This is a genomic window from Salinibacter sp. 10B (assembly GCF_002954405.1).
In the GTDB taxonomy this organism is placed as follows: Bacteria; Bacteroidota; Rhodothermia; order Rhodothermales; family Salinibacteraceae; genus Salinibacter.
In genome coordinates, this window is the sequence record NZ_MQWC01000004.1 from 1,836,923 (window position 1) to 1,952,265 (window position 115,343).

Consider the following 115,343-nt stretch of genomic DNA (forward strand, 5'->3'; position numbering starts at 1 on the left):
GATGCTGTCGATCCCATCCGGCGGGGGAGTGCCGGCAAGAGCCGCGAAGGTGCGCATGTAATCGCCGAAGTAGCTGGGAAGGGCGGTGGTCCGTCCCGCGGGCACGCGTCCCGGCCACCAGGCAATTTGGGGAACCCGAATGCCCCCCTCGTACAGATCGCGTTTGCTGCCGCGCAGCGGTCCATTGGAGTTGAAATACGCTGGTTGGTATCCGCCTTCCTCGTGCGGCCCGTTGTCGGACGTAAAGAGAACCAGTGTATTCTCCGCCACTCCGTTCGACTCGACCCGGTCCAGAAGCCGTCCTACCCCCTGATCCAGACGCGAAATCATTGCGGCGTAGGCTGCCTTCGGGGTCGGCTGGGCGGTGTAGTGATTTCCCGAAAACGGCGTTTCGTCGAAGACGCTGTTCCCGTCAGCATTCAGGTACGGCGCGAGTGCATCGTCGGGCACCGATAAGGACGCATGCGGAATCGTTACCGGCAAATATGCAAAGAATGGGCTGTCGCTCTGGCTATGCGTATCGATAAACGAAAGCGCCTGCTCTATGATGGCATCATGACTGTAGGTTGCCCGACGAAGAGGAGGCCCCGATCCGGGATGCTGAAAATTTGGGGGTGCGGAATCGTCGACCTCGTTCCCCTGCAGCGGAACGCGCCGGAGCGAGTCTCGGCTGCTCTCGAACAGAAATTCCGGCCAATAAAAGTGCGCCCGGCGCTGTCCAATATATCCGTAGAAGCGGTCGAACCCCTGCCGATGGGGAACGCCAACACTTCCAGGCGCCCCGAGTCCCCACTTGCCGAACGCCCCGGTCGTGTACCCCGCCTCCTGAAGCACCTCGGCCACCGTGATCGTCGAGTCGGGAAGCGGCTGCTGACCGATCGGCATTACCTCTTCGTTTCCCCGAATGGGCGTGCGGCCTGTGTGCTGCCCCGTCATGAGCACGCTGCGGGACGGGGCACAGACCGTCGACCCGGAATAGAACTGGGTAAACCGGAGCCCCTCTTCTGCCATCTGATCGAGGTGGGGCGTTTGAATGTGGTCCTGCCCATAGCTGCCAAGATCTCCGTACCCGAGGTCGTCGGCTACAATGAGTATAATGTTAGGCCGAGGGGGGGCATTGCTTGCTTCCTCCTGTCCTGAACACCCACTCAAAATTAAGGCCGTGAGGAGAAATACGGGGACGGTTCGGCAAAGGTGTGACATGGAAATCAACAGTTCCGAAAGAAATTGGCTGTTAGTGATCGATGCGGGTGACGGTCACCGCAGGTGGATAGGCGTAATCGGTCCAGAGGCGGTCGAGTGCTTTCGGGTTCGGCGGGCCGTCGAAGACCACGAACCGATACCGGGCCTCGTAGGGCTCCCCGGGCCGAATGGACCAGCGACCGAGTTGGGAGGGCGCGTAACAAAAGTACGGCATCTCGGGATGAATGCGCACGGGCTGGGGAGAACGCACGTTGGTAGGATGGCTCAGCATGGCGAGCCCCGCACGCCGGCCGTCCACCTCGCCCCCGATGTACGTCCAACGCGCCCGCGTCTCATTGCCGTTCGACCGGTCTTTTCCCGCCGACGTTTGGAAGTGGGCCCCATCGGGCCCATACCAGGCATCCCGCCCGCGCACGGCCACGCCACCGTAGTGATAAGGCGGAAGCACAAGCGGACTTTCCGATGCGGTTGCCTGTACGACGGTGAGGTCAAAGAGACGGTAGGAAAACTCTTCTGCTTCCGATTCCACGTCGTACACCCGAAGGGTCCACTGTTCATACAGAGCCGTCACCGGCTCGGCGGCTGCGTAGTCGACGTAGCGGTGCCGTGCCCGGAGCCCCGCCTGTACGGGCCCACTCCAGGTCGAATCGAGGGCCATAGGCACCACCGCCCCGGTGCCCTTCTGCATATTCCAAAAGTCGGGTGTGCGCCCCCGGAATTCAGTATTCGTCCAGGCCGACCAGAGCCCGTGATGGTGCGGATGTCCCTCCGCATAGTCGCCCGTCACGACGCGCCCCGATGGGGTGCGAACGGGATGTACGTATCCTCCTCGTAGGTAAACGGAATCCAATTCCGGACGTGGAAGCGGCCGCTCTTCGGTCCAGTACCGAAGTACTGGCTGGCCGTCCACTGACACAGCAAGCGAACGGGGGTGGGAGCGAAGGGAAACGCTGTCCGCCGCCATACGGCCCCGCTCCAGCCGGTAGGTCCGCCGTGTACCGGCCGCCAGCCGATCGAGCACGAACCAGGCCCGATTGTCCCCAACCTGAAGAGGAACAGCCTCTCCGCCGCGCGTCTCCAGATGATAGGAGGAAGCCGGTAGATTCGGGGGCAGAGAAAAGGACACGAGCGTCTGACGCCGCTCCACGTCGCCCGCAGCAACCGTCACCTCGTACGACACGTCTGCGTCCTGCGCAAAAGCGGAACCAGGGCCCAAGAAAAGAAGGAGCGGAAGGAGCGCCCACGTGGGTACGTATTGCATGCCTCACCAAGCCGACGAGTACGGAGGAATTACTGATGGGTGGAGCCGTCAGGGATTTTCCGTTCGTCCTGCTGCCCCCCACGCGGACGCTTGAGAGGAATGCTCATGCCCCCCGTCGCCTCCAGCCGATCAAAGAGCCGATTGCGCAGGCTGTCGGCCAGTTCCGAGCGTACATTGATGAGGTTGTGCATCTCTTCCGGATCACGCTGGACATTGTAGAGCTCGTTTTTATCCCAAAGGCCGTAGTAGAAGACGTACTTCCACCGATCAGTCCGAAGACCAAACATGGTGGGGGTGTGCGGGAAATTCCACTCCCAGTAATACTCGTACAGAATCGACTCGCGCCAGTCCACGTCCGGCTGCCCCTGTAGAAGCGGCAGCGCAGACCGTCCGTCGATCTTGTTGACTGGCTCGGCGTCGGCTACGTCCAGGATCGTCGGCGCGACATCGATATTCTGCACCATCTCCTCAATCGTGCGTCCCTCCTCGATGAAGCCCGGCGCCCAGGCCAGCATCGGTACGCGCACGGACGGTGCGTACATCTGGCGCTTGTCGATGAGGCCGTGCTCTCCCCACATAAAGCCGTTGTCGCCCATGTAGATGACGAGTGTATTGTCCGCCTGCCCACTCTCCTCCAAATAATCGAGCACCCGTCCAATCTGCCGGTCCATCGAATAGAGCGACTCGCAGTAGTTGCGCAGCCGCCGGTCAAAGGAGTCCATTCCGAGGTGATACATGTGCTCCACCCCGTGCCAGCCGTAGCGCTGTTCCTGCACCCAGTCCGGCTTCATCAGATAGTTCTCCCGGATGTTTTTCATGGACTGCGGATGCGGCATTGTCTCGTCCGCATAGCGCTCCTCGTCCTTCGGGTGCGGCGTGAAGGGGCTGTGGACGTTCTTGTGCGAGAGGTACATAAAGAAGGGCTCTTCGCCCTCCCGCTCCGTCAGCCACTGCAGGGCCTGGTCGGTAATTACGTTGGCCGTGTAGCCCTCGAAGTCCCGCTCAGTGCCGTTGATATTGAGGGTGGGATCAAAGTACGGCCCCTGCCCCCGAAAGCTGGCCCACTGATCAAAGCCGCGGCGCGGCTCGGCACTGGCGCGGCCCATGTGCCATTTGCCAAAGAAAGCCGTCTGGTAGCCTCTCTCTTGTAGAGTCTCCGGAAAAAAGTGGGTCGTGTCTGGCACCATGCGCTGGTTGTCAACCACACCGTGACGGTGGGCGTGCTGCCCCGTGAGGATCGAGGCGCGGCTCGGGGAGCACAGGCTGGTTCCCACGAAGGCATTGGCCAGGTGGACGCCCTCTCGGCGCATTCGGTCCAGGTTGGGAGTCTCAAGAAAGTCGGGGGCGCGATCGTGAAAGCCCATGAAATCGTACCGGTGATCGTCGCTGAAGATAAACACGACGTTTTCTGGCACATCGCTCGACTGGGCCGGGGCGAGCCGCGGCCCGACGAAGAGCAGAAGACAAAAGATGAGGAGACGCACCTGGAAACGAGATTTGGAAACAGGCACGAGAACGGTGGGGATTGTCCAAAGACGATCGCGCAGGGTTGTGGCCCGAAACCACTGCTATGGTAAGAATCGATGCCCTGAAATGCGAACGCTGCATGAAGGAGACATCGATCGACGATGGTTGAAAGACAGGTCCTTGCAGAAAAGATGCATGGGTCGTACTCGCCTTCGTATCTGGAAAAGGTGGATATACGGAAATGCTGACGTCTACCAACGCAGCCAGAATGCTCAGAAAAGGGGGCCGTGCTCCCGGCTTGCCAGCAGAACCGAGGTTCTCTGACAAGAGCCTGTCCCCCGAAACACACATTCTGCACATATATCTTAAATTCCAGAATTTTTACGACTTTTCCGTTACTCAGAAGTTTGACCTAGCATCAAGCGAACGGTTTTGCCGTTGGTATTGGGGAGACCACTCAGGTCTCGACGTGTCGCAGCACTCCTTGTCTCACCCAGACTACTCTATGTCACAAGACCCCCCAACGGAAGCGAGCGAAACGAATGGTTGCCCGGTGATGCACAACGGTTCGAGGGAGCAGCGGAAGACCCCTGCAACGAACCGTCAGTGGTGGCCCAGCAGCCTAGACATCGAGATTCTCGATCAAAATGCGCAGGATGTCGGCCCTTGGAATGGAGACTTCGACTATCCTGACGCTTTTCAGAGCCTCGATTTCGAGGCTCTCAAGGAAGACATTGAAGAGGTGATGACCACCTCGAAGGACTGGTGGCCGGCCGACTACGGGCACTACGGGCCGCTCTTCATTCGGATGGCGTGGCACAGTGCCGGCACCTACCGCACCACCGACGGCCGGGGTGGGGGATCCGGCGGCCGACAGCGGCTGGCGCCCCTCAACAGCTGGCCCGACAACGCGAACCTCGACAAGGCCCGCCGCCTGCTGTGGCCGGTCAAACAGAAGTACGGTCGCAAGATTTCCTGGGCGGACCTGATGCTCCTGGCCGGCAACGTGGCCATGGAGTCGATGGGCTTCAAGACGTTTGGGTTCGGCGGCGGCCGAGAGGACGACTTCAAGCCCGACGGTTCCATCGACTGGGGCCCGGAAAACGAAATGGAAACCTGGGATCGATTTGACGAGGACGACGAGCTGGAAGGCCCGCTTGGAGCGACGGTGATGGGCCTCATCTACGTGAATCCTGAAGGTCCGGAGGGCAACCCAGATCCCGAATGGTCGGCCCGGCGCATCCGTCAATCCTTCGGCCGGATGGCGATGAACGACCGCGAGACGGCCGCGCTCATCGCCGGTGGCCACACGTTCGGAAAGGTCCACGGGGCCGCCGACAGTGACGAGTACGTCGGAGCGGAGCCCGAAGCAGCCCCGATTGAGCAGCAGGGCCTCGGCTGGAAAAGTGACTACGGCTCCGGCAAGGGCGCCGACACCATCACCAGTGGCATCGAAGGCCCCTGGACCGATGAGCCGACCCAGTGGGACCTCGGCTATCTTGATCTCCTGCTCGACAACGAATGGGAGGTGCACGAGGGCCCCGGCGGCGCCTGGCAGTGGCGTCCGAAGAGTGACGAACTGAAGGGGATTGCGCCGGACGCACACGATGCGTCGGCCACGGTGGATCCGATGATGCTCACGACGGACATCGCCCTGAAACGGGACCCGGACTACCGTGAGATCATCGAGGACTTTCAGGAGAACCCCGATGAATTCCAGGACGCATTCGCGCGGGCCTGGTTCAAGCTGCTTCACCGGGACATGGGACCGAAGGAACGCTACCTCGGTCCGGAGGTGCCCGACGAGGACCTGATCTGGCAGGACCCCGTGCCCGATGTCGATCACGACCTGATCGGGGACGCGGAGATCGCTGAGCTTAAAGACGCGATTCTCGATACCGACCTGTCCGTCTCCCGGCTGGTCAAGACCGCCTGGGCATCGGCGTCGACGTACCGCGACAGCGACAAGCGGGGCGGGGCCAACGGGGCGCGCATTCGCCTCAAGCCGCACCGCAGCTGGGAAGCCAACGAGCCGTACGAACTGTCCCGCACGCTGAACGTCCTGGAGAGCCTCCAGCAGGACTTCAACGAGGGGCGAGACGACGACGTGCGGGTGTCGATGGCCGACCTGATCGTGCTGGGCGGGGCTGCCGCCATCGAAAAGGCCGCGGCCGACGCCGGATACGACGTGGAGGTGCCGTTCACGCCCGGTCGTACCGACGCCACCCAGGAGCAGACCGACGTGGAGGCGTTCGAGTGGCTGGAGCCGAAAGCAGACGGCTTCCGCAACTACATCGCAGACGATCCGGGACAGGACTGGACGCCGGAGGAGTTTCTGATCGACAAGGCGGACCTGCTGGATCTGACGCCTGCTGAGATGACGGTGCTCGTCGGTGGAATGCGTGCGCTCGACGCCACCCACGAACAGGCCGACGGGCACGGGGTCTTCACCGATCGGCCGGAGACGCTGACCAACGACTACTTCCAGAACCTGCTCTCCATGGACTACGAGTGGGAGCCGGTGTCGGAGGCGAAGCAGATCTTTGAGGTTCAGGACCGCGACACCGGCGAGGTCGAGTGGACGGCCACCCGCGTGGACCTGATCTTCGGATCCAACTCCCGCCTTCGCACCCTGGCGGAGGTCTACGGCGCCGACGACGGCGAGGAGAAGCTCGTCCACGACTTTGTGGACGCCTGGACGAAGGTGATGACCCTGGATCGCTTCGACCTGGACGAGTAACTCTGTCCCTCCACGGCACATGGGGCCTCGGCCCCTCCGCCGAGGAGCGAAGAAACCCATACGTCGACGACGAAAGGCAGTCCGGAAACGGGCTGCCTTTCTTATTTTCGATTGGGACTTCCCGAGCCACAGAGAGTTGGGAAATGGGCCGTCCCGTCGAAACCGGGGTCCCAAAGAAATCAACGACAAGACCCAGCAAGGCTTAACGATCCGCGCACTGGTATGTCCTCATTCAAACGTGCCGGACACGTGTACGTGACAGCTCCCGCCCCCCTACTTGCACTCGGTACTCACCACGTTCCCGTCATCAATGACGGTGCACACATGCGTCGTGTACTCGAAGGGGTCGCCGTCGAAGAGGACAAGATCGGCGGCCTGGCCGGACGCGATTGTGCCGATCCTGTCCAACCCAAGGATCTCGGCGGGGGCGCTCGTTATGCTCTCCAGCGCCGCCCGACGGGGCAGCCCGTTGGCCATTGCAATCGCGGCTTCGTAGAGCACAATGCGCGTCTTCGGAACGTACGGTTCCCATCCGCTCTGGATGGCCACCGGGATGCCGGCCTCGTGTAGCCGTCCAGCAGTCGTAAAGGCCGCGTTCTGCGTCGTGCCGCTCGGCCGCGTCATGGTGGGATGTAGAATCACCGGCACGTCGGCCTCCTCGATCTCATCAGCAACGAGGTACGCCTCCGACGCCCCGTCCAGAATCATGTCGAACCCAAACTCCTCCTGTAGCCGCAGAGCCGCCTGAATGTCATGCGCGCGGTGGGCCGTCACGAGAGCCGGGACCTCTCCGCGAAGCACCTTTTGCAACACCCTCGTACCAAGATCCGTCGTCGGCTCCTCCGTATCCATTGCGGCCCGGGCGTCGAGCAACTGTTGTCGGAGCATGGCCACCCCTTTGCCCCGAGTATCGGGCGACTCGAAGCGGGCCTGTGCGTCCGGCCCCAGCGTCATGGCGACGGTCGTGAGCGAGTCCATGACGGATGACGCCACAGTCTCCCCTGCAGTCGAAAACGTGGCCGTCTGGCCACTGATGAGAGCACCGGGGGCATGTCCTGTGTGGACGGTGGTGATGCCCAGCTGACGAACGAACGACACCAATTGCTCGCGCGGATTGTAGGCGTCAATCGCCCGCAGGGCGGGCTGCATGGGCTCGGAAGTGTCGAGCTGATCCTGATCGGCGGGCACGTTGTGAATGCCGGAGAGTCCCACGGTGCCCCGGGGATCAATGAGGCCCGGGGTGGCAACCGTCGCTTCGTGCACCGTGGCATCTGACGGCACAGACACCTCCGTTGCCGGCCCCACTTCGGCAATCGTGCCCTCCTCAATAAGAACGACGCCGTTCACAATCGGGCCCTGGTCGGTCATGGTGTAGAGCGTATCGGCCTGTACCGCGTGCTGGGCATACCCCGCCTGTGAAACGAGACCGATACAAAGAAGAGCGACGAGCGCCAGATTGTAGCGGCGGATAGAGCGAAAAGTCAGCATGTTGGAATCGGATCGGGCGTGAAACAAGGCAACGGGAGGGCCAAAACTCAGTTGTGGACGTGCTGGACAGCATCATCATAGACCCGATAGCCTCCAGTGGCGAAGTCGCGGTCCTCCGGATTCGACCGATCAAACACAACCGTTCCCTCCACCCAGGTCTGCTGAATATTGGTGTAGACACTCAAAGGATCGCCGGAAAGAACGACGAAGTCGGCGTCTTTTCCTTCGTCGAGCGAGCCGATTTCGTCTTCCATCCCCAGCATGCGCGCTCCCGCCAAGGTGACCGATTCGAGGGCCGCCTCGCGCGACATTCCCGCCCGCACCCCGATGGCCGGCTGGCGTAGGAGCAGCCGTGAATCGGTGATCGGGTCGTCCGTGTGGTAGGCCACGTCGACCCCGGCTTCGTTGAGCACCCGACCCGTACGGTAGACGAGTTCATCCGCCTCTTTCTTGCCACCGGGCGAATCGAGCACAATGATGGAGGCCGGCACGTTCGCCTCGGCAATCTCCTCGGCCACCTTCCAGCCTTCGCTCACGTGATGGAGGACTAAATCAAAGTCAAATTCGTCACTGAGCCGGATGGCCGTGAGAATGTCGTCGTGGCGGTGCGTGTGGAAGTGAACGGCGCGCTCCCCCTCCAGAACATCCACGAGCCCCTCCATCCGCAAATCGCGGTCCGGCATGTCGGCCTCCGTCTCGGCCTGCTGCTTCTTGCGCCGGTACGCCTGCGCTTCTACGAAGGCCTCGCGCGCCATTGCAGCGGCGCGGGCCCGTGTGCCCGGAAACGATCCGCTCTCGCGCTGCGGATTGGTGCCGTTGGCCATCTTCATGCCCCCGCACTCTTCAACGGGACGATCGTCGCACGCATTGAGCTCGCCGACGGTCCCTCCATCGCGCAGTTTGAGAAAGGTCGTCTGCCCACTCATCAGGTGACCGGAGCCCGACAGTACTTGCACAGTGGTGATGCCCCCGGCACGGGCGCGGTCCATTGAGGGATGCCGGACATTAATCGCATCGATGGTGCGAACGTCCGGATGGAGAGCCGCCGACCCGTCCCCGCCACTCACCTGCCCGATGTGGGAGTGCGTGTCCACGAGGCCCGGCATAATGACCTTCCCTGCCACGTCGTGCGTCACAGCCCCGTCCGGCACGTCGACCGCTCCCGCTTCCCCGACAGCCTGGATGGTGCCCCCTTGCACGACCATCGTTCCATTTTCAATGGGGTCGGACGAGATGGGATACAAAGTAGCATTGCGGAAGACGTGGGGCTGCTCCTGTGCCTGCACCGGCAGCGTGAGGCACAGGCACAGAACAGCGAACAAGAGAATCCGAGGACGCATGAGCGAGGGGCGAACGGTCCAAAAAAAACGGCGCACCAAGAAGAGTAGGAGCTGGAACCGAAAGGCGCAAGCAACCCCTCGTACGTCAATAATCGAATCCTCCCAACTGAAGGCGTGGCTGCTCTCTCCGCACAATTTGTGCTGTCGCGCACGGCAGAGCGAGCAAGAGGACGCGTGCGCGCCCCCCGTGTACCCAACGTCCGAAAAATGCTCCCCCTCATCTGCGGCATTCCACGATTCGAGACCCGCTACTCCCGGGGCCCGTACCGCGCCGAGGTGCCCGCCTCCGGTATCGACTCCTCAATAAATGAGCGGATGTGCTCGTTGGCCGTCTCCAGGTCCTCTTCGCGCAAGTACATCATGTGCCCACTCCGGTACCCCTCGAAGCGCAGGCGGTCGCGCATCGTCTCGCGCGTGCCGAGATTCCACATCACGTACTTGGCCGAAAAGTAGTCGGTCGCTCCGTCGAAGTAACCGGACTGGACCATGACGTGCAGGTAGGGATTCTGCGCCATGGCGTCCCGCAGCTGCTCGCCGGTGTCGTTGTTCTCTTCATTCCACGGATGAACCGGACCAAAGACGTTGTACTTGAGGTCAGTCTCGAAGCCCAACTCATCGCGGAGGTAGTGGTTGGCAGCCGGCGTAAAGGCGTGGTTCCAGGCAGCGAGTTCAGGGGGATAGTCGTACTCACTGCCCGCATTCTTCCGATCGACGCCCCGATAGCGGGAGTCAAGCCGGCCCACGGTGCGCCCCTCCTCTTGTAGAAGCTGCTTCCAGAAAGCATCGGACGGGACGGCGAGGTTGTGGTTGAGCACGAACTGCTCGGAAAGACCGGAGTAGCGCGCCACCTCCTGTGCCACCGTCTGCCGCCGCGTGCTGTCGATGAAGCCGCCGCGCGTAAGCGCAGGGACGTACTCCTCAACCGTGTAGTCTTCCACCTCCGAGAGAAGGGCCTGCAGATCGCGGCTCTGCAAGTCGCTCGGCAACTGGTCGTGATACCATGCCGTAGCGGCGTAGTAGGGCAGCTTCAGCGCCTCGGAGCGGGGCGACGGCCCGGCCGGCTCCATCCCGAGCCCGGTGGGCGACACGAGGATGACCCCATTCAGGTACATCCAGTGGCTGTTTTGAAGCTCACCCGCGAGCCCCGACACACGCGTCGTGCCGTAACTCTCCCCGATCAGATACTTCGGCGAACGCCAGCGATCATGACGGGAGACAAACGTATCGATCCAGCTCGCCAGATAGTCGACGTCGGCATTGACCCCGAAGAATTCCTCGCGGTCTACGCTGTCATCGAGGATGCGGGAGAAGCCCGTATTGACGGGATTCACGTACACGATGTCCGCCACGTCCAGAATCGAATGCTCGTTGTCCTCCACGCCGTACGGCTGCACGGGATAGCCCTCATCGCTGATTTTGAGGTGCTTCGGGCTCGTGTAGCCCAAATGCATCCAGAGAGAGCCCGAGCCCGGACCGCCGTTGAACGACACGACGAGGGGCCGCCGGGTGCGATCGTCCACGTCGGAGCGGCGGTAGTAGGTGTAGTGGAGCGACGCAATGGCCGTATCGTCGTCGCCGTACACCGGCTGCGTGCCCGTCGTCACCTCGTAGGGCACCGATTCGCCCTGGATGGTCACCTGATCGGTCGCTGTTATGGTCGTGTCGGGCGGCAGGCTGCGCTCTAGCTGCGAATCACTTTTCTCCTGGGCGAGGACCACCCCGCTCCCAAACAGCAGTACGAAGACACTGAGAACGAGCGTTCGGAATCGGGTCGTCGAAAGAATGTGCATGTGGTACGGGGAATCGGACAACAACGTGCAGGCGAAAGAGGAAGGGAAGCCAGTGAAAAACCTATGCTCCACCATCCCAAGCTTCAACCTTCCAAGGATCGATCGAATTACTCAATGACGTCATGCTCACGCGCCACCTCGGCAAACGCGTCGATGGCACGGTCGAGCTGCTCCTTCGAGTGCGCCGCCGACATCTGTACGCGGATGCGGGCCTCCCCCTTCGGCACCACGGGGTAGCTGAAGCTGATGACGTAGATGCCGCGGTCGAGCAGCTCCTCGGCGATGGCCCCGCTCGTCTTCGCGTCGTACAGCATGATCGGCACGATGGGGTGGTCGCCCGGCTTGATGTCGAAGCCCCGCTCCTGCATCTCACTCCGGAAGTAGCGTGCATTCTCCCAAATTGTCTCCCGCCGGTCATCATTCTCCTGCAGCATCTCCAACACCTTAAGCCCGGCGTTCGCGATGGAGGGCGCAATCGCGTTGGAAAAGAGGTATGGGCGCGACTCTTGCCGGAGGAGATCAATGATTTCTTGTCGTCCCGTCGTGAAGCCGCCCGTCGCTCCCCCCAGCGCCTTCCCGAGCGTCGAGGTGATGATGTCAACCTGATCAAGAACGCCCTTGGCCTCGCTCGCGCCGCGACCGCCTTCCCCCATGAATCCGGTGGCGTGGCACTCGTCCACCATCACGAGCGCACCATACTCCTCGGCCAGACGGCAGATCTCATCGAGCTTCGCCACATCCCCGTCCATCGAAAATACGCCGTCGGTGCAAATCATCCGCGTCTCGGCGTCCTGAGCATCCTGTAGCTTCGCCTCCAGGTCGGCCATGTCGCTGTGCTCAAAGACGTGCAGGTCGGCCTTACAAAGCCGGATGCCGTCGATGATGGAAGCGTGGTTCAACTCATCGCTGATGATGGCATCGTCCGGGCCCAACAGGGTTTCGAAGAGGCCCGTATTGGCATCGAAGCACGAATTGTAGAGGATCGTGTCGTCCGTCTCGTGAAAGTCGGAGAGGGCGTGCTCCAAGTCTTTGTGGACGCTCTGCGTACCGCAGATGAAACGGACGCTGGCGACTCCGAAGCCGTAGCGATCCACGCCGTTCTTGGCGGCGTCCATGATCTCCGGGTGGTTGGCGAGGCCCAGATAGTTGTTCGCACAGAAGTTGATGACGTGATCGCCGGACTCGACTTCAATGTCGGCATCCTGCTGGGAGGTAATAACCCGCTCCTCTTTGTAGGTGCCGGCGTCCTTGATGTCTTGCAGTTTCTGCTGAAATGCCTCAGCAGTTTCCTCGGTCATGGACATAGTGGCGTTTGAGGGTTGATTCTTCTTCTATGTGAGAGATCAGATTAGAGCGACGTGCGCCAAAAAGGCAAGCGGTGGACGAGGGCGAAAGAGCGAAAAGAACACAGGGAGGGGCACCCGTCCCAACCGGCAGACGCCCTCCCTCTTCGGAATTATCTCAAAGGGCGGGGACGTATGAATTCAAACGGGCGCTGAGAACATTCCCGTGCGGTAATCGCTGTTTCTGAGCAGGCCCAGACCGGCGTTTTGAGATAACCCTCATGCCCCCACGCTTCCGCTCTCCCATTCCTCTTCGCGCAGGTGCTCGAGCATGTCCTCCGTCATCGCCGCCAGGTCGTACGCCGGCGCCCAGCCCCAGTCCCGACGAGCCGCCCCATCGTCGACCGACGACGGCCACGCCTCGGCAATCTGCTGACGCTCGTCCGGCGCGTAGCTGCAACGGAATCCCGGCACGTGCCCACGGATCGACTCCGCCAACTCCTCCGGCGTAAAACTGAACGCCCCCACGTTGTACCCCTCCCGCACCGTGAGCCCCTCCCCCTCCGCCCCCATCAGGTCCAGGGTCGCCCCAATCGCATCCGGCATGTACATCATCGGCAGCCGCGCCCCCCGATCCAGAAAACACGTGTAGTCCTCCCCCTCCGCCGCTCGCCTCAGCATCTCGACCGCGTAGTCGGTCGTCCCGCCCCCCGGCGCCGTCTTGTAGCTGATTAACCCCGGATACCGCAGGCTCCGCACGTCTACCCCGAACCGGCGGTGATAGTACCGGCACAACAGCTCCCCGCTGCGCTTGGTCACCCCGTAGATCGTCGTCGGGTCCAACACCGTCTGCTGCGGGGTGTTCTCCTTCGGCGTCGACGGCCCGAACACCGCAATCGAAGAGGGCCAAAACACCCGCAGCCCCTCCCCCCGAGCCAGATCAAGCACATTTTTGAGCCCGCCCATGTTGACCTCCCACGTCCGGTCGGGCTGCTGCTCTCCGGTCGCCGACAGCAGGCTCGCCAGGTGGTAGACCGTCCCGACGTCGTAGGCAGAGATTACCTCCGCAAGGGCCGCCCGGTCCCGCACGTCCGCCTCCTCAAAGGGCCCCTCCCGCGGCTGCCCATTCGACGCCGGCGGCGGCTTCAGGTCCAGGCCCACCACCTGCCGCGCCCCGTGGCGCTCGCGCAGCGCCGCAACCAGCTCGCTGCCAATCTGACCGTTGGCGCCGGTGACCAGAAAGCGGGACATACAGTCGAGGAAGATCCATTTGGAAAAACGATTCTCGGATACTCCCTCTACGTGTTCTTCCCCCCCTCGTTCGGAACCGCTTCCACCCCGAGGCGGCATTAATTCCGATTTCGGAAAGCGCTTCCATCCAGATCTTTACGCGTTCTCCAAAAATATTTTCAGTTTTCGCTTGACAAACCAAAGAAAGTAGAGTAGGATAGGGTCGAGTCAAAAAGAAATAGCAATCGGAGGACAGTGGCACACAGCATTGACGAAATTGACACCAAAATCCTCGAGCTTCTTCAGCAGGACGGTCGCATGAAGCGCAGCGACGTCGCCGACGAAGTCGACCTATCGATCTCCGCCGTGAGTGAGCGGATGCGAAAGTTGGAGGAGCGCGGTGTCATTCAGGGATACAAAGCCATCGTCGATGCCAAGCGCCTGCGTCTCGACATCACGGCGTTCATCCGCGTCTCGGTTGATGGATCGGAGCACTACTCCACCTTCATCGACCGCGTGACCAGCATGGAACAGGTCCTGGAGGTGCATTCCATCACGGGCGCCGGTTCGCATGTGTTGAAAGTGCGGACCAAGAATACGACCACGCTGGAGCATTTCCTGTCGGAGATTCAGGCGATTCCGGGAATTACGCAGACCACCACCAGCATTGTGCTGAGCACCTTTAAGGAGTCGCGCGCAGTTCCCGCCGAACCGATGGAGCTCTACGACTACGAAGAGGTCACGTCGGAGTCGTAGTCATAAGCTCGACGAGATCAGCCGCCTACCAAGCGAGGGCATCCCGTTCGAGCGTATCCACTCACTTAGACCCAACACTCAACACATGGCCACAAAAGACGACGTCCTGAACCAGATCGAGTCGGAGGATGTAGATTTTCTGCGTCTGCAGTTCACCGACATCCTCGGAACGGTTAAGAACGTTTCGATCCCGGCGAGCCAAGCCAAAAAAGCCTTCCACGAAGGAATATACTTCGACGGGTCCTCAATCGAGGGCTTTGTGCGAATCCAAGAATCGGATATGCGGTTGGAGCCGGACCCGGACACCTTCGCCGTTTTGCCATGGCGAAGCCGACGCGAAGATGATACCGTCACCGCTCGCCTCATTTGCGACGTCATTAATACCTCGACGGGCGAGCCGTTTGAGGGAGACCCTCGATTCGTGCTGAAGCGCGCGCTCGCTCGGGCCAATGAGATGGGCTTCGAGATGAACGCGGGTCCGGAGCCGGAATTCTTCGTCTTCGAGAACGACGAGGACGGCCGGGCCACGACGCAGACCCACGACGCCGGCGGCTACTTCGACCTGGCCCCGAAGGACTCCGCACAGGAGATTCGGGCCGACATTATTTACACCCTCCAGGCGATGGGCTTCGAGGTTGAAGCCAGTCACCACGAGGTGGCCCGCGGCCAGCACGAAATCGACTTCAAGTACGCCGACGGGCTGACGACGGCGGACAACATTGCGACCTTCCGGTCGGTGGTGCGCGCGGTAGCGGAGCTACACGGCGTCCACGCCACCTTCATGCCCAAACCCATTTCCGGCATCAACGGCTCGGGCATGCATACGCACATCTCGCTCTTCGAAGGCGGCGAGAATGCGTTCCACGACGATGACGACGAGTTCAACCTGAGCGATACGGCGTACCAGTTCCTGGGCGGCATCCTGGAGCACGCCCCGGCCCTTACGGCCATCTGCAACCCGACGGTCAACTCGTACAAGCGGCTCGTGCCCGGATATGAGGCGCCGATCTACGTGGCTTGGAGTGACGTGAACCGTTCGGCCCTCGTGCGCAAGCCCGCCGCGCGCATTCCGGCGGCCTCCCGCATCGAGCTCCGCTCTCCGGACCCGTCATGCAATCCGTACCTGGCCCTTGCGGTCATGCTGCATGCCGGCCTCGATGGAATTGAAAACGACCTCCAGGCCCCCAATCCGGTCCGCGAAAACATCTACGAGTTCACCGAGGCGGACCGCGAGGAACGCGGCATCAATACGCTCCCGAGCACGCTCGGTCAGGCCGTAACGGCCCTAAAGGAGGACGACGTCATCCTCAATGCCCTCGGGCCGCACGTGAGCGAGAAGTTCCTCCAGGCGAAGACGCAGGAATACACGGAATTCCTCGCGTCGGTCTCACAGTGGGAGCTCGATCGCTACCTGGAAACATTCTAGCGTAGCCCCCGGCGGACGACCTTCGATTTCTTCGGTCGTCGTCTACCGTACAGGCCACATTCTCACGACGGCTGACCTCTTTCTTCGAGAGGTCAGCCGTTTTTTCTTGTTGGGACCCCATCATGGGATTAGCAAAGGGAAAGCGCCCGGACATTCCGCTCTCCGAGTCAGGGCGCACTCTGAAAGCACTTCCTCCCTTTGGTCAGGGCGCACTCTGAAAGCACTTCCTCCCTTTGGTCAGTGCGCACTCTGAAAGCACTTCCTCCCTTTGGTCAGGGCGCACTCTGAAAGCACTTCCTCCCTTTGGTCAGGGCGCACTCTGAAAGCACTTCCTCCCTTTGGTCAGGGCGCCGTTGAGCGCGAACGGCGCTACGGAGGCCGCTTCATGCAGCGCCGGACCGGACGTTTCCCACTCCTACCCCGGCAGGGCCTCTTCGTACCTGAGGCCTGCAACTGGACTTCGTATTAGACCGGCTATCAATCAAACCCAGTCCCTCAAGCTCCCTCTCGATCTCTGTCTCGAAACCCACAATAACAAAGGCCCCTTGCCTTTCATCAGGCAAAGGGGCCTCTTTTTGTCTGCGTGACTGGCGCGTCAATCGTTCAAATCCGCACGGCGCGAGGGCGTTATTCTACAGCGAGGCCACGACCTTCAACATGTCCATCGCCGTGATGATACCCCGGATCTGGTCGTTCTCGGTGACAAACACGCGGTGGATCCCCCCTCGGTGCATTACCTGCGCCACCTGCTGAATAGGAGTACGCTCGTTCACGTCGTATACCTGCGGCGTCATCACGTGCTCGGCCGTCGTCTCGTCCCCCTCCGTCACGCGCAGGTCCTCCAGATCCTCCTCCGAGTACTGTGCTTCCAGCTCGTGCCGGTAGTACGCGGACGGCCGCTCAGTGGCCGGCTCCCCGGCCGAACTGCTGTGTCGAGCGAGATCCGTGAGCGATATGACCCCCACTAGCGTGCCCCCGTCCACGACCGGGGCGCCCGAGATGCTGTGGTCGACCAAAAATTGGGCCACCCGATCGAGCGGCCAGTCGGCCTCGACGGTTTTGACATCCGTCGTCATCAAGTCTTTGGCACTATTCCACTTCATAGGAAAGAGGGTATACGTCAGCAGAGAGCAAAAAGGAACCAACAATTCGACTCTGGCACCCCCTATCGATCTTCCGGATCGGTGTTGCGGCGGTTCTGTGGAGCACTCGCGAATTTCGTGCGCACCCACGCGATGGCGTAGACCCACGAAGGGGGATGGAGTCTTGGACGGCGGAGTTCTGGCGTGCATCGGTTGCGCCGGAACGGCTTGTGAACGGAAGAGCGCAAATCGTTCTTAGAGGAGGCCGGAGGTTTTTTCACTCTTTTTCGACCACGCTCGATGTCTCCCTCAATCCTCATCACCGGTGCCACCGGCACCATCGGCGCGCTGCTCGTACGCACGCTCGCCGCCCGTTCCATTCCGGCCCGGGCCCTCGTCCGGTCTCATGAGGGAGCGCGTTCGCTCCGTTCCCTCTCCTCTATCGAGGTCGTACAAGGAACCCTCGAAGAACCGGATTCCATCGAGGCTGCCCTCACAGGAATCACGCGCGTGTTCGTATGCACCTCCCCGGCCCCCGAGCAGGTCGTCCTTCAGGGCAATGTCGTAGAGGGTGCCGAGCGCACTCGTCGCCCGATCCATCTCGTCGCGGTGTCGGCCATTGGGGCCGTGCCCCCAGACGTCCCGCTCCAGTTGGCCCAATGGCATCGGGTCACCGAGGCCCAAATCCGAAGCACCGCTCTTCCGGCCACCATCCTTCGCCCGCAGTTTCTCATGCAAACCCTGCTGCGTGCCGCCCCTTCGATCCAATCCGAAAATATGCTCTGCGGCTCCTTCAGTCATGCCCGCCTGCCGATCGTAGACGCGCGCGACGTGGCAGACGCGGCCGCTGCAATCCTTACGACGCCTGACGCCGGGCCGCCCACCGGCAACGGCGAACAAACGAACGAACACGCGGGACAGTCCTATTCTCTCACGGGACCGCAGGCCCTTTCCTACAACGAAATTGCGGCGCTCTTTTCAAAAGAGCTCGGCCGCCCGATCCGCTATATCGACATGCCCGCCGACGCTTATCAGGAGTACCTCATGAGTCGGCGCCTGCCGCAATGGAAAGTGGATGACCTGACCCTGCTGGCCCGTTCGTTTCGGAACGGACACGTATGGCCGGTCTCCTCCGATGTCGCCAGCCTCACGGGCCGTCCTGCCCGCACACTGCGTCAATTCATTCACGACTATTCGTCTGAGTTCCAGCCCCACGAGTCCGCACTCCCTGCCCAGGACCTGTGCCTGCAGTGTGCTACGCCCTTCTGGTCTCTGACTCCTACTGCTTCTTCCTCACATCGATCGCAGGTGTCGTCCTGATCCTGCATTCATGAGCGCGGTTGGAACCCCCGCTCTTCGGGTTCGTGCCGAAGTACGACGACAGACCGTCGCCGTCTCTTTTTGGGCCCGTAGCTCAGTTGGTTAGAGCAGTCGACTCATAATCGATCGGTCGTGGGTTCGAGTCCCGCCGGGCCCACTCTTTTCCCCTTTCCTCGCACTGGCGCTACACGAGACGCTTCTGAACGCGCATCTCGTCGGCCGGCGAGTCGATGACAGGCGCGAGCATGCGTTCGACGATTCGCCGCAACGGCAGTCGGGGGCGCCCCCCCACTCCCAGATCGGATAGGCATGGCTCCCCAAATCCGTTAAAGTGCAAGGGTGGTTCGCCTCTTTCTCTCGGTTTGAAGGCAAACAGGCTACGGAACCTGCACGACAGTTCCACTCCCCGGAATCAGCACGTCCTGGGTGGCCCAAAGCGTCCCGTCCGTGCCAAACGTTTTGGCCGTGAGCATCGGAATGGTCGTGTTGTAGTAGGCGTCCCCCTACCACCTTCCCATCATCAAATTTGCCGTCGAGGACGAGAAAGTACGCCCGAAGGGTGTCACTTTCCGCTCTCGTGTAGTGATCGCGGCGCTCTGCCTCTAAGAGACTGTTTTGATTTTTGAGCGGGTTTGAGAATCGACGAGATATTTCGCAGGAATTGGAGGGCCGTCCGTTGCTCAGAAGGAGCCCCTGTTGGATCCCGACGATCTGCAGTCGTCGCGCTCTTCCTGAACTGTCATCGTGGGAAACCAAAACAGTCTCTAAGTCCCGAACCGCATGGGCGGTGTAGCTGTCTCGTCCCGCTGCGAGAATGTGAGTCGGCGCCCCGATGGTGATCTGGATCTGCTCAGATGGGCCTTCAGCGCGGTCTTGAGACTGTCGAGTCCGGCCACGGTCGGCTCGTATCCCTCCTGTAGTTGACCTCGATCTGGAGCCGCGAAACGGATTCATCGTCCAGAAAGGTCTCGGCCAACGCTGCGGGCGCCGCCTCGCTATCGAACAAGTTCGCCTCCTCCCCGTCGTCGGCCCCGAACCCGTTGGATTCGTGGCCGCGGAGCAGCCGTGCGACGCCGAGAAGCGTGACGGTGCACAGTAGCCGCCCCCCATTCCTACACCGCTTTGATCCTAATACCTAGGCCGGTTCGGATCGGAATTTTATTTTTGTTTTTCCCACAGAGTCAGTTCCCAAAACCCAACACGAGGTGTTATTCATGCAAGCCCTGAATGCTCAACAATCTCTCGTTCGCCTCCTCCTGTCCTATGTCGTCCTGGGCATTGCCGTCGTGCTTCTTCAGGGGTGTACCGACCCCGTAAGTGTTCCCGCCGAAGAAGAGACCTCTCTTGCTGCCACTTCCAGCGCCACTGCCGACGCGAAGATGGGTCCAGGCCAAGCGGCCGGAACGCAGGACGAGACAATCGCTGGTATCGCTGCGAATACCCCAAACTTCTCGATTCTCGTCCAGGCGCTCACGGAGGCAGGTCTGGTCGAGACGCTTAACGGCGACGGTCAGTATACCGTATTTGCTCCCTCAAACGCCGCCTTTGCCGCCCTTATCGACGAGTTGGATGGGGTTGACAGCGCAGAAGAGCTCCTCGCCCTGCCGGCGCTCAAATCGATCCTCCTCTACCACGTCGCACCGGGCCGGCGGTTTGCACGAACGGTCACCCGACAGAAGCGCATCAACACGCTCAACGGTGCATTTCTGTTCGTCGACGAGACCATTCTCACCGACGCCAATAACCGAACCTCCGAAATCGTTGGGGTCGACATTGCAGCACGCAATGGCGTGATCCACGAAATCGATACTGTTGTGCTGCCCCCGCTGAATTAGTTGGTCTTGCGGAGTGCTCCATTTCTAAGAGAAGAGTGCACCAGTGACGGCATCTTCGGCCCGGTGTTCAACACGGCTCTTGGCACATCCTTGGGGCACGTGTTCTCAATCCGGGCGATGATGCCCACCTCTGGTCGATGCTCTGATCGATCTCTCCGAGTCTGGCGTACCCAGGGTTCAGAAGCCATCCTGGGACGGCTCTTCCCTTCGACCTACGACGGCCAGACCGACACTCCCCCCAGGCTCCCACAAATTCAGATTGTGGCGGGTTCGGGTATTGGTATGTCCACATACTGAGATGCCCCAACCAAAACGGAAGAGGCTGCGTCCCTATTCCGCCTCTACGAACGTTACGATGGCCCGCGCCGGGACCAACAGCGAGTCGCTCTGTGTCTCCCCGGCGCTCGGTCGTGCGAAGACGAGATGACGTAGGGCGTCCATTCCGATTCTGTATCGTGGTCGTCCATTTGTACGCGGAACGTTCGCCTCTCCCGCTCCTGGTTGACCGCGACAAGAACCGCCGTCTCCACTCGGCCGCCCGGCAGACCGATACCATCCGGCCCTGAGCCGCCTGCTCGGGCGTGGCCTCATCGGAGCGCTGAACGGCGAGGCACATGACCCGCGGTTGCAGGAAGTGACTGGAATTGTCCAGCCCTCACAGCAGCCTGGAATCGTAGATGATGCTGGTGCTCTGGTTTTTGTCGATGTAGACCAGCCCATCTTTGTAGTCGTCCGGGCTCACGCCCAGCCCCCACGGCCACGACGACGCATTTGCCACCGTCACGTCTATGTGGAGCACGGGGGCCCGTAGAGCGCCGGGGCCCTGCTCAGATCCCGTCCGCAAATCAGGGACTGGTTTGTCAGCACGTGAGAGATCGAACTAGACATACATGACCGAGAACATGTACCTTGGCCTCCCCCCAAAACGGGGACGTGCACGCCGGGAATGCTCTCGTCCCCCTCCGGTGCTGGTCTCGTTCCCAGTGACCCAACGGCTTCTTCCCTTTCGCACTGCCTTGCTCTCCTTCTATGTCCGACTCAATCTCCGACGCACAGGGGCACGCCATGGGCGCGTCCGACTTTGATCCGCGGGACATCGTAACGCCTCACGCCTTCGAGGTCGACGAGGAGCTCCTCAACACCCCACTGGCCGAACCGTGGCAGCGACTGGGGGCCCTGCTGGCCGACCTCGCAATTGCGGGGTTCATCGGCAATGTAGCTGGTGGACTGGTCGGCATAGTCGTGGCCTATGTCTTTTACCGGGTGGCCACGCGTCGTGGGATTGCGTCTCGGTGGAAGCGATGGACACGGGGGTGTCTCGTCCTCATCGGAGCCACCGTGCTCTTCGTCCTCTCGATTGCGCTCGTCCAGGATGCTCACCAATGGGGACCGACGGGCCCCAGCCTCACGGCCTTGATTCCGGGCATCCAGTCCGAGACGTCCGAGCAAACTGAGTTGGATGTACCGAGCGCCGATTCGATGGCCCCTGCTCCCCCGGACTCCGCCCCGCTCCACGTTCTTCAACAGACCGAAGACCTCGACTCCCCTCATCCGCCCCAGGAGTCGTCCCTGCCGCCCGACACGGAGCGTCCCAACCGGGCCGCCAACCTCCTTCAGCACTACGCCCAAGCCATCGCGGAACGCGACTCGGCTGCCCTCGACACGCTGACGGCCCCCGTTCAGTCGCTCGTGGCGGGGCATCGTCTTGCCGCTCTCAAAGAAAACGTCCACACCCTACAGACGCGAAATGGGGAGCTGGTGGACGAGATGGAGGAACTTCAGGAGCAGATCAACGAGCCAAGCCTTTGGCGCATGACCCGGGCCACGGCCAACGACCTTGGGCTCACCATTGGGTGGATCGGGCTCTACTTCACACTCTTTCTTGCCTGGTGGGACGGACGTACGCCCGGCAAGTACCTCTTCGGCATCCGCGTGGTACGGTTGGGTGGGGAGCCTCTCACGCTATGGCAGGCCTTCGAGCGATTTGGAGGGTACGCGGCCGGCATTGCCACCGGCCTGCTCGGATTCATCCAGCTCTACTGGGACCCAAACCGCCAGGGCATCCACGACCGCGTGGCCCGAACGGTCGTCATTCGCACCCGGTCCACCTCTTCTTCCGAACGCGGATCTCAGTGACAGTGCCTCACACCGGCCACTCCTGCTGCGTCCACGCCTGCTCCCAGAACATCCACTCGTAACGAGCACTCGTCGCGAAGGTGGTGAGGGCACGCTCGCGCGCCGCCGGGCCCACGCCCTGCGCCCACTGGTCGAGCCGGCCGGTCAGTTCGTCAATGTCCATCGACTCGTCCGGAGCGGGGTCAGCGTATCGGCGAATCCAGTCGGCGTACGGGTGATCGTCGTCGACCGCGCCGCCCAGCTCGTTCCAGATCCGGGCCCCGAGGTCGCGGTAAAGCCAGGGACAGGGCGCCACGGCTGCAAGGGCCGCCAGACGCGTCCCTCGCTGCGTCCGCTCCAGCATGTGATTCTGATACGCCCGATTGGTCGGGGTCAATGTCAACGTCCGAAGGTCCTCCGGGCCGTAGCCGAGCCGATCGCCGTAGTGCAGGTGAAGCGAGCGCTCGGTTTGCAATGCCCGCTCGGCCGCCTCGACAAACCAAAGCTTGTCCTCGGGATTCGGGCAGCGAGTGCCAATCTGCACGAATGCATCGGCGATGGCCTCCAGGTAGCGCGCATCTTGCATCTGGTAGCACTTGAATCGCTCCGGATCGAGCGAACCGTTCACCAGAGCACGGACAAACGGGTGATCGTGTGAGGCGTCCCAAACGTCGGCGGCGCGGTCTCGGCAGCGCTGGGAAAAGGGACGGTCGTTGGACATGGAAGAAGTCGTCGTTTACAAAACAACATTGATGGAATCGAGCGCGCGGATTGCAGATTTCGACTCCCCGCGCGCAATACGACACCCACAATACGCAATCACTCCTCAATCGCCGTCACCTCGCGCCGCAGAGATGCAAAATCGAACGGAGACTTGTTGGAAACGGCAGACATCGGCACAGCAACCACGGCGGGCACGAGTAACGCTGCGACAAACGCAGGCAGAAGAGCGGGCTGTGTGGCCCCGGGCGCCGGAAACAGCGCTCCTCCCCCCACAAGGCCGGCGGCGGTTCCAACGAGCGCCCCCCGGTTCGTGAGACGGGCACTAACGAGACCGCCGAATACCGGCACGAGTGCAGCCGCACACACGAGGTCGGCCACCAGAAAAAGGTAAAGCACGCTGTAGCCCTGCGACGCGATGACAAAGACGGGCACTGCAAGTCCGACCGTCGTCCAGCGGGCGACTCGCAAGAGTATATTGGCAGAAAGGCTCGGCAGCGCCTGTCGCAGATCGACGACCACGAGGCTTGCGAGGGCGTTCAGAACCGTATCGGCGCTACTCATGACGAGCGTGAGGCCAAGGAGGACGAGGCCGAGACCGACGCCGGGCGGCGCGGCGTCGAGTAGCAGCCCGAAGAGGGCAGTCGACGGGGGATCGGCGGCATCCGCCCCTACCGCCGCGAGCCCGAGCAGACCCGTCCCCACCACAGTGAGCCCCATCGCTCCGGCGACCGTGGCAAAGCTTGTGCGCAACGCCTTCTCACTCTCCGCCGCGTAGACGCGCTGCCACGTCCCCTGATTGAACAGACTGGCCGCCCCAATGCCGATGACGAGCGCCAGCCCGCCCTGCACGCCCGGCCCGTGCGTCCAGTGAAGCAGGTCCGGCGCCCGCGCGGCCACCCTCTCCGTCAGCGGCGCCGTGCCGCCCACGGTGTACACCGCCACGACCGTCCCCGCCGCCAACAACGGCAGCAGGAGCAGCGCCTGCACGCCGTCGGTGAAAATCGAGGCGCGAAGCCCTCCAAGGGCCGTGTACGCGATCGTTGCCCCCAGCACAACCGCTGCCGTAATCCACAGCGGTACGTCGGCCACGAGTTGAAGGATGAACGCCATCCCCGTCACCTGAGCCGTCAGGGCAATAAAGAGGTAAAAGACCATGATCGTAAGCGTAAAGACGTGCATGGCTCGTCCGTAGCGGTGCCGCACGTACTCTGTGAGGGCGTGCCCCTCCGGCATCAGGGTCCGGAGGCGGCGTCCGAGTGGAATGTAGCAGAGCGGCGGCAGGGCCGAGCCGAGCGCATAGCCCACGATTGCCGGCAGGCCGCCCCACGTTGCTGCCTCCGGTGGCCCAAACAGAATCCACGAGCCCATCGCCGAGGCGAACAGGGTCGCCGTCAGAGCCCCTCTCCCAAATTGCCCCCGCGCCGCTACGTACGCCTCCACGCTCTGCCCCCCGGTCCTCCAGAGCGCATACCCGACCCCGGCAATCGTAAACAGCGCCGCGCAGGCAAGCAGAGCGAAAATCATAGGAGCCGAAACGAGACTGGTAGAGACGAGATAGGAAGCGACCGAGTGCGAAGGCTCGTCCCGTCGCCTCCCTTTTCTGACGAAGTGTGAACAAAAATGGAGGAGCGGGTCCTGTCCCCGTCCCACCGCACGGAATGCCCTCCACCCGTATGAATCGAAAACACGGAAATCAGCGGCGCGCCGTCGGCTTCCAGTAGAAGACCTCAAGCTGGGGCGTCGGGGAACGGACCCCCACGGCAAACTGGATGCCGCCGTCGACCCGTTGCGCATCGAGATCGACCGGATAAAAGTTTCGATCCCCCTCACTGTGACGCTCGACCAGGCGGCGCTGGAGTTGTCCGCTGCGGTCGTATACGTCGATCTGAACCCAGCCCGGGCGCAGGTTGAGTACGAAGAGGCGATCCTCAAGGGCCGCGGCAGAGGCAGACAGGAGGGGAGGCTTGTCCACATCCCCTGTAGCGTACGCAAAGCTGCGCTCCAGCATGGGCGAATCGAAGCCCATCAACGCGAGACTATCCGGAGTCGCCCCGTCGGCGAAGGACCTGGGGAGCGTGTGCACGACGGGACGGTAGCCCGAAAGGCTTACGAGCGAATCGCCCCAGGCCCGCAGGAAGCCGGCCCGCCGCCAGTACGGCCCGCCGAGATCGGTCTGCGCCACCACCGCTCCGGAGGAGTCAAGCCGCGAGACGTGCGCGCCGAATTCCTGTCCCACCACTTTCGCATAAAGGCGCCTGTCGGTGGCAAGCAGATACACGAGGGTCTCCCGCGCCGGCCGCTCGTAGGAAACAGCGCGATCCGGCAGCCGACGCCCGTTCGTCACAAAATCGATCCGATCGGCCTCCGCGTTAAACACAACGAGGGTATCCTGCCGGTGCCCAATCAGATACGGCACCGCGAAGGCCTCGTCGCGAAGCTCCCGCTGAAAACCGCCAGTGGTGTCAAACCGAAAGAGGCTGTTGCGCTGAGCATCGCTCACAGCCACGGCTCCCCCGTCCACAAATCGGACGGTCCGCGGGTACGCAAGCGGATGCGCCTTCGTGCCTGTGGTGACGCCAATCCGCTGAAGTGTATCGGCCGGTGCGTTCTGAGCCACGCGGCGCGAGAGGGAATCAGAGGGAAAAAGGGCCTCGTTGGCGTCCCGGCGGCAACTGTAGGGCAGGCAGCCCGACAGAATTAGCAACCCCGAGAGAAGCAGACCCCGAACAAATCCACGAGCGGTGACGACGTGCATGAAAAACGGCATTGCAACGAGGATATCGAGTTCTTCACCTGCACGGCTCGCCCTCCCCTCCGTTTCTTTGCTTCGGCTAAATTGTATCCAACTTTTGGAGGTGGCGCACACGGGGCGGAATAGACGCGTGTCCACCTCCACTTGCGAGCCCCTCATCGCTCAATCGAACACCGCTTCCGTTCACCCGTCCATCTCAGCAGGTCGGTCGTGCATCCTTCACCCCAAATTTTCTCCCTTCCCCCAATCTACTCTCGCCTGAATGGCCGCTCCCGACGCTGCTCGCGCTTCCGTCACCTCCCTTCGCTCTCCCGAGCGGACACCGCTGCTCTTCACCACGAACATGGGGCTGGAGGACGTGGTGATCGACGAGTACCGAGAGCGGGCGACCGCTGCGGGCATTGCCGTTCCCACCGCCGACGACGCGCCGTTCGACCTGCGCAGCTACGCCCGGATCGAGGTCGAGGCCCCTCCCGAACTGGCCCTCGACCTCGCCCGCAAGATGAAGTCGGTGCACCACGTTCTGGCACCCCTTTACACCTTTGCCCTGCCCGACGATGATGAGGCGGCCCTCCGCACGATCCGGACGACGGTCGAGACGCTCGACGTGGCGCCGATGGAAACGGCGGGGACGTTTCGGGTGACCACTGTCCGACGAGGCGAGCACGACTTCACCAGCATCGATGTGCAGCGGGAGGCAGGCGCCGGACTGGAGGCCCACTACGGGACGACGGTGGACCTGGAGGAGTACGACGTGGAGGTGCGGGTGGACGTGCACGACGATCGGTGTCTCGTAAGCGTCCAACACACCCGTGAGGCCCTCAGCCGCCGTCAGGCCCGTCTCTTTCAGCCCCGCGCGGCCCTCAAACCCAACGTCGCCTACGCTCTGCTCCGCCTCTCCCACCTCGACGACGGCGCTTCCGAGGCAGGTCCCCCCGACCGTGTGCTCGACCCGTTCTGCGGCTCCGGCACAATTCTTTGGGAGGCCGGCGCGCTCTGGCCCGATGCCCTCCTCGTCGGAAACGACTGGAACGAGGAAACGATGGCCGGCGCCCGCGAGAATGCGGAGGCACAAGAAATGACCGATCGGGTCACGCTCCACAACCGCGACGTGTGGTATCTCGCCGAAACGATGGGCGACCGGCAGGCCGACCTCATCGTGACCAATCCGCCGTTCGGGGTGCGCCTTGCCAGCAGCATGGATTTTCGCCCCTTCTACCGCCGCGTCCTTCAGCAATTCCATGAGGTGCTGCGCCCCGGCGGCCGCGTCGTGATGCTCGTCCTGCGCCAAGCCCCCTTCAACAAAGCACTGCGAGACACAGAGTGCTTCGACGTCCGCCACGTGCGCGTCCTCGAAATCGGCGGACTGTATCCGCGGGTCTTTGTCCTGGGCCGCTAGCGCCCTCTTCACGCGGAGCCCGAAAAGAGAGCATCCTGATCTCGGATCCACGTCAGCAGGTCGATCGTGGAGACGATCCCAACAATGTCGCGCTTCGTGCCGGCCCGGACGACGAGCAGCCGATGCAGTTGCCCTCGAACCATCCGGTCGGCAACCTCTCGGATGGTCACATCCTCCTCCACGGTGAACACAGCGGGCATCATGATGTCTTTCACCGTCGTTTGCGGACGGCTGCGCAGCTGTTCGAGGGAGTCTTCTTTCTCCGCGGCTCCTCCTTCTCCAAGGAAGTAGGCCGGCGCCTCTTCCGCATCGGACGCCGCCTCCGCTTCGCTGTCGTGATGTGCAATGTCGGTGAGGGAGACGACCCCGATCGCGGTTCCGTAGTCGGATACGACGGGCGCTCCTGAAATGGCGTGTTCAGTAAAGAAGGAGGCAAGCTCCCGCAACGACCAATCGGGCCGCGCGGCCCGGACGCGCTTGGTCATCAAATCGCGGGCAGTGGGGATTGTAGCCATGGCAGATACGGAACGGGTGAACAGGGACGAGCCATACACAGGATACGAGTCTCCCGTCCACCGCCGACGACAGTAAAGCCCGAACGGTTGCGCCCGGGCGTCCCCCACGTACGGACCATTCCCCCTCTCCCTGGAACCCGGCGGTGGGAACGAAATCCCAAAGCCGCTCCCCTGGGTTCGGTGCTAAGTAACTTCAATCATGGAGTTGGATGTTGCCCTGTTCAAAATCGGCTCTGGCAGACATTGTGAGTCGGCTTTCTAAGCGCCAATCCCCAGGTTCTCGATTGAAGTTACTTAGTATGAATTGAGCGTCGTTGTAGCGTCGCTTCCGTACTCCGCAAGGGTGCTCACCCAGGCGTTGTTCTGAGTGCCCTCTACCCGGTATTGGACGACGTGTCCGGGCACCTGCTCTGAAAGAAACCAGGTGGTGGTGCTCCCTCCCATTCCTCCCTTGTACTCGACCTTCTCAGCCGTAAAGGTCCCCGCGGGCGTATCGATTTGCTCCTCTCCCACGGTGGCCCCCTCAATGCTTTCTTCCGTGAGGCGTTGAGGAGACTGGTACACGGTTCGTTCGGTGACCGGCACTTCCCCCACATTGCCTTTCGGGTCTTTTGAGCGGAGACGGAGCGCCTCTCCCTTCTCCGGATCCAGGAGCGCCTCATACACCCAGGTATCCTCTCCCTGCTGGGCCTCCACCCGCCACCACTGGTTCCCGTCCTCCGTTGTCTTCAAAAAGGCCCGCCGCAGCGTCTGAATGCCGGCCTCTCCTCCTTCAGCGGTTTGAACCCGATACTGGACCCACTCGCCCTCTTCGTATTCCGCCTCGGCCGGCCACATGCCATTGGCTGCAAAGGCATAATTGAAGAAAACCTGCGCCTGAGACGCCATAAACTGATTCCACTGCGTCGTCCCGGACGCAGGTAGATTGGCGGAGGTGGCAATCTGCTGTCCGATCGATCTCCCGACCTCCTCCCCGGCTTGCTCCGCGGCGGCGCCCACAGTGCGTTCCGCCGCCTCCTGCGCCAGAAAACATCCTGACAGGGTTGCGGCCAAACCACCGGTGAGAACGAATGCGAAAAGAATGGATGCGACCGTACGTGCTCGCGACATGGAGAAGAAACGGTTTCTACGGAAAAGACGAGGATCTATATGTAGGTAAGATAAGAATGAAGGTCAAAGATCATACAACGTCCCCGAATGTCGGAATCGCAGAATACAAACCAATTCGAAGAAACCGGCTTGATCACAATTGCGCCCCCACCCCGCGCGTCCGACGGCCTCCACGTCGGGACTGCGAGAATCACAGCCCCCGATTTCTGTACCGGGCATGGGCGTTGAATGGATATGGCCCGCAAGCAGAAAAGAACGGGGGTTTGGATGAAATGAATCAGCGCGTAGAACCGAATCCGAGTAAACCACACCTCCATAATGCGCCGGACGACACTTTGATACATTTTTCCATGTCGCCACTTGTCTCGCACTCGTATCTACTCCCTCCTGATACCAAACCTTGAGGATCGATGTGCACTTGATCGTTCCCGATCCGGACGAAACGACCGGCATGAAATGCCACACCGGATGACTGTCGCCCCTTATCCCACGACATTTCCGTCTTGATTGCCTCAAACCTCGATGTGGAATCGATATTTACATTTTTCATATACCTAATAAACAAGTTATATTATGAGAAATGTAGATATTAAAAAATCTCCCAGTTTTGGAGTATTCTCTTTCTCTACCCTTGCCCTCTTTTACTTTTCATTTTTTACACTCCTCTTACTGACGGGCGTAATTTCTTACGTGAAAGACATCCCTCTTGGACATTTCACGCGTGATACGACGGCGGTTATCGGTGCCCCGTTTTATGTCGGATCCATCTCCAAAATCGGCGTTCTTCTTTGGTGTACCACAGCCGCGATGTGTCTCCTCACATCGGCCGTATTGTACAAAACGTCTGCAGGATCAAGGAGAACATCATTTTTACTGGGGGGCGGCCTCGTCACCTCTGTACTACTGCTCGATGACTTTTTTCTCATCCACGAGGAGATTGCCCCTTTGCATCTCGCTGTGCCCAGCGACGTTGTGTTGGCCAGCTACGGGGCTTTGGCATTAGCATTCGTTCTGTACTACCGAGATTGTATTTTGCGGAGCAATTACCCGCTGCTCGTTCTGAGCATTGTATTTCTCGCCGGATCGGTAGGGCTTGACCTACTGCACGATAAGGCGGTGCTGTCTTTTCTCACAACACCGCAGGGGATACAGTACCTACTGGAAGACGGCTTTAAGTTGCTTGGAATTGCAGGGTGGCTCAGTTACTTCGGATCGGAGTGCTACCTCGCGCTCGTCCACCAAAGCCGCAGCGCTGCGACTCCCTCCCCGTAGTGCCAGCCATTCCGGCAGCCGTCTCTTCTGTTCGGCTCCTTCGGGGGATCACCGAAGGGGATCCTCTGCGGACTCCGCTCCCAACAACGTACGCCAGGAGGCCGTGCCCCATCGATCCGGCACGTAGGTCTGGATCCACCGCCGGTCGATCCAGTGCTTGAGACGAAGCAGCATCGAATGGGACGCCCACAGCGGGCCTGCGGTCCAGATTCCCTCCCGCGTACCCGTCGAGAGGATGAGCGGAGCCACGGGATACGACCGAAAGCGTACCAACTCCTCTTCAACCGGAAGGGCATTCTCTTCGATGAGGCCCCGTAATGTACGGTCGAGATTCGTACGCAGGTCGGGTCCCTGTTTCACGGCATGGACTCCCACCTTGGCCAACTCAAGCTCAGGAATGGTAGCACAATCCCCTGCGGCAAAGATGCGAGGGTGGGAGGGGGTGCGGAGGCGCGACGTGACATGCAAGAAGCCGCGGTCGTCCGTCGAGAGACCGGCCTTCCGAAAGAGCGCAGGCCCTACCGTGCCCGTCGCCCAGAGCACGGCCTCTGCTGATAGATCTTCGGACGTTCCCCTCGTGTTCGACACCCGAACGACGGCCCCCTCCTCCTGCGCCTCAACCGACGTGACGGACGTGCCCGTCCGAATCGTGGCGCCCCGCCCCCGCAGTAGATGAGCTGCGTGGCGACGCATGCCCGCGGGAAAGGCCGGAAGAAGATGCTCGCTCTGCTCCACGAGCGTCAGGTCGAGATCCTCGGTGCGACCCGCCCCCTGAAAACGCCCAGTCACGTTGAGTGCCACCTCAGTGCCCGCCGCCCCTCCCCCTACGATCACGAGGCGAAGACGAGACGACGGCGTGCGTAGCACCTTCTGGATGTGGGGTTCCACGGCCCGGATCCGGTAGATCGGCTTGGTAGCAACCGCGGCCTCCGGTACCGCCGGGTTGACGCCCCCTACGTCCGTCCCCAACACGTCGAACGAATATTCCGTCCCGCTTTCCGTCGTGACAGTCCGACGCTCCGGATCGAGGGCCGTGGCGCTCTCCTGTACGAAGCGCACGCCGCCCTCACGGGCAAGACGGGCAAGGTCGATACGGATGTCCTCAACGTCGTAGACGCCGCCGAGGTACTCGGGGACCATGCCCGAATAGTACAGCCACCGCTGAGGATCGATGAGCGTCACCTCGATGCCCGCATCCGTCCACTCCTGGGCGTGGCGAAGGCTCGGCAACATGGCGTGTCCCCCGCCCAGAAGTACGAGATGAGGAGAACGAGCCATTCGACATCAAACCGTTTTTGAAGGGCACCGACGATGTGCGAGAACCTCCTACGACGTGGACGTGCGACAGGTTGACAGCCCAAAGGGACGGTAAAGCGGACAGGTACCGACAACGCTCGTCCCCAGAAAGACGGCGGCGAACACCCCAAGCACGGCGGCCGTGAGGCCTCCAATCTGTCCGGTCACGTAAAGCGCCCCCACCGCGAGAGCAATTACGGCGCGAAGGCTTCGATCAATCGTCCCCATGTTTTGCGTCATGGCAAAGAGGGTTGGGTTGAAACACGGAGAATCGTGTAATCGACGTGCTCGAATCCGCCGCCATCCTTTTTGTTTCTACATGTAAACACAAACAGTATCCCTTTTCTATGGACGCGGATTCAAGACAGCCTCTTCCAAGTCCTCAGTGCTGCCGATCCCGCTACGGAACGTACCAGATGCCGCGGTCACGATCCAGCCAGTCGCCGACGATGATGTGGGGAAGCGCCAAGAGACAAACGAAGATGGTATAGAAGGCCACACTTCCGGCCAGGAGTCCTGCGTTGCCGAGCGGGTTCGGCACGAGCAGATAAAACGCGGCCATGAGGCTGAAAGTGACCAGAGCGCCCAGCACCATTGCGGCCCAGGTAAGGGGGAGCGACAAGCGGTCGGGGGCCGGCTCAGCGTCGGCCGTCGCGGTGGCGCGGGCCGTCTGGCGCAGCGAGTACCAGAGCGGAAAATATAGGCCCACCGCCAGCATCATGGGAACGAACGTAAAGTACGTGACCAGGAGGATCGTCTCGGCAAGATCGGTGAGCCACGACACTGACAGGCCGCTCATGTAGAGTCCGCCGCCCAGGTGACCCACAAGGGCCAGTCCGTACACCGTTCCTACCGTGGCCTGAATCTCGGGCAGATGCGTGGCCAAAGGCAGCGGCGGCTGTGCCCCGAAGATTTGCGCCATGTAGGTGGAGAAGGAGATGTACACGCCCGGCCACGCCAGCAGCGGCACCAGCATGATGGCGCCCCCTCGCACGACGATCGCAAGGCCGCGCTGCCACGGGGTTGTCAGGTGATCGGTCCCACAGAGGGCATCCATCACTTTGAGCCCGCCGTGTCCCCCCTTCACCACGGCAGTGCTGAAGGCCAGAGCGAGAGCGGGGACCGGCGCGACGAAGAAGAGCCCCACGAAGCCCCCGAGAAGCACGAGATACAGCACAATGTAGCGCAGGCTGAACGAGACGCGCCGGTTGCGCAGGTTCTCGAAGTGCTCGTAGCCGCCGTGGGGCAGGTTGAGGGCCACCATGCCGATGAGATATCCAATCATCTGGGCCGTCATGGACAACGAGACGTCCAGGAGTGCAATGACAATTCCCCCAAGCGCCAGAGCCCCCAGGGTGAAGCGCGATGCCCACATGGCCCACGTTGCGGGCGAGTGCGCCGGGGCCTGACGCGTGGGAGACGTGACGGAAGAAACAGTCGACACTGCGGACATATCGAAGGGACGCGTTAGTTTGGCAGGTCGGACGAGGATTGTGAAGGCCAGTCCCGCATGACGGCCGTCGCGGCGTGCTCGCCGCTGATGAGGCAGATGGGAACGCCGACGCCGGGCGTGGTATCGCCCCCAACGTAGTAGAGACCGGGGGCATTGGCGGCCCGATGAGACGGTCGCAACGGGCCGGTCTGTCGGAGCGTGTGGGCAAGGCCGAGCGCAGTTCCGTTCGGTCGGCCGTAGCGGGTGGCAAACTCGCTCACGCAGGCGTCCTGCTCCACCGTGATGCGGCCTCGCAAATCGGCGCCGCGCCGGGCAAGGTCGTCAAGCACCTTGTCGCGCATCCACGCCCGGCGGGCGTCTCCATCCTTAAGGCCGGGAGCGATGGGCACCAGCACGAAGACCGAGTGGTGTCCCTCCGGCGCAAACGAGGGGTCGGTGCGCGAGGGCACGTGGACGTAGTAGGCCGGGTCAGTGGGCCAGGCCGGCTCGTCAAAAACCTTCTTGAAGTGAGGGTCCCAATTCGTAGGGAGGATGAGGGTGTGGTGCCGCAGAGGGTCCACGTCCCCCTCCACGCCGAGGTACAGCAGGTAGGCCGACGGCCCGAACGTGCGATTCTCCCAGTAGCTGTCGTCGTGGTCGCGTTGGGAAGCAGGAAGGAGATTCTGCTCCACGTGAGCAGGACTCGCGTTGGCCACCACGCGGCGTGCCGTCCGCTCTCCGGTTGCGGTCGAGAGGCGAACGCCGTCCCGCCGCGCATTTACCCCGGTCACCCGCGTGCCGGTCTCGATGGTTGCGCCCAAGTGCCGGGCCCGATCGGCCAGCGCGTCGACCAGGGCCTGCATGCCGCCCACGGGGTGATAGACGCCCTGGTTGAAGTCGACGTGCCCCATCAGCGTGTAGAGGGCAGGCGTGTTGTAGGGCGACCCGCCGAGAAACACCAGCTTGTACTCCAGCAGTTGACGCAGCTTCGGATGCTCCACGTAGTGCCGCACGTGGCGGTCCATGGACTTAAGGAGGGGCAGGGCCTGTCCCGAGCGCAGCACGTCGGGATCGAGCCAGTCGCGCAGGCCCGACCGGTAGGGATACACGAAGCGCTCCATCGCCAGGTCGTGCACCCACTCGGCGTGGTCCAGGTACGCCCGGAAGGCCTCGGCCGCCCCTTCCTCGTACGCGTTCAGTTTCGGGGCCAGCGCCTCCGGGTCGGCGGGCACGTCCAACTGGTCGCCGTCCTTCCACAAAATCCGGTAGCTGGGATCGAGGCGTTCGAGGTCGTACGCCGCCTCGACCGACGTCCCGAACTGACCAAAAAACCGCTCAAACACGTCCGGCATCAGGTACCAGGACGGCCCCGCATCGAACCGAAACCCGTCGATGGTGATGGTGCCGGCCACACCTCCAAGGCGATCGTGTTGTTCAAGCAGAGTGACGTCCACCCCGGCGTCGGCCAGGTAGCAGGCCGCCGAAAGCCCCCCAATGCCGCCCCCAAGAATGGCAACGGACGTGTCAACCGTCATGGGTCCTCCTCAAACAGTGTACAAGCGGGATGAGCAGTGTCGTATCCCCCCGACGCGAGTCCGGCCCGGCCGGGACGATCTGCGGTATATTGTACCACAAGTCCCTTGGCTCTCGTTGTTCATTCTGGATAAAAACATCTTCTTTTGCTTTATTTCGACGGCGATATTTCGTGACCGTTACGAACGCGTCGCGTGAGGCATGGCGGGTCCGCACGAGCGACCTCCTCACGTCCCATCGGCTGGGAACGGAACGCTGCAACGAGAGGTCGGTGGAGCAATCAATCACGATCCGTCAGACACGCACCTCACCGTCATCGTTCATGCTCCTCTCGAAGAGCTGCGAGTACGGGCTGCGCGCCATGCTCTACCTGAGCTCGCGGACCGACCCGGACACGTCCTCCTCAGGCTCCGGTCGCCCGTCCGCTCCGGTCCACACCTACATCTCCATCGAGACCATCGGGGAAGAGCTCAGCATCGGACTCTCCTACCTGACGAAGGTCTGCCAGCAGTTAAACGATGCAGGCCTTCTTACCTCGAAGCGCGGGCGCGGCGGAGGAATTGCGCTCACACGGGCGCCGACGGAGATTGCTCTCTACGACATCGTGGTCGCGATCGACGGCGACGATCTGTTCGAGGAGTGTGTGCTCGGGCTTCCGGGCTGTGGAGAGGCCGAGCCTTGTCCGCTTCACGAGCACTGGACGGAGGAACGCGAACGAATGCGGTCCACCTTCCGGAATACAACGCTCGCGGAGGTGCCGAACGTGCGCCTCACCCCGTTCGTAGGAGCGGACAGCGATCTCGCTGACGACACGTCCCCGTGAAACGAGGAAAGCGAAACCCACAGAGTCAGGATCTGCAATGCAAATGCCCCACTGCTATTGTCGCAGCGGGGCCTCGTGTCGGGTATCCAATCGCGGAAATTGCGGGGTCGGGGGCGTTAGGACGACCCGTTGGCCATCAGCGACGCTTTGGTGAGGGTGGTGTTGATCTCGACATCTGCCTGTTCGAAAAGGCGGCCCACCGGACAGGTGCGCATCGTCTTGTCGAGGACACGCTCCAGCGTCCCGATGTCTTCGTCACTGTCCACCCGCACGGTCGCCTCTAGGGTGCTGATCGTCCCCCGATCTTTTTCCAGTGTCATGTCCACTTCGATCTTTCGGTAGGATACGCCAGAATTGCCCGCGACCTTTGCCCAGATCGTCGAGATGCAACCGGCCAGCGACATGCCGGTCAGCTCCAGCGCCGTAGGGCCGAGGTCATCGCCGTCTTGGCGCGGGGGCAGATCGAGCACGAGACCATGGGTGCGACCATTGCTTACAACCGACTGGTAATCACCAGAAGTGTGTTCAGACGTCGCCTTCATCGGAACGGGGAGCGTGAATTCAATAGAGCAAGAACCCCCTGGACGCCCCTTCTCTGCTTTCGAAATCACAGATCTCGCGCAGAGAACATGGGCCGTCCACGGTCGATGGGTGTGTATTTGCCCAGCATGGGTGGAAGTTCTCTTTTTCGGACAAAAACATGTGCTTTTCTTTTTTCGTTTTCCCGCCCTTCACGCTCAGCCTTCCCGACATGCCGTCCGCTCCTGCGAAACGCGTTCGTCGGACGAGACGCCTTTACCAAAAAGAAGCGCCCCCGGGGAACATCCTTCGGACCAAAAAAACGAGCCGAACCCGGTATCCCGTGAAATTCCCGCAAACCGAAGAACCTATGCCGTCAGTACGGCTAGCATGCATGTGAATGAGCGCTCACTCACAACCGGAGAGCTATTCCCAGTAGCGTCGTGAGCGCACATGGCAACGATTGCTCTATTCTTCACTGCCTTATTCTTCCCATGCCTACGTACGCGTACCGCCGAGAAGACGGCACGACGTTCGAAACGCAACAGCGAATCACGGAGGATCCTTTGGAGAAATGCCCCGAGACCGGCCAGTCGGTTGAGCGCATCATCACGGGACGTCCTGGGGTCATTACCGACTCCGCTGACTCATCCGGTGCAGAAAACGCCGGAAGCGCCCCCACTTGCTCCGGTCCCCTCTGCGGCCTGTAACGATAATCCTCGCCGCCAACTGCCCCGATTCTTCCCTCAGCCATGACGAAGAAAGACGCCATCTGCGACGCCGCCCTGGAGCTCTTCGCCCACAAGGGCATCCAGGCCACTACCACCCGCGAAATTGCGGAGCGAGCGGGTGCGGCCGAAGGCACGTTGTACCGCCACTTCGACGGAAAGGATGACTTGGCCGAGTGGCTCTACAACCGCTGCGCCACCCAACTTCATAACCGGCTGACGGAGCGAAGCGGGGATGCCGACACGCCCGATGAACGGCTCGTGGCCCTGATCCGCGGCGTGTTCGACTTTTTTTCCGACCAGCCGACCTCCTGCACGTACCTGCTCTCCGCCCGCTCCAACAACGGACATCAGAAACATCGCGGCGCATTGCCGCCCCCGATGCGCCTCTTTGTAACCACCCTCGAGGAGGGCATGGAGGAAGGCACCTTTCGACCGGCGGCCCCCTCCCTGGCAGCGGGCTGGATTCTCTCGATGGTGCAGCGCACGGTCCTGTTTTTGAAGTCCGATCACCTTGCCATGAAGCGGCAGGACGCCGTTGATCAGACCATCGAGGCCGCGCTTCGTCTGGTACGAGACTGAGCTCCCTCCTCCTACTAAGCCACAAACCAGCGTCCCCTATGCGGAACGATAGCAGAGATCGCCCCCAAACTGTTCGGCTCCTCCGTCGCTTCTTCGAACGGCGGATGTCCTCGCTGGAGGCCTCTGCGCAGCGCCTCGATCTCTGCGCAGAGGCGCGGTGCACGCACGTCGTGGGACACCTCGTGGAGCGTACTGTGGGGCGTGCTTCCCTTCGGGCTGCCGTCCGGCATTCGGCATCCCGCTCCTCCACAGACGCCAACTGGAAGCACCATCTGATGACTGCGGCCCTGACCGAACTTCGTACCCTCGACTTATAGGCCTCCCGTACGTTATCAGAAACGGGAAAACAGTTCCTCTCATCACTCGACTCCTTCTTGCTTCAAATGTACACACCTGACGTGAGCGAGCGTTCACTCATAACCGATCTTCAGGCACACCTTGTGGCGTGGCTCCTCGTATTCGGGCTCTTCGGCGCGGTCCCCATCCTGGGACAGGCCCAGGCGCCCGACGACAATGCCCAGTCCCTCCGGCTGACGGTGGACGAGGCCCTGTCCCGCGCCCGCAGTGAGAGCTTCTCGGTGCGATCGGCAGAGGCCTCCCACCGCGCCGCTCGGGCGCGCAAGCGGCAGTCGCTCGGCGTCTTCCTGCCGCAGGTGACCCTCTCGGAGCAGGGCTTTGCCTCCACCGATCCGGTAAACGCCTTCGGCTTCACACTCAAGCAGGAACGCTTCACCCAGCAGGACTTCGCGGTCGACGCGCTCAACACCCCCGACCGCGTTGACCACTTCGCCACGCAGATTGAGGTGCGCCAGCCGCTTCTGAACCTCGACGGCATCTTTGAGCGTCGGGCGGCCGCCGACGCCGCTGACGCTGCGGCCAAACAAGGGGAGTGGACGCGATCAATGGTCACGTTTCAGGTGAAGAAGGGCTACTACGGCCTGCTGCTGGCCGAGCGCCGCGTGGAAGTGATCGAGTCGGCCCTCGAAGCGGCCCGCACCAACCGGGATCAGGCGCAGGCCCTCTACGAGGAAGGCATCATCACCCGGGCCGACCAGCTGGCCGCCGAGGTGCGCGTCTCGGAGCTGGAGAGTGAGCGCACCGACGCGATGGCCGCGCGCCGCACGGCCGCGGACCGGCTCCGCTTTCTCATCGGCATCGAGGAGAATGTCGACATTATGCCGACCGACTCGCTGGCCCTTGAACGGGCGTCAGTCGAATCGATTTCGGTGCCGGAGATCAACCGGCGACGATCGGACATGCAGGCCCTTCGCTCCCAGGCCGACGCCGCCCGCGAGAAGGTTCGTTCGCGCTGGCTCGCGTTCGTGCCCACCCTCAACGCGCAGGGCACGACCGGCTGGTATGACGATGCGCCGTTCGAGACGAAAGGACAAAGCTGGACCGCCGGTGTCTCCCTCTCCTGGAGTGTCTTCGAAGGCTATCAGCAGATTGGCGAGGCGCAGCAGGCCGAGGCCGAGCTCCAGCGCGCCGAGATTACCCTCCAGCAGCACTCCCTCCAGAACGAAGTGGAAATCTCGTCCACCCGGCGCGACATCGAGGCCGCCCGCGAGCGCATCGACCAGGCCCGGCGGGCCGTGGCGCAGGCCGAGGAAAGCCTGCGCATTCGCTCGGACCGCTACGGTGAGGGAATGGCCCGCACGACGGATCTTCTGCAGGCCGAGGCCACCCTCGCGGAACGGCGCCTGGCGTACCTGAAGGCCCTTTACGACCACAACGTGGCCGTCTACCGCCTCGAAATGCTCACCGAACGCGACTTGACAGCCGAGAGGTGAGAAGCGAGAGCCGCAAAGTCCCCAGCATTGGATCGCCTCTGGCCCTCATTGTCTCCCTCCCCAACTATAGCTTCCTACAGACTCATGCAACTTCGATCTCGCTCTACCATCGCCGCCCTCTTGCTCACTGCCGTCACCGTGGCGGGCCTCACGGCTTGCAGCGGCTCGGAGGAGCCGTCCGCCCCGTCGGAGCAGGCACCGGTCGCCGTCGAGACGGCCACGGCCCAGGCCACGACGGTCACCCGCACGTTTCGCTACAGCGGCACCATCCAGGGCACCCGCCGCGTCCCGCTTTCCACGAAGATGATGGGCACGGTCACGCAGCTGGACGTGGAGGAGGGCGACCGCGTGTCGGCGGGAGAAGTACTGGTGCGCGTGCGCAGCCAGAACGTGGAGGCACAAAAGCGACAAATTCAGGCGCGGCTGCAGGAGGCCCGGGCCGCCCTTGACAACGCAAAGGTAAACTTTGAGCGCATGAAGGCCCTCCGCGAGAAGGACAGCGCCACGCAAAAAGAGTTCGACGACGCCAAGACGGCCTATGAGCGAGCCCAGGCCCGCGCAGAGGCACTGGAGAGTCAGCTCGACGAGATCGAGGACACGCTCGACTACGCCACCGTCCGCGCCCCCATCGACGGCTACGTGGTAGAGAAGCGCAGCGAAGAAGGCGCCCTCGCCGCGCCGGGCCAGCCCCTCCTCGTCGTTGAGACGCTCGACGATCTGAAGGCGGTCGTCCAGGTGCCGTCGTCCGACATCAACCGGTTCACGGTCGGCGACTCGGTGACTGTGGAAGTGGGCGCCGCGGGCAACGTGCAGCGGACCGGGGTGGTGAGCCAGGTCAACCCGTCGGGCAACGTCGCCAGTCGCCAGTTCACCGTGCAGGTGCGCCTGGAGCGCAGCGACGACCCGTCGATCAAGTCGGGCATGTACGCCCAGGTCCTCTTCCCCGGCGCCCCGACCACTGCCGTCACCGTGCCCCGGCAGGCCGTCGTGCAGCGCGGGCAGTTGAACGGCCTCTACGCCGTGAAGGACAGCACCGTGCTGCTCCGCTGGGTGCGCCTCGGAAAGGAATACGGAGACCGCATCGAAATCCTCTCCGGCCTGCGCGACGGCGAAACCTACGTCCTCGACGGCCGACAACGCCTGCTAGACGGGCAGCCGGTGGAAGCCACCGCCCGCATGCTCGGCGAGCGCTGAGCGGATGTCTTGTCTCCTTGTAGCGCACTTTGAGAAGCACTTCCTCATTTCATTCGGGGCGCCGTTGGAGTCCAACGGCGCTACGTAGAGGATGCCAATCCCTCCAGGGAGTAAAAAGTCCAGCTTCGGTCAAACTCAAAACATTACCGGATTTCCAGGAGCGACGAAGGGGATACGCCCCCCGCTCCGACTTCGACACTCGACACTCCAAACTCGAAATTGCCTTATGTCAGGCATCGCAGGAACCATCGCCCGCGGATTCATCAACAGCAAACTCACGCCGCTGCTGATGGCCGCCTTTCTCGGCATCGGCCTCTACAGCGCGTGGCTGACGCCCAAGGAGGAGGACCCGCAGATTGAGGTCCCCATGGCAGACGTCGTCGTCCAGTATCCCGGTGCCACCCCGCAGGAGGTGGAGCGCCGCGTGGCCGAGCCGCTCGAACGACTCATCTCCAATATCGACGGCATCGAGTACGTCTACTCCACGTCCATGCCGGGCCGCGCGCTCGTATCGGCCCGCTACTACGTGGGCGCTTCCTCGGAGCAGAGCATGGTGAAGCTCTACGAGGAGATGCTGAAGCACATGGACCAGATGCCCGAGGGCGCGAGCATGCCGCTCATTAAATCCCGGGCCGTCGACGACGTGCCCGTGCTGGCGCTCACCCTTCACAGCGACGATCCGAACTACGACGACTACCAGTTGCGTCGGATCGGCAGCGAGATGGCGATGGACCTCAAGAAGATCGACGGGGTGGCCGACGTGAGCGTACACGGGGGGCGCAAGCGGTCGGTGCGCGTGCGGCTGGACCCAAACCGCCTGGCCGCCTACAACCTCGACCCGCCCGCCATCGCCCGCCAGCTGACGGCCTCCAATCAGCAGATGGACGCCGGGACGTTCCAGAGCGGCGATACCTCCTACATGGTGGAGACCGGTGACTTCCTCGGCTCTGCGGAGGACGTGCAGGACCTCGTCGTAGGCGTGCACCAGGGCAGTCCCATTTACCTGAAGCAGGTGGCCGACGTGACCGACGGGCCGGGCGAACCGGAGAAGTACGTGAGCTTCGCCTACGGCGAGGGCCACCCCGCCTCCGGCGACAGCGCGATTGCCGTGCAGAACACCAGCGGCCTGCAACCCGCCGTCACCATTGCCGTGGCGAAGCGAAGCGGGCAGGACGCGATGACCATTGCCGAGCGCGCCCTCCAAAAAGTGGACGCGCTGGAGGCGACGCTCGTCCCGAACGAGGTGTCCGTCAGCACTACCCGCAACTACGGCAAGAGCGCGTCGAACAAGGTGACCGAGCTGTTGCTGCACCTGCTCGTGGCCATCGGCGCGGTGACACTCATCGTCTCCCTGGCCATGGGCTGGCGCGGCGGCCTCGTCGTCTTCCTGTCGGTGCCCATTAGTTTTGCGCTTACGCTCTTCGTCTACTACTTCTTCGGCTACACGCTGAACCGCATCACGCTGTTTGCCCTCATCTTCGTGACGGGCATCGTGGTCGACGACTCGATCATCGTCGCGGAGAACATGGAGCGGCACTTCAAGATGAAGCGACTGCCGAAGCTACAGGCGGCAATCAACGCGATCAACGAGGTGGGCAACCCCACGATCCTGGCGACGCTCACCGTCATCGCCGCCGTCCTGCCGATGGCCTTCGTCTCGGGCTTGATGGGGCCGTACATGAGCCCAATGCCGATTGGGGCGTCGATGGCCATGACGTTCTCGCTGATCGTGGCGCTCGTCATCACGCCGTACCTCGCCTTCCGACTCATCGCGGGCGGGAGCGAGGACCAAGAGGAGGACGAAGAATCGGACTACGAGTTGGAGGACACGCTCATTTACCGAGCGTACGCGGCCACCATCGAGCCGCTGCTCAACAGCTCGTGGAAGCGGTGGACATTCATCGGCGCCACGGGCGTCCTGCTGCTCGGCTCCCTCTCGCTCTTCTACTTCCGCGTCGTGACGGTGAAGATGCTGCCCTACGACGACAAGGACGAGTTCCAGGTGGTCGTGGACATGCCGGAGGGCACGCCCCTGGAGCGCACCGACGCCGTGCTGCGCGAAATGAGCACCTACCTCACCGACCAGCCGGAGGTGACCGACGTGCAGACGTACGCCGGCGACGCAGCGCCCGTCAACCTGAACGGGCTCGTACGCCACTACGACATGCGCCGGGCCCCGTATCAGGGCGACATTCAGGTCAATCTGCAGGCCGAGCACCATCGCGAGGAGCAAAGCCACGCCATCGCCAAGCGAATGCGCGGGCCGCTCCAAGAGATCGGCAAACAGTACGACGCCAACGTAAAGGTGGCGGAGGTGCCGCCGGGACCGCCCGTCCGCGCCACCCTCGTCGCGGAGATCTACGGCCCGAGCCTCGACCAGCAGCGCGAGGTGGCGCGACAGGTGAAGCAGGTGTTCGCGGAAACCGACGGCGTTGTGGATGTAGACTGGCGCGTCGAGGACGACCAGACCAAGTACACGTTCTCGGTGAATAAGGAGAAAGCCATGCGGGCGGGCGTCACCACCGCGCGCATCACCCAAACGATGCGGATGGCCCTGGGTGGCCAGGACGTCACGCAGATGCACCTGCCCGACGAGCGCGAGCCGGTAAGCGTGAACATGCGCCTCGGCCAATCGGACCGCTCCAGCCTCGCCGACCTCAAGAACCTGCGCGTGCAGTCGCAGAGCGGGTCGATGATTCCGGTCGCGGACCTCGTCACGATCAACGAGACGGTGCGCGACAAGCACATCGACCGGAAAAACCAGCAGCGCGTGATCTACGTGATGGGCGACGTGGCGGGTGCGATTGAGAGCCCGGTCTACGCCATGCTCGACATGCAGGAACGCCTCGACCAGATCGAGGTCCCCAAGGGCTACGGCTTCTCGCAGTTGTACACTGACCAACCGTTCGTAAGCGACAGCTACTCTCTGAAGTGGGACGGCGAGTGGCGGATCACCTACAAGGTCTTCCGCGACCTCGGCATTGCCTTCGCCGTCGTGCTGTTGATCATCTATATCCTCATCGTGGGGTGGTTTCAGGACCTGACGGTGCCGCTGGTGATGATGGTCGCGATTCCGCTTTCGCTGATCGGCATCGTGCTCGGGCACTGGATCCTGGGCGCCTTCTTCACCGCCACGTCCATGATCGGATTCATTGCCTTAGCGGGGATTATGGTGCGCAACTCGGTCTTACTGATCGACTTCGTGAACCTGCGGCGGGAGGACGGCGTGTCGCTTCGGCAGTCCGTGATCGAGGCCGGGGCTGTACGGACCCGCCCCATTCTGCTGACGGCCGGAACGGTCGTGATCGGGGCGTTCGTGATCCTCTTCGACCCGGTCTTCCAGGGCCTGGCGATCTCACTGATGGGCGGGGCCATTGCCTCCACGGCGCTTACGCTCCTGATCGTACCGCTCATCTACTTCATGATCGAGAAGCGACTGGCGGACTCGGCGCTCGCTGAGACGGATACTGACGGTTCTGTGTCCGCTTCGGGCGATCTGGGCAACGAGCCGGGCGGGGACAGCGCCCCGGCCTCCGCGGATGAGCCGGAGACTCCGCTTCAATCGTGAGACTTCAAAATGTAGTTCGGGGCTATTTCCGATTACACTCTCAATCCATAGAACCAGCGATGACACCGCAGAAGGCTTCTGTCTTCTTTGTGGAGTGTCCATTTTGGCTTGACCCAAAATGGACGAAAAGGTCAAGGCTATGAAGAAATCGGCTGAGTCCCCTCCGCTCTCCACTGAAATTCGGTAAACTCCCGCTCCTCGACCGGAGCGGTCAGACATACCGAATTTCGGGCGTTCCGGCTTCGGGGTCTCCGAGACGCCGACTTCTTCAAGGCCGCGGAAATGGATCCCAAAGAGGTATGGCTGGAATCAGGTGTCAGTCGTGTGACGACGCACTGTGTCCAAGCTTCCTGCTTATCCAATCTCGAAACTTTCCAATGCCTCAATCTGCCAATCCCATGAAACTCGTAGCCGTCATGAGCCTGGACGCGTACCGCGACGACCTCCATCGGATCTACCGCGAGCACGCGATCCGGGTCTTCAGTGAACTCGACATCGAAGGCTACCATCACAGCCAGACGCCGTCCGCCGCTGCCATCGGGTGGTTTGGACGGTCGGAGTCCCCGGCCTACTCGACGCTCACCTGGGCCTTCCTGGCCGAGGAGCAGGCCGCCGACCTCCTCGACGCCATTGAACACTACAACGACACCCATAATCTCGACCATCCGGTCCGGGCCTTCCAGATGCCGGTCGACAAGGCCGTTTGACAATATCGAGTTGCGAAGTGCGAATTCCGAATGTCGAGGGAGACAAATGCACCGACCTTCTGTCTTCTGCCTGTATCGACACCCGTTCAGAGACACAGTGGGCGGAGCTGCAAAATGGCGCCCAAATGAGGCTGGCAAGCTAGCTTGCCTGTAGTGGAACGACCGAGTGAATGCAGAAGCCATTGTGCACGAGATCCACGAAAATAGCAGGTCGCAGAGCGTCCACCAAACAGCTTCTCAAGCCCCCCTCAACAACATCGTTCTACCGATGCCGACACATACCACGGAGTCTCCCGGTTCTTCCTCACTCTGTCACGTCCCCACGCCTGAAGAAAAACTCGTTCGCATTCTCGGGGGTGCCGTGACGCTCACGGGACTCGGACTCGGCTTCTTTGTGAGTGAGTGGTGGTATCTGCTGACGCTCTTTGCCGGGGCAAACCTTCTGCAAAGCGCGTTCACGGGGTTCTGCCCGCCGGAGATTGTATATCGGTTGTGGAAACGATCTCCAGAAACCAAGTGAGTACCTGCGACGGTCGATTGGGAGCGTCGTTACACGAGACGGTCGCGGATGTCGGGGGCATAGGAGCGGCTCACTCGGAGTTTCGTTTCGTCATTCAGAATGATCCAGTACCCTCCAGAGCCGTCACTCCGCAGGTGATCCACAGCCGGAAAGGCGATGATGTGCGACCGGTGCACCCGCGCAAACCGCTTGGCGTCGAGCCGCTCCTCCAGCTTCCCAATTCCCATCGATGAGAGATAGGTCTTCTCCACCGTGTGGAGCTTTGAGTAGTCCCCTGCCGCCTCGACCCACTGAATCTCCTCGGGATCCACAGGAATGATTTTCTCGCCGTGGCGGACGTAGAGACGCTCAGGAGACGAATTGTCCTGAGCGCGGGCCTCCTGAAGCAGCTCCGCAAGCCGGTCGGGATAGTCGGGATCCTCCTGCTCGTACCGCTCCAACGCCCGCTCAACGGCCGTCCGGAAGCGGTTCTTGCTGTAGGGCTTCAGCAGATAGTCGATGGCCCCCGCGTCGAAGGCCTGAAGGGCATACTGGTCGTAGGCGGTGGAAAAAATGATGTCCGTCAGCACGTCGATCTGCTCCAGTACATCGAAGCCGTCGAGGCCCGGCATCTGCACGTCGAGGAAGACGAGGTCGGGCCCCTGTTCGTTGATGGCCTCGATGGCCTCGCGCCCGTTGCCGCACGTGCCGATCACCTCGATTCGGTCGACCTCGCTCAGATACTCCTGGAGGAGATTTCGGGCCGGGGGTTCGTCGTCGACGATGAGGGCTTGCATCATGGGATTAGAGAACTATAGGTGAGCGGAAAAGAGACGTCTCGTCGAGACGCCTTTACTCCCTATCTTGGTAGTGGAGACACTTTACTACTGGACGGAGGCCTTCCCGTCTCGCGGGATTGAGAACCAGACCGTGAAGCCGGAAGGATCGTTGGGGGCGGTATGGAGGGCGGCATCCGAACCGTAGGTGCGTTCGAGGCGGGCACTCGTGTTGGCGAGCCCCACCCCCTCGCTCTCGGCGGAAAGAGGATCCACACCGTCGGCCCCCACCCCAGTGTCCGTCACCTGAATCCGGAGCCGGTCATTGACGTCCCCCACCTCCACCTGCACCGTGCCGCCCCGTTCGCTCGGCGCAATGCCGTGGCGAAGGGCATTCTCCACGAGGGGCTGCAGCACCATGGGCGGAACGGGCGTATCGAGCTCCTTCTGCCCGACATTCACCTCCACCTGTGCCTTCAGGCGATCCGAGAAGCGATGGCGCTCCAGGTCCAGATACTTCCGGGCAAAACCTACCTCGTCCCGGAGCGGCACCTGATCCCGGCTGGAGCTATCGAGGGCATAGCGCATCATGCCCGCGAGTTTCGCAATCATCTCTCGGGCCTGGTCAGGGTCGCGTGCCAGGGTTGCACTAATCGAGTTGAGAGTGTTGAACAGGAAGTGCGGGTTGATTTGTGCCTTGAGGGCGGCCAGTTCCTGCTCTCGAGCACGGGCCAGCAGTTCAGCGGCCTGCTGCTCTTTTCTCCGAAGACGCTGAACGTTTTGCACGAGATGATACAGGGCAAACTGAACGATGTATAGCGTCAGATTCGAGAAGAAGATCCACAGGTAGCGGCTCCCCAAGGCCGTCGGCACGCCCCCAGCCAGCAGCCCATAGACTCCGAAGTAGCTCTCAATTCCGGCCCAGGCATAAAGCGGTCCAACCAGGACGTGGGTGGCCAATACCCATCCCCAGTGCACGCCCCGCATCGTACGAATCGCGAGCCACCAAACTGGCACACTGTACACCGCAAGGAAGGTGTTGGAAATCAACTGGCCCGTAGCGGCCCACCCAAACGGAATGTGAACCGCCTGTGCGATGATGAGCGCGTAGAGGACCGTGTGAAGTCCCCAGAAGAGAGCGGCCAGCCCAACCCCCTTTGCGGTCATGCGGGGCCTGGAGGCCGTGCCCAAAAGTTCAGTGTCCGACGCAGACGAAGACACAACAGTCGTGGTCATATTAATCGGATGTTGTAGAGCTACGCCCCTCCGGCCCAGCCTCCGGATTCCCCAGAACGTTCCGGCGGCAAGGGCAACGATCGACGCCCCTCGGGAAACACAAATTGAGACATTACCGCCCCCGACCCCAACAGCATGGGAACGCGAAGGATCATTCCAAAAGCCGATGCTTCATCCATGACGTGCGTCTCCAGAAGGAGAGTTGTTCTCCCCTCCCGAAGGAGGCCCGGACATCGTTCAAACGCCCGCTGGCCACTCCTGAGCTGAGGACGATCCAGAATCCCGTAGGCGGAATCGATCACTGGAAGGTCCTTCTCAGCTCTCTGTCTCCCTGAGCTTTGGCAGAAGCACCGATTTCACCCACCCATAGTCTGGATTGATGTCGAGAGCCTTCTGAAAGGCCGCCCGTGCCTGCTCCGGCCGGTCGGCATTCATGTGGGCGACTCCAATCCAGGCGTACGCCTCTGCATGTCCCCAGCTGGGGTGCAAGGAATCGTTGATGGATTCCTGCCGGGCAAGCTGGGCCGCCTTCTTAAATTTGGTGAGGGCTCGTTCCTTATCACCCCCGAACATGCTGGGGGTGAAATAATCCTGTGTGCCACTGATAATCCAGACCCTCGGATTCTTCGGGGCCAATGTCTTCGCTTTCGTCATGGCGTCGTCGGACTTCGGGCCAAGGGACATGCTCTGCATGGGATGCATTCCCATCATCTGTCCGTAGCACCCTGTGAGCAGAGCCCATGCATCGGCCATCTTTGCGTCAATCGTCGTGGCCCGCTTCAAGTGGCTGATCGCATCCTTCAATACCTGCTCGCGCTGCTTCTCGTCCTCCTCAGGAAATAGGTTAAACATACGGTAGTCGGCAAGGCCCACGTAGTAGTGTGCCAAGGCTCTGCGCTCCGTGCCGCCCGTCGCTCGTTCGGCGAGGGCACGGGCTTGCCTCAACGAGTCGACCGAGCCGTTGTCGGTCGCGCTTCGGATGAGGGTTTTGGCCCGGTGCAGGAGGGAGTCGGTCACTGCCGTCGTGAGTGTGGACTCGCCGTCCGGGGCGGGTGCCACCGAGGGGCTCGATCCGCAGGCGATGAGACTAAGCAATATGAGAACCGTCGAAAAGGAGCGCGTGGTTTTCAAAACGAACGGCTTGGTCCAGAGCATGGGATGCTAGGTCTTGGATTATGGAATTATCGTTATGCGGATGCCAATTTTCGACAGGGCGACGATTGGGTTATTGGGTGGGCACGAGAGACCCGCTTGATTCCACGTCCTTGAGAAGCTCGGTACGATCGACGGCCTACCCTCGCTGGAAAACACGAGCAATCTCTTGGATGTAGCGAATGTCATTGAGCGGAGCGGACAGGCCGAGAGGAACAAGCACAAACACGACCCCAATGATGAGAAGACGATGCGCAAGCATGGCAAGATGTGGAACGAGTGCAGGAGATCGCGTCTAAAGCGTGAGCGTGAGACCGACGTACACCGACCGCCGGAAATTTGTCGTTCGCTCCCGCCGCTCTGCGTAGTCGGCGGAATACGCGAGGTCGACGACGTTCGCGCGGTCGAGAACGTTGTTGACGGCAGCGTAGAAAATGACGTGCTGTTGCCGATTGAAGGGCCAGTAGTAGCTCAGTTGCAGGTCGAGGCGCTGGTAGGACGGCAGGCGCTTGCTGCCCACCGGCCCGTCAATCGGCAGTAGTGGTCCAGACGGCTGACGCTCCGTTCCCACCACCGGCGTGAACGGCTGTCCGGTGGTATAGCGGTACGTGGCCCCGAGGCGGAGTTGGTTTACGACCCGCACCTTGCCCACCACTGTGGCCTGGTGCGTGAGGTCGAACGGCGCCGGTCCTTTCTCGAGCTGTACTGTGGCCCCTCGATCGCGAGGTTGTGTGCGGCGCGACTCCAAAAGGCTGTACGAGGCCCACCCGTTGACCCGCGTCTCCAGAAAGGCGCCGTACTTGGCGAAGAGGTCGAGGCCCTGTGCGAGGCCTGAGCCTGCATTTGCATAGCGCGACGCCCCCGTCCGCACCACGAGGTCGCGGTACGGCTTGCGGTAGGCCTCCACCCGCAATAGCCAATCCGACCGCTCGTGCCGCACTCCCATCACGTAGTGCTGCGTATGCTGAGCCCCAAGAGAAGTAGGACCGGTGTGCTCGCTGTACGTGCTGAGCTCAGGAAACTGGTGGTAGAGGCCCCATGCCGCTCGCAGGTGGGTGTGCGGGGCAACCCGCCAGGAGAGCCCTCCGCGTGGATCCACAACGGGCCGTCCTGCCCGACTGTGAACATCAGTGCGGAGCCCGACCCGAGCAGTAAGAACAGGCAACAGGTTGGACTCAACTTCTGCATACCCGCCGGCTCGGGTGGCTGGAAGTCCCGTATTCACCGTACGGGTGGGCGCGTCCGGTGCGACGGCTGCCGGATTGGTCGGGAAGGTGCCGTCGAAGCGGTAGTGCCGCCGCTCCACAGTGCCGCCAACCCGAAGGGTCCAATCGTCGGTGCTCCGCGTTGCATCCATTCGGAGCGTACCGGATTGGTCGGTGGGCGTCACGTTGAGTGCCCCGAATCGTTTTTCCGACGAGTACGTGCTCCAGGAAGCACTCGTCTCCAGAGTCCACGGCCTTGCCCGTGTCCTCCACTGCAGATTGTAGAGCTGGTTCGTTGACGATCCGCGGTAGAGTCCTTCGTACGCCCCCTGCACCGTTTCCACCCCCACGCGGCTGTGACGGGCAAAGGCAAAGAGCTTGAGTTGTCCGGTCTCCCCATAATCCCAGGTGAGGCCCAGGTTGCCGTCCATGCCCTGCGGCACCGTGACAAAGTCGCTATGCCGCCCGTTCACGCGAAAGAGAAGACCGGTAAACGAACGGTTGCCGGACACCCGCAGGCCGAGTTCGTCCTCAATCAACGGTTGATCGAATGAGAGCGATGCGGCGGCAAGGCCGAGATTCACGTATCGGCGCGATTGCTGGGGACGATCCTTCGACTCCATTGCCAGGACGCCGGAGAGGGCGTTTCCATACTGCGCGGAGAACCCCCCCGTGGAAAACTGCGTGCCATCGACGAGAAAGGGACGCACGGCCCCAAACGTCCCTCCGGCGGGCGACTCGTAGCGATAGGGATGGTGAACCGTCGCCTGGTCGAGCAGCGTCTTGGTCTCTGTCACGTCGCCGCCCCGTACAAAGAGCCCGGCCCCATCCCCTGGCGAGGCCACGCCCGGAAACGACTGCAAAGCTCGAAACAGATCCCCATTCGCTCCCGGCGTGGTCACGGCCTCCGTCGGTCCCAGGGTTGCTGTTTCTCCCGGCCCTGTTGAGTAGGCTTCGCCCGTAACGACTGCCTCATCGAGCTTGACGTGAGTCAAGCCAAGAACAAACGATACACGCACGGTATCCCCAGAGGTGAGGCGACTCGTGCGCGTCTCCGCCTCGTAGCCGACCGCCGATGCTTGAAGCTCAACCCGACCCCTACGACGGGTCTCAAAGCGAAATCGCCCCTGCTCGTCGGTGGCCGCCCCATCCGTCGTGCCCACAATCCGAACGTTGGCGTAGGGAATGCCCGTGCCCTCCGGTGTTTGCACCTGTCCCTGTACGAAAGCCGGTTGGGCAACAGCCGAAGAGAAAACGCCCCCGAACGGGAGAAGACCGAACAGAATGAGGGTGAGCATTCGTGCAACCATGGCGAGGAGGATGGGCGTGATCAGCCAAATATGCATCCTCGCCTATTTGCGCGGGGGTGGTCCGTTCGGGGGGAATCGACGAGTCGTGTAGACTGTCGGCGACTCGTCGTCCGTGACGGTCAATGCTACCGGGACGGACTGCTCGCCTTCAATTGAGAGGACCCGTTGACGAGTTCTGAGTTGATGAGAACCTGTTTCGTGGAGGGCCGCAGACTGCGTGAGTCCGACAGAAAAGCGCCGGTCACCTCCCCCTAGTGGATTGTTACAGGTCATTTGTTTATCCCAAGCGATCTCAAAATTCCCTTGGCAGGTCGCTCCGAGCATAGCAATCTGAGATTACCAAAGTCGAGCCCCCTCTCGGAAGCCAGCGGCTCCGTCAGGGATCTTTCTCGACGATGGACATCTGAGAACGGGCTGTGCTACAGTGCAAAGTATGTGCGGTGCTCCGAAAGTAAGCTTCTTCGAAGAAAAAAACCGCACCTTCGTCGCTCTAGGAAACCTGAGATGTCCAACCTTGACTGAGAGCCGATCTGACGGTAGCCCAATCTCCCTCATTCGGCTGGATGGGCTCTGGCAATCTAGATTGCCTAAAGCGAGTTTGGACATCTAGATGCTGGGAATCTCAGATTCCCTGGAGCGACGACGGTGGCCGTTTCTAGAGGCTTAAAGCGGCTACACATTCAATCCACATGTAGCACAAGGCGTTCTGAGATATGCCAAGCACTCGTCCACCGTACCCAAAAGAACAGGACTTACGCAAAACGGGCACGTCTGCCCAGCGCTGGACGCCTTGCTTACATCATGCATCAGGATCTAGTAGGCAGACAGGCTCTACCTCAACCTTGGGTCTCTTGAGCCGTGTTGTTCTGAGAATCGTTCGCCGCCGACGCCAATTCGGAGGGATCGAGTGAGGGATTGGCCGAATCCGGAATGAAGGGCTGGGTCTCGGGAACGTTTCCGCTATAGTCAGCTCCGGCCTGAATCTCAAGGGTCTCGGCTTCGAGGGTCGCGTGAACCTCTGCGGAGGGAGATAGAACGAGCATCTCGGTAGCGATCACGTGCCCCTCCATGTATCCCGCCACCCGAACGGTCTGGGCGTTAATCGTACCGTGAACCTCCGCGCCCTCGGCTATGACGACACGCCGATCGGTGGTGATGTCTCCCTGGACGTGCCCCTCAATCCGAATGTTTACGTCAGCAAAATCGAGGGTGCCCTCAATGTTGGCACCTCTACTGATGAGCGAGGTAGAAACGTCCGTTTCACCAGAGGGGGATTCCGTGTCTTTATCGGAGGAGGAAAACAGGCTTATGGTAAGCATTGCAGTAAGAGGGAAGTACTATCGTGGGGCTAGTGACGTGTCCTGTGCCATCGAGAATCCCATCCGGCAATCCCACCAGAGCATCGTATCAAGCGAAGTGGAGAGCCAGTAGCGAGGCACGGAAACTGCCCGTCCCAAGCTCCCGGTTTCTGATCTGTCTCATTTTGGGGCAGGATTGGTACTTACACGGCCATAGAGAGGGAAGGTTACGTAGATCCACGTACACCCTCGCCCTCATAGGCTTGCTACAGACACTGGCAAAGGCAATTGCTAAACCAGCCGAAGAGCCGAGCCACACCCGAGCCAGCATCCACGAAGCTTCGGAACGGGCCACGGGGAATTCTGAACGTCCTTCCCTGAGCCCTTTCCGCGTCGACTGCGCGGTAGGGAGTCAAAAAAGCCGCGAGTAGGAAAGGATATCGCGAGATCGCCATTCCCAACGGTCATCCACCAAACAGATGCTGTGGGGGTGCCCCACGGGACGAACCAACAGCTCCCGAAGATTGGAGCCAAAAAGAAAAGCCGATCCGCTGGGAAGCAGACCGGCCTTCGTAGCCTGAAATGTCAGGCGGTAGTTACGCAACAGTTTCCGCCTTTTCCTCGGGGATCGGCATGGCCTCAAAGCGCACGCCGCGGTCCCCCGGATAGGGCTCGTGATGATCGTGCTGATTCCGCCAGATCTCCTCCGGAATGCCTTCCGGAAACGCCTCGCAGACCGCTTCGTCATCGCGGTTGCGATCAAGATGCTGGCAGGATTTGCACATCGGTTCGATATCGTGGGCCATGGCTGCCGCTCCCTGAGTTGTTCGTGGATCTATCGACAAACGTCACGAGGCTATACCTGAGAGGCGAAATCTAGGATCCGCTATCATTGATATTTAGAGGCAGTCTAAATCCGCCGACGACAGTCCGACGCCGGTGTCAAACGCCCTTCTGAGCCGACATACCCTCCGATCTCGCCCAAATTTTCACGGAGATGCATTGCGATATTCGGTTCGGGCGTTTATTTAGATTCCGTCTAAACGACCAACACGTTCAGTCCCGTTTCGCTTATGCACCTGGAGGAGTTCAAGAAGGAAGCCCCCGTCGACTTTTCCGTCTGCGACCGTCCGGGTCAGGACTGCTACAAGTACTGTCTTCGCGGCAAGGGATGTACGCTCGGCGTGCTGTTTGAAACGTCGACGTGCGTGTGCTTCGAGTGGTTGGAGGAGAACGGGCAGGCGGTGGAGTACCGCCCGGAGATTCGCTACAAGGCATGGTCCAAACGCAAGGTTGCAGAGCTCGTAGCCAGCGGATGGTGGGAACCGACCCCCACCGACGAGGCGCAGGTGGCGTAGCGCCTTTCAACTTTGCCCTCCGCACTTCTCACTCGAAAAATTGCCCGTGGAACCCGAACGGGATGGCGTGTGGCACGGTCGCTCGCGCCCGCTCAGCAAATGTAGCGGCGTCGAGCACGAGCAAGAAGGAATGGTCGTCGGCCGGGTCGAGCACGACAGACAGGAGTACACCATCGTCCTCGGCTGTCGCGTCCGGACGCGGCACGAACACCGGCTCCCCAGGATAGGTGCCGCCGGCGTGCCACGTCTGCGCCTCCTCACTCTCCACGTCGATCTTGACGAGCTGGTCGGCAAAGTTTCCTTCGTGCCGCGTCCCAATGCCGTAGACGATATTGTACGGCTGAGCGCGAGCCGATGCTTCATGCAACCGCGGAAGCTCGAGGGTCTCCTCACTCAACACGTGCGAGGGCGCTCTCCCGCCCTCCAGCGGTAGCTGATATCGGCGCAGTGAACCGGTCCCGGGCGACGGCTTCTCGCCTCGGAGATTGTCGAGGTACAATTCGTCAATGATGGACGCGTCCGGGTAGGTGACGATGTCGCAGGCAATTTCGCCGTCCTGCTCGAAAGCGTTGACGTGGTGAAAGGCGAACGCCGCATCCGCGGTACAGGTGGCCACCTCGGCCCCGTCCGCCTTCCGAAGAATCCGAAACCGCGTCCCACGTTCAGGCATCCACTCGAAGTTCTCAATGAACGGCTGCCCGCGCAAAAGCAGGTCCAACGGATCGACCACGAGCGGCCACTCGCTCAGGATCACGTACTGCTCCGTCATCCCGAAGCTGTGCATGTAGCTGGGCCGGGCTACGTCCAATGACGCTCGCACGGTGCGCTTTGCACGATCGGACGGAAGGCTGCAAATCTGGTACTCGGACTGCCGGCCAAACGCGGTTTGGTACGTAAAGATGGTGCCCGTGTCCGGTTCGACGTGCGGATGCGCCGTCGTCATCTGGGCGTCCACGTCATCGTCGTAGTCGACCACTCCCACCGTGTTCAGCGTCTCCGGATCAAAGGCCACCGGAAGAGGCGTCTCGGTCATCGCCACGTACTGGTCGTCGAGGCGCGCAACGTTGATGCTGGCATTGTCGGTGGGGGTGGGATTGAAGACGCTCATCACCCGTCCAAAGAGGGACCTGCAGGGATCGGTGGCGAACTCCGACCGCACGATCTCGCCCGCCGCCAGCGCCTCCGTCCGGCTCTTCGTCTCCAAGAAGCGGTTGCGGTAGCTCACCGTGCCGTTGTCCATCCGGAAAGCGTGCAGCATTGCATGCCCGTCGAACCAGTGGCGGTAGTCCTGATCGCCCACCGAAAACTGTGCGGGCCCGTTGCGGATGAGCGTGCCCGACAGCCAGTCCGGCCAGTCGCCGTCGACCGGCAGTTCGGGCTCGTGTATCTCCCGGGTCAGATCGTCGAATCCCTGGCGGTAGTCGGTCATAGCGCAGTGCTTCGGTAGCAGAAGGGGGGTCGACTCCGTACAATAACGCCCCCGAACAGTGGACTGCTCCTTTCGAACACGTTCAAGGGTGAACGTTCCACCGTTTTTACCGCCAAACGAATGGTGTAAACAGTCTGGATGCTCCTACTGCTCACCGGACACACCGCCCGGGCTACCCCAAAAGCTGACAGGTGACCCGCGTGCCCTCCCCAGGCCGCGACGCAATGTCGAGCTGGGCGTGGAGCAGATCCGCCCGGTACCGCATCGTCCGCAGGCCCCAGCCCATGGTCCCCTCCTCATCCAGGACGAATCCGATGCCGTCGTCCTCCACCGACAGGGCATACCCCTCCGTCTCTCGGGACGCCCGAATGACGACGGTGTCGGCCTCCGCATATTTGAGAGCATTGGAGACTGCCTCTTTCACGATCCAGTAGAGGTGGGCAAGGGCCTCCACGTCCCAGTCGGACAACACGGCGTCAAGATCAACGCCCTGATGCTCAAATCGGACCTCCGAACACCGGGACACTAGATTCTCCAGGGCCACCATGAGGCTTCCCTCTGACAGGTCGACGGGGCTCAGTCCATGCGTGAGGTCCCGCAGGTCGTCGTACGCGCGCCCGATGCCCGCTCGAACCTCTCGAAGACGCTCCGCCAGATTCTCATCTTGGACGTCTCGGTCCAACACGTTGTCGAGCAGCATGCCCGCACTGATGAGATCCGACCCCACCGAGTCGTGGAGGTCCCGCCCGATCCGTCGGCGCTCCTCTTCCTGGGCCCGAAGAACCTCCCGCTCCAATCGCCGCTTGTCGGTCACGTCCCGCTGAATGGAGACCCAGTACGCAATCGATCCATCATTGTCGTGGACGGGAGCAATGCTCCAGTGATTGACGTAGGGCGTGCCGTCCTTGCGGTAGTTGGTGGCCTCACCCTCGAAGCGCTCCCCCGCCGCCAGCCGCTCCCGTAGCCGACGAAGCACCTGCGGCTCGGTCTCGGGACCTTGCAACAGTCGCGGCGTCTGCCCCACAGCCTCCTCACGGTCGTAGCCGGTGATCTCGGTAAAGGCGGGGTTCACCCACAACATCCGCGGTCCCGGCGGGTCTAGACGCGCCTCGGTGACCACAATGGCCTCAGACGCATCCTCGACGGCTTTCAGAAGAATTGGCAGAAGACGTGCCTGCGGCGGCCCCGACTCGGGAATCGTAGGGTCAGTCGAAGAAAACAGCTCAAATGCGCCGTTGTCCCTGGCAGTGGCACTCATGGTGCACGCCTCGAAAGAGGCCCTCCTGGCTACGGAAAACCATTCACAATTCCTTTACCTAAAACCAGGGGAGGGCGAAAAGTTCTACTGCTCTGACGGAGCTCGGCCCCGATTTTTCCGTTCGATCCAAAAACAGGACGAGGACGGGAGATGTGGATCACCCTTGGAGCTTGTCTTTCATCTCCGACAGCTTCATCAGCGCCTCGACGGGCGTGATGCGGTTCGGGTCGATCTCGCCGAGCATCTCCTTGATCTCCTCCGCCACCGGGTCCGGCTGGGCGAAGAGGTGCATCTGGTTGGCCTGACTGTCCTCCAGGTCCGGCACCGCGTCGGCGTCGCCCTTTTTGGCTCGCATGCCGTTCTCAGAGGGGTCAGTTCCATCGCCCGAGGATTGGCCTGCGTCTTCCTCGCCCGTCTCGCCGTCGCCCACCTCCAGGTGCTGGCTCTCCAAGTTATGGAGCACCTCGTGTGCCCGGGCGATCACGGCGTCCGGCAGGCCCGCCATGCGCGCCACCTCGATGCCGTAGGAGTGGTCGGCCCCGCCGCGAATCAGCTTGCGCAGGAAGACGATCTCGCCCTCGTGCTCGCTCACCTGGATGCGGTAGTTGTGCACCCGCTCCAGGCGGTCGGCCATCGCGTTGAGCTCGTGGTAGTGCGTAGCGAAGAGGGTGCGCGCCGCCACCTCGGGCCGCTCGTGCAGATACTCGACGATGGCCCACGCGATGGAGAGGCCGTCGAACGTGGAGGTGCCGCGGCCCACCTCGTCGAAGAGGATGAGGGAGCGCGCCGTGGCGTTGTTAAGAATGTTGGCGGCCTCGTTCATCTCCACGAGGAACGTGCTCTCGCCCGCCGCGAGGTTGTCGGACGCGCCCACGCGAGTGAAGATGCGGTCGACCACGCCGATGTGCGCGGCGTCGGCCGGGACGAAGCTGCCCACCTGCGCGAGCAGCGTGATGAGGCCCACTTGCCGCAGCGCCACGCTCTTCCCCGCCATGTTGGGCCCGGTGATGATGAGGATCTGCTCGTCGTCGGGATTGACGTACGTGTCGTTCGGGATGAAGGGGTCGCCCGGTGGCAGCGTCTCCTCCACAACGGGGTGGCGCCCCTCCTCAATGTCGAGGGTGAGGCTGTCGTCCACCTCGGGGCGCACGTAGTCCTGCCGCTCGGCTACCGCCGCGAGGCCCGCAAAGCAGTCGAGGTGCGCCAGGAGCTCGGCGTTCTGCTGCAACTGGCCCGTCTGCTGGGCAATCATGTCCCGCAACTCGTTGAAGAGCTCCAGTTCCAGCGTCTCGATTTTTTCCTCCGCCGTCAGGATCTTCTCCTCCATTTCCTTCAGCTCCGGCGTCACGTAGCGCTCGGAGTTGACGAGCGTCTGCTTGCGGATGTAGTCGTCGGGCACCTTGTCGGCGTGCGTGTCGGTGACCTCCAGGTAGTAGCCGAAGACCTTGTTGAAGCCGACCTTGAGCGACGGAATGTCGGTGCGCTCGCTCTCCTCCTTTTCCAGATTGGCCACCCAGTCCTTCCCCTCCTGCGCAATGGTGCGCAGCTCATCCAACTCCTCAGAGTAGCCGTCGCGGATGAGGCCGCCCTCGCTGATCTTTGCGGGGGGATCGTCGACGAGGGCGCTCTGGATCTGGTCCACGACGTCCGGACACGGGCTCAACTCCTCCTCGATCGCATCGAGGGCGTCGGACTCTGCGTCGGCCAGCCGCTCCTTGACGTTGGGCAGGCGGCGCAGCGTGTGCTTGATGGCAATGAGGTCGCTGGGGGAGGCGCGGCCCGTGGCCACCTTTCCGGCCAGGCGCTCCAGGTCGCCCATCTGCCCCAACTCCTCGCGAATGTCGTCGCGCAGGTGCCGGTCGTCCACGAACGCCTCCACGGCGTCGAGACGGTGCTGAATACGGTCCACCTCGCGGAGCGGGCGCACGAGCCAGGCGCGCAGCCGCCGCCCGCCCATCGGCGTCTCGGTGTCGTCGAGGATGTTGACGAGCGTGCCCTCGTGCCCGTCGTCCTGGATGGACTGCACGAGCTCCAGGTTGCGCTTCGTCTCGGGGTCGAGCGCGATGTGCTCCTCCTCCGAGTAGCGCTTGATCTTGCGGACGTGCGGCAGCTTGCCCTTCTGCGTCTCGCCGAGGTAGTAGAGCGCCGCCCCCGCAGCGATTACGCCGAGGTCCATGTCGTCCACCCCGAAGCCCTTCAGCGAGTGCGTTTCGAAGTGCTCCAGCAGCGTCTGGTAGGCAAAGTCGTACTTGAAGACCCAGTCCTCCTGCTCGGTCACCGTAAACGGCACCTCACGCAGGTGCTGCTGCAGGCGGTCTGTGCGGCGCTTGTCGAGGATGACCTCGGACGGCGCGACCGTCTGAATGAGGTCCGGCAGCTGCTCGATCCCGGCCTGGGTGACGCTAAACTCGCCGGTCGTGGCGTCGATGAACGCGAAGCCGATCTCCCCCTTGTCGCGCCCGGTGCCGAAGTGCACGGCGGCCAGGAAATTGGACTGCTTCGGGTTCAGGAGCTGGTCGTGAAATGAGACGCCCGGCGTCACGACCTCCACCACGTCGCGGTCCACCACCTTGCCGCTCGAGTCGTCGGCATCCTCCGTCTGCTCGCAGATGGCCACGCGGAGGCCCGAGCGGATGAGCTTGGGCAGGTGGCTGTCGACGGCGTGGTGGGGAAAGCCCGCCATCGGCACGTCGTCGGCTTCGCCGTTGTTGCGCTCGGTGAGCGTGATGCCGAGGAGGCGGCTCACCGTTTTCGCGTCCTCGTCGAACGTCTCGTAGAAGTCGCCCATGCGAAACAGCAGGATCGCCTTGGGGTGGCGCTCCTTGATCGCGTAGTACTGCCGCATGAGGGGCGTGCGCCCCTTGTTGGCCGTCGAAGAATCGGTGTCGGTCTGCGGGGGAGCCATGCAGAACTGGAAGGTCGCGCGTGAAGACAATCGGTCGGGCATTTAACGTATCGGACGCCGGGGCCAGTTACAATGCGCAGCCGCGAGAATGCCACGCGAACGCATGTTAAAATTCGACCCTGTGCGACGAGTGCTCGCTGACCCTCAGCCGGTTTCTTTCCCAAAAAGGTAGAAAAAAGATCAGGAGCAGCCTCCTCCGAGCCGTGAGCCCGCACTGTCTCTACGCAAAAGGGGCTGTTGACACCCGGCGCTCCCGGGAGGACTCGCCACGCATCACCGACGTGCCTGATGCCGCAGTTCCAGAAGATGCTGCAACAAGGCGTTCTTTTTGGCCCGTAACACGGCGTCCACGTTCTCACGTTCAGCCACGGCCCGGTAGAGGTCGGTGTCACGCAGAGCCTCGATGGCCGTCTCCAGGCTCGACACGGCCCGCCGCAACTCGTCTCGTTCGCGGCGCTGTGATCGACGATCCTCGGCCGCCTCTTCCGGAAAGCCCCACTGCTCCAGCGCCGCAGCAATGGCCTGTACAGCCTCGGCGTGCCCGGCCTTGTACGCCGATTCGAGGGCCTGAAAGGTGGCCGCGGCCTGCGCCCGATACGCGTCGGGCACCGCATCCGGATGGCACCGCTTGCTGGCCTGTCGGTAGCGGCGCTTGAGCGTGTCGTGGGATGCCGACCCGACCGTTCTCCGCTCCTCTTGAAATGACTCGTAGGCGCGCTGGGCGTCGTGGTAGGCGTTCCGGTGCTTTGCGCTCCGCATGTGACGCTGCGCGGCCCGCCGCAGGTGCTCCACGCGAAGCCGGAGAACTTTCTCCTCTAGCGGAGCGACCTCTTCCTGATACTGGACGTGTGCCGCATGCAGTTGCCGTTCGAGCTCGGCCTTCTCCCGCTGCCGCTCCGCCAGCCGATGCTGCAAGTCCGTCCGCTGCGCACTCACGTCAATACTGGTGTATGATCTGTGGTACGATTTCTGTTTATAATGCGTTGTGGATCGGACGTTAGAAGGGTGGGGATAGCGGAATGGGCGCCCTTCTCTTGGAACGGAGGCTGGATCCTCTCCGCCTCCGCCCCTACGGGCGAACGCGTCCCGCTCTCGCCCTTCACGTTCTGAATCGAAAGCACAATGTTCAGGGCATGCCGTCCATTGCCCGTGTCCTCCTTGTCCGATCCCTGCTATCATTAAAACCAGTACCGAGAGTTGGAAGATCCAACCTTGGGCGGGTTCGAGCTTACAAGCTTGACCCGTTCCCCCTCCGACCTTCATCTGTTTTCTTCGCAGTCTCTGTTCCTCCATGTACGACAAAATCCTCATTCCCGTCGACCTCTCCTCCACCAATGAAGCCGTCTTCTCGACCGTCCGCGATCTGGGCGACCCCGATCGAACCGATATTATTCTCCTGCACGTCATCGAGACGCTGCAAGACGACGAGCCCGGCGAGATGGACGACTTCTACGAGGAACTGCGTGAAGAGGCCGACGCGAAAATGAAGGACTGGGCCGCTATGATCGCCGAGGACGGCTTTGAGGTGCAGGCGGCCATCACGTACGGTGAGCGCGGCCCTGAAATCACTCGCGCGGCCGACGAAAACGAGGTGGACCTCATCGTCCAGCGCTCGCACAAAGTGAGCCGGGAGGACGCCGAAACCGCCGTGGGCACCGTGAGCCATCAGGTCGCCATCTTTGCGCCGTGCTCTGTGCTGCTGGTTCGTGAGGAGAACAACTAGTTTCGAGTCCCGAACGCCACCGTTGATTGTGCATCTTGCCTCGGACCCTCGGAGAAAATGGCGCGAGATGGAACCAACGGTCATTCCAGAGGGCCTCTCGCCGCAGCCGCTCTCGCTGCTCTAGACCAACCCCGTACACACGACTCCTCGCCTGGGGCGCCGGGCCGTCGTCTGGGAACGGCAGTCCTTCAAAGCAGACGAATGGCCCTCGCCCCTTGAGGACTCTATCAAGCCAGGGTTTTCCACCCCGCCACGATGTCCGTCACCGACTGTACGGTGGCGCCATACACATTCTTGAGGTAGTCAAGTCCTTCCTCGTGCTCCTTTTTCGTAAAGGCGTCGCACCCGTCGGCCACCGCCACGAGGTGGTACCCACGAACGAACGCGTCGGCCGCGGTATGGCGACAGCACATGTGGGTGTGGAGGCCGGTCAGGTAAAGCGTGTCGATGGTTAGGCTCCGAAGAAGTTGGTCGAGCCCCGTGTCGTAGAAGGCCGAGTAGGTACGCTTCTCGAGTACAAAATCGCTCGGACCGGGCGGGAGCTCCGGAATAATCTCGGCCCCCTCCGTCCCCTTCATCGCATGTTCGCCCCACAGGCCAACTTCGACGTCGGGGGCGAGGTGGGCGTCGCTGACGTAGATGACCGGAACGTCAGCGGCGCGGGCCTCGTCGAGCAAGGTTTTGAGAGACGGGATGATGCGCTGGGCGCGCTCACATTCCAGAACACCCGTGACAAAATCGTTCACCATGTCGATGACGAGGACGGCTTCAGAAGGCATGGGGAAAAGGGACAAGGTGAAAAAAGAAGGGGAAGCCTCTTCTACCCCGACTCGGAATTCTCGGCCCCTATTGCCCAGCGAAGTTTCGATGGATTTGCCGTCCGACCGATTGACATAGAGTGCGTCTATGAAGTCGGTCGGTGGGGAATGCCCCCTGATGATCCCGATCGGGACCCGCGAAAAATCACGAATTTGCCCCCCCTCTCCGAGGGCGCTTCTTTCTGTTCGTAGAACCCCCCGACGGACCCAGCCTTGAAGGTCATAGACGGACTCTTAGGCCGGCTGCTGCGTCGTCTCTGCCGTCGTCCCGTTCTCCTGCTCCTGAATCCGCGTGAGCGAGGCCTCCAGCGCATCCGTCGTAATGATCTGCCCCGTCCCGGGCTCCACCTGCCCAAATTCCAGCACGCCGGTCGGGCAGCTCTGCACGCAGGCCGAGCACCGCACACACTCCGGATCCTCCATCGGCTTGCCCTGCTGGGCAAAGTCCATCACGTCGATGCCCTGATGGCAGACGCTCGTACACACGTTGCAGGAGATGCACTTCTTCTTGTCGGCCAGGATGCGGAAGCGGCTGAAGCGGTGGTAGATGTGCATGATGGCCGCCAGTGGGCAGAAGAAGCGGCACCAGAAGCGGCCGCTGAGCCAGAAGTAGACGCCGTACCCCACCATGCCGGCCAGCACCACGTCGACCACCCAGCTGTAGTTCAGCTCCAGCCCGAGCCACTCGCCCCGCAGTCCCACCTGGTACATCGCCTCCATCCAACTGCCGGGCCAGATCCACCCGCCGACGCGGAGGAAGAGCAAGACAAACGCTAGAACCATGATGACCTGCCCGGCCAAGTTGAGCTTATTCCAGCCCTCGCCGTGCGGCATCTTGTCGCGGTGCTGGTCGCCCAGCGTCTCGGCCAGCGCCCCGCAGGAGCAGATCCAGCCGCAGTACGCCCCTTTGCCCCAGAAGTAGATCATGCCGGGGATGAGGACGAACGTCTGCACGAAGCAGATGGCGAGCCACCACCAGAGCGGATCCGACGTAAAGACGTTCCAGATGAAGAGGGGCCACGCCAAGATGAAGCCGTAGGCCCGCCAGTATTGCCGTCCATGCGCTGCGTACTCGCTGGTGGGGAAAAGCGCGTCCAGAAAACCGACCGGAAGCAGTCCGTTCTTGGCGAGCCACGGCAGGATCACCTCCGGCAGGATGAAGAGCGGCAGCACCTGAACCGTCATCAGGGTGAGGGTCTGCACCCGAATGTAGGGCGTCTTGCGTCGCCGGATGCGTTTGATGCCGAAAATGACGACAATAGCCGAATAGACGAAGGTGTAGTAGAACCCGGGATTCTGCATGGAGGTGAGAATCACGTCGCCCAGACCAGCCCCGTCCGCCTCCGGATTCCAGCCGAACGGAAAGATCCCGGCCGAGTCCGCGAGGCGCCCTACCCAGCCGCCATCCTTCCAGCTGTAGACGGCACACATGAAGAGGAAGAACGCCGCGAACGCACCAATGCGATCCCAGCGCAGGTCCGTGAGCCAGCCGAGCCCGCTCATTGCCTCTTCGAGCGAGTCGGGCACATCGCCCCAATCGTTGCGGAGCGTAATGCCGGAGCGGCGGAAGAAGTCGAGCGGCGCCTCCCGCCCAATCATGGCAAAGACCTCGTCGGCCTCGACCGCCGTCTGCCCCGTCTCCGTGGAGAGCCGCACGCTCTCGTCCCGGATCTCCTCCACGTCCGTCGGCATCATGAGCGTGAGCTGCCCATCTCCCTCCGGATTCTCGGCCAACGCGTGGACCCGATCGACATTCTCCGGTTTTGGCCGCACGAACTCGTCGCGCCGATAGGAGAGCGTCACGTTCGCCCCCGCTTCCGTTAGCGAAATTGCAGCTTCCGTGGCCGAGTCCCCTCCGCCGATGACGACCACGTCGTCCCCTTTGCAGCGGGTGGGGTCGTAGAGGCGGTGGTGGACGTGGTCTTTGTCTTCTCCCGGCACGTCAAGGCTCCGGAAGTTGCCGCTGCGCCCGATGGCCACGATCACATTCTGCGCCCGGATCCGCTCTCCCTCCGTCGTTGCGACGTCGAGTCCATCCGCCGCTTCATCGATCCGGTGGGCCTCCGCGTGCCGCACCGGAATATCGTCGGTCTGCCCCTCCAGTTCGTCCACGAGCGCCTCTTTCACCGTCGCACTCACCTGCAGGTCCCCCGCCGGTGTCATGTCGTTCGGATACGTGTAGATCGGCTTCTCCTTCTGAAAATCCTTAATCGTGGCAAAGCGCCGCCGCGCCTCCAGCACGCAGAAGGAGAGACCCTGAGTGCGCGCCTCGCGGGCCGCCGCCATGCCTGCCGCACCGGCCCCTAGGATGACAACATCGTACGGCCCTTGCTCGTCCTCAGGCTCCACAGAGGCTTCCATTTGGGCTACGATGTCGTGCACGGCCCGCGCCCCGCCGTCGACCGAGAACTTGAGCAGGGGCACCCCGGCCAGATCGCCCACCACGTACACACCGTCCACATTCGTTCGGAAGTGGTCGTCCACCCGCGGCAGATTCTCCACCTCGCCGGCCGGCCACTGGAGGTGGAGCCAGTTCGCATATCGCTTGAGCAGAGAAACCATCACGTTCACAAGAGTTAGCCAGAATACGACCCTACGCTTATCGCCTCTCTCCTCGGCCCCCGTCGCCCTCCGAACGCCCCCGACACAACCCCGATCCATCGTCCCAAGATTCGTCGTCAACTTCGTCCGGAACGTTACGCACGCCCCGAGCCTTTCAGCACGGGTGCAATCGACGTCTCTCCCGCCCCGCTCAGCTGCTTCGCCTAAGCCCCCTGCAGCATGATTTACGGCATCACCGGCAACCCCACGAAAGATGAGCTCTGGGATCCCGTGGCAGAGGTTGTGGCGTGGTTCCAGGACCGGGGACACGACTTCTGGATCCATGCGCCCATTGCGGAGGGATTACGGACCCGCGGCCTCATCTCGCCCGCCGTGGAAACAGAGCACAGTGTAGCCGACATCGTACAGGCCGGCGACCTCGTCCTCTCCTTCGGCGGCGATGGCACGCTCCTCCGGGCCGCCCACCTCACCGGTCCCAACGACACGCCCCTGCTCGGCGTCAACATCGGCCGCCTCGGGTTTCTGGCCGACATCGAGGTCGAACAGCTCCACGAGGCGCTCGAATCGATCGTGGCCGGAGAGTACACCGTGGAGGAGCGGATGGTGCTAGAGGCCCAAGCCAATTCCGACGCGCCCTTTGACACGGAGTGGGCCGTCAACGAGTTCGTGGTGGATCGCAGTGGCGCCGCGGGGCTCATCAAGATCGAGGTGGAAGTGGACGGTACGCCCCTCAACACCTACTGGGCCGACGGCCTCATCATGGCCACCCCCACCGGCTCCACGGCCTACTCGCTGTCGACCGGCGGGCCCATCATCGCCCCTGGCGTCGAGGCCGTGATTCTCACGCCCATCGCCCCGCACACCCTCACGGTGCGGCCCATCGTCCTCCCCGCCGATTCCACCCTCACGTGCCGCGTGGTCGACGACAACGATCAACCCTACGTCTTTGCGGCGGACGGACGGAGCACGATGTTTAAAGAGCACGGCCTGCAGTTTACCGTCCAGCGGGCCCCTCATACCGTAAATCTCGTGAAGCTTCCCGACCAGCACTTTTTCAAGACCCTCCGGTCGAAACTGATGTGGGGCGTGCGCCGTTCGGACGCACCGGAATGATGGGCAGCGAGCCGTGAATGGGCCGTTAAGGTTCGGCTGGCTCGTTGACGCCTCCTTCCGCAACGCCTACATTCGACTATTGCGCTGCCGGGTTGCCGGCAGAGACGAGGGGCCAGGTAGCTCAGGTGGTAGAGCAACGGCCTGAAAAGCCGTGTGTCGACGGTTCGAATCCGTCCCTGGCCACACCCCTCTTTCCCGTCTGCGCCCCTGAGGCGTAGACGGTTTTTTATTTTTCTGCCTCGCTTTCGTCTCGCAGGCATCGACTCCAGAGGTCCCGCGTCCTCTCACGCAGGTCGTCCCACGTCGAATCCGCTCCGTCCGCCCTCGGCTCCACAGGGCTTAAAGGCTGTTTTGATTTTCAACCGTCGTGAAAACGGAGAGGCGTTTTCAGCCGCCTGTGTGCGGAACCCTACGAGACGTGCGTCCGGCTGGCGTCCTCGTACAGGTCCCGCCACGTCGGATTGTGATCGCGGATCAACTCCAGCTTCCACTCGCGTTTCCAGGCCTTGAGTTGCTTTTCGCGGCGAAAGGCCTTCTCGATGTCATCGAAGCGTTCGAGGTGGACGAGGCGGTGTACATCGTACTCGTCAACAAATTCCGAGCCCTCACCGGTGCGGTGCTGGTGGATGCGCTTCACAATATCGCTGGTGACGCCGATGTACAGCGTGCCGTTCGGCTTGCTGGCCAGAATGTACACGAAGCCGCTCTTGGAGTTGGACATGAAAGCAAGGTATCATCGAGAGCTGAACCGTGCATCTCAATGACACATCCGCTCCGGTGGGCATAACGTTGGTCCAGAGGAAAAACCCAAACCACTGATGTATGTCCCACCGGCAAGAAATGCGCTACACGTTTGTCGTCCCAAACTTGATTTGGGACCCATCCATCTGAGGGGAGGGGCCAAACCGTACTGATGGATAGGCACCAAATCAAGTTTGGTGCGACGGGGTGCTGGGTGGCAGTGGGATCTGCCAGTCTGCCTCCGTCGTGCTCCCTCCCCCTTTTCCCACGGGCTTACGTCGCGTACGTCCCGGCCACGTGCCTGAGGAGAGCAAACTCTCCAGCGCGGCCAGCGTCTCTGGCGGGCGTGCACAACTGCACTCTGCAATTGCCTTTCCAGCGAGCACCGTCTCTACGGTCGTTATGCACGGTCGCCTGGTCCTGCACGTCGGCCCGGCGGGCTCTATGGAAGTGCTGAGCGACCTGTTCGACGGTGAGCGGCTCGTCCGCGTGGGTCATGCCCATCTCTGATGAGCTCGCTCGCACCGCCTGGGCGCGGGTCTCACCGATTCGTAAATCTGCAGGAATCTGACTCTTCGCAAGTTGGGGACCGTGCAACGTCGCAGCCGAGACCGTTGGGGAGGACCTCTTCACGAATCGGTAAGGTCCGAGGACCAGTCGAGGGGGACAGAGTGTTTTAAAAAAACGAACGACCAGCGGATGACTCGGGCGACTTTACAATTCCTCCTCCAGGAGCCTATTGAAGTTGTTCAATGTCTCGGGATCATTTACCTCCTGGGGATTCAACCCGGCCTTCCGCTCGATTGTATCGACCAAATCCTCGACAGCCGGCATTGGAGGAATTACAATCTCGCCGTCGTCTGTGCCGATAATCTGAATCCAGTACGAATTTGGCTCTTCGTCAATTCGAACATCGCTTTTTTCCAGGGGCGGGTCTCCATGCAAAATCCGCACGTGATGATCCTTCCACACCGACTCATAGACTGGAACTGAGCGAACTTGGTTTTCTGCTCTCTCCCGATCAGCCGGTTCCCACTCGATTCGTTCTTTCTTCGTCAATTGGTTCAAGTTCAGAACGATATCGAGCTGCTTTTGTGACGTTGGGTATTTGCTCGTGAGTTTCATACCTGCTCCGCCTTCTGTTCAAGAATCAGATTATTGATCTGATTGATCACTGCCTGAACTCGCGCGTAGATATCGTCGGCTTCTTCTACGATCGCCCGGTCCCATTTTCTCCACAGCGTCCCCCAGAGGAAAGCCACGGGTAGCCACGTTGACCAATCAAGGTGCTTCGATAAGCTTCCCAATGTTGAACGGCAACCTCTCAAAACAGTTTTTCGCTCCTTTTCGGACAGGTCTTCGTACCTGTTAATTTTGCTCCCGTAATCTTCAAGCTCAGCGACAAGATCGGGACCGCGAAGAAGAAGTAGATATCGTCGTCGCGTACGCAACTGCGTTACGGCTGCCCAAACTGTGATGAGAAAACCCAGCACCGACCCGACGTTCGCGTAGAATGGAAGCTTTGTAAGGAGATCGGCGAGATCCATTACAGCAAGCGAGTCGAATCAGTGTTCTCGTAGAGCCAGGATCGTCCCCGAAGAGACCGGTGCTATTCACCAGACACATTTCTACCGCGCTCTGTAACGTCACTGACAGACTTCAGTCGGAAGAGTTAGGCCGAGTCAGGAGTGTGGTATCATTTACGTCGCGTACGCCCCATCGTCGGTGGCCTCCACGTGCCCCAGCGCCGCCAGCGTCTCCAGCAGGTCCTGCACGTCGCTCCGGCGGGCTCTATGGAAGTGTTGGGCGACCTGTTCGGTGGTGAGGGGCTCGTCGGCGTGCGTCATGACGGCGCGGACGGCCTGGGCGCGGGTTTTGAGGTCGCCCGGCCAGTCGAGGGGCTCGGCGGGGGCGCCGTCTCCTCCGATTTGCACGTCGAGTTCGAGCTCGGCCTGCGTCTCGACGGTCTCGGGCGCCTGGTACTCCGGACGCAGATAGCGGACGTGGCCCTCTTCTTCCTCGGCCCGCCGCTCCGCATTCAGGTCGACGAGGTTCTGTAGAATCTCTTCCTCCGGCAGGCCGGGGGCCCAGCCGTAGGCGCGGGCCACGGCGGCATCGAGTTCGTCGTGCAGTTCTTTGAGGACGCCGACCAGCCCCTTCTCGTGGATCTCGCGCTCCTCCTCGTCTAAATCCTCACCCCGGCGCTCCTTTTTCAGCACGTTGTAGAGGGCGGTCATCGTCAGGTCGTCGTTATGCTCCAGGCGCTCTTTTCGGTGCCGGTCCAGCTGTGCGCCCAGCTCGCGGATCGTGGCCGTCTGGTCTTCGGTTGCGGTCGGGAAGGGAAAGGGATCGAAGCACTGAGTCGCAAAATAGCGTGGATCATTCCCCACTCCCATTGACCTTCCTGCTGCCAGAGCCCAAGTAACGTGAATACGACTTGAGAGCACACCGAGGTAATAGGCATCGTCCAATGCAACTACTACCACGTTGCTTTCAGTTCGAATGCCATCGTCGATAAATTGAAACACCCTGTGCTTCGAAGTTCGGGTTGTCCCAATAAATCGATCAAGGCCATTTAAAGCGTCGCGTAGCTTCTCCCCAGAGCGTCGAAATAGCCACCAGTTCTTCGCGGTTCGATCTTCTCTGTTCGTTTTCCTCTCCGGCTTCACATGATCGAGAACGTGCTGGTAGGCTTCCGGAGGATGTCCAGCGCTCGATAAAAGCGTCGACGGGCGGGGCGCTCATGCGCGGACGTGCGGATCGTACGAAATGCTGTAGAGGGGTGGTAAAACGTAGGGATGCGCATCGGCAAAATCATCCCCCCGGCGGGCTCCCCCACGCCGGACTGAGGTGCACCACAGTGCACCCTCCTCATGCGTCGAAAGAAATGCGCGCGTTCGCCTCCGGCACTGCTGCAAAAACGCCCCTATGCGCATGCGGGGCATCTGATTTTGAGGTATGCTCTGCCCAAGTCCCTCCGGAGCGCGCACGTGCGTGCCTTGGCAGTGGACTATTCAACTCTCACGCGTCCTTCTCATCCTGTTCCCTTTTCCCATGACTCGCTTTTTCAGCATCGCCTCGGCTCCGTTCCGCTTCCTGCTGCTCGTCGTCCTCGCCGGATCCCTTACCGGCTGCTTTTCATCCGGGGCCTTCTTTTCCGGACACCTGACGGACGTTCAACTTCAAAATGACAACTACGAAATCGTCGCGACGAACGTCGAGGGCACAGCGACCGCGGGGTACCTCCTCGGCATCAGCGGCGGCCTCGGGCCGTCGACCACGGCTGTAGCCGTCGCAAAAGTCAGCGGCGATGATTCACTCTACAAAACCGCCCTCGAAAACCTGTGGGCGAATGTTGAGACCCAGACCGAGAACGCCGAGGGACGCTCGCTGGCCCTGATCAACGTCCGGTACGACGTCAGTGCCCTCAATTTGATCGTCTATACGCAACCGACCGTCACGGTGCGAGCCGACGTGGTGGAGTTCATCGAGTGACATCGCCCCATCGCCGAAAGGGCCCAATTGCTCAGTTTGAGTAACGCTCCTGGACTGCCTTTCATTCATCCGCGAGCGTGGTTATCTACATACTGATGTTTGACACACGTACGAAACGTGTGTCCGCCCGGAGATTCGTCGTCGATCCAGCACCTGTGGGCCCATCGTCACCGCCTCTTTTGAACCGATCCTTCCACTCGATGCTCGGACACCTCCAACGCCAAAAATCGCACCACTACTTCGACCTGATCGACCACGACGAGGACGGTTTTATTGAGGAAGAAGATTTTGAAATCCAGGCGGAACGTCTGGCCGACACGCGGGACCTTTCGGACGAGAACCGGGAGGTACTGCGGGCCCAGATGCTCGGCTGGTGGAACCAGCTCTCCGCCACCGCCGACGTGAACGACGACGGCCGTGTGAGCCGACAGGAGTGGGATCGGTTCTGGGAGGCCATCCAAGCCTCCGTCGAAGAGGGCACGGAGGAGGAACAGGCCCAGATGATCGAAAGTCTGGAGCAAGCGGCAACGGTGACGTTTCACACCATCGACACCACAGGCAACGGCGAAGTGACGGAAGAGGAGTATACCGAATGGCTCGACGCGTGGGGCGCCGACGGCAGCGATGAGGCCTTCGACCGTCTTGACCGCAACGATGACGGCCACCTGACGGAGGAGGATCTCGTGGAGGCGACGAAGGAGTTTTATCTCTCCAACGACGCAGACGCGCCGGGCAATTCGCTCTACGGCTTGATGCAGTAGATGAGCGGCCTCCCGGCGGGCAGCGTCTCGCCGACGTCCCCCTTGATGCGTCTATCCCACGGGCATGGACGGCCCCCCTTCCAGGGTGTCCGTCTGCTCCTTTTGTAGTCGAAGCAGATCGAGTTGAACCTGATACCGCTCAAGTGGGGAGCCGGCGTCGGCCGCGTCTCCGCGTTCTCCCCCCACCACGTCGCCGCAGACCAGCTCGATGGCGCGCGCCGCAAACACGGACGGCGGGAGGCCAAGCCGACGGGCGGCGTGCTGAAGCTGATCGGCTACCGAGCGGGGGATGTGCACGGGCACCCGGTCCGCATTGGCGTTCGGCGCTTCCTCGTTTTGTGCGGCGTGTTCGATGTTGTCTTCTGCTCGCCCGTCCCGTTGGTGCTCGCCCTGCTGGGCTCCCGGTCCGGCCGTCTCTGCTGGAAGTTCCTCCCCATCGCTGGACGTCGCAGGAGGCCTGGACGAATCGGAGGCGCACGTCGTCTCCTCTGCCTCCGGATGAAAAAGCGTCCCTCCCAATCTCCCCGGGCTGTCGTCCCCTTGGGACGAGGCATTCGGGCGCGTGTCCTTCGACTCTTTGGGCGGTCGTTCAGCCCGCGGGCCGGGACGGGTCGGGATTTCGGAGCGTGCATCCGCGTCCTCCGGAAGCGTGCCGCTCGGAAGATGTCGGCTCAACTCCCGATCGGAAGGAGCTGCGGTCCCGTCCGGACGGGCCTCCGTGGAGCCCTCAGCCTGAAGACTCGGATTCGGATGAACAAATCCCTCTGCCCTTTCCGCATTCGAGTTGGTCTTCTTTTCCCCCTGCGGTCCATTGGTCCCTCCAGGCAGGAACAGAGACCGGGCCGCCTTCTGAAGGCGACCGAAGAAAAATCCAAGCGCATCCATTGCCTCGCAGATACGGGCCGTTCCCGTCTCCGGATGCTCACTCAATGCGGCCCAGAAATCTCCTATTCGCTCTCGGGAAATGCTCCCCGGAGCGGTCTTCAGACACCATCCGGCGAAGAGAAAAATCCACTGCTGATAGCGGTCAAGGACTCGGGACGGAATCCCATGCTCCCGACCGGTCGAACGGATCGCAGCCGTGACTCGATCGAGGTCCCGCTCGGTCGGACGTTCAAGAAAAGTCGGGGTACTTCTAGGGGCATCGCTCGTAGACATGACATGGGGAAAGGACGATGCGCAGAAAAGAACGTAGGCATTTCTACGTACTTAATACCTGCTAGAAGCATACCAGGATGCCAAACCACTTTCTTTGCTTCACGTAATCGTTGTATTCTTCCGTCCCTTTCGCCCGTCGTTTCATTTTATCGTAAGAGAGATCTCTTATGCCGAATGCACTTGCCGGATTTATACCGAAGACCTCCAGTGAAAGGCACGGCGGTGCAATACGCCCCCCTCTCGTATCGTCGGCGCCGTCACGGAGGGCACCAGAAGCGCCGTTGGACTGTGCCGTTACGAGATTAAGAGACTGTTTTGATTTCACACGATGACAGTTCAGGCAGAGCGCGACGACTGCAGATCGTCGGGATCCAACAGGAGCTCCTTCTGAGCAACGGACGGCCCTCCAATTCCTGCGAAATATCTCGTCGATTCTCAACCCGATCAAAAATCAAAACAGTCTCTAAGAGCAGGACCGACATGCCGTGACACTGGATCGGTCGTTTTCTACAAAGGTCAATATCCTCTGTGTAGCGTCGTTGGAGTCCAACGACGCTACACAGGTGGCCTCTCCCTCGTCCGGCGGGCAATCTCACAATCCGACACTCCAACGGCGCTACGGACGCCTGCGTCCTGCCGGAATAGGGCTTCCGGCGTTGGTATCGTATCTAGCAGATGAGGGTATTCCCGGAGTGACGTATCTTGGTCGGTGTTCGGGGGAATGGGACTCGTGTCGGGCCCGCGCCGGATCGGTGCGGATCGATCTCCGTGCCCTCGAAGCACGAATCATTCCCTGCTTGTCCGCATTGCCCGGGAAGACTGCGCCACAAAAATCTGTTTCGACCGTCGCATTCGGTTTCCTCCCGAGGAGCTGCGAAAAACGGAAGGCAAGAGACGACGAATTGAGAGATGCCGTTTGGCCGATTCACAGTCCCCGCGGCCCCACCGTTGCCCCAAGCCGCTTCTTGCGTTGAACCGGGGACGCACCCGTTACCAATTTTGACTCCGCCTCATGGACGCACTGCTGCAATCGCCCATCACCCTCGCGCTGCTGCTGCTCAACGGAGCCATCAGCGGATATGCTCTCCTCGTCGACTTCTCATTGATCGACGAGCTGTCGTTCCGGCCCGCTCGCATCCGTGAACGCGGGGAGTACTATCGGTTCCTCACAGCGGGCTTCGTGCACGCGGGCGGGGCGCACCTGGCGTTCAACATGATCACGCTGTACTTCTTCGGGCCACTACTGGAACGGATTCTGGGGGCCGGCGCCTTTCTCATTCTCTATTTTGGATCGGAGATGACGGCGCACGGGCTGACCTATCTGTACCACCGCACCGACTCGCACTACGCAGCGGTGGGCGCGTCTGGGGCCATCAGTGGAGTGCTGTTTGCGTTTTGCCTCTACGCCCCGCTGACGATGTTAGGGGTGATGATGGTGATTCCGATGCCGGCGATTCTCTTTGCCGTCCTTTACGTCGCCGTATCGGTGTACGCACTCGGCAACGGGGGGCATGCCGGGGGAATTGCCCACGAGGCGCACCTCGGCGGGGCGCTGGGCGGCGTCGTGATCACCATTCTCCTCGACTACCCGCGACCGATTAACGCGTTTCTTCGAGAGATGCAAACCCTAATCGGTTAGCGCGCGCTCCCTTGGAAGCGATTCGTAAGCGTCTCCCAATCCTCAAAGACAAAGCCCTGCTCATTGGGGGAATGACCGTTCGTGCCCTCGGGGGCAAACCACGCCACCCGCCAGCCCGCATTCTGTGCGCCCTTGACGTCCGACCGGTACGAGTCGCCGACGTAGAGCACGTTGTCGGGGTCGACGTTGGCCTTTTCGGTCGCGTGCACGAATGCCTTGGGGTCTGGCTTTAGCGTGCCGGCCTCCTCACAAACCACCACGGCGTCGGCCTGCTCCTGCAACACCGGGAAGGTGTCGAGCTTCTGTGCCTGCACCTCAGCAAAGCCGTTCGTCATGACTCCCACCGGCCGGCGGTCGGCAATCGTCTCAAACGCCTCCCGCGCGCCGGGAATGAACTGCCAGTGCTCCGCGTAGCGCTGCATGTAGTACCGTCCCACGAGGGCCGGATTGGCGTGCGACGCCCCCACGGCGTCCAGCAACCGCTCGAAGCGCTGTCCCTGCACGGTGGTTTTATCGATCTCGCCGTCGGCGTACCGGCGCCAGAGCGGGGCATTGATGGCGTGGTACTGCTCCTGCAACTCCTCGACCGAAAGGGTCCCGAAGATCTCTAGGTACCGATCACGCAGGTCCGACAACGCCTCCCGCTCGGCGTGTGTGTGATCGAGCAGGGTGTCGTCAAGATCGAAGTATACAAACGAAACGTCCATAGGCAATGGCAACTGGCGAGTGTCGAATTGCAAATTGTGGTATGAACACGCCGCTGAGGGCAGATTCAAAATTCGCTACTCGACACTCGAAATTGATTTTTCAAACATAGCGTATTCCTTGTCCTTCACGCCGCCGATGGACTCGACGTGATTCTTGAGGCGCGCGTTGCTATCGAGCACCCAGCTCATCTCGCACGCGTCAAAGCCGTTGGGGGGACCGTTCTGGATGGTGGCGAGCACGAGCAGACTGTCGAGCCCCTTGCCCTGGAAGTCCTGCCGGATGCCCATCAGCGGCATGCGACACTCGTAGACGCTGTAGCTCATGTGCAGCAACAACTTCGGCAGGCCAAGGGGAAAGAGCCGACCGTCGGACACGTGCCGAAGCGCCTGATTGATGTTGGGAAGGGCAATGGAGAAGCCGACGGGTCGCCCCTCGTGCTCGACGAAGTAGACGAGTTCCGGCTCCACGATTTGCTCCATCTCCTCCGCCAGTTGCAAAAACTCGTTCTCCGTGATGGGCACGAAGCCCCAGTTCTCGGCCCAGGCGTCGTTGTAAATCTCGCGGATGATGCGGGCCTCTTCCTCAAACTGATCGATATTGAGGGACCGGACCGATAGGCCCGGCGTGCGGCGTTTGACCAGCTCGGCCCCGCGCTCCAGCCGCTCAAACTCGCAGTACTTCTTGTGGACGTAGTAGGCCCACATGGTCATGCTACGCTCAAAGCCGTAGCGCTCCAGGAAGTCTTCGTGATACGGCGGGTTGTACGGCATGAGGATCGAGGGCTCCCGGTCGAAGCCGTCTACCAGCAGACCCGCGGTATCGTTGAGGGACGGATTGGCCGGACCGCGAACGCGCTCAAGCCCCTGTGCCCGAAGCCAGTCGGTAGCGGCATCCAGAAGCGCCTCGGCCACGGCGTAGTCGTCCACGCACTCGAAGAAGCCAAAGAAGCCCGTATCATCGTCGTAGGTCCGGAGGTGCATCCCGTTCACGATGCCAGCGATGCGTCCCACGGCCGCGCCGGAGGCATCCTCGGCCAAGAACAACTGCATGTCCCCGTGTTCGAAGAAGGCGTTGTCCGACGGGTCGAGCGTCTGTTTCACGTCGCGGCGGAGGGGCGGGACCCAGTTCGGATAGCGCCCCGGATAAAAGTCGTAGGGCACGTCGACGAACCGCCCCCGATCTCGCGTCCCCTCGACGGGACGAATGGTGACATCGGCAGTAGCAGTCGCGGTGGACATACGGACGCGAACAAACAGAGTGAGAGACACAGAAAAAGCCGTTGTCCCCGACCACGTGGAAGCACAGCCTGAAACGAGGTCCGCTCTGGGACTCTAAGAAGCTGTTTTAATTTCACACGCTGTGAGTTCGGCAGGACGCTACGAGTGCGGACCCGTTCCTCCCCGCCGGGGATGCAGGCGTATACACTCCGATGTGCTTTTGGTCTACGAAAATATCGGCATCGGATGTGGAGACGGGCGTAAATGAAAACAGGTTCTAAGCGTCCCATAGTCGGAGCCTGCTCCCCAAGCCCCCGACCGCTGACGGGGACCAACGGCGTGCGTACGCACCGGCCGGCCGGGCGGTTCGCCCTCTATTCTACCGGCGGCGTGCCGTGGCCGTTGGTGCCGATGACGCCATGCTTCTTCCCGACCCGGCCGAAGGCCTCCAAAATCTGATCGAGTTCGTCGTCGGAGTGCGTGGCCATGTACGAGGTGCGCATCAGCGACTGCCCCTTCGGGACGGCGGGCGGCACCACGGCGTTCACGAAGACGCCCTCGGCGAGCAGATCGCGCCAGAACCGGAAGCACTGCTCCATGTCCCCCACCACCACCGGGATGATGGGCGTCTCACTCTCCCACACGTCGAAGCCGAGCGCACGGAAGCCCTCGCGCATGTAGTCCGAAATCTCCCAGAGACGCTCCAGCCGCTCGGGCTCATTCTCAAGAATGTCGAGGCATTTCAGCACGGTCGCCACCGTGGACGGTGGCATGGAGGCACTAAAGATGTGGGTGGAGGCCTCGTGCCGAATGTATTCGACCACGTCTTTGTCGCCGACGCAGAACCCACCAATGGACGAAAAGCTTTTCGAGAAGGTGCCCGTAATCAGGTCCACCTCGTCCTCAAGTCCGAACGTGGAGGCGGAGCCGTGTCCGCCCGGTCCAATGACCCCGATGGCGTGGGCATCATCCAGCATGAGCGCCGCGTCGAACTCCTCTGCCAGCTCCAACAGCTCCGGCACCTGGGCAATCTTGCCGCTCATGGAGAAGACGCCGTCGGTGGCAATCAGTTTGCCGGCGTCCGGCTTTTCCTCGTGCGCCCGCTCCAGCATGCCACGCAGGTGCTCCATGTCGTTGTGCTGGTAGCGGCGCGTCTCTGCCAGACTGGCCTGCGTTCCCGCGACGATGCAGGCGTGGTTGTCTTTGTCGGAAAAGATAATGTCGTTCCGCCCGGCAATCGACTGCAGCACCCCCTCGTTCGTCATGTAGCCGGTGGAAAACAGGACCGCCTTGTCCTTTCCCATAAACTCCGCCAGCCGGTGCTCCAACTCCAGGTGAAGGTCGAGCGTGCCGTTCAAGAAGCGGCTGCCCGTGCACCCGGTCCCGTACTTGTCGATCGCGTCCTTCGCAGCCTCCTGCACACGCGGATCGGAGGTAAGGCCGAGGTAATTGTTTGACCCCGCCATGATGACCTCATCCCCATCCATGACGGCCCGCGAGCCTTCACTGTATTCGATGGGTCGAAAATACGGATACAGATCCGCTTGCTTCACCTTCGCATAGTCGTTGGTGGGATCGAAGAAACGGTGACACTTTTCGAAAAGGGACGGCTCATCGAGGGTGTCCGTCTCCACCTCTTCGGTGTGCACAAACTCGTGAGGCCGCTTCTGATCAGTCATCATGTATGCAGGGACGTGATGCGTAAGCGCACGTACGGGCCGGCCAAGACGTCAATTGCCGCCACTGGTCCGACCCAAAACAGCAGGGATCTAGTCCTCCCTTCTATAGATAGTCGCGGCGACTTCGACGAAGGTAACACGCCAACTGCCGGGGGACATCGCCGCAATGGAGCAAGGTCACGCGGTTGCTCGCAAAATGGACTGCCTATGTACGCTTTGGGTCGCGCGCGTGTCCTCCGAACCTTTGACGTTTCTGTTCTTGGAAGGGCTTCCGTCCCGAATCAGCCGCATTTTGTGAGGCCTTTCACATCCATAGGCCGTCCACACGCCCGCGTCGTCTCGTTTTCGGTGGATCTGTCCTCTGGCCTCTCGCTCGGCTTCATATATTTTCCATACGCGACGCGAGGCCGTCGGGTCGTCAGAACCGGAGCCGAACGCGCATCTCGGCGCCAGTGACGGCCGATCCGAACACGGGGGCCGTCCGGGGATCCACCGTCGGGTGTACACGGAGGGACAACTCCTCTCCCACGTCGAACGTGAGCAGGTGGGCACTCACGTAGGCGTCCAGCACGGTGAGGGCGTAGAAGAGTCCAGTGCCCAAAATCGAAAGGTCTCGCTTCCGGCGAAACTGGTCGCGCTGGTTTCGAAGCTCTTGCAGCCGCCACTGGTTCGACTCCGGCTGGGCTCCGACGAAATCTTTCACCTCCTGATACTGCCCTTCGTAGCGCTGGTACTCGTTGGTCTGGCGGTTTCCTTCCTGCACGTCCTTCTCCTGAATGCCGTAGAGGTGGGCACGCTGAAACAACTTGTACCGTCGGTGCGCCCGGTACACCCGTGCCCCCAGCGCAGCGAAGCCCGCGTACACAAAGGGGAGTTTCAGATACTGGCGGTTGTAGAGCTGGCCCCATCCCGGCACGGCCGCCGCCCGCCACAGGGCGTTTGGGGGCGAATGGTCAGGCGAGAAGCCTTTGGCCTTGAGAATCTCGGCGCGAACGCTGTCGGGCTGGGCGTGGCTCTTCGTACCTCCGCCGAGGCCAATCCCCAGTACGAGGAGCAACGCGACGGCGATATGCAAAACGCGACGTACAGACATGGCACAACGGTCGGGGACCCGAAATCGACCAGAGACACGGACACAGACAGAACCCGCCCGCCTCCCGTTAGTCTCCCATCATCAGTTCGACGAGGCGTTCGAGATCCTCCTCGGAGTAGTACGAGATTTCGATGCTCCCCTCTCCGTCCTTCTTGTGGGTAATCTGCACCTGCGTGCTAAAGCGAGAGCGGAGCTTGCTTCGATAGTCGTCGAGCTGAAGCTCGTCGCGGTCCGGCGCGGCCGAGGTAGAGGGGGAGGTCTCGTCCTCCTCGTCGTCGGCGTCATCGCCCTGCTCCTCGTGCCAGTGGCGCGCCCGTTGCTCCACCTCTCGCACCGACAGGTCCTCCTCGATGGTCTCCTCCAGAAGGGCGACCTGGGCCTCTTCGTCGTCCATCGCAATGAGGGCGCGGGCGTGTCCCATGGCGACCTCCTTGTCGCGCAGGGCTGCCTGCACGCGGGGCGGGAGACGCAACAGGCGAAGGAAATTGGAAACCGTCGCCCGGCTCTTGCTCACCTTCTCGGACACCTCCTCCTGCGTGAGCCCACACTCCTCCATGAGTCGCTGGTACCCGAGGGCCACCTCAATCGGATTCAGCTCCTCCCGCTGAACATTTTCCACCAGCGCCATCTCCAGCATTTCCTCAGAGCTGGCCTTTCGGATAAAGGCCGGCAGCCGTTCGATGCCCGCGCGGCGGGCGGCCCGCAGTCGCCGCTCTCCCGAAATGATCTCGAACTGGCCGTCGCCGAGCGCCCGAACCGTAATGGGTTGAATCACGCCAAGTTCTTCAATGGAGGCGGCGAGCTCGTCGAGCGCCTCCTCCTTGAATTCCTGACGCGGCTGGTACGGATTCGGTCGAATGCGCTCAATGGCCACCTCCGCCACGCGCCCCAGCATCCGGGTGCCGTCCTCAAACTGATAGAGCTGGCTCTCGGACACGTCCTCGCCCCCCTCCGCCTGGTCGGCGTCTTGCTCCTGTTCCTCGGAGGGAATGAGCGCGTTCAGTCCTTTGCCAAGTGCGGAATTGTCAGCCATACTGAGTAGGCGTCAAGGATGGGGAGTACGTTGACGCGTGCCGCGTGAGGCGAAGTCTCAACAAGCATCCCCTCACGCGGCACGCAGCCGCCTCACGGATCTACAGAGAGAAGTCGTCTGCCGGCGTTGTGGATCCCTCTTCGGGCTCGGACGACTCATTGCCGATCTCTTCGGAGACGCTGCCGTCCCCGTCGGACGTTCCAGAAGCCTCCTCCGTCTCCTCCTCGCCGTTGGTGTGGTGCTGCTCCAGAAACTCCTGGTTGTGCTCTAAAATTTCGCGGGCCAGGGCCATGTAGTTTTTCGCGCCCTTGCTGGAGGCCTCGTACAGGAGGGCGGGCTTGCCAAAACTGGGCGCCTCCGAGAGCCGCACATTCCGCTGGATGATGGTCTCGAACACCTTCTCGTCAAAGTACCGGCGCACCTCCTGAGCGACCTGGTTCGACAGGCGCAGGCGCGTGTCGAACATCGTGAGCAGCACGCCTTCGATTTCCAGGTCGGGGTTCAGGTGCTGACGTACGATCTTGATGGTGTTGAGCAGCTGCCCGAGCCCTTCCAGCGCAAAGTACTCCGCTTGCACCGGAATCAGGACGGAGTTGGCTGCCGTGAGCGAGTTGAGCGTCAGCAACCCGAGCGACGGCGGGCAGTCGACAACAACGAAATCGTACTTCCGCCGGACCCGCGGAAGCCGGTTGCTCAAAATCTTCTCCCGCTGCATCTCGTCGATCATCTCGATCTCGGCCCCAACGAGGTTGATGTGGCTCGGGATCACGTCGAGAAACGGCATCTCGGTCGTAATCACCGCCTCGCTGGCCGGCACCTCTCCAATGAGCACCTCATAGATAGACGCCTCAATCTCCTCGGCCTCCAAACCAACGCCGGAGGTGCAGTTGGCCTGTGGGTCGATGTCGAGGAGCAACGTGGAATGTTCGGTGGCGGCCAGGGAGGCCGCCAGGTTGATGGCCGTCGTGGTTTTCCCGACGCCTCCCTTCTGGTTTGCAATGGCAATGACTTTGCCCATAGGTGTACTCGCTCTTTGAGGAAGGAACCGGCCGAATCGTCCCTACAAAATCGTCGCTGCAACTCCCATCGATCAGCGGACTGAGGGGGTCTCGTGTCTGCTTACGATAACGGGAGCAGAGCGTCAAGTCGCCCGTGAATCAGAATGCAATTTACGGAACCGCGTGCGTCAATGTCCACCGGAACGGGCGGGGGTCATGCCCTCTTCGCACGGGACCTGCCGCCGGATCACTCGTTCGACCGCAGGGTTTGACATCATCGGCTGGTTGGGCAATATCGGTCCCAGTACTCGACCGTAAAGGTGAACCGGTGCCCGCCGGGACGTGTTCGGGCTAATGTGTCTACGTTGAGCGTTGGGCGTTTGGCAATTCGGAGCGCGGGGACGGTTGTCTTTTGTAGGTTGGTCCCCCTCCCCACCGAATGTTGTCGTTTCCTCGCCTCGGAACTCGTCCGACTTGAGAGACGGAAACACGCGGCACGCATAACGCCCCCCGATGTCTCCAGTCCCCTGCGCCGGTTCGGTTCTGGATCCTCTCGTTTTCTCTCGCGTCACTGTTCGCTCCCGACTCTCATGGCCCGCCGCATCGTCCTGCGTTCGGAGGAGGACCCCGATCGGCCCTCCCCGGAAAATCTGACGATCGACTACGAGGAGGAGCTCAATCCACAGCAGCAGGCCGCCGCCACGGCCGGGGACGGCCCCCTCCTCATCGTGGCCGGGGCCGGCACGGGCAAGACGCGCACCCTCATCTACCGCCTCGCATACCTGGTGGAGACGGGCACTCGGCCCGAGCAGATCGTGCTGCTCACCTTTACGCGCCGCGCGGCCAACGACATGACGGCCCGCGCCACCCAACTGCTGGACGGTCGCTGCGAGAAGGTGCAGGGCGGCACGTTTCACGCCTTCTGCCTGCAGGTGCTGCGCCGCCACGCCGAGGCCCTCGACCTCCCCCGCAACTTTACCGTTCTCGACGCCGCCGACGCGGCCGACGTGCTCAGCGTCCTCCGCGCCCGCGGCGACTATGCGAGCGGCGAGGAGCGCTTTCCGCAGAAGCGGACGCTCTACAACATGTTCTCGGCGGCCACGAATCGGGACGAGGCCCTCCATGAGGTGCTGGCGAACCGCTACCCACAGTACAGCGGCCACCTCCAGGCCCTAACGCAGCTCCAGACGGAGTACCGGCAGTACAAGCAGGCGCACGGCATGCTCGACTTCGATGACCTGCTGGAGCGTACGCTGGAGCTTTTCGAAAACAACGATGAGATTCGACAACAGGTGGCCGGGCGCTGCAAGCACGTTCTCGTGGACGAGTACCAGGACACCAATGCGCTGCAGGCCACCCTCGTGAAGCAGTTCGCGAGCGTTCACGGCAACGTGACCGTGGTGGGCGACGACGCGCAGAGCATCTACCGCTTTCGCGGGGCGGACTACAAAAACATCTTCCGCTTTCCGGACGAGTTTCCGAACGCGGAGGTCCTGAAGCTGGAACGAAACTACCGTTCCACCCAGCCGATCCTGGACCTGGCAAACCACGTCATCGAGCAGGCCGACCGGTCGTACGAGAAGGAGCTCTTCAGCGAGGACGAGGAGGGCGAGTTGCCGGCGCTCGTCCCGGCCGCCGACGGCGAGATGGAGAGCCGCTTCGTGGCACAGATGATCATGCGGCTCCGCGAGGACGGCGTGCCCCTCAGCGACATCGCCGTGCTCTTCCGCAGCAGCCACAACGCCTACGACCTGGAGGTGGAGCTAAACCGCCGCAACATCCCCTTCGTGAAGTACGGCGGCCTCAAGCTGAACGAGGCCGCCCACATCAAGGACGTGCTGGCCCATTTAAAAGTCGCGGAAAACCCACAGGACGCCGCCTCCTGGAACCGGATCCTGCAGCTCATCCACGGCATCGGCCCGAAGACGGCACAAGACCTGATCGAATGGGCCACCGAAACGGCCGACGATCCGTTCGTGCCGGGCGACCGGACGCCGTTCTCGTCCCGCTACGTCTCGCGCCTGAAGGAGCTGCTGGGCGTGCTCCGGACCCTCCAGGACCCCGACCTGCCGCCATCCGAGCAGGTGGAAACGGTCCTCGACTACTACCAGCCGATCCTGGAGGCGGAGTACGCGGAGGACTATCCCAAGCGGGAGCCCGACCTGGAGCACCTCGCGGGCCTTGCCGCCAACTACGAGAGCCGGCGGCGCTTCCTGGAGTCGATGGCCCTGGACCCGATCGAGCTGACGGCCCTGGAGCAAGACGCCGCCGAGGACGACGAGCCGCCGCTCGTGCTGTCCACCATCCACTCGGCCAAGGGCCTCGAATTCCACACCGTCTTCCTGATCCGAGCGCTCGACGGCACGATCCCCTCCCGCCACGCGCTACGCGAAGACGAGGGGGTGGACGAGGAGTTGCGCCTCTTCTACGTCGCCTGCACGCGGGCGGAGGAGAACCTGTTTATCTCCTACCCGATGACGCAGTACCGGCGCTCCTACGGCGAGTACATGACCGATCCCAGCCGGTTCGTGACGGACATTCCCGAGGAGGTGCTGGAGCCGGTGCAGCTGGTGGAAGAGGATGCCCCCGACGCCGTGGAGGCCCCGGCGGAGCCCGACCGCCTACCCGAACGTGCCGAGTCAAGCGACTCGGCTCCCCCTCCAAATCGACCCGACCGCGACCCGACTGAGGCTGACGAACTTCCCTTTTGAGGGGGGTGAGTGTATAGGTATGGAAGTATGGAGGTATGGAAGTGGGGATGTCCGGGGGAACGTCGCCTCTCGTCGCCCCTTCCTCGAATCCGTACAGCAAGACGGGCGGGGATCCAAGACGTTATCCGTTCGTGGTTTCACTGCCGTCGCCAATACAATTCCCTCGCTCGGTCATGGATGTTCGTAGCAACCGATCGACGTACGAGGACGCCGAAGCCATAGCGGAATGTCCTCTCACTATTACGGAGGTTGGCCTCAATCAGCTCGACCTGATCCGGGACCTCAACGTCGAGATCTTCGACGACGAGCACATCATCAACACCTTCGAGCGCGACGATCTGCTGATGCTGGTCGGGTGGGTAGACGGCACGGCCGTAGGCTTCAAAATCGGATACCAGTTCGACGTCTCGGGCTTCTACAGCGCGAAAGGAGGGGTAACGGAAGAGTACCGGCGACAGGGCATTGCCCGTGCCCTCCTCTACGCCCTGATGGACGCGGCCCGGTCGCGCGGGTACGAACGGTTTATCTACGACACCTTCCCCAACAAGCACCCGGGCATGACGGTGCTGGGGCTCGACGAGGGCTTTCGCGTCATCAAGGCCGACTACAGCCTGCGGTACGAGGACTATCGTCTCCGCTTCGAACAGTCCTTGACTGACGATTGAGGCGTCCTCAGGAGCATTTTTCATGAGGGGGAGTCCCATTTAGGGGGCAACGCCTCCCTCTGTACTCAATCTGTGGTGAGAGAATTTCGCTTCTCTCTTCCTCGACGATGTCCCGTCCCTCTCCTCCAGCTACCGGGGGGCCTCCTCCTTTCTATGCGCTGCTTGCCCCAACTGGCCTAGAGGCACCACAGGCAAATGGGATTCTCTCCCGGACGCATCTAATCTGAGCCAAACACTGCCCCTTTCCCCTCCAAAAGGGGATCTGTGGAATCCCGAAAGGGTCGTACTTGCACCATGCCACCGGCCCGCCCGAATTGGAGGCCTCCCTATCGCTCCGCCCCAGTCCAAGCCTGCTCGTGCCTGTGCGTACCGAGTGGTCTGACGTCCGGTCGCCTGCGGCATAAGCATGTGTCCACTACTTTCCACTGGCCGTGTCCTCCACGTCCTATGCCCATTCGACTGTTGTCGCTCCTCCTAGGTGTGCTGATCCTCCCGGGATTCGCCGTCTCCCACTCCCCTGCAGCCGCTCCATCCACAATCGACCCACTCCCCCAGATTCTCTTCGTCCGGGGCGGCCCCGGCACGGGGGGGTTTTTGGAGGGCGGCAGCGACGATCAGCTTTCCAGCATCCACGATCCCAGTACCGATTCCGGCAACCATGGCTGGGCTGCGCTGGCCGCAGAGCTCCGAGATCTTGGATTTGCGCTGGAGGAACGACGAGAGGAGCCGGTGAGCAACGGCGTGCCCACGCCCCTCCCCTTCGACCAGATGACCCTGTCGACATACGACATTATCGTCCTCGGCTCCAACAACGCGGCGTATACCCCGGCGCAAGTCGACGCCGTCGAATCGTTCGTGCGCAACGGCGGCGGACTGCTCGTCATCTCTGACGCCAATTTCGGCCAGGACTGGCCCGACGCCCCTACGAGCGATCAGGCCTTTCTCGACCGGTGGGGGCTCATCATGAATCAGGACCGCGCTGCCTACTCGATCTCCCGAGACGAATACCGTGCGGCTTCCCACCCCATCCTCACCGGCGTATCGGCCTTTGACGGGGAGGGCGTCAGCCCCGTGACCGTCGGTTCCGTGCCCGATGACGTGCACGTCCGCATTCTGGGCAGCGCCGAAGCACAGGTCCGCCGCAACGACTCGGCCTCGGGACAGGGCACAAGCTCAGCCGCGACTGACGACGACGCCGCGCTGCTCGCCGGATCTGTTGGGGAAGGCCGATTCGTTGTGCACTTCGACCGGAATACGTTTTTCAACGAAAATGGGGCCGGCACAGATATTACTCGGCTTGATAATCGGACCCTTGCTCGGAACCTCTTTCAGTGGTTAAATGGAGACCTGCCGCTGCCCGTCGAACTCAACGGCTACAGCGCCACCTATTCGGCCGGGACCGTGACACTCGCCTGGCAAACCCTCACCGAAACCAACCACGCGGGCTTCGGCATCGAACGTCGTGAAGGCAACAGAGACTTCCGCCCCCTCGACTTTGTACCATCCGACGGAGATTCGTCTTCTCCCCGTTCCTATCGTTACGTGGATGCCCCACTTCCTCCCGATGTCCCCACCCTTGCGTATCGCCTCCGCATAGTAGGGACCGACGGGAGTACTGAATATTCTCCGATCCGTAGCATCACACGCCCGGAAGCACTCACGCCCTTGAAGCCTGTCTCTCCTGCTCCGGTCCGCGGATCGACGACGATCCGCTACGTATTAACGCGCCCCGGATCGGCCGATTTGTGGTTGTACGACCTACTCGGCCGTCCGATGCGGCGGCTGGAGAGCGGCCATTTCCAGGCCGGCCTCCGCGAAGTCGCCCTCCCCGTCGGTCGTCTGGCCCCCGGCCGGTACTTCCTTCGCCTCTACCTTGAGGGCGCGACGTATTCACAGCCCATGACGGTCGTGCGCTGAGCCAGCAGGACCCGTGTCGCTGGGCTTTTTCGGGGCCGGTCGTCCACCTTGCTCCTGTCACGTACCCTGGAGATCGCCCCTCACGTTCCCCGTGTTCGAGAAAAAGTAGGGACGCCTTGATCCAAAAGCCCACAGGCCCCGCGCCAAGCGGGGTTCCTCCCCAGTCGTCTCCGTCTGTAGGTTTTCGTCGACTGTACGATCGTTCGTAGCCCCCCGGGGCCTACGTCCTTCCTTTCCTTCCAGCCCCCACCGAATCATGAGCGGACGCTACGCCCCTCCCTCGTCTTGGTGCCCATTGCCCCGAGTCTCCCTTTCTCTCTTCGTTGTCGGCCTGCTTCTTCTCTTCGGAGTAGCTCCCGTTCAAGGCCAAAGCTTCACGACGAGCACGCTTCAGAACCTGAACATCACGTCCCCGACCTCGCTCCAGTTTGGCCCGGACGGACGCCTGTACGTGTCGCAGCAGGACGGAACGATTCTCGCCATTACGGTGACAAAAAATAGCGCTAACGACTACTCGGCGACGGACGTCGAGACAATCAATCTGATCAAAAGTATTCCGAACTGGAACGACGACGGCACTCTTGCCCCTGCGGAATGGCAGGGGACGAGACAGGTGACCGGCATCTACGTGACATCGAATCCCAGCGATCCCTCGCTCCCGATGCTGTATGTGGGGTCGAGTGATCCGCGGATCGGAGCTGGAACCGAGAACGGAGACCTCGGCCTTGACACCAACTCCGGCATTATTACCCGATTGACGTACAACGGGAGCACGTGGTCGGCCGTCGACCTCGTACGGGGACTTCCGCGCTCAGAAGAGAACCACTCGACAAACGGTCTTCAACTCGACGCGGCTTCAAACATCCTGTACGTGGCACAGGGCGGACATACGAACGCAGGCGCCCCGTCCCAGAATTTTGCCCTCACGACGGAATATGCGCTCTCCGCCGCCATCCTGTCGCTCGATCTGACGGCAATTGACGCTCTCCCGACGCAGACCGACACAGACGGTCGGCAGTACAAGTACCTCCTTCCGACCCTGAATGACCCGACCCGCACCGATCTTAGCTCCGGTCTATGGTCCACGGTCGACAGCTTCGACGAGGCCCGTCACGAAAACGCTGCTATTCAAGTGGGCGGCAAGTTCTACGTCCTCGGGGGGCGCGAAACAACAACCGTTCGCATTTACGACCCTGCGACCGGGACCTGGTCCACTGGTGCCGCAATGCCAACGACCACCGGGTGGCCGTCGACCAATCTCCACCACTTCCAGGCCGTCGAGGTGAACGGCCTCATCTACGCCGTGGGAGGTTTCACCGGAGCGTACCCGGACGAGCCCCCCACCACGCACGTCTACATCTACGATCCCGCAGCTGACGCCTGGTCCCTCGGCCCGGAAATTCCCGTGGATCGGCGTCGTGGAAGTGCCGGTGCTGCCGTGTACAACGGCAAGATCTACATTGTCGGCGGAAATGCCAACGGCCACTCCGGCCCGGGCAGCGTTCAATTTGACGAGTTCGACCCAGCGACCGGCACCTTCACGGCCCTCCCCGACATCCCGAGGGCTCGGGATCACTTCTTCGCTATTGTCACTGGGGACGAGCTATATGCCATTGCGGGCCGGGAATCGGATCTCTCAGATGGCACCGTATTCAACCAGACGGCGGCAGAGGTCGACGTCTACGACTTCACCACAGGCACCTGGACCACCCTCCCCACCGAAAGCAACATTCCAACAGTGCGTGCTGGTCCTGTCACCGGCCTCATTGACGGGGAGATCATCGTCGCTGGAGGGGAGACCAGCCAGGGCTCTGCCCATTCGGAGACGGAAGCCTTCGACATACAGTCTCAAACGTGGCGTACCCTTTCCCCGATGAAAACCGCCCGTCATGCCACGCAGGCAATCGTCTACGAGGGGAAAATGTACGTCGTGGGCGGGTCACCGAACAAGGGCGGTGCCAATGGGGAGATTCTCGACCTCGAGATGTTGGAGGTGCAATCCACTGAGGGATATACCGATCCCAATGACCCCTTCGGCGGAAACGATGGGCTCAACCAAGCCAAAATCGACCCGAACGGTCCCGTCCAGATCTATTCTCCCGGGTGGCGTAATGCGTATGACTTGGTTCTTACGACCAGTGGGCACATGTGGGTCATCGACAACGGCCCGAACCCTGGCTGGGGAGGCCACCCGCTCGGGGAAGCCGACTACCCGTCGGATCCGGACGGAGATAGCCCAGGGGTATGTACCAATGCGTACGACCCCAACGAGCCGGGCTCAACCGGTCCAGGACCGGGAGGCGACCCAAAGGTCAATAATAATGACAACCTCCACGTCGTCACCGCAGGCTATTACGGGGGGCACCCGACCCCTGTCCGCGGAAATCTCGACGCCGGTCTGTATCTAAACGGAACGTGGCTGCAGCCGGGCGACCCAAGCCTGCCCGCCGACTGGACAGAGCTCGTTCCCGCTGCGAACCCGATCGAGTGCGACTACAGAAATCCAGGAGAGACCGACGGTGCCCTCGCCACCTGGCATAAAAAGTCGATCAATGGCATTGTGGAGTACACGGCCCAGAGTGCGATCCAGGGGGATCTTCTCCTTACAGATTTGAACGGAGGGACCATTCAACACGTCGAGGTTGACGATACGGGCACAGGCGTACTGAACACGTCGACGCTTGCCTCCGGGTTGAGTGCTCCTCTCGACGTAACAATGACTGACGATTCGACGCCCTACCCGGGTGCCGTGTGGATCGCGACGTACGGCGGGGGCGGTTCAATTTCCATCCTGGAACCGCAGGAAGAACTCGTCTGCGAAGGCACCGACAGTATCACTCTCGACGAGGATGGCGACGGATACACGAACGCAGATGAGATCGATAATGGCACAAACCTGTGCTCAGCGTCGGACATTCCGCCCAACAATGACGTGGCCGACGAGCAAGATGAAATTGCTGCCGGCACCCGAACCTTTTTGCTGTCGGACCTGAATGATTCGGACGACGACAACGATGCCGTTGCCGACCTCACGGATCCCTTTCAGACCGATAAGACAAACGGCACCGCGGAATCCCCGCCGCTTTTCAAAGACCTGTTCCTCGGCTCGATCAGCCAATCCCTTGCCGGTGGTGTCGGTTTTACGGGCCTGATGACCAACGGGACAGCGGATTACCTCACGTTGTTCGATGCCAACAACCTCCTCACGGGAGGGGCAACCGGTCAGTTCTCGATCATTGAAGTTTCAAGCGGAACAGCCAACGGGAGCCTCAACACGCAGGAAAACGGGTTCCAGTTCGGCTTCGACCCGATTGCGACGCCCTACGTCGCCCAGGTACAGATGGTGGGCTCCTACTTCAATAATAGCCCGCAGGATGGCTTCGAGCAGGGCTTCTATCTCGGAACGGGAGACCAGGACAACTATGCCAAGATTGTTCTCAGTGCCAGTGCCGACTTTGGCACGCTAGGAGCTGACGGCGGCATTGAGGTGATAATCGAAACGGGAGGAACCCCCAGTCGCACCCTCCATCCGGTGAACGGATTGATTGGCACGGCCGAAAACGTCGACCTCTACCTCGAAGTCGACCCCGCGAACGGCACCATCCAGCCCGCCTACGGCGTTGGGGGAGGCAGTCGGATTGATCTCGGAACCCCCATTTCACTCAGTGGAGATCTCCTGAGCGCCCTCCAGGGGGCGTATACAATCGGTACGAGTGTCGCGTCCGGCCCGGCCATCGGAGTGATTACGACGACGGGCGGTGCAAGCACGACGTTCCAGGCCGATTACGAGTACATCAGCGTTCGAGACGCGTCGGAAACCCTCATAACCCTGACCCCGGTGGCACGCCTCAATTCGTCGGGCGGCTCCTACACCGACACTCAGGGCAATCTCTGGAGCAGTGATCAGTACGTGACGGGTGGACGAAAATATTCGAACTCGATTGCCATCAACGGAACAGAGGACGACAAGCTGTACCAGTCCGAGCGCTGGGGAGACTTCTTTTACGACATTCCCGTGCCCGCGGCCGGGAATTACACAGTGCGCCTACACTTTGCTGAAATCTACTGGGGAGTCAACGGCGGGACCGGTGAGCCCGGGGAGCGCGTCTTCAACGTCTATGTTGAGGGCACCAAAGTCCTGGACCAGTTTGACATCAATGCCGAGGTCGGTCCCCAAACGGCGCTCGTGAAGGAATTTAGCGGGGTTGCCGTTGGCACCAATCAGACACTCAACATTCAATTCGAGTCCATCGTCGACAATGCGAAGATCTCGGCCATTGAGGTGTTGCAGGAGTCGAGTGATACCGAAACTACGTATACCGTCGCGACGAATGTGCAGGGAAGTGGCACGGTGACGAAGTCGCCCGACCAGTCCAGCTACACCTCTGGTACCACCGTTGATCTGACGGCCACGCCAGCGTCGGGATGGGAATTCGTCGAGTGGACTGGCGATGTCACCGGCACGACCAACCCGGTGAGCGTAACGGTGAGCAGCAACCTTTCCGTCACCGCGAATTTCCAGGAGACGGCGCCGCAGTACACGATCACCGCGTCGACGGTCGGAAATGGCTCGATCGTCAAGAACCCGGACCAGGAGCTGTACGACGAGGGAACGACGGTCGAACTGACAGCCGTTCCGGATGCTGGGTGGTACTTCGCTGGATGGTCCGGCGAACTGACCGGAACGCAAAACCCGATTACAGTCACGCTGAATGCGGATTACGTAATCTCCGCCACCTTCGAAGAGCTGCCGACCGCGGATGCCTTCACCGCGTCTCTCACAGTTGAAGATGCGACCGGAGAGTCGCTGACGCGTCGGTTTGGCGCAGACAACCTCGCGACCGATGGCTTTGACAGCGGGGTGGACGTGAAAGCTCCTCCGTCCCCCCCCGCAGGGGCCTTCGACGCCCGGTTCGATAACACCCTCACTGGCCCTCTCTTCACGGACGTACGGGCAAGTGTCACGTATCCTTCGTCAATCACGTGGATATTGGCAGTTCAGGGTGCCGACACTCCAATTTCGGTGACCTGGGATCCGTCCCTGTTCCCTCCCGGCACCCTCACCATGACGTCCTCGATCGACGGCACCACCGTCGACATGAAGACGCAGGCCGAGTACGTGCTGGCAACGGGCCCGACGGATCTCACGATTACGTTTGCTCCGTACGACCCGGTCACACTTGCCTCCGTTTCGAAGTCTGTGAGTGCGGGCTGGGCCCTCTGGGGCCTGTCCTACGATGTGGGCGCCCTGCCCTTCACGTCGATCCTCCCACTCGCAGAGGAGGGATCCCTGATCGGATACGAGGGAGCCTACGAATCACAGGATCGGATGCACCTTGGAGAAGGCTACTGGGTACACTTCGGATCCAGCGGAACCGAAACGATCGACGGCTATCCGGTCTCGAAGGTCACGCTCGCCCTTGATGCGGGCTGGAACCTGGTTACGGGCCCGGCCTGCGAGATCGCGCTTCCGTCCAGTATTACGGCTGCGTACGTCTACGAAAACGGAAGCTACGTCGCAACGACCTCCTCAACGCCCTTCAAGGCGTTCTGGGCGCACGTCGACGCGCCAACCGTGGCCACTCTCGACTGTGCCGCCACGAAGACGATCGCGGCGAAAACCGCGGCGTCGTCGTCGGGAAAGGCAGAGGTGCCGGCGCGAATGACGCTCACGCTCGCCGACGCGAATGGCGCTCGGCAGACGCTGTATGTGACCTCGCCGACGGATCCGGATCAAACCTCACGGTATCTCTTGCCGCCGCGGCCGCCGCAGTCCTTGTTCGACGTTCGGTTCGCGTCCGATCGCCGTGTGAGTTGGGAGCGCACGCCGTCGATTTCATTGCAGTCCGGGGCCTACCCGATTACGGTATCGGTGACAGGCAAAGCGGCCTCCGGCTCGATCGTTGAGCAGTCCTCCGCAGGTACGGGACGAACGCACCTCCTCCGGGATGGGGCTCGGTTCACGGTCGAGGATCGGCGTGTGTCCACGCTGGCCCTGAACCTGCCCGAAAGCGTACTGAAGGACCTCCCGAAGGCCTTCGCACTGAAGGGCAACTATCCAAATCCGTTCGTCAACACGACGACCATCGTCGTTGATCTGCCGGAAGAGGCAACCATTGACCTGGAGGTCTTCAACATCCTCGGCCAGCGCGTCATGCGGCTTGAGGATCAGAAGATGCCTTCAGGGCTGGACCAGACCTTCCAGCTGCAAACCTCGCTTACCTCAGGCGTCTACTTCTACCGGATGCACGCCGAGATGAACTCTGAGACGGTGACGAAGACTGGAAAGATGGTCGTTATTCAATAACGACGGGTCCCTTGCCGGGCCCCCTGGATGCGACCGCGAGGGTGGCGGTCGCGTCCGGGGTTCGGGGATGTCTTTGCACGACCGACTCCATTCGATTCAGATCCAACATGCCCAAGATTACAATCGTCACCCCCTGCTACAACGCTGAGCGCTTCATTGGCTCGACGATCGAGAGCGTGCAGGGACAAACCCTTCAAAACTGGGAGCACATCGTCGTGGATGACGGGAGCACCGACGGGTCGGCCGATATTGTGGAGACGTACGTTTCCAACGATGAGAGCAACCGCCTCCGCCTTCTCCGACAATCCAACCAGGGCGTCTGCCGAGCCCGGAATGTGGGATTTGATGCTCGCTCCTCGGATAGCGACTACGTTCTCTTTCTCGACGCCGACGATTGTCTAAAACCCGACATGCTCGCAACCCTGGTTGCTCACATGGAGGACCATCCAGAGGTGGGCCTCACGTACTGTCTGTACGATCACCTCGACGCAGACGACAACGTGACCCGTTCCCCCACTCTTCCCACGCGCTATCGCGCCTCGACGCTTGGGCTTCACCCTGTGCCCGACGATGTGCTCGAAACCCCGACCCTCTCTATTTTTGCCGGCCAAGCCATCCCCTCCGTGTCCCTGCTCCGCGCCTCCCTCTTCGAACGGACAGATGGTTTCGACGAAGAGATCGGGCAGCCCGTGGAAGACGTAGACCTCTTTACTCAAATCGCTCTCCAGTCGGTCGTCCACAGACTTCCCCTCCACCTCGTGTACTATCGGCGATACGAAGGACAAGCAAGCCAAAATACCTCCCGCATCCGGAAGCATCGGAAGAAGCTCCTCGCGAAATGGAGCCACTCCTTCAACGAGATTACAGAAGAGCACCAGCGCATCTGTCGCTCGCTCCGATATGACTGGAGTGGAAAGTTAGTCCCCGCAATTTGGCTTCGAGCCGCAAAGGCAACGATGGCACAGGGCAAAGTCGTCCACTCATTCCTTCTACTGGCCGGTGGCATCGCCCGATACCTCCTGTACACGGGAAAACTTCTTCTCTCCTCCTAACCTCCCCCTCTCGCTCTCTGTCTCTCTCCACCATGGTTATTGTCACTGCAGCCGACGATCGATTTGCGCTTCCGCTCGGCGTCATGGTTCATTCCCTTCTCGCGAATGCACGCCCGGAGGCCGAAATGACTCTCTACGTCTTGTCCGACGGCATTTCGCCCCGACACCGCCAGCGGATTGAGTCGGTCGTCGCCCGGGCAAAGAAGGACCGCATCGTCGATTTTCGCTGGATGGACGTACAACCGGATCGTCCGCCCTCGACCCGAGACGAATCCCCTTCCCTCAGAACGACCGACTTTATTTCGGACGCCGCCTATCTTCGGTTGCTCATCCCGAATCTTCTCCCCGAGGCGCAGGAGCGCGCCATTTACCTCGACGCCGACCTCCTCGTTGAACGAGACCTCACCCCGCTGTGGACGGAGCCCTTTGACGAGGCCCCCGTTCTTGCGGTGCGCGATTACAAGATTCAGACCGTCTCTCACCAAAAAGGACTTGCGCATTACCACGACTTCGGCCTGTCCCCCGATACGCCGTACTTCAACTCCGGGGTGCTGGTCCTAAACCTGAACGCATGGCGTACCGAGCATGTGCGCGCAGACGCGATGCGGTACGTTGCGCGCTATCGGAAGGTCATGAACACATGCGACCAGGAGGCACTCAATGCGGTTCTCGCCGGACGCTGGAAGGAACTGGACCCCCGCTGGAACCGACAGTCTGCCATCAGCGATCTGGATCGATGGCCGGAGTCGTCCTTCAAGCGGGACATCGAATCCCAACGGGACGCACTTCTGCACGCCCCCTACATCGACCACTTTACCGGCAACGACAAGCCCTGGAATATCCTGACGGACCATCCCTCGAAGGATCGATTCCTAGAGTATCTGGCGTCGAGCGGCTGGTTTTCGCCACTCGAATTTCGAGCGTGGCGCGGGTTCCGCACAGCCCGTATTCCCGAGCAGTACCTCCGGAACCTCACCCGTCCCCTTCGTCACCGGGCCGGAGCCCTTTTCAAATCGTCGTGACGGACGTCCGTGCCCTCTGTCTTCGTCTCATTTCGAGCCCCCTCTTCTGCGGCTGAGGACAAAATACAAGATTTCTGTTCGGTGTCGAGATCGGCCTCAGTGCATGGTTTTTCCCGAACAGAAGCGTAGCTTTTTCTGGACTTCCCCGTCACAACGCAGCGAAGCCGGGGGAGTCCCCTCCTCCTTCCCCCGAGTCGTTCTCGTCTCGTTGCTCGACCGGGTGCGACCGTCTTCTCTTCTCCCCGCCCCCAAGCGTCCCCGATTGTCACCGAATGGGCACCGGTGCGCAACAACGACTTCCGGCGCTCGCTCCGCTTCCGCCCCCCCCCATCTCTCGCCCAGAATCTCGATTCTAGAGCGTGCTCTCGACGAATGGAAAAAAGGAGAAGCGGTCGATTGGACGGAAAATCTTTTCTATCAGATGAGGGTATGGCATGGTCGTTGTCCAAATCGCTGCTGATCGCGGAGGGTGCTCCCCACGGAGTGCTCCCGACCGGAAACGAAATCGCACTCCCCCACCAGATGCGGCTTTCCCATCCATGCGCTCCTACGTGTTCTTTACCTGTTCCCTCCTGCTCTTCACGCTGGGGGTACCGACTCTCGCCTCTGCTCAGTCGTGTCCGGATCCGGACGCGCCCCCTGCGGTGGAGGGCGAACAAAAACGCTGGCATCCCCTCACCGTCACCTTTACCGGCCCCTGCACAAGCGAAAGTGACGACCCCAATCCGTTCCTCGACTATCGACTGACCGTCACGTTTCAGCACAGCGCCAGTGGGACGCAGCTGTCGGTTCCGGGCTACTATGCGGCGGACGGGGATGCGGCCGAGACCAGCGCCACTGGCGGCAACAAATGGCGGGTGCACTTCACTCCGCGTCATACGGGCGACTGGACCTACGAAGCGTCCTTCCGTACGGGCACGGAAGTGGCCATCAGCCTCGACCCCAGCGCTGGCTCGTCGACGGCCTTTGACGGCCAGTCCGGCTCCTTCTCCATCACGAACACGGACAAATCCGGGCGAGACCACCGCGGAAAAGGACTGTTGCAGTACACCGGCAGCCGGTATCTTGAATTCGACGACGGTACCGTCTTTCTGAAAGGCGGCGCCGATAGCCCGGAAAATCTGCTGGCGTACTCCGAGTTCGACGGCACCTATAACGCAGGCGGCTCCGACTACGTGCGAGACTACGCCCCTCACAAAGACGACTGGCGCACGGGAGACCCATCCTGGCAGGGGGGAAAAGGGAAGGGACTGATCGGAGCGCTCAACTACCTCGCGTCCGAAGAAATGAATGCGTTCTCCTTTCTCACAATGAATATCGCTGGGGGCGATGGAGAGGACGTGTGGCCTTGGACGGGGCCGTCGAACGTCTATCGCTATGACGTTTCGAAGCTTGCGCAATGGGAAACCGTCTTTTCCCACGCCGACAGCGTCGGCCTCTTCAAACACTTCAAGACTCAGGAAAAGGAGAATGACGGCTACCTCGACAAAGGCGACCTTGGGCCGGAACGGAAACTGTACTACCGTGAATTGATTGCTCGCTTCGCCCACCACCACGCCCTCAACTGGAACCTCGGAGAAGAAAATGTAAACACCGACGCTCAGCGAAAAGCATTTATCTCGTACATTGCGGCCCTCGATGCGTACAACCACCCCATTGTCGTCCACACCTTCCCCGATGAAAAAGAGAAGGTATACGACCCGCTACTCGGACATAACGACTTCGACGGCCCCTCCCTGCAGCTCTCCGAGATGAGTCCGTCTCAGGCGCATTCGAGCGTCACGAAGTGGGTGTCGGAGTCAAAGGCTGCCGGTCGACCGTGGGTCGTTTCGATTGACGAACCTGGGACGGCCGAGGCGGGACTCCGTCCCGACAGTGATGACAACCACGACGCTGCTCGGAATGTCCTCTGGACGGCCTTTTTCGCGGGGGGCGACGGCATTGAGTGGTACTTTGGATACAAGTACCCCGACGACGATCTAAACGCCGACGACTGGCGGTCCCGGGATCGCTTCTGGGACTTTCACCGGTATGCCCTTCGCTTCATGCGCGAGTTGCCGGTGCGCACGATGACGAGCGACGACGCCCGCCTCTCCGGAACGCCGGGGCACGTCTTTTCGGACGAGTCTGACGTTTTCGCCGTCTATCTTCCGGATGGGGGAAGCGATGCGACCCTGGACCTGCCCTCCGGCTCGTTTACCGTGTCCTGGTTCGACCCCCGCAACGGGGGCTCCCTCCAAACGGGAACGATCTCCGAGGTCCAGGGTGGGGCCTCAACCTCAATCGGCGCGCCCCCGCAGGACCCCAATCAGGACTGGGTCGCTCTCGTCTCGAAAGGCGGGGTTCTTCCTGTCGAGCTTTCGAGCCTAGAGGCCGCAACAAGCGGATCGGAATCGATTGTACTCACCTGGTCGACAACCTCCGAACAAAACAACGCCGGCTTCGAGATTCTGCACCGCCCGCCCAGCGGATCGATATTTACGTCGGTTGGATTTGTGAACGGCGCCGGCACGACGGACAGTCCCCAGTCGTACCGCTACCGGATCTCCGCCTCTGAGCCGGGCACCCACTCGCTACGTCTCAAACAAGTGGACGTCGACGGGACCGCTACCCTTTCCGATTCCATCACCGTGTCGCTGTCGCTGAAATCCCCCTACAGCCTGAAAGGCCCCGCCCCAAACCCCACCCCGACGCACGCCCAAGCCACTCTCCGCGTCCAGGAAACACAGACGGTCACGGTTCGGCTCTACGATGCGCTGGGGCGCCAAATTCGCACGCTCTACTCCGGAACCGTGCAGGCCAACACCCCGCTGGGCCTCCGAACGTCTTCCGCCCTCGGGAATGGGGTCTACTTCCTGCGAATCGAGGGGGAACGGTTTACGACGACCCGCCAGGTCAGTATCGTGAAATGATGCTCCCGCCGTCCAGAGAGGGCCTGGTCCTGTTCGGAGACAAGCACCGCGTAGATTGGGCGGCACGAGAGATCGCCAGCTGTAGACGTAGAGACTGTTTTGATTTCCCACGATGACAGTTCAGGCAGAGCGCGACGATCCGCAGATCCTCGCGATCCAACAGGGGCTCCTTCTGAGCAACGGACGGCCCTCCAATTCCTGCGAAATATCTCGTCGATTCTCAACCCGCTCAAAAATCAAAACAGTCTCTTAGGCCCGGGCGACGTGAGAAGTTTGCTTCTTCTCCAGAACGGCCCGACACCAGCCCCGGTGGTCGAGGTACCATTCGACGGTTTTCTGAATACCGCTCTCGAACGTCTCGCGAGGCGTCCAGCCCAACTCCGACGTAATCTTCGTCGGATCGATGGCATAGCGCCAGTCGTGTCCCGGTCGATCGTCAACGAAGTCGACGAGAGAACGATACCGCCCCCCTGAACGGGGGTGCACCTCATCCAGGTGAGAACAGATCGCCTCGACGACCTCAAGATTCGTCCGTTCGCCGTGTCCTCCAATGTTATAGGTCTCCCCAACCCGCCCTTCGGTCAGGACGGTATAGAGGGCTCGCACATGATCATCCACATAGAGCCAGTCGCGCACATTCATCCCTGTGCCGTACACGGGGATCGGGGCTCCGCTGAGGGCCTTCAGAATCACGACCGGGATTAGCTTTTCGGGATACTGGTACGGCCCGTAGTTATTCGAGCAATTCGTGATCAGCGTGGGCATCCCATAGGTCCGATGCCACGCGCGGGCCAGGTGATCGGCTGCAGCCTTGCTTGCCGAATACGGAGAGGACGGGTCATAGGGCGTGCTCTCCGTAAAGGCTCCGTCTGCCCCCAGTGCTCCATAGACTTCGTCGGTCGACACACAAAGCAGTCGAAACGCCGTGCGCTGTCGTTCCGGCAGGACGGCCCAGTAGTCACGTGCAACCTCAAGAAGGGTGTACGTGCCCAACACGTTCGTCTGGATAAACGCCCCCGGTCCTTCAATCGAGCGGTCTACGTGGCTTTCAGCAGCGAGGTGCACGACGGCATCCGGCGCGTATGCGGAGAATAGTCGACGCATCGCCGCTTCATCCGCAATGTCCTCCACTTCGAGCGTGTGCCGTTCGTGATCGGCCATCCCGGCCAAATTTCGCGGACTTCCTGCATACGTGAGCTTATCGACGGTGACCACCCGAGCATCGGTCTCAGACAGCAGATACCGAACGAGAGCGGACCCGATAAACCCACACCCCCCCGTCACGAGAATCGTCGGCGGCGTCGGTAAAGAAAACGATGAACTGGGTTGAGACATGTTTTAGGGGCGGAAAAGATGGTCATTTTGATGATTCTCTGCTCGCATCTAGATCAGAGTCAAGCTCCTCCCAGAATATCTTTCCCCTTTCTCCCGGTGTCCATCATTCCACTTGTTCGGAACTGTCGATTCGGCGCGTTGCAGATACTCTTTCCGTACGGTGGCGTCTCCTCGGAATCTGTTGGGCGAGCGGATGCGAAGCTGAGACCCGCCGTGCCCCTGCAAGATGAAGCGGTTGTACCGAAAGGAGAAGGCTCAATGCGTCAGAGCTACACGACATTCGCCTTTGAGCTTCTCTATCCTGATCTATCAGAGATTAGCCGCCAGTGTCCTCCCTGTCCGGCCCATGTCGCCCTCTCTTCGCCCGCCGTTCGTTTCGACTTGAAGCCGGTTCTCCCCGTGCTTCTCATCCATTGGAGACATCACGCTCCCCTCTTTTCCTCCTACCTTCAACCTGGATCGTGCTCGGCGACGTCCGGTCTCCGATAGAGATTGCTTCCCCCTTCAATACCGCTCCCAACATCCGGATCTATTCAATGTCTTCCCGGAATCTCGTCCTCGCCTACATTGAGGACTACAGTGCTCACGACATAGCCCCCTTCGTCGACACCCTTCGGGCCACGGGCTACGACGGCGACGTCGTCTTCTTCACATCGAACATCGATCCGGACTGCGCCCCGCTTTTCCGCACGCATCAGATTCATGAGATTCCGGTGACTCGGGTTGACCTGAAGGGATCCTACTCTCTCGACGGGCGCCTCACACGAGCCCTGGGACTCAACGATGTCTCCTTCATTCCTGACATCTCGATTAACAGACGACTGTCGAAGGGAATCGCCGCTCTCAATCTTGGGGATACTGCGGCGGCTCGCCTCGCGGCCCAATACCTCTGGCACTGCCAGTCCGCCCGCTTCATCTACTTCTTCTCGTACCTGAAACGACACCCGGGGTACGACACCGTCCTCCTCACCGACGTCCGAGACGTGGTTTTCCAGGACAACCCGTTTTCTGCCTCCGTCGACGACGCACTTCACGTCTTTGAGGAGTATGGAGGGACCCTCCTTGGCAACCAGATCAATAACGCCAAGTGGATCGATAACCTCTACGGAGCCGACGCCCTGGAGGAACTGGCTGCCTTTCCGATCATCTGCTGCGGTGTGACCCTCGGCAGCACCTCCGCCATGGTCGAGTACCTGAGACTCATGTGTCACGACATCGTGACGCGGTATAGCGGCTGGGGGACGGATCAGGGCATCCACAACTATTTGGTCCGCAAAGAACGCCTCCAAAACGTGACGGTCCACCCATTTGGGAACGGAGCAGCCATGCACGTGGGCATTGCTCCTCGATCGGCCATTGCGACCGATGCCGAAGCACGAGTGCTAACGGAAGACGGAACCGTCTGCCCGATTATTCACCAGTACGACCGTCACGAAGACTTGCGCCGGTCGCTCCCCTCCCTATACGACGACCGGCCAACCGCCCCGGTCCCAGAACAGTCTTCCTAAAAGAATCTCCAGAAACCCTCTTTCTTCCTTCTCCCCTTCCCCCTCTCTCTGTCGTTCATGACCTCCGAACGCCGCATCCTCTGGGCGAGTCTTCGCACCCACTGGAAAATCATTCTCACCACCATCCTTCTTTCTCTTGCGGCTGCCGGGGCCGAGGTGTTCAGCATCGGAATGCTGATTCCCTTCCTCCAAACCTTTGCCCAGAGCTCGACGTCTGCGTTCCAAACGGGAATCGGATGGATTGACGAGCACGTCTTGGCCGTCGGTGGATCTACCCTGAGGCGAACGTATCACATCTGTGCCCTCATTCTGGCGGGCACGTGGATGCGGTCAATTCTGGGCTACCTCGCCGGCGTCTATGCCGTCACGAGCCGCGTCCGAATCGTCGAGGACCTGCGGATGCAAATCGTCAATCAACTCCAGGCCGTCTCTCTGCGGTTCTTTTCGAAGACCCGTGGCGGCGACATCATCAACAGCATCACCACGGAGATCAATCGAACGACGACGGCCGTCTCGGTCGTCTTCAACCTCATTGTTCAGGGAACCATCCTGGGCATGTATCTCCTTCTGATGGTCTGGATCTCGTGGGAACTGACGCTGCTCGTCCTCACCGTCTTCGGACTTCTCTCCTTCGGCCTCACGTGGTTGATGCGTTCCATTCAGACCCGAGGCGCCTGGCTTACGGAGGCCAATAGCCAGTTCACCTCCACGTTTACGGAATTCATCGACGGCATCCGCACCATCACGGCCTACAACCGACAGCCCTACGAGCAAAAACGCCTCTCAGCATCCATCGAGAACCTCGCCTCTGCGACGATAGAGACCTTTAAGCGCTCCTCGCTCGTCCAACCTCTCTCCCAGGCCATCGTGGGGTCAATTCTCGTTGTGCTCATCGTCGTGGCCATCCAGTTCTACGTCATTCCGGGCGTCCTCGACATTGCATTCCTGCTCGGCTTTCTCTTTGCCCTCTTCCGAGTCATGCCGACCGTTAACAACCTGAATGATCAACGAGGGGTGTGGGCCAGCAACCGCGCAGGGCTTGCGAAGGTAGCGGCCCTGCTCAACCGAGACGACAAGCCGTACCAGTCCGAAGGCACACGCCCGACCCCGTCCCTCACAGACGCACTTCGGTTCGAAAACGTGCACTTCGCCTACGAGTCCAATCACCCCGTCCTCAAAAATATCAACCTGGACGTACAGGCCGGAGCAATGGTCGCCCTCGTCGGCGGCTCCGGCGCGGGAAAGTCAACCCTGGCCGACCTCATCCCTCGCTTCTACGACCCCACCCAGGGTCGCATTCTTCTCGACGGGATCGACCTTCGCGACCTGACCCTGCGCTCACTGCGAGATCGGATCGGCATCGTGAGCCAGCACACGCACATTTTCAACGACACGGTCCGCGCAAACATCGGCTATGGCAATCTGAGTGCCGACGACGCTGCCATTCGTCGTGCCGCCGAGCAGGCCAATGCGCTCGGCTTCATCGAAGACATGGAAAATGGATTCGACACCGTGCTCGGCGACCGCGGCATTCGGCTCTCCGGCGGACAGCGCCAGCGCCTTGCCATCGCTCGAGCCATCCTCAAAAATCCGGACATTCTGATCCTCGACGAGGCCACGAGCAATCTCGACAGCATGTCCGAACGGCTCGTACAGCGCTCTATCGAACGACTGATGGACGGACGCACCGTCATTGCCATTGCCCACCGGCTTTCAACGATTGAAAACGCGGACTGGGTCGTCGTTCTCGAAGACGGTTGCATCGTGGAGCAAGGCTCCTATGCAGACCTAATTCAGCGCGAAGGGCACCTCTGGCAATACCACTGCATGCAATTTCAGACGACTGCCGTTTCCTGACTGCCCCCTCCCACCACGTTCTCCCTACTCATGCCTCCCGTTCCTCCCCTCAACATTATTTGGCAGCGCGACCTGTCTCATAATCGATACTGGGCCTCTGCTGCCCCCACGGCCACCACGACCTCCGTTGTGCCGCGCGAATACGAATGGGTTTCGTCTCTCCTCAGCGCCTTTGACGTCCACCATCACCTCGACGGCCGATACGAAGTCGTTGCCCCCAACCCAATCGTCGTCCTCGAAGGACAAGAATACGATCCGGATCAGGTACAAGCGTACCTGCACACGCTCCGGGCTCAGGGCTCGACGGTCGGGATTCTCCACATCGGAGACGAATTCGGCTGGGCGCCCTTGGAGGTCTACGACGAGGCCGCATTCGTGTACCGCAACTATTGGCGCCCCGAAATCGACTCCCTTGCCCACTGCCATTACCTTCCCCTCGGTGTCAACTGTCCGCGCGATTTGTTCGAGCCGACGGCCCTCTCTGATCGCCCCTACCGGTGGTCGTTTGCCGGTCAAGCCAAGCCGTCGCGGCACGCGATGATTGAGACACTGGCGCAACGAACCGACGGCCATCTCGTCATTAATGACCACTTTAACAGCGGCCTCTCCAAACCCGAATACGCCACCCTCCTTTCGAATACGCAAATCGTACTCTGCCCTCGGGGCTGGGCCTCCGTTGAGAGCTACCGCTTCTATGAAGCCCTCGAAGCCGGTGCCATTCCCCTCGTCGAAGACGACGGCGGCGGTGGTCTCTACCGCGAACATTGCACCCTGTCCGCAAGCTGGAATGCGCTGAAAGGGGGGCCGAAGTACTGGTACGACATCGCCAAACGCACCCGCCGCCCCAGCTACTGGCAAAGTGCTTTCGGGCCGGACTTCCCGTGCCCTCGAATTTACAAGTGGGAGAACCTTCCCGCGACGCTCGACGAGATCGACCCTGCGCCCCTGGCCGCCACAATCCGAAACTGGTGGACGCACTACAAGCGCTCCCTTCGGGATCACATGTCGGCGTCGATCCACACCCACCTCCACATCGCGCACACGAGAGAAGCAGAGATCCTTCCCTGAATGAGGTGGGGGCGTGCGCCCTCTCTGTCCGGTCCCCTCCGTTTATACCCCATTCCCGGCCATCTCCCACGCAGGCACAATCCTTCTCACCGGAATAATTGAATCGTATAGCCACGTCGCGATGCGCAACAAGTCGCTCTAGGGAAATGCTGCACCTCTCCGACAACGCTTAGGGCCGTCGTTCGAAGCGGCGACTCATCGATTCCAAGAGAGTGGCGTCCCGCATGCCCTTCAACAGCGGACAGAGGGGGCTTCTTGATCCTCCCATCAGCACCTTGTGCCTGCTCCAGAGCTCCCCATGGGTGACGTGATCCTTTTGCCCTCTCCCTCTGAACCCTCTCACTGGACCGAAAGAGAGTGTCTTTGTCTCCTAAAGCGCATCGCTCTCGAAACGAGTCTTCCCTTCATCATGCGTCGGTGATCCCACCAAAGCCGAGAAGCCTCCAATATCTTCTTTCTCATCGAGGCCACTCCCCAGTCCCTCCCGCTTCTCCTCAATGCTCGTTACGTCACTGTCGCTTCCCGATCTCCTCCTCATCGAGCCGTCCGTCTACGGCGACGACCGCGGCTTTTTCTTCGAACTGTGGAACGCCGAGCGCTTCTGCGCCCTCACGGGCGTCGAGGCCTCTTTTGTGCAGGACAACCTGTCCCGCTCCCAGTACGGCGTTCTCCGAGGGCTCCACTTTCAAAACCCGCACCCTCAGGGCAAGCTCGTGAGTGTCTTGGAAGGGCGCGTGTACGACGTGGCCGTCGACATACGTCTCGATTCTCCCACCCTTGGAACGTGGATTGGCATCGAACTCTCCGCTGAAAACAAGCGGCAGCTCTACGTGCCCCCCGGATTCGCCCACGGCTTCGTCGTCCTGAGTCCGTCCGCCCTCTTCCATTATAAATGCACGGACGTGTACCACCCCGAGTCTGAAGCCACGATCCGGTGGGATGACCCTCAACTCAATATTGACTGGCCCCTTGCGTCCCCCCTTCTCTCCGAAAAGGATCGGGCGGCCCCCTTTCTTGCAGACTGCCCTCCGGCCCAACTCACGTTTTCGGAGCCGACTCCCCAAGCCTCTGCGTCCCCCGTCCCCTCTCCGTCACACTCCTGATGCCGACCTCCCCCATTCTTCTTCTCGGCGCTGCCGGCCAACTCGGCCACGAGTTGCGCCACACTCTTGCTCCCCTGGGTCCCCTCGTCTGCCCCACACGAGCTGAACTCGACCTAACGGCACGTTCGTCGGTTCGATCGACCATCCGCACCCTCCGCCCGTCGCTCATTGTCAACGCGGCGGCGTACACGGCTGTCGACCGCGCCGAAACCGAGCGAGACCGGGCATGGCTCCTGAACGCCGAGGTCCCCGCTACCCTTGCCGAAGAAGCCCATCGTTGCGGGGCCCGTCTCATTCACTATTCGACCGACTACGTTTTCGACGGGACCAACGACATTCCCTATACCGAACAGGATGCCCCTGCTCCCCTGAACGTGTACGGAGCCTCGAAGTGGGCGGGAGAACGGGGCATCCAGGCACACACCGACAGTTACTGGATCTTCCGAACCAGTTGGCTCTACAGCGACCGCCGGTCCAACTTCCTCCTCACCATGCTTCGGCTGGCGGCTACGCGGGACCGTCTCACGGTGGTCAACGACCAATTCGGAAGTCCAACGTGGGCCGGATGGGTTGCCGAGGCAACGGCGTCCATGCTCCCCCCATCAGGTCCCCCCGGCCATGGCCTCCCGGCCGGAACGTACCACCTCTCCAGTGGCGGAACGACGAACTGGTACGACTTTGCTCGGGCCATCTTCCGCACGTTCGACGTTTCCGGAGTAGACGTCGTGCCCATCCCAACCACCGAGTATCCAACGCCAGCGCCCCGCCCTCGATACTCAGTCCTTAGTCCCAACGCTGTGCAACGGGAGGGACGTCTTTCAATCCCCACGTGGACCGAACAACTTGAAGCCATGGCCGCCCGCTGCTCGCCTCTTGCATCGCTTGCCCAAAGCGGACCGCCACCCCATGCTGCATCCTGACCCTCCGTTCCTCCCCCGTTCCGCCCCTCGTCCCATGCTCCCGGTGATCACGTTTCTGGTGAATGGCAGCCGAACCAGTGCCATGGGCATCCGTGCCCGAAGCTTTGCCGAGCACCTTGCCCCTCATTTCGATGTTCGACTTCTCTTCCGCACCAAAAACAAAATCCGATCGACGGCCACCTTTGTGAGATCCCTGTTCGACCAGTCTCCGGCCGTCGTCTACGTCGTTGACATGGCGGCGTCGGGCGTGCTGGCCGCCCTAATCTACAAGGCAATCACTGGGACGCCTGTCATCGTGGACACGGGAGATGCCATTTCCGCCCTTGGTCGCTCCATCGGCCGGGGCCGCGTGGGATACGGACTTACCGTCGCCCTCGAAGCACTCTCCCTCCGGGGAGCCGACCATTTGGTCGTTCGGGGCACCAACCACAAGCACCTGCTCGGCGAGCAGGGGTATCACAACGTGACCGTGGTGCAAGACGGCGTCGATTCCACTCAGTTCAAACCAGGGAACGGAGCCGAGATTCGAGCCGGCCTCGACCTTGATGACGATCTCGTGCTCGGGACGCTCGGCTCCTCGGTCTGGAACGAGCAGTTGCAAACGTGCTACGGCTGGGAGATGCTGGAGGTCGTGCATCGGCTACGGGAGCACCCGATCCAGGCGCTCATGATTGGAGGCGGAAGCGGAATCGAACGGATGAAAGAGAAGGCCGCGGAATGGGGCATTGCGGACAGAATCCACTTTCTTGGATACGTGCCATACAACGATCTTCCGAAGTACCTGACGGCCATGGACGTATGCCTCTCGAAGCAAACAAATGACCTCGTCGGCCAGGTCCGCACCACTGGAAAACTCCCTCTCTACATGGCGTGCGGGCGATACGTCCTTGCGACCAAAGTCGGAGAGGCCGAATACGTACTGCCCGACTCGATGCTCATCCCCTTCACGGGAAGCCACGACCCGAACTACACCGACCTCCTGGTCGATCGAGTGCAAGGGCTCCTTACTCAAAGAAGCAACCTGTCCCTTGGCCAACGCAACCGCGACTGGGCCATCCAGCAATTTGACTACACCGTCCTCTCCGATCGGCTGACCGCCCTCCTCAACCGCTTCACCTGACCCGTTTCTCGCTTCCATGCCTGCCCCCACCGCGCCCATTTTCATCGTGGGCGCCAACCGCTCCGGCACGACCCTCCTCCGCCTACTCCTGAATGCACACCCACGCATTGCTATTCCGGAGGAGCTGAACTACGTCAACTCGTTTCTCGCAAATACCCCCATCGACCAGTGGCGTACTCCGAACCTCGCCCCCGATCGCTTCGCGGCCTTCGTTGACGAATGCCTCTCGTCATGGGCCTCGCTTCTCCCTGAGCTGGATCTTGCGGCCCTTCGCGACCAGATCTTGGAGGGGCCGGCCGACTTTCGCCATCCATATGCAACGGCGTTACGCACGTGGGCAGCACACCACGGAAAACCGAGATGGGGAGAAAAAACACCTGGAAATCTCTTCTACGCAGATGTCCTGCACGAGATGTTTCCCGAGGCACGCTTTATCCTCGTTGTTCGCGATCCGCGAGCCGGAGTTGCCTCGATGCAAAAGGTGGATTTCTTTCCCACGGACCCAGTATTCAATGCACTGAGTCGACACAAGCACATGACGAAAGGACGTGCTATCCTCGAGCGTCACGTCCCTGCCTCCCAGCGATACATCGTGCGATACGAGGACCTAGTGGGCACACCGGAGCAGACCGTCCGGGACCTATGCACCTTCCTCGGTGAGACCTACGATCCGTCGATGCTTGCCTTCCACCGCGACGCCGAACAGTACATGAAGGACACAGCCGCCTCCTCCTTCAACACACAGGCAACCCGTCCCATTTCTACAGATCGCGTTGAGGCCTGGCGCCACCAGCTGTCCCCCGACGCCATAGCAATCGTAGAGACTGTCTGTAGGGACGAAATGACGGAATTCGCCTACGTCCCCGACGGTCGCCCCCTCCCGCTCCGCAGTCGCATCGAGTTGCTCCTCAAGCAGGGATACTGGGCGGTACAGAACCGGCGAAACCACAAGATCCGCCACTATACCGTGAAACACCCAATCTTTGCTCGTACTCGTCGCCGAGGGGCGAACTTCCTGGACTGGCTGTTCTCACGTCCGGCCTCCTCATCCTCTCGCCAATAGTTCAGACATCGAGGCTCGGCTCTGCCTCTCAGAACGGCTTGTGCTATGATGCACGCCGTTCTCAGAGAGCCCCTGTTGGACGACGTGTCTCTGAAGTTTCTTGCGCACTTGCGCCAATACTACCAAGGGACTCCCTAGCCCAAGCTTCATATCTGCCCCCGAGATCGTTCGTACGTTACGGCCGTTCTTCCCTCATTCGTAGTCCCCTTGTGACGTGAAACGCATTCTAGCCTCGAACTCCGCTTATGGACAAGGAGGCATCGGGCAACACTTCGCTCAACTCGTCGAAGAGAGCCGGCAAGCCGGACAGCTTGCTGGATATTACTGCCCAGCCCCAAAGCCCAACGATTCGCTGGGCCTCTCCCTTCCGGCCCCCCGGTGGCACGGATGGCTGGCACAGTACACCCCGGTCCGGTTCAGTCCCCCCTGGAAAAATCATCTTCTCAACGACCTCTACGACCGAACCACCGCGGCGGCGCTCAAAGAGCCATGTGACGCGTTTATGGGCTTTGTGGGCAAGTCGCTGCACAGCTTCGGCCGTGCCCGTGCGCTCGGCACTCCCCGCCTGGAGCTTGTCGCCGCCAACTCGCACGTCGACAATCTCCGGCGGCTGCACCGTCGCGCCGCCGCGACGACGGGACTCGACGACTCCTGGTTAAACGAGGCTCAGCGCCGCAAAACCCACCGAGAATACGAGGCTGCCGACCGGATCTACGTCCACTCCGACTATACGCGGCAGTCCTTCCTAGACGCCGGCCTCCCTGCCAGCAAACTCGTCCGCACCTACCTTGCCGTCGCCCCACGCTTCCAGCCCCCCACCACACGTCCATCCGACGACCTCTTCCGCATTGTCTACGTCGGGCGCGTCGACGCCACGAAGGGAGTGCCCCTTCTTCTAGACGCTTTCGCCGAACTTTCCATCCCTGCCGAGTTAACCCTGGTGGGCAGTTGGGCAACCCGCCAGATGCGACAGTACATGAACGATCGGCTCCAGGCAGACGCCCGCATTCGCATTGCCCCGGGCGACCCGCTTCCCCACCTGCAGGCCGCAGATGTCTTCGTGCACCCAAGCTTCGAGGACGGATTCGGATATGCCCCGATGGAGGCTCTGGCCTGTGGAACTCCCGTTCTCGTCACCGCCGACACGGGCATGAAGGAGTACGTGCACGACGGACGGAACGGCTACGTGGTGCCAACTGGGAGCCGAACCGCTCTTCTCGAACAGCTCCACCGCCTGCACGACACTCCACTCGCCGGTACGTCTTCGCTTCTGCCCGCTACGTATTACGCCGAACACCGCCAGAGCAGCTCGTCAGCTGCAGTGTCGTCCTCCGTCTAGTCGTTCATCCCTTGCTTCGTATTTCGCATGTCTCTTCTTCCGACCCCGACTCGAACCGTGTCCACGGCTTCTTCTTCGCTCCCGCTTCGAGCCTACTTTAGTCACCACAAATGTGCCACCGGCTGGACTGGCAACATCATGCATGAGGTGTGCATGCACCTGAATCTCCACATTCGCATCGTCAACCAGGAGAAAGATTTTCAGGAATACGGCAGCCTGTCGTCCTTCGTGGACACTGAACAAGTCGACTTCTTGGTTCTCGCCAACGCAAACCACACGGACGCCTGCTCCCTCCCGCTTTATCGTGGCTTCCACGTCGTTCGCGATCCACGAGACGTGGTCGTGTCCGCCTACTTCTCCCACAAGAACAGCCACCCGACCGACGAATGGCCCGAACTGATGGCTCATCGGGAGCGGCTGCAGACCGTATCCAAGCCGGAGGGACTCTACCTGGAAATGGAGTTCAGCCGCTCCTTCCTGGAGGACATGTTTACGTGGGACTACGAACAGGAAAATGTGATGGAGTGGCACATGGAGGACCTGACCCGCGATCCCCATTCCTCTTTCCTCCGCATCTTCCAGTTCATGGAAATGCTCGACACGCCCCACCCCTCCTCCTTCGAGGACACGATCCGCTGGTTGGCCCGCACGTCCAATCGCCTAAGCCACAAGGGAAGTCGCTTTATGCCGGGGGGACAGCCGCTCATTCCCGCGCCCCGACATCGAATGACGTCGCTCCCCTCTTCGGCAGTGGAGAAGATCCTACACGCCCGAAGCTTTGAGCGTCTCACAGGCCGCACCAAGGGAGAGGAAAATACACACAGCCACCTCCGAAAAGGAGTGCCCGGCGATTGGCGCAATCATTTTACGCCCGAACACGTCCGGGCCTTCAAGGCCGATTACAACGACCTCGTCCTCAAGCTCGGGTACGAGACGGATCCGGACTGGACGTAAGCCGCTCTCCTTTTCTCCTATCGCCTACCAATCATGAACGTCGGCCATTACGGAATGAATCTCGGGGCGCCCGGAGGCATTGCCCGCTACGTGGAACGCCTCGGGGCCGCTCAGCAAGAAGCAGGGCACACCGTCTCCTACTTCAGCTCTGTGTCCCCACCGGACGATTCCTCTCTCCCAAATTGCCAGACCGTCCCGACCCCCTCGGCCCTTCGCGCCGCAGCCCTGAACGCGGGACTTGATGTTCTACACCTGCACGACCCGGTCTCTCTTTCGGACTGGCCCCTTCCCGTCCTCCGGACGATGCACGGCAACCACGGCTCCTGTCCCGGCGGTGGGCGTTTCCTCGCCCATTCCGGCGTTCCCTGCACTCGTACATTCAGCCCAACCGGCTGCTTTTGGCATCGCCTCACCGAGCACTGCGGCAGCAGGCGCCCCGGCCGCTACTGGGCCGACGTGCAGCGCACTCGGTCCGAAATGGCGAGTGTCGAATCCATCCCGACACTCACGGTCAGCCGCTTCCTCCGCAAGCAAATGGAAAGGAGCGGGGTGGACGTACACAACGTTCAGGTGATTCTTTCCCCGGCCCCCGACGTCGCGACGGATGGCTCCCCCCCTCCACGAACAGGCCCCCCTCGGGTCCTCTTTCTGGGTCGTCTCGTTCCCCAAAAGGGACTCGACTGGCTTCTTGAGGCCCTGGCCCACACCGAAACCGAACTCCACCTCGACGTGGCGGGAGAGGGCAACCTAGACGAATACCGCACCCTTGCCCGCACCCTCGATGTTGCCGACCGCGTGACGTTTCACGGATGGGTCGACGCCTCCAGGGTATCCACCCTCATCGCACAGTCCCGGACCGTCGTATTCCCCTCAATGTGGGCCGAGCCGGCGGGCCTCGTGACGCTCGAAGCGGCTGCGCACGGCCGTGCCGTCATTGCGAGCCGGGTCGGCGGCATTCCCGAGTACGCGGATCCCTCATTCTCCCTCCTCGTCCCTCCCGGCGACGTGGAGGCCCTCGCTTCCCGCATGGATCTCCTGGCCTCGGACGCCATCCTCGCCACTGAAATGGGCCAGCGCGGCCAACGCTACGTCCGGCGCCACCACGGCATGTCGACATTTCTCGCCCATCTGTCCGGCTGCTACACTGACACCATCGACGCCTGGAACAGCCGGAGCGCGTCGAGCGAACTGGCCGTCCCTCAAATGTCCTAGCTCCCCCTCTTTCCCTCTTTGCTCAACATGGCGACCGTCTTTTTAACCTCTGCCGCTCCTTCCTCGGATCCGACCTGGCCCTATCCGTACGACGAACTCGACCGGATGAAAGAATCAGTCCGACGCGACCGGTTTGGCGTGCACCAGCTCACCGACGATCCCGATGCGGCCGATCTCATTCTTTACGTCGACAACGTAGGCACCCCCCGGCACTTTTTGACCCTCTGGTCGAGCGAGCTTTTCCGCCGATACCCTGAGAAGTGCTTCCTCTTCAGCAAGGACGACTACGCGATTCCCTTCCTTCCCGGGGTATACGCTTCCCTCCCCCAACGGTGGAACCGAACCGATCACACCCGATCCGGCTCCTACCTGAAGGCCTTCGGTCATAACTACGTGCCGTTCCGGCCCCTGGAGTCCCCTACGTACCTGTATTCTTTTATTGGAAAAAGCACTACTCACCCCGTTCGAACGGCCCTCCTTCAGCTCTCTCATCCCCGCCAGTATTTCAAGGACACGGCGCCACTGTGGCCGTATGGGGACCTCTCGCCCGACGCCCGACGCAGCCTTGAGGACAACTACCGGCAGGTTAGTCACGAAAGTGCCTTTATTCTCGCACCTCGGGGCGTGGGCACGTCGAGCATTCGTCTCTTCGAAAGTCTTCGCATGGGCCGGGCCCCGGTGATTATCTCCAACGACTGGGTGCCGCCCGAGGGGCCCGACTGGAACGCCTTCAGCGTCCGCATTTCCGAAGAAGAGATCGACACTCTCCCGTCGCGTCTCGAATCGATCGAGGATCAGGCCGCCGAAATGGGCATGCGCGCCCGAGAGGCCTGGACGGAATGGTTTTCAGTGGAGGCGACCTTCCACCGCGTCGTGGACTGGTGCCTCGACATTCAATCGGAGCAGGGGGCTTCTCCATCGAGGCGACCGTACCTCAAGGCACTACCGCAGTGTCTGCATCCGTCCTATTTTCGCATGGTAGGAAGCGCTGTGCGAAATCACTTTTCAGATCGAGGATCGTCTCCTTCCTCTGGTTCCCCCACCGGCGCCTCCTCTACCGAAAAGGCTCTTTCTAAAACCGGGTAGATGGGTGCACCAGAAGTACACGGCAGTTGCGCCGGGCCTCCCCCTGGGCTCTGTACAATGACGCAGGTCCTTCATAGACGGAATGTGTTTCATATCGAGGCCCCGGCGGCATACCCTTCAACCCGTTCACGCTACCGATGCCTGCTTCTCTACGCGCAGCCTCCCCCTCTCTTCCGAAATCGGCGTCCGATGCTCTCCGGATCGACCTGGTGTTTCCCGTCCTGCCGCCCGTGCTCGACGGGATCGGGGATCACACGGCGCACCTCGCCGCTTCGCTGACGGCCAACGGCCACCGCGTGCGAATCCGTACGGCCCAGTCCACTTGGACTCCTCTGGACTCAGTACAGGTTGAATGTGCATTTTCACTCGACTCGCTGACCGGGGTTCACCAGCTTCGCGAGGCAGTGGCCTCCTCCCCACCGGACCTCTTATTCGTTCAATTCAATCAGTTCAGCTACGGAAAATACGGTTTCAATCCCGTTCTCCCTTGGACCCTCCACATGATTCGGCGAACGCATCCGTCCGTGCGGATCGTTCTGATGGCCCACGAGGAATTCGTGCCGGTCACGAGCCTCCCAAACGCCATCATGACCACGTGGCAGCGCGCCCAGTTCTGGGCTCTCGGCCGCACGGCCGATGCCGTCGGCTTCTCGACCTCAGCCTGGATCGACAAATTTCGGCCGTGGTTTCCGGACACGCATCTGCACCACCTTCCGGTCGGCTCCAACATTCCGACCTCTCCGGTTACGAACGCCGAGGCACGGCAACACCTTCAGATCGACGCTCCATTCGTGGTAGGCTATTTCGGGGCTATTGATGGATCGCGCCACCTCGCTCATCTCTCCCGAACCGCCCATCGACTGCACGAGGTCTCGAATGGGCAATGCTTGCTTCTCTACGTGGGACGGCACGGAGCAGCCCTTCGCTCTGCCCTTGGCCCCCTCCCATTTCGGGACGCAGGTCCCTTGCCGCCCGACGAGGTCGCAACCCACTTTGCGGCTATGGATCTCTATTTGGCGCCCTTCGTCAAGGGCGTTTCTACTCGTCGCGGCTCGTTCATGACGAGCCTCCAGCACGCCGTGCCAACAGTCGCCACGAGCGGATGCCAGACCGATCCCATCTTCCACGAGCACGACGGGCGCGCCCTGATACTCGCCCCGGAAACTGACGTGGATGCGTTTGCCGAAGCGGCAACGGCTCTGTTTCTCCGCTCCGACACAGAACGAGATGCACTCGGACAAGCCGGGCAGCACCTCTACCGACACTCCTTCGACTGGCCCGTCCTCGCCCAGACCGTCGAAGAGCTCGCTCGGCCTCGTCCCGTTTCCACCTACTCCTAACCTTCCTTTTCCCACCTCGTCCTCATGAACGTACTTATCGTTTCCCCTAGCTTCGGGACGTTCGGCGGCCTGGAGGCCTTCATCTTCTCTCTCGCCGCTGAGCTCGCCAAGCACGACGTGACCGTGACCATCGCATTTAAGCGCGTGAGCGGACAGTTTGCCCTGGACGAGACGCTCACGACCTACGTCAACTCTACCCCCGCAACGGTTGTCTTCGTGGATCGGGCCTCAGCCGAATTGAAGTCCTTGATCCAACACGCCGATATCGTCCACGGCCAAAACACGAGCATCGACGTGGCCCTTCTGGCCCGGCTCTCGGGCACCCCGCTCGTGCTTACCATTCACGGCTGGCGGCGGGAAAAATGGACGCCTCGCGGCCTGCTCAACCTGGCTGCCCACCGCCTTGCCGACCGCGTGTGGTACAACTCCGACTTCGTGTGGCGGACGTGGGAGCCCCGGCATCGACGCCCCACCAGCGGAAAGCTTCCCATCGTGTCGAACCTTCCGGAGGGGATCGTGCCGGTGGCCGAGCGCAAAGGGTTTGTGTTCGCAGCACGCTGGATTGAGAATAAAGGCCTCCGCGTGCTCCTCAATGCCTACGCCCAGGCGAGGCTCGACCGGGCGGAATGGCCCCTCATTCTGATGGGAGACGGTCCTCTTCGAGCAGAAGTGAATGCCCTCATTGAAGAGAAAAGCATTCAAGGCGTCGACATTCGAGGATTCGTCGACGACAAGACCCGGAACGACATCATTCGCCACGCACGCTGGATGGTCACGCCCCCCCACACCAACGAAGACCTGGGGCTCACCCCAATCGAAGCCCGCCATGTAGGCGTCCCCGCCATCATTACGCGGGATGGCGGCCTTCCTGAAGCTGGAGGAAGTAATGCTCTCATCTGCCCTCCCAGCGATCCAGATGGGCTCTCTCAACTTCTTGAACGCGCGGCGCACATGTCCCTGGACGAGTACACGCGAATCTCGACTGCCACTCGCAAAGAACTCCTGGACTATCTCCAACCCCTATCCGTGTACCTGGACCATTACCAGGAGGTCATTTGGGAGCGATCTGACTCTCTCCCTCAGATCGCTACTCAATAACGATTTTTCTCCTCTACCATGCCTTCTGCCTCCTCTTTCGCCGGACTCAGCCTCGACCGGGGATGGTTCTCCACCCTGCTTTACTACCTCGCGAGTGGGGGGATTATCGCTGCTCTCTCTTTTCTCATCATTGAGCAGGAGATTCGCCTTGCACTGACCCTCGTGCTTGCACTGACGTTTGTCGCCTTCGCCCTGAAGGACATTCGGCTAGCGACCATAGCCACCCTCGTGTATCTCATCGTAATGGGCGACCTTCGGCGGATGCTGATCCCCCTCGTCGGCTGGTCTGGCACAGATCCTCTCCTCCTCATCGGGCCCGCGTATGCTGTTATTACTGTCGCCGCTGCGCTCGTCCTCCGAAAGACCCAATTCAATACAACTCTTGCCCCCTGGATTCTTGCGCTCATGGCCGTGATGATCCTCCAGATCTTCAATCCCCGACAGGGAGGGATGATGGTCGGGGTCGCTGGGGCCCTGTTCTATATCGTCCCCCTGCTCTGGTACTGGATCGGGCAGTCCTTCGCATCTACAGGATACGTGCACACAGTTCTTTACCGTGTCATTCTTCCCCTGGGCGGTGTGGCCATCATTATGGGACTGTATCAAGTCTTCTACGGCTACCTCCCGTACCAAGAAATGTGGTTCCAATGCTGTGCATATACGGCCTTGGACAGCGCCGGTATTCAAGCCCCCATTTCATTATTCGCCTCCTCGATTGAATACTCGCTCTTCAGCCTCATCGCGGCGACAATTCTCTGGGTCCGATTCCTCCTCAAAAAGGACTATGCCGCCCTTCTTGCGATCATTCCCTTCTTGGTCGCTTCCTTCCTGATGGGCAGTCGGGGCCCCATTGCCCAATTTCTCGTCATGGCCGCAGCCCTGTGGGCCGTACTTGCGGATAACGTTCGAACCTGGATTCTGCGAGGCCTGGTCGGAGTGATCGTCGGTGGCACTCTGCTCGTGACCGGCCTCAACGTGATTAGTAAGCAGGCAACGACGATCTCTAATGACCGTGTTCAGTTCCGAATGCAACGACAGGCAGACGGATTCCTCAATATTGCCGACCCGGACAAGTCGACGGCAACCATCCACCTCATGATGATGATTCACGGGTTTTCCAACGGCATCACAAATCCGTTGGGAAATGGACTGGGCTCCACAACGCAAGCCGCCCACAAATTCAAAAGCGGAGTCGCAGGAAGCTCAGAAGTGGATATGAGTAACCTCTTCCTATCAACAGGGGTCGTCGGGGGGACGCTATACCTCATTATCGTTTTCCTTACGATCAAACAGTCGATCCAATACTGGTCGCGCTCCCACTCCGTAGTCGCTCTTTGCATCGCAGGGATTCTTGCCCTCACCTTCCTGAACTGGTTGGAGGGCGGCCGCTACGCCGTTACGACTATCGTGTGGTTCTTGATCGGCGTCCTAGACCGACTCAATGCTGAACATTCCCCTCCTTCTGACCTCTCCACCACTTAACCCCCGATACATGCGCGTTGCCCTCATTTCCCACGACATCTATCCCGGAGACGGCCAGGGACGGGTCAATTACGAACTCGCCCGGTACCTCCTCTCCCAGGGCGTGACCGTTGACCTTCTTGCCGACCGTGTCGACGAACACCTTGTCGACCTCGGGGCCACCTGGAGACCTATTCATCCTGGGGGCCAATCGGTCAACCTCATTCGCGTCTGGCGATTCAAACATCTCGTAAACCGTTACCTTGACGCCCACGCTTCCCGCTACGATGTCCTTCTCGCCTGCGGCGTAGTCCTCGACCGCCCGCACACAGTAAACGTCGCCCACTTCGTGCACGGGACGTGGATCGACTCGCCCTTCCACGCGGCCCATCGGCACCGAGCCCCTCAAAAGTGGTACTACAGACTTTACAGCCTTCTTAACGCGCACTGGGAGCGAGCCATTCTTCACCAAGCAGAGGTCGTCGTCGCCGTGTCGGACAACGTAGGACGTGACCTCGTGCAGCTCGGTCTTCCCTCTGAGCGCTTGTGTGTGATTCCCAACGGCGTTGATACTGATGAATTCTCCCCAGGCCCCTCCAGACGCGCCGCACTTAATCTCCCAGGGGACGTTCCCCTCGGCTTGTTTGTAGGAGATCTTCGCAGCCCCATCAAAAACCTCGACACGGCGCTCCGTGCCCTCGTCGACATTCCCGACCTACACCTCGCCGTTGCGGGCACGCTCGATGGAAGTCCGTACCCATCCTTGGCCCTCGATCTCGGCGTAGCAAACCGCACGCACTTCCTTGGCTTCCAGCGCGACGTCGTTGGCCTCATGCGAAGTGCCGACTTC

90 protein-coding genes and 2 tRNA genes (2 of these 92 running past the window's edge) are annotated in these 115,343 nt (G+C 61.3%); 47 read left to right on the top strand and 45 right to left on the bottom strand.

Going from position 1 to position 115,343, the window contains the following annotated elements; genetic code table 11:
• The 3 genes in view from BSZ35_RS07750 to BSZ35_RS07760 are tightly spaced (at most 31 nt apart) and all read right to left on the bottom strand, a layout consistent with a single transcriptional unit that may run on beyond the window.
• On the bottom strand, positions 1-1,203 hold the 5' portion of the coding sequence (locus BSZ35_RS07750) for an arylsulfatase (RefSeq protein ID WP_105011899.1). 252 nt of this gene lie to the left of the window's left edge; only the first 1,203 of its 1,455 coding nucleotides appear in the window; it begins with the start codon at positions 1,201-1,203; the stop codon falls past the left edge of the window.
• 31 nt (positions 1,204-1,234) lie between these two features.
• On the bottom strand, positions 1,235-2,464 hold the full coding sequence (locus BSZ35_RS07755) for a PmoA family protein (RefSeq protein WP_105011900.1): 1,230 nt from the start codon (positions 2,462-2,464) through the stop codon (positions 1,235-1,237).
• Between the two features lie 29 nt (positions 2,465-2,493).
• Complete coding sequence (locus BSZ35_RS07760; protein ID WP_105011901.1) at positions 2,494-3,975, bottom strand: sulfatase; 1,482 nt, start codon at positions 3,973-3,975, stop codon at positions 2,494-2,496.
• A 461-nt stretch (positions 3,976-4,436) separates the two neighbouring features.
• Here BSZ35_RS07760 and katG point away from each other — a divergent pair, with 461 nt between their 5' ends.
• A complete protein-coding gene (gene katG, locus BSZ35_RS07765; RefSeq protein ID WP_105011902.1) occupies positions 4,437-6,671 on the top strand; it encodes a catalase/peroxidase HPI in 2,235 nt (744 codons plus the stop codon).
• 273 nt (positions 6,672-6,944) lie between these two features.
• Here katG and BSZ35_RS07770 read toward each other — a convergent pair whose 3' ends face one another.
• The 5 genes from BSZ35_RS07770 to BSZ35_RS07790 all read right to left on the bottom strand — a co-directional run bounded on the left by BSZ35_RS07770 (position 6,945) and on the right by BSZ35_RS07790 (position 13,823).
• Entirely contained in the window at positions 6,945-8,159 is a 1,215-nt protein-coding gene (locus tag BSZ35_RS07770) for an amidohydrolase family protein (protein ID WP_146110031.1), read from the bottom strand.
• Between the two features lie 47 nt (positions 8,160-8,206).
• Positions 8,207-9,499, bottom strand: coding sequence for an amidohydrolase family protein (locus BSZ35_RS07775; RefSeq protein ID WP_105011903.1), 1,293 nt, complete (start codon positions 9,497-9,499; stop codon positions 8,207-8,209).
• A 248-nt stretch (positions 9,500-9,747) separates the two neighbouring features.
• Positions 9,748-11,289 (bottom strand): carboxypeptidase, encoded by a 1,542-nt coding sequence (locus BSZ35_RS07780; protein WP_105011904.1) that lies wholly within the window; start codon positions 11,287-11,289, stop codon positions 9,748-9,750.
• 107 nt (positions 11,290-11,396) lie between these two features.
• Positions 11,397-12,593: a glycine C-acetyltransferase gene (locus tag BSZ35_RS07785; protein ID WP_105011905.1), complete on the bottom strand. Its 1,197-nt coding sequence runs from the start codon at positions 12,591-12,593 to the stop codon at positions 11,397-11,399.
• 258 nt (positions 12,594-12,851) lie between these two features.
• Positions 12,852-13,823 (bottom strand): NAD-dependent epimerase/dehydratase family protein, encoded by a 972-nt coding sequence (locus BSZ35_RS07790; RefSeq protein ID WP_105011906.1) that lies wholly within the window; start codon positions 13,821-13,823, stop codon positions 12,852-12,854.
• 234 nt (positions 13,824-14,057) lie between these two features.
• On the opposite strand from BSZ35_RS07790, the gene BSZ35_RS07795 reads away from it, so the two are divergent.
• Both BSZ35_RS07795 and glnA read left to right on the top strand, forming a co-directional pair.
• Positions 14,058-14,558 carry an Lrp/AsnC family transcriptional regulator gene (locus BSZ35_RS07795; RefSeq protein WP_105011907.1) on the top strand — a complete coding sequence of 167 codons (501 nt, stop codon included), beginning with the start codon at positions 14,058-14,060 and terminating at the stop codon, positions 14,556-14,558.
• Between the two features lie 85 nt (positions 14,559-14,643).
• Complete coding sequence (glnA, locus tag BSZ35_RS07800; RefSeq protein ID WP_105011908.1) at positions 14,644-15,984, top strand: type I glutamate--ammonia ligase; 1,341 nt, start codon at positions 14,644-14,646, stop codon at positions 15,982-15,984.
• 632 nt (positions 15,985-16,616) lie between these two features.
• Here glnA and BSZ35_RS07805 read toward each other — a convergent pair.
• On the bottom strand, positions 16,617-17,060 hold the full coding sequence (locus tag BSZ35_RS07805) for a CBS domain-containing protein (protein ID WP_258096136.1): 444 nt from the start codon (positions 17,058-17,060) through the stop codon (positions 16,617-16,619).
• Between the two features lie 306 nt (positions 17,061-17,366).
• Here BSZ35_RS07805 and BSZ35_RS07810 point away from each other — a divergent pair, with 306 nt between their 5' ends.
• The 3 genes from BSZ35_RS07810 (at position 17,367) to BSZ35_RS07820 (ending at position 20,221) form a co-directional block, all read left to right on the top strand.
• Entirely contained in the window at positions 17,367-18,386 is a 1,020-nt protein-coding gene (locus tag BSZ35_RS07810) for an NAD(P)H-binding protein (RefSeq protein ID WP_105011910.1), read from the top strand.
• 83 nt (positions 18,387-18,469) lie between these two features.
• Positions 18,470-18,543 (top strand) — tRNA-Ile (locus tag BSZ35_RS07815).
• A 1,057-nt stretch (positions 18,544-19,600) separates the two neighbouring features.
• Complete coding sequence (locus BSZ35_RS07820; protein ID WP_105011911.1) at positions 19,601-20,221, top strand: fasciclin domain-containing protein; 621 nt, start codon at positions 19,601-19,603, stop codon at positions 20,219-20,221.
• Positions 20,222-20,876: 655 nt separating this feature from the next.
• Here the strand turns inward: BSZ35_RS07820 and BSZ35_RS07825 are convergent.
• A complete protein-coding gene (locus BSZ35_RS07825) occupies positions 20,877-21,020 on the bottom strand; it encodes a glycoside hydrolase (protein WP_181149239.1) in 144 nt (47 codons plus the stop codon).
• Positions 21,021-21,250: 230 nt separating this feature from the next.
• Between BSZ35_RS07825 and BSZ35_RS19730 the strand changes: the two genes are divergently transcribed.
• Positions 21,251-22,357: an RDD family protein gene (locus BSZ35_RS19730; protein ID WP_219846610.1), complete on the top strand. Its 1,107-nt coding sequence runs from the start codon at positions 21,251-21,253 to the stop codon at positions 22,355-22,357.
• Positions 22,358-22,364: 7 nt separating this feature from the next.
• Here BSZ35_RS19730 and BSZ35_RS07835 read toward each other — a convergent pair whose 3' ends face one another.
• The 3 genes from BSZ35_RS07835 to BSZ35_RS07845 all read right to left on the bottom strand — a co-directional run bounded on the left by BSZ35_RS07835 (position 22,365) and on the right by BSZ35_RS07845 (position 25,814).
• Positions 22,365-23,057, bottom strand: a complete 693-nt coding sequence (locus BSZ35_RS07835; RefSeq protein WP_105011913.1) for a TenA family protein — start codon at positions 23,055-23,057, stop codon at positions 22,365-22,367.
• A 98-nt stretch (positions 23,058-23,155) separates the two neighbouring features.
• Complete coding sequence (locus tag BSZ35_RS07840) at positions 23,156-24,583, bottom strand: sodium:solute symporter (RefSeq protein ID WP_105011914.1); 1,428 nt, start codon at positions 24,581-24,583, stop codon at positions 23,156-23,158.
• Between the two features lie 169 nt (positions 24,584-24,752).
• The gene (locus BSZ35_RS07845) at positions 24,753-25,814 is read right to left on the bottom strand and encodes a hypothetical protein (protein ID WP_146110032.1); all 1,062 of its coding nucleotides are present in this window, start codon (positions 25,812-25,814) and stop codon (positions 24,753-24,755) included.
• Between the two features lie 259 nt (positions 25,815-26,073).
• Between BSZ35_RS07845 and BSZ35_RS07850 the strand changes: the two genes are divergently transcribed.
• Complete coding sequence (locus BSZ35_RS07850) at positions 26,074-27,210, top strand: THUMP domain-containing protein (protein ID WP_105011916.1); 1,137 nt, start codon at positions 26,074-26,076, stop codon at positions 27,208-27,210.
• Between the two features lie 8 nt (positions 27,211-27,218).
• Here BSZ35_RS07850 and BSZ35_RS07855 read toward each other — a convergent pair whose 3' ends face one another.
• A complete protein-coding gene (locus tag BSZ35_RS07855) occupies positions 27,219-27,725 on the bottom strand; it encodes a CBS domain-containing protein (RefSeq protein ID WP_105011917.1) in 507 nt (168 codons plus the stop codon).
• 294 nt (positions 27,726-28,019) lie between these two features.
• On the bottom strand, positions 28,020-28,835 hold the full coding sequence (locus BSZ35_RS07860) for a hypothetical protein (protein ID WP_105011918.1): 816 nt from the start codon (positions 28,833-28,835) through the stop codon (positions 28,020-28,022).
• 573 nt (positions 28,836-29,408) lie between these two features.
• On the opposite strand from BSZ35_RS07860, the gene BSZ35_RS07865 reads away from it, so the two are divergent.
• Complete coding sequence (locus BSZ35_RS07865) at positions 29,409-30,107, top strand: hypothetical protein (RefSeq protein ID WP_105011919.1); 699 nt, start codon at positions 29,409-29,411, stop codon at positions 30,105-30,107.
• Positions 30,108-30,155: 48 nt separating this feature from the next.
• Here the strand turns inward: BSZ35_RS07865 and BSZ35_RS07870 are convergent, their stop codons facing one another.
• The 4 genes from BSZ35_RS07870 to crtI all read right to left on the bottom strand — a co-directional run bounded on the left by BSZ35_RS07870 (position 30,156) and on the right by crtI (position 34,370).
• Positions 30,156-31,385, bottom strand: a complete 1,230-nt coding sequence (locus tag BSZ35_RS07870; protein ID WP_105011920.1) for an FAD-dependent oxidoreductase — start codon at positions 31,383-31,385, stop codon at positions 30,156-30,158.
• 48 nt (positions 31,386-31,433) lie between these two features.
• On the bottom strand, positions 31,434-31,643 hold the full coding sequence (locus tag BSZ35_RS07875; protein WP_105011921.1) for a DUF2892 domain-containing protein: 210 nt from the start codon (positions 31,641-31,643) through the stop codon (positions 31,434-31,436).
• Positions 31,644-31,803: 160 nt separating this feature from the next.
• A complete protein-coding gene (locus tag BSZ35_RS07880; protein WP_105011922.1) occupies positions 31,804-32,856 on the bottom strand; it encodes a Brp/Blh family beta-carotene 15,15'-dioxygenase in 1,053 nt (350 codons plus the stop codon).
• Positions 32,857-32,870: 14 nt separating this feature from the next.
• Complete coding sequence (gene crtI / locus BSZ35_RS07885) at positions 32,871-34,370, bottom strand: phytoene desaturase family protein (RefSeq protein ID WP_105011923.1); 1,500 nt, start codon at positions 34,368-34,370, stop codon at positions 32,871-32,873.
• A 320-nt stretch (positions 34,371-34,690) separates the two neighbouring features.
• Between crtI and BSZ35_RS07890 the strand changes: the two genes are divergently transcribed.
• Positions 34,691-35,191, top strand: a complete 501-nt coding sequence (locus tag BSZ35_RS07890) for an Rrf2 family transcriptional regulator (RefSeq protein WP_105011924.1) — start codon at positions 34,691-34,693, stop codon at positions 35,189-35,191.
• Between the two features lie 116 nt (positions 35,192-35,307).
• On the opposite strand, the gene BSZ35_RS07895 is transcribed toward BSZ35_RS07890, so the two are convergent.
• Positions 35,308-35,733, bottom strand: a complete 426-nt coding sequence (locus BSZ35_RS07895; RefSeq protein WP_105011925.1) for an OsmC family protein — start codon at positions 35,731-35,733, stop codon at positions 35,308-35,310.
• 471 nt (positions 35,734-36,204) lie between these two features.
• On the opposite strand from BSZ35_RS07895, the gene BSZ35_RS07900 reads away from it, so the two are divergent.
• From BSZ35_RS07900 to BSZ35_RS07935, 8 genes are all read left to right on the top strand, one after another.
• Entirely contained in the window at positions 36,205-36,420 is a 216-nt protein-coding gene (locus BSZ35_RS07900) for a zinc ribbon domain-containing protein (RefSeq protein ID WP_105011926.1), read from the top strand.
• A gap of 42 nt (positions 36,421-36,462) precedes the next feature.
• Positions 36,463-37,020 carry a TetR/AcrR family transcriptional regulator gene (locus tag BSZ35_RS07905; RefSeq protein ID WP_105011927.1) on the top strand — a complete coding sequence of 186 codons (558 nt, stop codon included), beginning with the start codon at positions 36,463-36,465 and terminating at the stop codon, positions 37,018-37,020.
• Between the two features lie 38 nt (positions 37,021-37,058).
• Positions 37,059-37,337 (top strand): hypothetical protein, encoded by a 279-nt coding sequence (locus tag BSZ35_RS07910; RefSeq protein ID WP_146110033.1) that lies wholly within the window; start codon positions 37,059-37,061, stop codon positions 37,335-37,337.
• Between the two features lie 66 nt (positions 37,338-37,403).
• A complete protein-coding gene (locus BSZ35_RS07915) occupies positions 37,404-38,810 on the top strand; it encodes a TolC family protein (RefSeq protein ID WP_105011929.1) in 1,407 nt (468 codons plus the stop codon).
• A gap of 84 nt (positions 38,811-38,894) precedes the next feature.
• Complete coding sequence (locus BSZ35_RS07920) at positions 38,895-40,004, top strand: efflux RND transporter periplasmic adaptor subunit (protein ID WP_105011930.1); 1,110 nt, start codon at positions 38,895-38,897, stop codon at positions 40,002-40,004.
• 226 nt (positions 40,005-40,230) lie between these two features.
• Positions 40,231-43,572, top strand: coding sequence for an efflux RND transporter permease subunit (locus BSZ35_RS07925; protein ID WP_105011931.1), 3,342 nt, complete (start codon positions 40,231-40,233; stop codon positions 43,570-43,572).
• 398 nt (positions 43,573-43,970) lie between these two features.
• Positions 43,971-44,279 carry a hypothetical protein gene (locus BSZ35_RS07930; protein WP_258096141.1) on the top strand — a complete coding sequence of 103 codons (309 nt, stop codon included), beginning with the start codon at positions 43,971-43,973 and terminating at the stop codon, positions 44,277-44,279.
• Positions 44,280-44,547: 268 nt separating this feature from the next.
• Complete coding sequence (locus BSZ35_RS07935) at positions 44,548-44,799, top strand: DUF2892 domain-containing protein (protein ID WP_105011933.1); 252 nt, start codon at positions 44,548-44,550, stop codon at positions 44,797-44,799.
• A 29-nt stretch (positions 44,800-44,828) separates the two neighbouring features.
• Here the strand turns inward: BSZ35_RS07935 and BSZ35_RS07940 are convergent, their stop codons facing one another.
• The 7 genes from BSZ35_RS07940 to BSZ35_RS07965 form a co-directional block, all read right to left on the bottom strand.
• Positions 44,829-45,578, bottom strand: a complete 750-nt coding sequence (locus BSZ35_RS07940; RefSeq protein ID WP_258096142.1) for a LytTR family DNA-binding domain-containing protein — start codon at positions 45,576-45,578, stop codon at positions 44,829-44,831.
• An 84-nt stretch (positions 45,579-45,662) separates the two neighbouring features.
• The gene (locus BSZ35_RS07945; RefSeq protein WP_105011934.1) at positions 45,663-46,790 is read right to left on the bottom strand and encodes a histidine kinase; all 1,128 of its coding nucleotides are present in this window, start codon (positions 46,788-46,790) and stop codon (positions 45,663-45,665) included.
• 315 nt (positions 46,791-47,105) lie between these two features.
• Positions 47,106-47,945: a tetratricopeptide repeat protein gene (locus BSZ35_RS07950; protein ID WP_105011935.1), complete on the bottom strand. Its 840-nt coding sequence runs from the start codon at positions 47,943-47,945 to the stop codon at positions 47,106-47,108.
• 136 nt (positions 47,946-48,081) lie between these two features.
• Complete coding sequence (locus BSZ35_RS19845; RefSeq protein ID WP_258096143.1) at positions 48,082-48,204, bottom strand: hypothetical protein; 123 nt, start codon at positions 48,202-48,204, stop codon at positions 48,082-48,084.
• A gap of 33 nt (positions 48,205-48,237) precedes the next feature.
• Positions 48,238-50,493 carry a TonB-dependent receptor gene (locus BSZ35_RS07955; protein ID WP_258096144.1) on the bottom strand — a complete coding sequence of 752 codons (2,256 nt, stop codon included), beginning with the start codon at positions 50,491-50,493 and terminating at the stop codon, positions 48,238-48,240.
• An 800-nt stretch (positions 50,494-51,293) separates the two neighbouring features.
• Positions 51,294-51,776: a polymer-forming cytoskeletal protein gene (locus tag BSZ35_RS07960; RefSeq protein ID WP_105011936.1), complete on the bottom strand. Its 483-nt coding sequence runs from the start codon at positions 51,774-51,776 to the stop codon at positions 51,294-51,296.
• Positions 51,777-52,351: 575 nt separating this feature from the next.
• Positions 52,352-52,561 (bottom strand): hypothetical protein, encoded by a 210-nt coding sequence (locus tag BSZ35_RS07965; protein ID WP_105011937.1) that lies wholly within the window; start codon positions 52,559-52,561, stop codon positions 52,352-52,354.
• Between the two features lie 267 nt (positions 52,562-52,828).
• On the opposite strand from BSZ35_RS07965, the gene BSZ35_RS07970 reads away from it, so the two are divergent.
• Positions 52,829-53,113 carry a hypothetical protein gene (locus BSZ35_RS07970; RefSeq protein ID WP_105011938.1) on the top strand — a complete coding sequence of 95 codons (285 nt, stop codon included), beginning with the start codon at positions 52,829-52,831 and terminating at the stop codon, positions 53,111-53,113.
• Positions 53,114-53,141: 28 nt separating this feature from the next.
• Here the strand turns inward: BSZ35_RS07970 and BSZ35_RS07975 are convergent, their stop codons facing one another.
• From BSZ35_RS07975 to BSZ35_RS07990, 4 genes are all read right to left on the bottom strand, one after another.
• Positions 53,142-54,542: a carotenoid oxygenase family protein gene (locus tag BSZ35_RS07975; RefSeq protein ID WP_105011939.1), complete on the bottom strand. Its 1,401-nt coding sequence runs from the start codon at positions 54,540-54,542 to the stop codon at positions 53,142-53,144.
• A gap of 172 nt (positions 54,543-54,714) precedes the next feature.
• Positions 54,715-55,800 (bottom strand): sensor histidine kinase, encoded by a 1,086-nt coding sequence (locus BSZ35_RS07980; protein WP_105011940.1) that lies wholly within the window; start codon positions 55,798-55,800, stop codon positions 54,715-54,717.
• Positions 55,801-55,957: 157 nt separating this feature from the next.
• Positions 55,958-58,705 carry a DNA mismatch repair protein MutS gene (gene mutS / locus BSZ35_RS07985; protein ID WP_105011941.1) on the bottom strand — a complete coding sequence of 916 codons (2,748 nt, stop codon included), beginning with the start codon at positions 58,703-58,705 and terminating at the stop codon, positions 55,958-55,960.
• A gap of 273 nt (positions 58,706-58,978) precedes the next feature.
• Entirely contained in the window at positions 58,979-59,641 is a 663-nt protein-coding gene (locus BSZ35_RS07990) for a J domain-containing protein (RefSeq protein WP_105011942.1), read from the bottom strand.
• A gap of 355 nt (positions 59,642-59,996) precedes the next feature.
• Here BSZ35_RS07990 and BSZ35_RS07995 point away from each other — a divergent pair, with 355 nt between their 5' ends.
• The gene (locus BSZ35_RS07995; protein ID WP_105011943.1) at positions 59,997-60,428 is read left to right on the top strand and encodes a universal stress protein; all 432 of its coding nucleotides are present in this window, start codon (positions 59,997-59,999) and stop codon (positions 60,426-60,428) included.
• Positions 60,429-60,655: 227 nt separating this feature from the next.
• On the opposite strand, the gene BSZ35_RS08000 is transcribed toward BSZ35_RS07995, so the two are convergent.
• Both BSZ35_RS08000 and BSZ35_RS08005 read right to left on the bottom strand, forming a co-directional pair.
• Positions 60,656-61,207 (bottom strand): isochorismatase family cysteine hydrolase, encoded by a 552-nt coding sequence (locus BSZ35_RS08000; protein ID WP_105011944.1) that lies wholly within the window; start codon positions 61,205-61,207, stop codon positions 60,656-60,658.
• A gap of 273 nt (positions 61,208-61,480) precedes the next feature.
• Positions 61,481-63,808 carry an NAD(P)-binding domain-containing protein gene (locus BSZ35_RS08005; protein ID WP_258096146.1) on the bottom strand — a complete coding sequence of 776 codons (2,328 nt, stop codon included), beginning with the start codon at positions 63,806-63,808 and terminating at the stop codon, positions 61,481-61,483.
• Between the two features lie 219 nt (positions 63,809-64,027).
• On the opposite strand from BSZ35_RS08005, the gene BSZ35_RS08010 reads away from it, so the two are divergent.
• Positions 64,028-64,921: an NAD(+)/NADH kinase gene (locus tag BSZ35_RS08010; RefSeq protein ID WP_105011946.1), complete on the top strand. Its 894-nt coding sequence runs from the start codon at positions 64,028-64,030 to the stop codon at positions 64,919-64,921.
• 110 nt (positions 64,922-65,031) lie between these two features.
• Positions 65,032-65,104: transfer RNA gene (locus tag BSZ35_RS08015), tRNA-Phe, on the top strand.
• A gap of 226 nt (positions 65,105-65,330) precedes the next feature.
• On the opposite strand, the gene BSZ35_RS08020 is transcribed toward BSZ35_RS08015, so the two are convergent.
• From BSZ35_RS08020 to BSZ35_RS08040, 4 genes are all read right to left on the bottom strand, one after another.
• Complete coding sequence (locus tag BSZ35_RS08020; protein ID WP_105011947.1) at positions 65,331-65,642, bottom strand: GIY-YIG nuclease family protein; 312 nt, start codon at positions 65,640-65,642, stop codon at positions 65,331-65,333.
• A 734-nt stretch (positions 65,643-66,376) separates the two neighbouring features.
• Complete coding sequence (locus BSZ35_RS08030) at positions 66,377-66,787, bottom strand: hypothetical protein (protein WP_105011949.1); 411 nt, start codon at positions 66,785-66,787, stop codon at positions 66,377-66,379.
• Entirely contained in the window at positions 66,784-67,209 is a 426-nt protein-coding gene (locus tag BSZ35_RS08035) for a hypothetical protein (RefSeq protein ID WP_105011950.1), read from the bottom strand. The genes BSZ35_RS08030 and BSZ35_RS08035 overlap by 4 nt, the downstream gene beginning before the upstream one ends.
• 153 nt (positions 67,210-67,362) lie before the next feature.
• Positions 67,363-68,052: a hypothetical protein gene (locus BSZ35_RS08040; protein ID WP_146110034.1), complete on the bottom strand. Its 690-nt coding sequence runs from the start codon at positions 68,050-68,052 to the stop codon at positions 67,363-67,365.
• 664 nt (positions 68,053-68,716) lie between these two features.
• On the opposite strand from BSZ35_RS08040, the gene BSZ35_RS08045 reads away from it, so the two are divergent.
• A complete protein-coding gene (locus tag BSZ35_RS08045) occupies positions 68,717-69,157 on the top strand; it encodes a DUF6567 family protein (protein WP_219846611.1) in 441 nt (146 codons plus the stop codon).
• Positions 69,158-69,336: 179 nt separating this feature from the next.
• The gene (locus tag BSZ35_RS08050) at positions 69,337-69,918 is read left to right on the top strand and encodes an EF-hand domain-containing protein (RefSeq protein WP_219846612.1); all 582 of its coding nucleotides are present in this window, start codon (positions 69,337-69,339) and stop codon (positions 69,916-69,918) included.
• A 51-nt stretch (positions 69,919-69,969) separates the two neighbouring features.
• On the opposite strand, the gene BSZ35_RS08055 is transcribed toward BSZ35_RS08050, so the two are convergent.
• A complete protein-coding gene (locus BSZ35_RS08055) occupies positions 69,970-71,076 on the bottom strand; it encodes a hypothetical protein (protein WP_105011953.1) in 1,107 nt (368 codons plus the stop codon).
• 1,012 nt (positions 71,077-72,088) lie between these two features.
• Between BSZ35_RS08055 and BSZ35_RS08060 the strand changes: the two genes are divergently transcribed.
• Complete coding sequence (locus tag BSZ35_RS08060) at positions 72,089-72,715, top strand: rhomboid family intramembrane serine protease (RefSeq protein ID WP_105011954.1); 627 nt, start codon at positions 72,089-72,091, stop codon at positions 72,713-72,715.
• On the opposite strand, the gene BSZ35_RS08065 is transcribed toward BSZ35_RS08060, so the two are convergent.
• The 6 genes from BSZ35_RS08065 to BSZ35_RS08090 all read right to left on the bottom strand — a co-directional run bounded on the left by BSZ35_RS08065 (position 72,712) and on the right by BSZ35_RS08090 (position 79,463).
• A complete protein-coding gene (locus BSZ35_RS08065) occupies positions 72,712-73,422 on the bottom strand; it encodes a YjjG family noncanonical pyrimidine nucleotidase (RefSeq protein ID WP_105011955.1) in 711 nt (236 codons plus the stop codon). The genes BSZ35_RS08060 and BSZ35_RS08065 overlap by 4 nt on opposite strands.
• A gap of 75 nt (positions 73,423-73,497) precedes the next feature.
• Positions 73,498-74,661: a hypothetical protein gene (locus BSZ35_RS08070; RefSeq protein ID WP_258096147.1), complete on the bottom strand. Its 1,164-nt coding sequence runs from the start codon at positions 74,659-74,661 to the stop codon at positions 73,498-73,500.
• A 353-nt stretch (positions 74,662-75,014) separates the two neighbouring features.
• The gene (locus tag BSZ35_RS08075) at positions 75,015-76,322 is read right to left on the bottom strand and encodes an aminotransferase class I/II-fold pyridoxal phosphate-dependent enzyme (protein ID WP_105011956.1); all 1,308 of its coding nucleotides are present in this window, start codon (positions 76,320-76,322) and stop codon (positions 75,015-75,017) included.
• 415 nt (positions 76,323-76,737) lie between these two features.
• Positions 76,738-77,412 (bottom strand): DUF5683 domain-containing protein, encoded by a 675-nt coding sequence (locus BSZ35_RS08080; protein WP_181149240.1) that lies wholly within the window; start codon positions 77,410-77,412, stop codon positions 76,738-76,740.
• A gap of 67 nt (positions 77,413-77,479) precedes the next feature.
• Positions 77,480-78,445: a ParB/RepB/Spo0J family partition protein gene (locus tag BSZ35_RS08085; protein WP_105011957.1), complete on the bottom strand. Its 966-nt coding sequence runs from the start codon at positions 78,443-78,445 to the stop codon at positions 77,480-77,482.
• A 100-nt stretch (positions 78,446-78,545) separates the two neighbouring features.
• The gene (locus tag BSZ35_RS08090) at positions 78,546-79,463 is read right to left on the bottom strand and encodes an AAA family ATPase (RefSeq protein WP_105011958.1); all 918 of its coding nucleotides are present in this window, start codon (positions 79,461-79,463) and stop codon (positions 78,546-78,548) included.
• Positions 79,464-80,033: 570 nt separating this feature from the next.
• Here BSZ35_RS08090 and BSZ35_RS08095 point away from each other — a divergent pair.
• The 7 genes from BSZ35_RS08095 (at position 80,034) to BSZ35_RS08125 (ending at position 96,029) form a co-directional block, all read left to right on the top strand.
• The gene (locus tag BSZ35_RS08095; RefSeq protein WP_105011959.1) at positions 80,034-82,154 is read left to right on the top strand and encodes an ATP-dependent helicase; all 2,121 of its coding nucleotides are present in this window, start codon (positions 80,034-80,036) and stop codon (positions 82,152-82,154) included.
• A 173-nt stretch (positions 82,155-82,327) separates the two neighbouring features.
• Entirely contained in the window at positions 82,328-82,819 is a 492-nt protein-coding gene (locus BSZ35_RS08100; protein ID WP_105011960.1) for a GNAT family N-acetyltransferase, read from the top strand.
• Positions 82,820-83,266: 447 nt separating this feature from the next.
• The gene (locus BSZ35_RS08105; protein ID WP_105011961.1) at positions 83,267-84,736 is read left to right on the top strand and encodes a DUF4350 domain-containing protein; all 1,470 of its coding nucleotides are present in this window, start codon (positions 83,267-83,269) and stop codon (positions 84,734-84,736) included.
• Between the two features lie 256 nt (positions 84,737-84,992).
• On the top strand, positions 84,993-91,043 hold the full coding sequence (locus BSZ35_RS08110) for a malectin domain-containing carbohydrate-binding protein (protein WP_105011962.1): 6,051 nt from the start codon (positions 84,993-84,995) through the stop codon (positions 91,041-91,043).
• A 107-nt stretch (positions 91,044-91,150) separates the two neighbouring features.
• Positions 91,151-92,095 (top strand): glycosyltransferase family 2 protein, encoded by a 945-nt coding sequence (locus tag BSZ35_RS08115; protein WP_105011963.1) that lies wholly within the window; start codon positions 91,151-91,153, stop codon positions 92,093-92,095.
• Positions 92,096-92,127: 32 nt separating this feature from the next.
• Entirely contained in the window at positions 92,128-93,117 is a 990-nt protein-coding gene (locus tag BSZ35_RS08120; RefSeq protein WP_105011964.1) for a glycosyltransferase family 8 protein, read from the top strand.
• Positions 93,118-93,656: 539 nt separating this feature from the next.
• Positions 93,657-96,029, top strand: coding sequence for a DUF5060 domain-containing protein (locus BSZ35_RS08125; protein ID WP_181149241.1), 2,373 nt, complete (start codon positions 93,657-93,659; stop codon positions 96,027-96,029).
• 249 nt (positions 96,030-96,278) lie between these two features.
• Here the strand turns inward: BSZ35_RS08125 and rfbB are convergent, their stop codons facing one another.
• The gene (gene rfbB / locus BSZ35_RS08130; RefSeq protein WP_105011966.1) at positions 96,279-97,364 is read right to left on the bottom strand and encodes a dTDP-glucose 4,6-dehydratase; all 1,086 of its coding nucleotides are present in this window, start codon (positions 97,362-97,364) and stop codon (positions 96,279-96,281) included.
• Positions 97,365-97,900: 536 nt separating this feature from the next.
• Here rfbB and BSZ35_RS08135 point away from each other — a divergent pair.
• The 15 genes from BSZ35_RS08135 to BSZ35_RS08205 form a co-directional block, all read left to right on the top strand.
• Positions 97,901-98,872, top strand: a complete 972-nt coding sequence (locus tag BSZ35_RS08135) for a hypothetical protein (RefSeq protein ID WP_146110036.1) — start codon at positions 97,901-97,903, stop codon at positions 98,870-98,872.
• A gap of 57 nt (positions 98,873-98,929) precedes the next feature.
• Complete coding sequence (gene hepA / locus BSZ35_RS08140; RefSeq protein ID WP_105011968.1) at positions 98,930-100,729, top strand: heterocyst formation ABC transporter subunit HepA; 1,800 nt, start codon at positions 98,930-98,932, stop codon at positions 100,727-100,729.
• Positions 100,730-100,759: 30 nt separating this feature from the next.
• On the top strand, positions 100,760-101,797 hold the full coding sequence (locus BSZ35_RS08145) for a hypothetical protein (protein ID WP_105011969.1): 1,038 nt from the start codon (positions 100,760-100,762) through the stop codon (positions 101,795-101,797).
• 497 nt (positions 101,798-102,294) lie between these two features.
• Positions 102,295-102,900, top strand: a complete 606-nt coding sequence (gene rfbC, locus BSZ35_RS08150) for a dTDP-4-dehydrorhamnose 3,5-epimerase (protein ID WP_105011970.1) — start codon at positions 102,295-102,297, stop codon at positions 102,898-102,900.
• On the top strand, positions 102,900-103,820 hold the full coding sequence (gene rfbD, locus BSZ35_RS08155; RefSeq protein WP_105011971.1) for a dTDP-4-dehydrorhamnose reductase: 921 nt from the start codon (positions 102,900-102,902) through the stop codon (positions 103,818-103,820). The genes rfbC and rfbD overlap by 1 nt, the downstream gene beginning before the upstream one ends.
• A 34-nt stretch (positions 103,821-103,854) precedes the next feature.
• Positions 103,855-104,940 (top strand): glycosyltransferase, encoded by a 1,086-nt coding sequence (locus BSZ35_RS08160; RefSeq protein ID WP_181149242.1) that lies wholly within the window; start codon positions 103,855-103,857, stop codon positions 104,938-104,940.
• Between the two features lie 16 nt (positions 104,941-104,956).
• A complete protein-coding gene (locus tag BSZ35_RS08165; RefSeq protein WP_105011973.1) occupies positions 104,957-106,003 on the top strand; it encodes a sulfotransferase in 1,047 nt (348 codons plus the stop codon).
• A gap of 214 nt (positions 106,004-106,217) precedes the next feature.
• The gene (locus BSZ35_RS08170; protein WP_105011974.1) at positions 106,218-107,342 is read left to right on the top strand and encodes a glycosyltransferase family 4 protein; all 1,125 of its coding nucleotides are present in this window, start codon (positions 106,218-106,220) and stop codon (positions 107,340-107,342) included.
• Positions 107,343-107,399: 57 nt separating this feature from the next.
• Positions 107,400-108,296, top strand: coding sequence for a sulfotransferase domain-containing protein (locus BSZ35_RS08175; protein ID WP_181149243.1), 897 nt, complete (start codon positions 107,400-107,402; stop codon positions 108,294-108,296).
• 33 nt (positions 108,297-108,329) lie between these two features.
• Entirely contained in the window at positions 108,330-109,508 is a 1,179-nt protein-coding gene (locus BSZ35_RS08180) for a glycosyltransferase family 4 protein (RefSeq protein WP_105011976.1), read from the top strand.
• A gap of 27 nt (positions 109,509-109,535) precedes the next feature.
• On the top strand, positions 109,536-110,594 hold the full coding sequence (locus BSZ35_RS08185; RefSeq protein WP_105011977.1) for an exostosin family protein: 1,059 nt from the start codon (positions 109,536-109,538) through the stop codon (positions 110,592-110,594).
• Positions 110,595-110,731: 137 nt separating this feature from the next.
• Positions 110,732-111,934, top strand: coding sequence for a glycosyltransferase family 4 protein (locus BSZ35_RS08190; RefSeq protein ID WP_105011978.1), 1,203 nt, complete (start codon positions 110,732-110,734; stop codon positions 111,932-111,934).
• 24 nt (positions 111,935-111,958) lie between these two features.
• Positions 111,959-113,032: a glycosyltransferase family 4 protein gene (locus BSZ35_RS08195; protein WP_105011979.1), complete on the top strand. Its 1,074-nt coding sequence runs from the start codon at positions 111,959-111,961 to the stop codon at positions 113,030-113,032.
• 18 nt (positions 113,033-113,050) lie between these two features.
• The gene (locus BSZ35_RS08200) at positions 113,051-114,514 is read left to right on the top strand and encodes a hypothetical protein (RefSeq protein WP_105011980.1); all 1,464 of its coding nucleotides are present in this window, start codon (positions 113,051-113,053) and stop codon (positions 114,512-114,514) included.
• Positions 114,515-114,524: 10 nt separating this feature from the next.
• Positions 114,525-115,343, top strand: the 5' portion of a protein-coding gene (locus BSZ35_RS08205; RefSeq protein WP_105011981.1) for a glycosyltransferase family 4 protein. The gene runs 345 nt beyond the window's last position; only the first 819 of its 1,164 coding nucleotides appear in the window; the start codon lies at positions 114,525-114,527; its stop codon lies beyond the right edge, outside the window.

Bases quoted from the DNA above. Each gene is read 5' to 3' on its own strand.
- BSZ35_RS07965 (WP_105011937.1), bottom strand. From the start codon at position 52,561: ATGGCCCACGATATCGAACCGATGTGCAAATCCTGCCAGCATCTTGAT.
- BSZ35_RS07805 (WP_258096136.1), bottom strand. From the start codon at position 17,060: ATGACGACGGATGTCAAAACCGTCGAGGCCGACTGGCCGCTCGATCGG.
- BSZ35_RS07890 (WP_105011924.1), top strand. From the start codon at position 34,691: ATGCTCCTCTCGAAGAGCTGCGAGTACGGGCTGCGCGCCATGCTCTAC.
- BSZ35_RS07875 (WP_105011921.1), bottom strand. From the start codon at position 31,643: ATGACGCAAAACATGGGGACGATTGATCGAAGCCTTCGCGCCGTAATT.
- BSZ35_RS08120 (WP_105011964.1), top strand. From the start codon at position 92,128: ATGGTTATTGTCACTGCAGCCGACGATCGATTTGCGCTTCCGCTCGGC.
- BSZ35_RS08030 (WP_105011949.1), bottom strand. From the start codon at position 66,787: ATGAAACTCACGAGCAAATACCCAACGTCACAAAAGCAGCTCGATATC.
- BSZ35_RS07840 (WP_105011914.1), bottom strand. From the start codon at position 24,583: ATGATTTTCGCTCTGCTTGCCTGCGCGGCGCTGTTTACGATTGCCGGG.
- BSZ35_RS08180 (WP_105011976.1), top strand. From the start codon at position 108,330: ATGAACGTCGGCCATTACGGAATGAATCTCGGGGCGCCCGGAGGCATT.
- BSZ35_RS07775 (WP_105011903.1), bottom strand. From the start codon at position 9,499: ATGCGTCCTCGGATTCTCTTGTTCGCTGTTCTGTGCCTGTGCCTCACG.
- BSZ35_RS08185 (WP_105011977.1), top strand. From the start codon at position 109,536: ATGGCGACCGTCTTTTTAACCTCTGCCGCTCCTTCCTCGGATCCGACC.
- BSZ35_RS08000 (WP_105011944.1), bottom strand. From the start codon at position 61,207: ATGCCTTCTGAAGCCGTCCTCGTCATCGACATGGTGAACGATTTTGTC.
- BSZ35_RS07980 (WP_105011940.1), bottom strand. From the start codon at position 55,800: ATGAGTGCCACTGCCAGGGACAACGGCGCATTTGAGCTGTTTTCTTCG.
- BSZ35_RS08060 (WP_105011954.1), top strand. From the start codon at position 72,089: ATGGACGCACTGCTGCAATCGCCCATCACCCTCGCGCTGCTGCTGCTC.
- BSZ35_RS07940 (WP_258096142.1), bottom strand. From the start codon at position 45,578: ATGATGCAAGCCCTCATCGTCGACGACGAACCCCCGGCCCGAAATCTC.
- BSZ35_RS07895 (WP_105011925.1), bottom strand. From the start codon at position 35,733: ATGAAGGCGACGTCTGAACACACTTCTGGTGATTACCAGTCGGTTGTA.
- katG (WP_105011902.1), top strand. From the start codon at position 4,437: ATGTCACAAGACCCCCCAACGGAAGCGAGCGAAACGAATGGTTGCCCG.
- BSZ35_RS07865 (WP_105011919.1), top strand. From the start codon at position 29,409: ATGAGAAATGTAGATATTAAAAAATCTCCCAGTTTTGGAGTATTCTCT.
- BSZ35_RS08125 (WP_181149241.1), top strand. From the start codon at position 93,657: ATGCGCTCCTACGTGTTCTTTACCTGTTCCCTCCTGCTCTTCACGCTG.
- BSZ35_RS07905 (WP_105011927.1), top strand. From the start codon at position 36,463: ATGACGAAGAAAGACGCCATCTGCGACGCCGCCCTGGAGCTCTTCGCC.
- BSZ35_RS07860 (WP_105011918.1), bottom strand. From the start codon at position 28,835: ATGTCGCGAGCACGTACGGTCGCATCCATTCTTTTCGCATTCGTTCTC.
- BSZ35_RS07920 (WP_105011930.1), top strand. From the start codon at position 38,895: ATGCAACTTCGATCTCGCTCTACCATCGCCGCCCTCTTGCTCACTGCC.
- BSZ35_RS07910 (WP_146110033.1), top strand. From the start codon at position 37,059: ATGCGGAACGATAGCAGAGATCGCCCCCAAACTGTTCGGCTCCTCCGT.
- BSZ35_RS08080 (WP_181149240.1), bottom strand. From the start codon at position 77,412: ATGTCTGTACGTCGCGTTTTGCATATCGCCGTCGCGTTGCTCCTCGTA.
- BSZ35_RS07850 (WP_105011916.1), top strand. From the start codon at position 26,074: ATGGCCGCTCCCGACGCTGCTCGCGCTTCCGTCACCTCCCTTCGCTCT.
- BSZ35_RS08035 (WP_105011950.1), bottom strand. From the start codon at position 67,209: ATGGATCTCGCCGATCTCCTTACAAAGCTTCCATTCTACGCGAACGTC.
- BSZ35_RS08165 (WP_105011973.1), top strand. From the start codon at position 104,957: ATGCCTGCCCCCACCGCGCCCATTTTCATCGTGGGCGCCAACCGCTCC.
- rfbD (WP_105011971.1), top strand. From the start codon at position 102,900: ATGCCGACCTCCCCCATTCTTCTTCTCGGCGCTGCCGGCCAACTCGGC.
- BSZ35_RS19730 (WP_219846610.1), top strand. From the start codon at position 21,251: ATGTCCGACTCAATCTCCGACGCACAGGGGCACGCCATGGGCGCGTCC.
- BSZ35_RS07975 (WP_105011939.1), bottom strand. From the start codon at position 54,542: ATGACCGACTACCGCCAGGGATTCGACGATCTGACCCGGGAGATACAC.
- BSZ35_RS07915 (WP_105011929.1), top strand. From the start codon at position 37,404: ATGTACACACCTGACGTGAGCGAGCGTTCACTCATAACCGATCTTCAG.
- BSZ35_RS07945 (WP_105011934.1), bottom strand. From the start codon at position 46,790: ATGACCACGACTGTTGTGTCTTCGTCTGCGTCGGACACTGAACTTTTG.
- BSZ35_RS07755 (WP_105011900.1), bottom strand. From the start codon at position 2,464: ATGCAATACGTACCCACGTGGGCGCTCCTTCCGCTCCTTCTTTTCTTG.
- BSZ35_RS08075 (WP_105011956.1), bottom strand. From the start codon at position 76,322: ATGATGACTGATCAGAAGCGGCCTCACGAGTTTGTGCACACCGAAGAG.
- BSZ35_RS07900 (WP_105011926.1), top strand. From the start codon at position 36,205: ATGCCTACGTACGCGTACCGCCGAGAAGACGGCACGACGTTCGAAACG.
- BSZ35_RS07820 (WP_105011911.1), top strand. From the start codon at position 19,601: ATGCAAGCCCTGAATGCTCAACAATCTCTCGTTCGCCTCCTCCTGTCC.
- BSZ35_RS08095 (WP_105011959.1), top strand. From the start codon at position 80,034: ATGGCCCGCCGCATCGTCCTGCGTTCGGAGGAGGACCCCGATCGGCCC.
- BSZ35_RS08105 (WP_105011961.1), top strand. From the start codon at position 83,267: ATGCCCATTCGACTGTTGTCGCTCCTCCTAGGTGTGCTGATCCTCCCG.
- BSZ35_RS08110 (WP_105011962.1), top strand. From the start codon at position 84,993: ATGAGCGGACGCTACGCCCCTCCCTCGTCTTGGTGCCCATTGCCCCGA.
- BSZ35_RS08065 (WP_105011955.1), bottom strand. From the start codon at position 73,422: ATGGACGTTTCGTTTGTATACTTCGATCTTGACGACACCCTGCTCGAT.
- glnA (WP_105011908.1), top strand. From the start codon at position 14,644: ATGGCCACAAAAGACGACGTCCTGAACCAGATCGAGTCGGAGGATGTA.
- BSZ35_RS07955 (WP_258096144.1), bottom strand. From the start codon at position 50,493: ATGCATATTTGGCTGATCACGCCCATCCTCCTCGCCATGGTTGCACGA.
- BSZ35_RS07785 (WP_105011905.1), bottom strand. From the start codon at position 12,593: ATGTCCATGACCGAGGAAACTGCTGAGGCATTTCAGCAGAAACTGCAA.
- BSZ35_RS08145 (WP_105011969.1), top strand. From the start codon at position 100,760: ATGCCTCCCGTTCCTCCCCTCAACATTATTTGGCAGCGCGACCTGTCT.
- BSZ35_RS08115 (WP_105011963.1), top strand. From the start codon at position 91,151: ATGCCCAAGATTACAATCGTCACCCCCTGCTACAACGCTGAGCGCTTC.
- BSZ35_RS08195 (WP_105011979.1), top strand. From the start codon at position 111,959: ATGAACGTACTTATCGTTTCCCCTAGCTTCGGGACGTTCGGCGGCCTG.
- BSZ35_RS07835 (WP_105011913.1), bottom strand. From the start codon at position 23,057: ATGTCCAACGACCGTCCCTTTTCCCAGCGCTGCCGAGACCGCGCCGCC.
- BSZ35_RS08090 (WP_105011958.1), bottom strand. From the start codon at position 79,463: ATGGGCAAAGTCATTGCCATTGCAAACCAGAAGGGAGGCGTCGGGAAA.
- BSZ35_RS08010 (WP_105011946.1), top strand. From the start codon at position 64,028: ATGATTTACGGCATCACCGGCAACCCCACGAAAGATGAGCTCTGGGAT.
- BSZ35_RS07950 (WP_105011935.1), bottom strand. From the start codon at position 47,945: ATGCTCTGGACCAAGCCGTTCGTTTTGAAAACCACGCGCTCCTTTTCG.
- BSZ35_RS07855 (WP_105011917.1), bottom strand. From the start codon at position 27,725: ATGGCTACAATCCCCACTGCCCGCGATTTGATGACCAAGCGCGTCCGG.
- BSZ35_RS08190 (WP_105011978.1), top strand. From the start codon at position 110,732: ATGCCTGCTTCTCTACGCGCAGCCTCCCCCTCTCTTCCGAAATCGGCG.
- mutS (WP_105011941.1), bottom strand. From the start codon at position 58,705: ATGGCTCCCCCGCAGACCGACACCGATTCTTCGACGGCCAACAAGGGG.
- BSZ35_RS07970 (WP_105011938.1), top strand. From the start codon at position 52,829: ATGCACCTGGAGGAGTTCAAGAAGGAAGCCCCCGTCGACTTTTCCGTC.
- rfbB (WP_105011966.1), bottom strand. From the start codon at position 97,364: ATGTCTCAACCCAGTTCATCGTTTTCTTTACCGACGCCGCCGACGATT.
- BSZ35_RS08135 (WP_146110036.1), top strand. From the start codon at position 97,901: ATGTCTTCCCGGAATCTCGTCCTCGCCTACATTGAGGACTACAGTGCT.
- BSZ35_RS19845 (WP_258096143.1), bottom strand. From the start codon at position 48,204: ATGCTTGCGCATCGTCTTCTCATCATTGGGGTCGTGTTTGTGCTTGTT.
- BSZ35_RS07770 (WP_146110031.1), bottom strand. From the start codon at position 8,159: ATGCTGACTTTTCGCTCTATCCGCCGCTACAATCTGGCGCTCGTCGCT.
- BSZ35_RS07870 (WP_105011920.1), bottom strand. From the start codon at position 31,385: ATGGCTCGTTCTCCTCATCTCGTACTTCTGGGCGGGGGACACGCCATG.
- BSZ35_RS08005 (WP_258096146.1), bottom strand. From the start codon at position 63,808: ATGGTTTCTCTGCTCAAGCGATATGCGAACTGGCTCCACCTCCAGTGG.
- hepA (WP_105011968.1), top strand. From the start codon at position 98,930: ATGACCTCCGAACGCCGCATCCTCTGGGCGAGTCTTCGCACCCACTGG.
- BSZ35_RS07960 (WP_105011936.1), bottom strand. From the start codon at position 51,776: ATGCTTACCATAAGCCTGTTTTCCTCCTCCGATAAAGACACGGAATCC.
- BSZ35_RS08100 (WP_105011960.1), top strand. From the start codon at position 82,328: ATGGATGTTCGTAGCAACCGATCGACGTACGAGGACGCCGAAGCCATA.
- crtI (WP_105011923.1), bottom strand. From the start codon at position 34,370: ATGACGGTTGACACGTCCGTTGCCATTCTTGGGGGCGGCATTGGGGGG.
- BSZ35_RS07995 (WP_105011943.1), top strand. From the start codon at position 59,997: ATGTACGACAAAATCCTCATTCCCGTCGACCTCTCCTCCACCAATGAA.
- BSZ35_RS08020 (WP_105011947.1), bottom strand. From the start codon at position 65,642: ATGTCCAACTCCAAGAGCGGCTTCGTGTACATTCTGGCCAGCAAGCCG.
- BSZ35_RS07880 (WP_105011922.1), bottom strand. From the start codon at position 32,856: ATGTCCGCAGTGTCGACTGTTTCTTCCGTCACGTCTCCCACGCGTCAG.
- BSZ35_RS07935 (WP_105011933.1), top strand. From the start codon at position 44,548: ATGCCGACACATACCACGGAGTCTCCCGGTTCTTCCTCACTCTGTCAC.
- BSZ35_RS07845 (WP_146110032.1), bottom strand. From the start codon at position 25,814: ATGCACGTCGTCACCGCTCGTGGATTTGTTCGGGGTCTGCTTCTCTCG.
- BSZ35_RS07780 (WP_105011904.1), bottom strand. From the start codon at position 11,289: ATGCACATTCTTTCGACGACCCGATTCCGAACGCTCGTTCTCAGTGTC.
- BSZ35_RS08055 (WP_105011953.1), bottom strand. From the start codon at position 71,076: ATGTCTACGAGCGATGCCCCTAGAAGTACCCCGACTTTTCTTGAACGT.
- BSZ35_RS07810 (WP_105011910.1), top strand. From the start codon at position 17,367: ATGTCTCCCTCAATCCTCATCACCGGTGCCACCGGCACCATCGGCGCG.
- BSZ35_RS08070 (WP_258096147.1), bottom strand. From the start codon at position 74,661: ATGTCCACCGCGACTGCTACTGCCGATGTCACCATTCGTCCCGTCGAG.
- BSZ35_RS08160 (WP_181149242.1), top strand. From the start codon at position 103,855: ATGCTCCCGGTGATCACGTTTCTGGTGAATGGCAGCCGAACCAGTGCC.
- BSZ35_RS08085 (WP_105011957.1), bottom strand. From the start codon at position 78,445: ATGGCTGACAATTCCGCACTTGGCAAAGGACTGAACGCGCTCATTCCC.
- BSZ35_RS07930 (WP_258096141.1), top strand. From the start codon at position 43,971: ATGAAACTCGTAGCCGTCATGAGCCTGGACGCGTACCGCGACGACCTC.
- BSZ35_RS08200 (WP_105011980.1), top strand. From the start codon at position 113,051: ATGCCTTCTGCCTCCTCTTTCGCCGGACTCAGCCTCGACCGGGGATGG.
- BSZ35_RS08045 (WP_219846611.1), top strand. From the start codon at position 68,717: ATGACTCGCTTTTTCAGCATCGCCTCGGCTCCGTTCCGCTTCCTGCTG.
- rfbC (WP_105011970.1), top strand. From the start codon at position 102,295: ATGCTCGTTACGTCACTGTCGCTTCCCGATCTCCTCCTCATCGAGCCG.
- BSZ35_RS07925 (WP_105011931.1), top strand. From the start codon at position 40,231: ATGTCAGGCATCGCAGGAACCATCGCCCGCGGATTCATCAACAGCAAA.
- BSZ35_RS07790 (WP_105011906.1), bottom strand. From the start codon at position 13,823: ATGTCCCGCTTTCTGGTCACCGGCGCCAACGGTCAGATTGGCAGCGAG.